The sequence below is a fragment of the Nocardia yamanashiensis NBRC 100130 genome (genome assembly GCF_001613325.1).
In the GTDB taxonomy this organism is placed as follows: Bacteria; Actinomycetota; Actinomycetes; order Mycobacteriales; family Mycobacteriaceae; genus Nocardia; species Nocardia yamanashiensis.
This window is the reverse complement of the sequence record NZ_BDCD01000011.1, coordinates 226,884-340,965: the sequence shown is the minus strand read 5'-3', so window position 1 is coordinate 340,965 and position 114,082 is coordinate 226,884. Positions and strand designations below refer to the sequence as shown.

105 protein-coding genes, 2 tRNA genes and 1 riboswitch (2 of these 108 only partly in view) are annotated in these 114,082 nt (G+C 67.8%); of the genes, 48 read left to right on the top strand and 59 right to left on the bottom strand.

Annotation, left to right across the window (positions count from 1 at the left end):
- Positions 1 to 517, bottom strand: partial view of a DivIVA domain-containing protein gene (locus NY1_RS12190; RefSeq protein WP_067711228.1) — the 5' portion only. It extends 230 nt beyond the left edge of the window; 517 of the gene's 747 nt are visible here — the first part of the coding sequence; its start codon is at positions 515 to 517; the stop codon falls past the left edge of the window.
- A 326-nt stretch (positions 518 to 843) separates the two neighbouring features.
- On the opposite strand from NY1_RS12190, the gene NY1_RS12185 reads away from it, so the two are divergent.
- The gene (locus NY1_RS12185) at positions 844 to 1,359 is read left to right on the top strand and encodes a GtrA family protein (RefSeq protein WP_084534880.1); all 516 of its coding nucleotides are present in this window, start codon (positions 844 to 846) and stop codon (positions 1,357 to 1,359) included.
- Between the two features lie 125 nt (positions 1,360 to 1,484).
- Positions 1,485 to 2,504, top strand: coding sequence for a type IV toxin-antitoxin system AbiEi family antitoxin (locus NY1_RS12180; protein ID WP_157762164.1), 1,020 nt, complete (start codon positions 1,485 to 1,487; stop codon positions 2,502 to 2,504).
- 52 nt (positions 2,505 to 2,556) lie between these two features.
- Here NY1_RS12180 and coaD read toward each other — a convergent pair whose 3' ends face one another.
- The 4 genes from coaD to NY1_RS12160 form a co-directional block, all read right to left on the bottom strand.
- Entirely contained in the window at positions 2,557 to 3,042 is a 486-nt protein-coding gene (gene coaD, locus NY1_RS12175; protein WP_067711224.1) for a pantetheine-phosphate adenylyltransferase, read from the bottom strand.
- 17 nt (positions 3,043 to 3,059) lie between these two features.
- Complete coding sequence (gene rsmD, locus NY1_RS12170) at positions 3,060 to 3,623, bottom strand: 16S rRNA (guanine(966)-N(2))-methyltransferase RsmD (protein WP_067711222.1); 564 nt, start codon at positions 3,621 to 3,623, stop codon at positions 3,060 to 3,062.
- Positions 3,624 to 3,687: 64 nt separating this feature from the next.
- Positions 3,688 to 7,092 carry a pyruvate carboxylase gene (locus NY1_RS12165; protein ID WP_067711221.1) on the bottom strand — a complete coding sequence of 1,135 codons (3,405 nt, stop codon included), beginning with the start codon at positions 7,090 to 7,092 and terminating at the stop codon, positions 3,688 to 3,690.
- A 215-nt stretch (positions 7,093 to 7,307) separates the two neighbouring features.
- Entirely contained in the window at positions 7,308 to 8,321 is a 1,014-nt protein-coding gene (locus NY1_RS12160; protein WP_233434298.1) for an AraC family transcriptional regulator, read from the bottom strand.
- Positions 8,322 to 8,355: 34 nt separating this feature from the next.
- On the opposite strand from NY1_RS12160, the gene NY1_RS12155 reads away from it, so the two are divergent.
- Positions 8,356 to 8,607, top strand: coding sequence for a nickel-binding protein (locus NY1_RS12155; protein WP_067711218.1), 252 nt, complete (start codon positions 8,356 to 8,358; stop codon positions 8,605 to 8,607).
- Positions 8,608 to 8,720: 113 nt separating this feature from the next.
- Positions 8,721 to 8,931, top strand: a riboswitch (cobalamin riboswitch).
- Between the two features lie 105 nt (positions 8,932 to 9,036).
- Positions 9,037 to 11,358: a 5-methyltetrahydropteroyltriglutamate--homocysteine S-methyltransferase gene (gene metE, locus NY1_RS12150; protein WP_067711216.1), complete on the top strand. Its 2,322-nt coding sequence runs from the start codon at positions 9,037 to 9,039 to the stop codon at positions 11,356 to 11,358.
- 43 nt (positions 11,359 to 11,401) lie between these two features.
- Here the strand turns inward: metE and NY1_RS12145 are convergent, their stop codons facing one another.
- Together NY1_RS12145 and prpB are read right to left on the bottom strand one after the other, a co-directional pair.
- A complete protein-coding gene (locus NY1_RS12145) occupies positions 11,402 to 12,538 on the bottom strand; it encodes a bifunctional 2-methylcitrate synthase/citrate synthase (RefSeq protein ID WP_067711557.1) in 1,137 nt (378 codons plus the stop codon).
- Positions 12,539 to 12,543: 5 nt separating this feature from the next.
- Positions 12,544 to 13,452 (bottom strand): methylisocitrate lyase, encoded by a 909-nt coding sequence (prpB, locus tag NY1_RS12140; RefSeq protein WP_067711214.1) that lies wholly within the window; start codon positions 13,450 to 13,452, stop codon positions 12,544 to 12,546.
- Positions 13,453 to 13,478: 26 nt separating this feature from the next.
- Here prpB and NY1_RS12135 point away from each other — a divergent pair, with 26 nt between their 5' ends.
- On the top strand, positions 13,479 to 13,679 hold the full coding sequence (locus tag NY1_RS12135; protein ID WP_067711212.1) for a DUF1737 domain-containing protein: 201 nt from the start codon (positions 13,479 to 13,481) through the stop codon (positions 13,677 to 13,679).
- A gap of 26 nt (positions 13,680 to 13,705) precedes the next feature.
- Here the strand turns inward: NY1_RS12135 and prpD are convergent, their stop codons facing one another.
- From prpD to NY1_RS12120, 3 genes are all read right to left on the bottom strand, one after another.
- On the bottom strand, positions 13,706 to 15,217 hold the full coding sequence (prpD, locus tag NY1_RS12130; protein ID WP_067711211.1) for a 2-methylcitrate dehydratase PrpD: 1,512 nt from the start codon (positions 15,215 to 15,217) through the stop codon (positions 13,706 to 13,708).
- 146 nt (positions 15,218 to 15,363) lie between these two features.
- The gene (locus NY1_RS12125; protein WP_067711209.1) at positions 15,364 to 15,735 is read right to left on the bottom strand and encodes an SgcJ/EcaC family oxidoreductase; all 372 of its coding nucleotides are present in this window, start codon (positions 15,733 to 15,735) and stop codon (positions 15,364 to 15,366) included.
- A complete protein-coding gene (locus NY1_RS12120; RefSeq protein ID WP_084534879.1) occupies positions 15,722 to 16,624 on the bottom strand; it encodes a helix-turn-helix domain-containing protein in 903 nt (300 codons plus the stop codon). Before NY1_RS12120 ends, NY1_RS12125 begins: the two co-directional genes overlap by 14 nt.
- A 110-nt stretch (positions 16,625 to 16,734) precedes the next feature.
- On the opposite strand from NY1_RS12120, the gene NY1_RS12115 reads away from it, so the two are divergent.
- Positions 16,735 to 17,958: a DUF445 domain-containing protein gene (locus tag NY1_RS12115; protein WP_067711207.1), complete on the top strand. Its 1,224-nt coding sequence runs from the start codon at positions 16,735 to 16,737 to the stop codon at positions 17,956 to 17,958.
- A 219-nt stretch (positions 17,959 to 18,177) separates the two neighbouring features.
- On the top strand, positions 18,178 to 19,599 hold the full coding sequence (locus NY1_RS12110) for a short-chain fatty acyl-CoA regulator family protein (protein ID WP_084534878.1): 1,422 nt from the start codon (positions 18,178 to 18,180) through the stop codon (positions 19,597 to 19,599).
- Between the two features lie 3 nt (positions 19,600 to 19,602).
- Here the strand turns inward: NY1_RS12110 and recG are convergent, their stop codons facing one another.
- Positions 19,603 to 21,867: an ATP-dependent DNA helicase RecG gene (gene recG / locus NY1_RS12105; protein WP_067711206.1), complete on the bottom strand. Its 2,265-nt coding sequence runs from the start codon at positions 21,865 to 21,867 to the stop codon at positions 19,603 to 19,605.
- Positions 21,868 to 21,869: 2 nt separating this feature from the next.
- The gene (locus tag NY1_RS12100; RefSeq protein WP_233434296.1) at positions 21,870 to 23,558 is read right to left on the bottom strand and encodes a DAK2 domain-containing protein; all 1,689 of its coding nucleotides are present in this window, start codon (positions 23,556 to 23,558) and stop codon (positions 21,870 to 21,872) included.
- Positions 23,559 to 23,916: 358 nt separating this feature from the next.
- Here NY1_RS12100 and rpmB point away from each other — a divergent pair, with 358 nt between their 5' ends.
- Together rpmB and NY1_RS12090 are read left to right on the top strand one after the other, a co-directional pair.
- Positions 23,917 to 24,108: a 50S ribosomal protein L28 gene (rpmB, locus tag NY1_RS12095; RefSeq protein WP_039799620.1), complete on the top strand. Its 192-nt coding sequence runs from the start codon at positions 23,917 to 23,919 to the stop codon at positions 24,106 to 24,108.
- 74 nt (positions 24,109 to 24,182) lie between these two features.
- The gene (locus tag NY1_RS12090) at positions 24,183 to 24,683 is read left to right on the top strand and encodes a GNAT family N-acetyltransferase (RefSeq protein ID WP_067711204.1); all 501 of its coding nucleotides are present in this window, start codon (positions 24,183 to 24,185) and stop codon (positions 24,681 to 24,683) included.
- Here NY1_RS12090 and NY1_RS12085 read toward each other — a convergent pair.
- Genes NY1_RS12085 through NY1_RS12075 form a run of 3 tightly spaced genes read right to left on the bottom strand, consistent with a single transcriptional unit; the run spans position 24,667 to position 26,652 of the window.
- On the bottom strand, positions 24,667 to 24,933 hold the full coding sequence (locus NY1_RS12085; protein WP_067711203.1) for a hypothetical protein: 267 nt from the start codon (positions 24,931 to 24,933) through the stop codon (positions 24,667 to 24,669). The two genes, NY1_RS12090 and NY1_RS12085, sit on opposite strands and share 17 nt — an antisense overlap.
- 34 nt (positions 24,934 to 24,967) lie before the next feature.
- On the bottom strand, positions 24,968 to 25,645 hold the full coding sequence (locus NY1_RS12080; protein WP_067711202.1) for a uracil-DNA glycosylase: 678 nt from the start codon (positions 25,643 to 25,645) through the stop codon (positions 24,968 to 24,970).
- 47 nt (positions 25,646 to 25,692) lie between these two features.
- Positions 25,693 to 26,652, bottom strand: coding sequence for a thiamine-phosphate kinase (locus NY1_RS12075; protein WP_067711201.1), 960 nt, complete (start codon positions 26,650 to 26,652; stop codon positions 25,693 to 25,695).
- Positions 26,653 to 26,948: 296 nt separating this feature from the next.
- Here NY1_RS12075 and NY1_RS12070 point away from each other — a divergent pair, with 296 nt between their 5' ends.
- Positions 26,949 to 27,689 carry a DUF3515 domain-containing protein gene (locus NY1_RS12070; RefSeq protein ID WP_067711199.1) on the top strand — a complete coding sequence of 247 codons (741 nt, stop codon included), beginning with the start codon at positions 26,949 to 26,951 and terminating at the stop codon, positions 27,687 to 27,689.
- 21 nt (positions 27,690 to 27,710) lie between these two features.
- On the opposite strand, the gene NY1_RS12065 is transcribed toward NY1_RS12070, so the two are convergent.
- From NY1_RS12065 to NY1_RS12055, 3 genes are all read right to left on the bottom strand, one after another.
- Complete coding sequence (locus NY1_RS12065) at positions 27,711 to 28,019, bottom strand: DUF6191 domain-containing protein (RefSeq protein WP_233434295.1); 309 nt, start codon at positions 28,017 to 28,019, stop codon at positions 27,711 to 27,713.
- 62 nt (positions 28,020 to 28,081) lie between these two features.
- On the bottom strand, positions 28,082 to 29,182 hold the full coding sequence (locus tag NY1_RS12060) for a D-alanine--D-alanine ligase family protein (RefSeq protein ID WP_067711197.1): 1,101 nt from the start codon (positions 29,180 to 29,182) through the stop codon (positions 28,082 to 28,084).
- 121 nt (positions 29,183 to 29,303) lie between these two features.
- Positions 29,304 to 30,299, bottom strand: coding sequence for an NAD(P)H-dependent glycerol-3-phosphate dehydrogenase (locus NY1_RS12055; protein WP_067711195.1), 996 nt, complete (start codon positions 30,297 to 30,299; stop codon positions 29,304 to 29,306).
- A 277-nt stretch (positions 30,300 to 30,576) separates the two neighbouring features.
- Between NY1_RS12055 and cofC the strand changes: the two genes are divergently transcribed.
- The 3 genes from cofC to NY1_RS12040 all read left to right on the top strand — a co-directional run bounded on the left by cofC (position 30,577) and on the right by NY1_RS12040 (position 34,519).
- The gene (gene cofC / locus NY1_RS12050) at positions 30,577 to 31,263 is read left to right on the top strand and encodes a 2-phospho-L-lactate guanylyltransferase (protein ID WP_067711193.1); all 687 of its coding nucleotides are present in this window, start codon (positions 30,577 to 30,579) and stop codon (positions 31,261 to 31,263) included.
- Between the two features lie 62 nt (positions 31,264 to 31,325).
- Positions 31,326 to 33,554 carry an RNA degradosome polyphosphate kinase gene (locus tag NY1_RS12045; RefSeq protein ID WP_067711191.1) on the top strand — a complete coding sequence of 743 codons (2,229 nt, stop codon included), beginning with the start codon at positions 31,326 to 31,328 and terminating at the stop codon, positions 33,552 to 33,554.
- A complete protein-coding gene (locus NY1_RS12040) occupies positions 33,551 to 34,519 on the top strand; it encodes an NUDIX hydrolase (RefSeq protein ID WP_233434294.1) in 969 nt (322 codons plus the stop codon). Before NY1_RS12045 ends, NY1_RS12040 begins: the two co-directional genes overlap by 4 nt.
- Positions 34,520 to 34,603: 84 nt before the next feature.
- Here the strand turns inward: NY1_RS12040 and NY1_RS12035 are convergent, their stop codons facing one another.
- The 3 genes from NY1_RS12035 to leuC form a co-directional block, all read right to left on the bottom strand.
- Positions 34,604 to 35,242: an HU family DNA-binding protein gene (locus NY1_RS12035; protein WP_067711189.1), complete on the bottom strand. Its 639-nt coding sequence runs from the start codon at positions 35,240 to 35,242 to the stop codon at positions 34,604 to 34,606.
- 157 nt (positions 35,243 to 35,399) lie between these two features.
- A complete protein-coding gene (gene leuD / locus NY1_RS12030) occupies positions 35,400 to 36,008 on the bottom strand; it encodes a 3-isopropylmalate dehydratase small subunit (RefSeq protein ID WP_067711187.1) in 609 nt (202 codons plus the stop codon).
- A 55-nt stretch (positions 36,009 to 36,063) separates the two neighbouring features.
- The gene (leuC, locus tag NY1_RS12025) at positions 36,064 to 37,488 is read right to left on the bottom strand and encodes a 3-isopropylmalate dehydratase large subunit (protein WP_067711185.1); all 1,425 of its coding nucleotides are present in this window, start codon (positions 37,486 to 37,488) and stop codon (positions 36,064 to 36,066) included.
- Between the two features lie 113 nt (positions 37,489 to 37,601).
- On the opposite strand from leuC, the gene NY1_RS12020 reads away from it, so the two are divergent.
- A complete protein-coding gene (locus NY1_RS12020) occupies positions 37,602 to 38,303 on the top strand; it encodes an IclR family transcriptional regulator (protein WP_067711183.1) in 702 nt (233 codons plus the stop codon).
- A 198-nt stretch (positions 38,304 to 38,501) separates the two neighbouring features.
- The gene (locus NY1_RS12015) at positions 38,502 to 39,002 is read left to right on the top strand and encodes a pyridoxamine 5'-phosphate oxidase family protein (protein WP_067711181.1); all 501 of its coding nucleotides are present in this window, start codon (positions 38,502 to 38,504) and stop codon (positions 39,000 to 39,002) included.
- A 55-nt stretch (positions 39,003 to 39,057) separates the two neighbouring features.
- On the opposite strand, the gene NY1_RS12010 is transcribed toward NY1_RS12015, so the two are convergent.
- The 4 genes from NY1_RS12010 to NY1_RS11995 form a co-directional block, all read right to left on the bottom strand.
- Positions 39,058 to 39,130 (bottom strand) — tRNA-Glu (locus NY1_RS12010).
- Between the two features lie 69 nt (positions 39,131 to 39,199).
- A tRNA-Gln gene (locus tag NY1_RS12005) sits at positions 39,200 to 39,271 on the bottom strand.
- Positions 39,272 to 39,391: 120 nt separating this feature from the next.
- A complete protein-coding gene (gene gltX / locus NY1_RS12000; protein ID WP_067711180.1) occupies positions 39,392 to 40,861 on the bottom strand; it encodes a glutamate--tRNA ligase in 1,470 nt (489 codons plus the stop codon).
- Positions 40,862 to 40,874: 13 nt separating this feature from the next.
- Positions 40,875 to 41,648 (bottom strand): fumarylacetoacetate hydrolase family protein, encoded by a 774-nt coding sequence (locus NY1_RS11995; protein ID WP_067711178.1) that lies wholly within the window; start codon positions 41,646 to 41,648, stop codon positions 40,875 to 40,877.
- A 344-nt stretch (positions 41,649 to 41,992) separates the two neighbouring features.
- On the opposite strand from NY1_RS11995, the gene NY1_RS11990 reads away from it, so the two are divergent.
- The gene (locus NY1_RS11990) at positions 41,993 to 43,153 is read left to right on the top strand and encodes an MFS transporter (RefSeq protein WP_439956007.1); all 1,161 of its coding nucleotides are present in this window, start codon (positions 41,993 to 41,995) and stop codon (positions 43,151 to 43,153) included.
- A 156-nt stretch (positions 43,154 to 43,309) separates the two neighbouring features.
- On the opposite strand, the gene NY1_RS11985 is transcribed toward NY1_RS11990, so the two are convergent.
- Together NY1_RS11985 and serA are read right to left on the bottom strand one after the other, a co-directional pair.
- The gene (locus tag NY1_RS11985) at positions 43,310 to 44,317 is read right to left on the bottom strand and encodes a 3-isopropylmalate dehydrogenase (protein ID WP_067711176.1); all 1,008 of its coding nucleotides are present in this window, start codon (positions 44,315 to 44,317) and stop codon (positions 43,310 to 43,312) included.
- 196 nt (positions 44,318 to 44,513) lie between these two features.
- The gene (gene serA / locus NY1_RS11980; protein WP_067711174.1) at positions 44,514 to 46,112 is read right to left on the bottom strand and encodes a phosphoglycerate dehydrogenase; all 1,599 of its coding nucleotides are present in this window, start codon (positions 46,110 to 46,112) and stop codon (positions 44,514 to 44,516) included.
- Positions 46,113 to 46,309: 197 nt separating this feature from the next.
- Between serA and NY1_RS11975 the strand changes: the two genes are divergently transcribed.
- On the top strand, positions 46,310 to 47,386 hold the full coding sequence (locus tag NY1_RS11975; protein WP_067711173.1) for an alkaline phosphatase family protein: 1,077 nt from the start codon (positions 46,310 to 46,312) through the stop codon (positions 47,384 to 47,386).
- A 101-nt stretch (positions 47,387 to 47,487) separates the two neighbouring features.
- Here the strand turns inward: NY1_RS11975 and NY1_RS11970 are convergent, their stop codons facing one another.
- From NY1_RS11970 to NY1_RS11960, 3 genes are read right to left on the bottom strand one after another with little or no spacing between them, the layout of a single operon-like run.
- Positions 47,488 to 47,892, bottom strand: coding sequence for a globin domain-containing protein (locus NY1_RS11970; protein WP_169815339.1), 405 nt, complete (start codon positions 47,890 to 47,892; stop codon positions 47,488 to 47,490).
- Positions 47,893 to 47,929: 37 nt separating this feature from the next.
- The gene (locus NY1_RS11965) at positions 47,930 to 48,670 is read right to left on the bottom strand and encodes a DivIVA domain-containing protein (RefSeq protein WP_067711169.1); all 741 of its coding nucleotides are present in this window, start codon (positions 48,668 to 48,670) and stop codon (positions 47,930 to 47,932) included.
- The gene (locus NY1_RS11960) at positions 48,661 to 49,824 is read right to left on the bottom strand and encodes an FAD-binding oxidoreductase (protein WP_067711168.1); all 1,164 of its coding nucleotides are present in this window, start codon (positions 49,822 to 49,824) and stop codon (positions 48,661 to 48,663) included. Before NY1_RS11960 ends, NY1_RS11965 begins: the two co-directional genes overlap by 10 nt.
- A 658-nt stretch (positions 49,825 to 50,482) precedes the next feature.
- Here NY1_RS11960 and NY1_RS11955 point away from each other — a divergent pair.
- Positions 50,483 to 51,283, top strand: a complete 801-nt coding sequence (locus NY1_RS11955; protein WP_067711166.1) for a nucleotidyltransferase domain-containing protein — start codon at positions 50,483 to 50,485, stop codon at positions 51,281 to 51,283.
- Here NY1_RS11955 and NY1_RS11950 read toward each other — a convergent pair.
- From NY1_RS11950 to NY1_RS11940, 3 genes are all read right to left on the bottom strand, one after another.
- A complete protein-coding gene (locus NY1_RS11950) occupies positions 51,264 to 51,482 on the bottom strand; it encodes a cold-shock protein (protein WP_067711165.1) in 219 nt (72 codons plus the stop codon). The genes NY1_RS11955 and NY1_RS11950 overlap by 20 nt on opposite strands.
- 79 nt (positions 51,483 to 51,561) lie before the next feature.
- Entirely contained in the window at positions 51,562 to 53,622 is a 2,061-nt protein-coding gene (locus tag NY1_RS11945) for an ATP-binding protein (protein WP_067711163.1), read from the bottom strand.
- A gap of 162 nt (positions 53,623 to 53,784) precedes the next feature.
- Positions 53,785 to 54,279: a winged helix-turn-helix transcriptional regulator gene (locus NY1_RS11940; RefSeq protein ID WP_067711162.1), complete on the bottom strand. Its 495-nt coding sequence runs from the start codon at positions 54,277 to 54,279 to the stop codon at positions 53,785 to 53,787.
- Positions 54,280 to 54,381: 102 nt separating this feature from the next.
- Between NY1_RS11940 and NY1_RS11935 the strand changes: the two genes are divergently transcribed.
- Entirely contained in the window at positions 54,382 to 55,035 is a 654-nt protein-coding gene (locus tag NY1_RS11935; protein ID WP_067711160.1) for a dihydrofolate reductase family protein, read from the top strand.
- Positions 55,036 to 55,118: 83 nt separating this feature from the next.
- Entirely contained in the window at positions 55,119 to 56,198 is a 1,080-nt protein-coding gene (locus tag NY1_RS11930) for an MBL fold metallo-hydrolase (protein ID WP_067711159.1), read from the top strand.
- 4 nt (positions 56,199 to 56,202) lie between these two features.
- Here NY1_RS11930 and NY1_RS11925 read toward each other — a convergent pair whose 3' ends face one another.
- Together NY1_RS11925 and NY1_RS11920 are read right to left on the bottom strand one after the other, a co-directional pair.
- Positions 56,203 to 56,709, bottom strand: a complete 507-nt coding sequence (locus NY1_RS11925) for a GNAT family N-acetyltransferase (protein WP_067711539.1) — start codon at positions 56,707 to 56,709, stop codon at positions 56,203 to 56,205.
- A gap of 40 nt (positions 56,710 to 56,749) precedes the next feature.
- On the bottom strand, positions 56,750 to 57,208 hold the full coding sequence (locus tag NY1_RS11920) for a winged helix-turn-helix transcriptional regulator (RefSeq protein ID WP_067711157.1): 459 nt from the start codon (positions 57,206 to 57,208) through the stop codon (positions 56,750 to 56,752).
- Positions 57,209 to 57,291: 83 nt separating this feature from the next.
- On the opposite strand from NY1_RS11920, the gene NY1_RS11915 reads away from it, so the two are divergent.
- The gene (locus NY1_RS11915; protein WP_067711156.1) at positions 57,292 to 57,966 is read left to right on the top strand and encodes a nitroreductase; all 675 of its coding nucleotides are present in this window, start codon (positions 57,292 to 57,294) and stop codon (positions 57,964 to 57,966) included.
- A 101-nt stretch (positions 57,967 to 58,067) separates the two neighbouring features.
- The gene (locus NY1_RS11910; protein WP_233434293.1) at positions 58,068 to 59,273 is read left to right on the top strand and encodes a lipase family protein; all 1,206 of its coding nucleotides are present in this window, start codon (positions 58,068 to 58,070) and stop codon (positions 59,271 to 59,273) included.
- Here NY1_RS11910 and NY1_RS11905 read toward each other — a convergent pair.
- Positions 59,270 to 59,923, bottom strand: a complete 654-nt coding sequence (locus NY1_RS11905) for a TetR/AcrR family transcriptional regulator (protein ID WP_067711153.1) — start codon at positions 59,921 to 59,923, stop codon at positions 59,270 to 59,272. The two genes, NY1_RS11910 and NY1_RS11905, sit on opposite strands and share 4 nt — an antisense overlap.
- A 22-nt stretch (positions 59,924 to 59,945) precedes the next feature.
- Here NY1_RS11905 and NY1_RS11900 point away from each other — a divergent pair, with 22 nt between their 5' ends.
- From NY1_RS11900 to NY1_RS11890, 3 genes are read left to right on the top strand one after another with little or no spacing between them, the layout of a single operon-like run.
- A complete protein-coding gene (locus NY1_RS11900) occupies positions 59,946 to 60,617 on the top strand; it encodes a class II aldolase/adducin family protein (protein WP_067711151.1) in 672 nt (223 codons plus the stop codon).
- Positions 60,614 to 61,570, top strand: coding sequence for a carbohydrate kinase family protein (locus tag NY1_RS11895; RefSeq protein ID WP_067711149.1), 957 nt, complete (start codon positions 60,614 to 60,616; stop codon positions 61,568 to 61,570). Before NY1_RS11900 ends, NY1_RS11895 begins: the two co-directional genes overlap by 4 nt.
- Positions 61,571 to 61,620: 50 nt before the next feature.
- Positions 61,621 to 62,454, top strand: a complete 834-nt coding sequence (locus tag NY1_RS11890; RefSeq protein WP_084534875.1) for a DUF559 domain-containing protein — start codon at positions 61,621 to 61,623, stop codon at positions 62,452 to 62,454.
- Between the two features lie 81 nt (positions 62,455 to 62,535).
- Here NY1_RS11890 and NY1_RS11885 read toward each other — a convergent pair whose 3' ends face one another.
- Positions 62,536 to 63,399, bottom strand: a complete 864-nt coding sequence (locus NY1_RS11885) for an alpha/beta fold hydrolase (protein ID WP_067711148.1) — start codon at positions 63,397 to 63,399, stop codon at positions 62,536 to 62,538.
- 159 nt (positions 63,400 to 63,558) lie between these two features.
- Here NY1_RS11885 and NY1_RS11880 point away from each other — a divergent pair, with 159 nt between their 5' ends.
- Positions 63,559 to 64,749, top strand: coding sequence for an McrB family protein (locus NY1_RS11880; protein ID WP_067711146.1), 1,191 nt, complete (start codon positions 63,559 to 63,561; stop codon positions 64,747 to 64,749).
- Positions 64,750 to 64,760: 11 nt separating this feature from the next.
- Complete coding sequence (locus tag NY1_RS11875; RefSeq protein WP_157762163.1) at positions 64,761 to 65,927, top strand: McrC family protein; 1,167 nt, start codon at positions 64,761 to 64,763, stop codon at positions 65,925 to 65,927.
- 27 nt (positions 65,928 to 65,954) lie between these two features.
- On the opposite strand, the gene NY1_RS11870 is transcribed toward NY1_RS11875, so the two are convergent.
- The 4 genes from NY1_RS11870 to NY1_RS11855 form a co-directional block, all read right to left on the bottom strand.
- On the bottom strand, positions 65,955 to 68,924 hold the full coding sequence (locus NY1_RS11870) for a Z1 domain-containing protein (protein ID WP_233434292.1): 2,970 nt from the start codon (positions 68,922 to 68,924) through the stop codon (positions 65,955 to 65,957).
- A complete protein-coding gene (locus NY1_RS11865) occupies positions 68,921 to 70,459 on the bottom strand; it encodes an ATP-binding protein (protein WP_067711142.1) in 1,539 nt (512 codons plus the stop codon). The genes NY1_RS11870 and NY1_RS11865 overlap by 4 nt, the downstream gene beginning before the upstream one ends.
- Before the next feature lie 120 nt (positions 70,460 to 70,579).
- A complete protein-coding gene (locus tag NY1_RS11860) occupies positions 70,580 to 71,524 on the bottom strand; it encodes a lipase family alpha/beta hydrolase (protein ID WP_169815338.1) in 945 nt (314 codons plus the stop codon).
- A 105-nt stretch (positions 71,525 to 71,629) separates the two neighbouring features.
- Positions 71,630 to 72,238: a TetR/AcrR family transcriptional regulator gene (locus NY1_RS11855; RefSeq protein ID WP_067711140.1), complete on the bottom strand. Its 609-nt coding sequence runs from the start codon at positions 72,236 to 72,238 to the stop codon at positions 71,630 to 71,632.
- Between the two features lie 124 nt (positions 72,239 to 72,362).
- Between NY1_RS11855 and NY1_RS11850 the strand changes: the two genes are divergently transcribed.
- A complete protein-coding gene (locus NY1_RS11850; protein ID WP_067711137.1) occupies positions 72,363 to 73,133 on the top strand; it encodes an SDR family NAD(P)-dependent oxidoreductase in 771 nt (256 codons plus the stop codon).
- Here the strand turns inward: NY1_RS11850 and NY1_RS11845 are convergent.
- On the bottom strand, positions 73,127 to 73,873 hold the full coding sequence (locus tag NY1_RS11845; protein WP_067711135.1) for a TetR/AcrR family transcriptional regulator: 747 nt from the start codon (positions 73,871 to 73,873) through the stop codon (positions 73,127 to 73,129). The genes NY1_RS11850 and NY1_RS11845 overlap by 7 nt on opposite strands.
- A gap of 81 nt (positions 73,874 to 73,954) precedes the next feature.
- Between NY1_RS11845 and NY1_RS11840 the strand changes: the two genes are divergently transcribed.
- Positions 73,955 to 74,602 (top strand): hypothetical protein, encoded by a 648-nt coding sequence (locus tag NY1_RS11840; protein ID WP_067711133.1) that lies wholly within the window; start codon positions 73,955 to 73,957, stop codon positions 74,600 to 74,602.
- A gap of 64 nt (positions 74,603 to 74,666) precedes the next feature.
- Positions 74,667 to 74,957, top strand: coding sequence for a hypothetical protein (locus NY1_RS11835; protein ID WP_067711132.1), 291 nt, complete (start codon positions 74,667 to 74,669; stop codon positions 74,955 to 74,957).
- A gap of 70 nt (positions 74,958 to 75,027) precedes the next feature.
- Here the strand turns inward: NY1_RS11835 and ilvC are convergent, their stop codons facing one another.
- The 3 genes from ilvC to NY1_RS11820 all read right to left on the bottom strand — a co-directional run bounded on the left by ilvC (position 75,028) and on the right by NY1_RS11820 (position 78,599).
- Positions 75,028 to 76,029, bottom strand: coding sequence for a ketol-acid reductoisomerase (gene ilvC, locus NY1_RS11830; protein WP_174567179.1), 1,002 nt, complete (start codon positions 76,027 to 76,029; stop codon positions 75,028 to 75,030).
- A 111-nt stretch (positions 76,030 to 76,140) separates the two neighbouring features.
- A complete protein-coding gene (gene ilvN / locus NY1_RS11825) occupies positions 76,141 to 76,644 on the bottom strand; it encodes an acetolactate synthase small subunit (protein WP_067711128.1) in 504 nt (167 codons plus the stop codon).
- Positions 76,641 to 78,599 (bottom strand): acetolactate synthase large subunit, encoded by a 1,959-nt coding sequence (locus NY1_RS11820; protein WP_067711127.1) that lies wholly within the window; start codon positions 78,597 to 78,599, stop codon positions 76,641 to 76,643. Before NY1_RS11820 ends, ilvN begins: the two co-directional genes overlap by 4 nt.
- 321 nt (positions 78,600 to 78,920) lie before the next feature.
- Here NY1_RS11820 and NY1_RS11815 point away from each other — a divergent pair, with 321 nt between their 5' ends.
- From NY1_RS11815 to NY1_RS11805, 3 genes are all read left to right on the top strand, one after another.
- Positions 78,921 to 79,400 (top strand): PH domain-containing protein, encoded by a 480-nt coding sequence (locus NY1_RS11815; protein ID WP_233434291.1) that lies wholly within the window; start codon positions 78,921 to 78,923, stop codon positions 79,398 to 79,400.
- A gap of 125 nt (positions 79,401 to 79,525) precedes the next feature.
- Positions 79,526 to 81,367: a dihydroxy-acid dehydratase gene (ilvD, locus tag NY1_RS11810; RefSeq protein WP_067711123.1), complete on the top strand. Its 1,842-nt coding sequence runs from the start codon at positions 79,526 to 79,528 to the stop codon at positions 81,365 to 81,367.
- Positions 81,368 to 81,382: 15 nt separating this feature from the next.
- Positions 81,383 to 81,682: a hypothetical protein gene (locus NY1_RS11805; RefSeq protein ID WP_067711121.1), complete on the top strand. Its 300-nt coding sequence runs from the start codon at positions 81,383 to 81,385 to the stop codon at positions 81,680 to 81,682.
- 121 nt (positions 81,683 to 81,803) lie between these two features.
- On the opposite strand, the gene NY1_RS11800 is transcribed toward NY1_RS11805, so the two are convergent.
- Positions 81,804 to 82,727 carry a DoxX family membrane protein gene (locus NY1_RS11800; RefSeq protein WP_067711119.1) on the bottom strand — a complete coding sequence of 308 codons (924 nt, stop codon included), beginning with the start codon at positions 82,725 to 82,727 and terminating at the stop codon, positions 81,804 to 81,806.
- 135 nt (positions 82,728 to 82,862) lie between these two features.
- Between NY1_RS11800 and NY1_RS11795 the strand changes: the two genes are divergently transcribed.
- The gene (locus tag NY1_RS11795; RefSeq protein WP_067711117.1) at positions 82,863 to 84,014 is read left to right on the top strand and encodes a PQQ-dependent sugar dehydrogenase; all 1,152 of its coding nucleotides are present in this window, start codon (positions 82,863 to 82,865) and stop codon (positions 84,012 to 84,014) included.
- Positions 84,015 to 84,326: 312 nt separating this feature from the next.
- Here NY1_RS11795 and gatB read toward each other — a convergent pair whose 3' ends face one another.
- The 4 genes from gatB to NY1_RS11775 are packed head-to-tail and all read right to left on the bottom strand — an operon-like array spanning position 84,327 to position 89,491.
- Positions 84,327 to 85,841 carry an Asp-tRNA(Asn)/Glu-tRNA(Gln) amidotransferase subunit GatB gene (gatB, locus tag NY1_RS11790; protein WP_067711115.1) on the bottom strand — a complete coding sequence of 505 codons (1,515 nt, stop codon included), beginning with the start codon at positions 85,839 to 85,841 and terminating at the stop codon, positions 84,327 to 84,329.
- 53 nt (positions 85,842 to 85,894) lie between these two features.
- Positions 85,895 to 88,390, bottom strand: a complete 2,496-nt coding sequence (locus tag NY1_RS11785; protein WP_067711108.1) for an ABC transporter permease — start codon at positions 88,388 to 88,390, stop codon at positions 85,895 to 85,897.
- A complete protein-coding gene (locus tag NY1_RS11780; RefSeq protein WP_084534872.1) occupies positions 88,387 to 89,136 on the bottom strand; it encodes an ABC transporter ATP-binding protein in 750 nt (249 codons plus the stop codon). The genes NY1_RS11785 and NY1_RS11780 overlap by 4 nt, the downstream gene beginning before the upstream one ends.
- Before the next feature lie 25 nt (positions 89,137 to 89,161).
- Positions 89,162 to 89,491 carry a hypothetical protein gene (locus tag NY1_RS11775; protein WP_067711106.1) on the bottom strand — a complete coding sequence of 110 codons (330 nt, stop codon included), beginning with the start codon at positions 89,489 to 89,491 and terminating at the stop codon, positions 89,162 to 89,164.
- Between the two features lie 181 nt (positions 89,492 to 89,672).
- On the opposite strand from NY1_RS11775, the gene NY1_RS11770 reads away from it, so the two are divergent.
- From NY1_RS11770 to NY1_RS11735, 8 genes are all read left to right on the top strand, one after another.
- Positions 89,673 to 91,034, top strand: coding sequence for a sensor histidine kinase (locus tag NY1_RS11770; protein ID WP_084534871.1), 1,362 nt, complete (start codon positions 89,673 to 89,675; stop codon positions 91,032 to 91,034).
- On the top strand, positions 91,031 to 91,717 hold the full coding sequence (locus tag NY1_RS11765; RefSeq protein WP_067711104.1) for a response regulator: 687 nt from the start codon (positions 91,031 to 91,033) through the stop codon (positions 91,715 to 91,717). Before NY1_RS11770 ends, NY1_RS11765 begins: the two co-directional genes overlap by 4 nt.
- A 56-nt stretch (positions 91,718 to 91,773) precedes the next feature.
- Entirely contained in the window at positions 91,774 to 93,525 is a 1,752-nt protein-coding gene (locus NY1_RS11760) for a serine/threonine-protein kinase (protein WP_067711102.1), read from the top strand.
- 43 nt (positions 93,526 to 93,568) lie between these two features.
- Positions 93,569 to 94,471, top strand: coding sequence for a serine hydrolase (locus NY1_RS11755; protein ID WP_233434290.1), 903 nt, complete (start codon positions 93,569 to 93,571; stop codon positions 94,469 to 94,471).
- Between the two features lie 233 nt (positions 94,472 to 94,704).
- A complete protein-coding gene (locus NY1_RS11750) occupies positions 94,705 to 95,598 on the top strand; it encodes a serine hydrolase (protein WP_233434289.1) in 894 nt (297 codons plus the stop codon).
- A 49-nt stretch (positions 95,599 to 95,647) separates the two neighbouring features.
- Positions 95,648 to 96,679: an ATP-dependent 6-phosphofructokinase gene (locus tag NY1_RS11745; protein WP_067711520.1), complete on the top strand. Its 1,032-nt coding sequence runs from the start codon at positions 95,648 to 95,650 to the stop codon at positions 96,677 to 96,679.
- Positions 96,680 to 96,801: 122 nt separating this feature from the next.
- A complete protein-coding gene (gene trxA, locus NY1_RS11740; RefSeq protein WP_067711517.1) occupies positions 96,802 to 97,164 on the top strand; it encodes a thioredoxin in 363 nt (120 codons plus the stop codon).
- Between the two features lie 128 nt (positions 97,165 to 97,292).
- Positions 97,293 to 99,269: a TerD family protein gene (locus tag NY1_RS11735; RefSeq protein ID WP_067711101.1), complete on the top strand. Its 1,977-nt coding sequence runs from the start codon at positions 97,293 to 97,295 to the stop codon at positions 99,267 to 99,269.
- Here the strand turns inward: NY1_RS11735 and NY1_RS11730 are convergent, their stop codons facing one another.
- Positions 99,270 to 99,470, bottom strand: coding sequence for a DUF397 domain-containing protein (locus tag NY1_RS11730; RefSeq protein ID WP_067711100.1), 201 nt, complete (start codon positions 99,468 to 99,470; stop codon positions 99,270 to 99,272).
- Complete coding sequence (locus NY1_RS11725) at positions 99,467 to 100,348, bottom strand: helix-turn-helix domain-containing protein (protein WP_067711098.1); 882 nt, start codon at positions 100,346 to 100,348, stop codon at positions 99,467 to 99,469. Before NY1_RS11725 ends, NY1_RS11730 begins: the two co-directional genes overlap by 4 nt.
- A gap of 434 nt (positions 100,349 to 100,782) precedes the next feature.
- Between NY1_RS11725 and NY1_RS42780 the strand changes: the two genes are divergently transcribed.
- Entirely contained in the window at positions 100,783 to 100,956 is a 174-nt protein-coding gene (locus NY1_RS42780; protein ID WP_157762162.1) for a hypothetical protein, read from the top strand.
- Positions 100,957 to 100,963: 7 nt separating this feature from the next.
- On the opposite strand, the gene NY1_RS44490 is transcribed toward NY1_RS42780, so the two are convergent.
- From NY1_RS44490 to NY1_RS11710, 3 genes are all read right to left on the bottom strand, one after another.
- Positions 100,964 to 103,345, bottom strand: a complete 2,382-nt coding sequence (locus NY1_RS44490) for a serine/threonine-protein kinase (protein ID WP_067711096.1) — start codon at positions 103,343 to 103,345, stop codon at positions 100,964 to 100,966.
- A gap of 67 nt (positions 103,346 to 103,412) precedes the next feature.
- Positions 103,413 to 104,072 carry a response regulator gene (locus tag NY1_RS11715; RefSeq protein WP_067711095.1) on the bottom strand — a complete coding sequence of 220 codons (660 nt, stop codon included), beginning with the start codon at positions 104,070 to 104,072 and terminating at the stop codon, positions 103,413 to 103,415.
- Between the two features lie 162 nt (positions 104,073 to 104,234).
- Entirely contained in the window at positions 104,235 to 105,428 is a 1,194-nt protein-coding gene (locus NY1_RS11710) for a sensor histidine kinase (RefSeq protein ID WP_157762161.1), read from the bottom strand.
- A 167-nt stretch (positions 105,429 to 105,595) separates the two neighbouring features.
- On the opposite strand from NY1_RS11710, the gene NY1_RS11705 reads away from it, so the two are divergent.
- Together NY1_RS11705 and NY1_RS11700 are read left to right on the top strand one after the other, a co-directional pair.
- Positions 105,596 to 106,375 (top strand): hypothetical protein, encoded by a 780-nt coding sequence (locus NY1_RS11705; RefSeq protein ID WP_067711093.1) that lies wholly within the window; start codon positions 105,596 to 105,598, stop codon positions 106,373 to 106,375.
- 146 nt (positions 106,376 to 106,521) lie between these two features.
- Positions 106,522 to 107,895: an alpha/beta-hydrolase family protein gene (locus NY1_RS11700; RefSeq protein WP_067711092.1), complete on the top strand. Its 1,374-nt coding sequence runs from the start codon at positions 106,522 to 106,524 to the stop codon at positions 107,893 to 107,895.
- 1 nt (position 107,896) lies between these two features.
- Here NY1_RS11700 and NY1_RS44165 read toward each other — a convergent pair whose 3' ends face one another.
- The 3 genes from NY1_RS44165 to gatC form a co-directional block, all read right to left on the bottom strand.
- Positions 107,897 to 109,927, bottom strand: coding sequence for an ADP-ribosylglycohydrolase family protein (locus tag NY1_RS44165; RefSeq protein WP_218028347.1), 2,031 nt, complete (start codon positions 109,925 to 109,927; stop codon positions 107,897 to 107,899).
- Positions 109,928 to 110,089: 162 nt separating this feature from the next.
- Complete coding sequence (gatA, locus tag NY1_RS11690; RefSeq protein ID WP_067711090.1) at positions 110,090 to 111,559, bottom strand: Asp-tRNA(Asn)/Glu-tRNA(Gln) amidotransferase subunit GatA; 1,470 nt, start codon at positions 111,557 to 111,559, stop codon at positions 110,090 to 110,092.
- Entirely contained in the window at positions 111,556 to 111,855 is a 300-nt protein-coding gene (gatC, locus tag NY1_RS11685) for an Asp-tRNA(Asn)/Glu-tRNA(Gln) amidotransferase subunit GatC (protein ID WP_067711088.1), read from the bottom strand. Before gatC ends, gatA begins: the two co-directional genes overlap by 4 nt.
- 244 nt (positions 111,856 to 112,099) lie before the next feature.
- Between gatC and NY1_RS11680 the strand changes: the two genes are divergently transcribed.
- The 3 genes from NY1_RS11680 (at position 112,100) to NY1_RS11670 (ending at position 113,865) form a co-directional block, all read left to right on the top strand.
- A complete protein-coding gene (locus NY1_RS11680) occupies positions 112,100 to 112,750 on the top strand; it encodes an ACT domain-containing protein (protein WP_067711087.1) in 651 nt (216 codons plus the stop codon).
- A gap of 192 nt (positions 112,751 to 112,942) precedes the next feature.
- Complete coding sequence (locus tag NY1_RS11675; protein ID WP_067711085.1) at positions 112,943 to 113,365, top strand: hypothetical protein; 423 nt, start codon at positions 112,943 to 112,945, stop codon at positions 113,363 to 113,365.
- Positions 113,359 to 113,865 carry a hypothetical protein gene (locus NY1_RS11670; protein WP_067711083.1) on the top strand — a complete coding sequence of 169 codons (507 nt, stop codon included), beginning with the start codon at positions 113,359 to 113,361 and terminating at the stop codon, positions 113,863 to 113,865. Before NY1_RS11675 ends, NY1_RS11670 begins: the two co-directional genes overlap by 7 nt.
- On the opposite strand, the gene NY1_RS11665 is transcribed toward NY1_RS11670, so the two are convergent.
- On the bottom strand, positions 113,858 to 114,082 hold the end of the coding sequence (locus NY1_RS11665; RefSeq protein ID WP_067711081.1) for a GNAT family N-acetyltransferase. Its footprint extends 273 nt past the window's final position; 225 of the gene's 498 nt are visible here — the last part of the coding sequence; the start codon falls outside the window, past its right edge; it ends in the stop codon at positions 113,858 to 113,860. The two genes, NY1_RS11670 and NY1_RS11665, sit on opposite strands and share 8 nt — an antisense overlap.

The following is a 114,082-nucleotide window of genomic DNA, read 5'->3' as shown; positions in this document are numbered from 1 at the left end:
CCAGGCGTTCCTGTTCCGCCTTACCGTCGGCGACCGACCGGTCGTAACTGGCCTGTCCGGAGGCGACCATGCGATCGGCCTCGATGCGGGCACGGCCGGTGACGTCCTCGTATTCCTTGTTGCCGTCGGCGACCACGCGTTCGGCCTCGGCCTCGGCCGAGCTGACCAGGTGTTCGGCGTGCGCGCGGGCCTCGGCGACCATGCGATCGGCGTGCGCCTTGGCGTCGGCCAGGATGCGGTCGGCCTCGTCGCGCGCGCCCGTCACGGTGTCGTGCGCCTGCGCATTGGCGCTGCCGATGGTCGAATCGGCGGCCGTGCGGGCGTCGGTGACGATCTTGTCGCGATGGTCGAGCACGTCCTGGGCGTCGTCCAGCTCGCCGGGTAGCGCCTCGCGGACGTCGTCGAGCAGTTCGAGCACCTCACCGCGCGGCACGATGCAATTACGGGTGGGCGGAATGCCCCGCGCCTCTTCGATGATGGCCACGAGTTCGTCGAGTGCTTCGAATACCCGGTACATGCTGCTTCCCCACTCTCCTGCCGGTACTACGACTCTTCCGCCAGTGCTGTGCGGCGAGCCGCTCGCCTTGGTGCCAGTCTGCCCCGCCGCGGCCGATGGGGCCCGGTCTTATCCGGCGTGTCGGAGAGCTGTTTCACAGACCACAAAAACAACTGGAGGAAACCCCTCCAGTTAGTGTTAAATTCTTATGAGCAAGAAAGTGCTGGACCGAGGCAGCGCAGCCTCCCGCGGTTGACAGTTCGATTTGTTCAGTCAATACTGAACAAACAGAAGGAAGTGGAACGCTCTGCCGGGCTACCGCCCGACGTGTTCGATGGGAAATGACGATGGCTGTCCTGGACATCCCGCAGCGGGCCGTAATGCCGGTCCCCACCCTGGCGCACACCTACGTGTACGGCATCGAGGCCGCCCGCACCGCCGGGTCGCGCTGGTCCGGACAGCTCGGCGCGTGGCTGCGCGGCGAGGCCGCGTTCGCTCAGCTCATTCGTTTCGCCCTGGTCGGCGGCCTGTCGAACATCGGCTACCTGCTGCTGTTCTTCGCTTTCTACGGCGGCGGGCCGCAGCTGGCCAACCTGGCCGGATCCATCGTCTCGACCGCGGTCGCCAACGAACTGCACCGGCGGCTCACCTTCCACGCGGCCGGGCGGGTGCGGTGGTTCACCGCGCAGCTCGAGGGCGGCGGGCTGGCGCTGGCCGGACTGGCCATCACCGCGGGGGCGCTGGCCGTGCTGGAGAGCACCGCGCCCGGACTGACCGATATGGCGCAGGCCGCGGCGGTGCTCGCGGTGACGGCGGCGGTCGGCACCCTGCGCTTCCTGACCCTGCGGCTGTGGGTCTTCTGATTCCTTCCTGATACACCCCCGGAACTCCTCTCCCGATTCATCGGAACCGTTCGCGGCAGCGCCGCGTCCAAGCACGTAACGGATCCGATCCAGGAGAGGAGTTTCCTTATGCTGCGAGGACGCGGATGCCTTGGGGGACGGCGGGATACGTCCGGCCCCAGACCACCACGCCCGGCCCGCGGGTGCGCGACGGCGGCCCGGACCGGCAGGCGGCCCGGCCGCCCGGACAAGGCGGCCGAATGACCGGTTGTTCGTCGAAGATCCTGGCCCGCAAGCTCACCGACGGCTGTCACACCCCCGCGGTGCACAGCCGGCGCGAGCACCATCGGCTGCTGATCGACGCGGTGCTACCCGAAATGCCGGGCCAGTCCATCGTCAGCCATCAATCGGCGGCCGTGGTCTACGGCACCGCCCTCTGGCGCACCCCGCTGGAGCGAGTCTGCCTGACCCGCAATCGCCGTGGCGGCGGCCGGGTGCGTCCCTTCACCAAAGTCCATGGCTCCCCGGTCGATTCGGCCGCCGAGGTGGACGGCCTGCTGGTCACCACCCCCGCCCGCACCGTCGTGGATCTGGCGCTGTCGCTGCCGTTCGAGGCGGCCGTGGTGGCCGGTGACGCCTTGGCGGGCATGTTCGGCCTGACCCCGGAATCCCTCGCCGAGGAGGTCGACCGCGCCCGCTGCCGGCACGGTATCGCCCAGGCCCGGCGGGTCACCGAACTGCTCGACGGTCGCAGCCAGAGCCTGGGGGAATCCCTGAGCCGCCTCATGATTCACCGTCTCGGCCTACCGGCCCCGCGCACCCAGGGCAATGTGCACACCCCCGACGGCCGTTTCGTGGCGCAGGTCGACTTCTACTACGAAAACGCCGGCGTGCTCTGCGAATTCGACGGCACCGCCAAGTACGGCCGGCTGCTGCGCCCCGGCATGGACCCCGCCGAACTCGCCCACCGCGAGCAGGTCCGCGAAACCTACCTGCGCGCACTCGGTTTCGACGTGGTCCGCTGGACCTGGAAGGACCTGCTCGCCAATACCGCCGGCGCCCGCCTGTCCGCCGCCCTGGCTCGCGGCCACCGCCGCCGCCCCGAGGGCCGCATCATCCCCGCCGCCGCGCCGCCACCCCGCCGAATCCCCGTCCGCCCCTTGTGAAAACGACGGTGGGCGCGCCCCTGCGGCACGCCCACCGTCATCTCACCTCATGTCATTTACGCCGTTCCGCGATCCGCTCCACCAGTCGCTTGTGCACGGCCGGCGGCAGCAGATCGGCGATATCCCCGCCGTACGCCGCCACCTCCTTCACCAGCGAACTCGACACGAACCCGAACAGCGGATTGGTGGCGATGAAGAACGTGTCCACCCCCGTCAGCTTCCGATTCATCTGCGCCATCTGCAGCTCGTACCCGAAGTCGGTAGCGTCCCGCAGCCCCTTCACGATCGCCGTGATCCCCTCCTGCTTGGCGAAGTCCACCAGCAACCCCCGCCAGGACTCCACCCGCACATTGGGAAGATGAGCCGTAACCTCCCGGATCATCTCCATCCGCTCGTCAATCGTGAACATCCCCTGCTTGTTCGGATTGACCACCACCGTCACCACAACCTCATCGAACTGCGCGGCCGCCCGCGCAATCACATCGAGATGTCCATTGGTCACCGGGTCGAACGACCCCGGGCACAGTGCTCCAGCCATGGCCGAACGCTACAACATCAGCCGGGCAGGTATTCGGCCAGATCGATGCGGGTCTCGCCGTAGTCGCGAGACTTCGCGGGGGTGAAGCCCGAGGGCCAGTCGATTGCCGGTGAGCGGGTGGAGCGTTCGACGATGACGAGGGTTTCGTCGTGCAGCCAGCCGTTGTCGGCGAGGGCTTGCAGGTCGGTGTGGACGGCCTCGACCTCCAGGGCGTACGGGGGGTCGGAGAAGACCAGGTCGTAGGGTTCGCCGGCCGGTTTGGCGGACAGCACGGAAGCGACGGGGCTCATGCGGAGTTCGGCGCCGGGGAGGGACAGGTCGGCGATGTTGCCTTTGATGACGGCGGCGGCCTTGCGGTCGGATTCGATCATCAGGGCGTGGGAGGCGCCGCGGGAGAGGGCTTCCAGGGCCAGGGCGCCGGAGCCGGCGTAGAGGTCGAGGACGCGGAGGTCGTCGAAGTCCATGCGGGCGTGGACGAGGCTGAAGAGGGCCTCGCGGACGCGGTCGGAGGTGGGGCGGGTGCCGGCGGGCGGGACGCGCAGGCGGCGGCCGCCCGCCGTGCCCGCGACGATGCGGGTCATCGGGTGACCGCCCGGGCGTGGCCCGGCTGCTGCCGGGCCACGCTGGGATGCCATGCGGTGCGGGTCATTCGGCGGCGGCCTCGGTGAGGCTGACCTCTACCAGCAGGTCGCCGCCTTCGACCTGCTGCACCTTGCCGATGGCGACGCGGCGCACGGTGCCGGCGCGGGGTGCGGTGATGGCGGCTTCCATCTTCATGGCCTCGATGGTGCCGATGGTGTCGCCCGCCGACACCGCATCGCCTTCGGCGACGGCGAGGGTGACCACGCCGGCGAAGGGGGCGGCGATATGACCGGCATTGGTCTTGTCGGCCTTCTCGGCGGCGGGGATCTCGCTGGCGATGGAGCGGTCGCGCACCGTGATCGGGCGCAACTGGCCGTTGAGAATGCACATCACCGTGCGCATACCGCGTTCGTCCGGTTCGGAGATGGCTTCCAGGCCGATGAGCAGCGTGACGCCCTTCTCCAGCTGGACGCGGTGCTCTTCGTCGTGGCGCAGGCCGTAGAAGAACTGGTTGGCGGACAGGCCGGTGGTGTCGCCGTACTTCTCGCGGTGAGCCAGGAATTCCGCGGTCGGGCCGGGGAAGAGCAGGCGGTTGAGGGTGGCGCGGCGCTCGGCCGAGCTGCCGCCCAGGCCCTTCTCGTCCTCGGCGGTGAGCTGGGTTTCCGGCTTGGCGGGACCGCGACCGGCGAGGGCGCGGCTGCGGAAGGGCTCGGGCCAGCCGCCGGCGGGGGTGCCGAGTTCGCCGCGCAGGAAACCGATCACCGAATCGGGGATGTCGTAGCGGCCGGGATCGGAGGCGAAGTCCTCGACGTCGACGCCGGTGCCGACCAGAGCCAGGGCCAGATCGCCGACGACCTTGGAGGACGGGGTGACCTTGACCAGGCGGCCCAGGAGCCGGTCCGCCGCAGCGTATTTCGACTCGACCTCTTCGAACTGATCGCCCAGTCCCAGCGCGATGGCCTGCTGGCGCAGGTTCGAGAGCTGACCGCCGGGGATCTCGTGGTGGTAGACGCGCCCGGTCGGGCCGGGCAGCCCGGATTCGAAGGGGCCGTAGACCTTTCGCAGCGCCTCCCAGTACGGCTCCAGATCGCACACGTTCTGCAGATTCAGTCCGGTGTCGTGCGGCGAATTGGCCGCCGCCGCAACGATTGCCGAGAGCGCGGGCTGAGAAGTGGTGCCCGCCATGGGCGCCGACGCGCCGTCCACCGCATCCGCACCGGCCTGCCAGGCGGCGAGGTAGGTGGCCAGCTGCCCGCCGGGAGTGTCGTGGGTGTGCACGTGCACCGGCAGCTCGAATTCGCTGCGCAGCGCCGTGACCAGCGTGTGCGCGGCGGGCGCGCGCAGCAGGCCCGCCATGTCCTTGATGCCGATGACGTGCGCCCCGGCCTCGACGATCTGCTCGGCCAGCTTGAGGTAGTAGTCGAGGGTGTAGAGGTTCTCGTTCGGGTTCGACAGATCGCCGGTGTAGCTCATGGCGACTTCCGCTACCGCCGTGCCGGTTTCGCGCACGGCGTCGATGGCGGGCCGCATCTGATCGACATTGTTCAGCGCGTCGAAGATCCGGAAGATGTCGATACCGGTCGCGGTGGCCTCGGAAACGAAAGCGCGCGTGACCTTTTCGGGATACGGCGTGTATCCGACGGTATTGCGCCCGCGCAGCAGCATCTGCAGGTTGATGTTCGGCACCGCTTCGCGCAGCGCGGCCAGCCGCTCCCACGGATCCTCGAACAGGAACCGCAGCGCCACGTCATAGGTTGCGCCGCCCCAGCATTCGATGGACAGCAGTTCCGGCGTCATCCGCGCCACATGCCCGGCCACGTCCAGCAGGCCGTTGGTGCGCACCCGGGTGGCGAGCAGTGACTGGTGCGCGTCGCGGAAGGTGGTGTCGGTGACGGCCACGCCCTTGCGATCGCGCAGCCAGCGCGCGAACCCTTCCGGGCCGAGCTCCAGCAGCGTCTGCCGCGATCCGGCCGGCGGCGGCTGGGTCATATCGAGCGCGGGCAGCTTGTCGTGCGGGTACACCTTGGTGGGCCGGGTGCCGTGCGGCTTGTTGACCGTCACGTCGGCCAGATACTGCAGGATCTTGGTGCCGCGGTCTGCGGAGCTCTTCAGCGTGAGCAGCTGCGGCCGCTCGTCGATGAACGAGGTGGTGACCCGCCCGGCCCGGAAGTCCGGATCGTCCAGCACCGCCAGCAGGAACGGAATATTGGTCGTCACGCCACGAATACGGAATTCGGCGACGGCCCGGCGGGCGCGCGCGATGGCGGTGGCGAAGTCGCGCCCGCGGCAGGTGAGCTTGACCAGCATGGAGTCGAAGTAGGCCCCGACCTCCGCGCCGACGTTCGCGCCGCCGTCCAGGCGCACGCCCGCGCCGCCGGGCGACCGGTAGCCGGTGATGCGGCCGGTGTCGGGCCGGAAACCGTTGGCCGGGTCCTCGGTGGTGATGCGGCACTGCAGCGCGGCGCCCCGGATGTGGATCGAATCCTGGCTCAGGCCCAGGTCCTCCAGGGTCTCCCCGCCCGCGATGCGCATCTGCGACTGCACCAGGTCCACATCGGTGATCTCCTCGGTCACCGTGTGCTCGACCTGGATGCGCGGATTCATCTCGATGAACACATGATTGCCGCGCTCGTCGAGCAGGAACTCCACGGTGCCCGCGCACGAGTACCCGATCTGCTTGGCGAAGGCCACCGCGTCGGCGCAGATGCGGTCGCGCAGTGCGGGATCCAGGTTCGGCGCGGGCGCGAGCTCGATCACCTTCTGGTGCCGCCGCTGCAGCGAGCAGTCGCGCTCGTACAGGTGGATGACATTGCCCTGCTGGTCGGCGAGGATCTGCACCTCGATGTGGCGGGGGTTGACCACCGCCTGCTCCAGGAACACGGTGGCGTCGCCGAACGCCGATTCGGCTTCGCGCGCCGCGGCTTCGATGGCCTCGCGCAGCTGCGCCCGGTCCGCGACCCGGCGCATACCGCGCCCGCCGCCGCCCGCGACGGCTTTCACGAAGACCGGGAACTCCATCTGCTCCGAGGCCGCCATCAGCTCGTCCACATTCGCGGACGGTTCGCTGGAGTTCAGCACCGGCAGTCCGGCGGCCTTGGCGGCGGCGATGGCGCGCGCCTTGTTACCGGTCAGCTCCAGCACCTGGGCGGACGGCCCGATGAAGGTGATGCCTTCGCGCGCACAGGCCGCGGCCAGGTCCGGGTTCTCGGAAAGAAAACCGTAACCGGGGTAGACGGCATCGGCGCCGGCCGACTTGGCCGCGTTGATGATCTCCTCGATGGACAGATACGCCCGGACGGGGTGCCCGGGCGTTCCGATCTGATATGCCTCGTCGGCCTTGAGCCGATGCACGGAGTTGCGATCCTCGTACGGGAAGACCGCCACCGTTCCGATGCCGAGTTCGTAGGCTGCACGAAATGCGCGAATGGCGATTTCACTGCGGTTGGCGACCAGGACTTTGGAGAACATTCGCCTAAGGTACCTGCCTCCGCATCTCGTTCGGGCATCGAAGTCCCGTTCGCAGCAATCTTCACAGTCACACCGGGGTAGTTTGCGAATTTGTGTTAATCACCCGGACACATGCCTGCCGGTGAGCACTGTGCTCGAGACGGCCGCGCATTCGCCACCCTGCTAAGCCGCCCGAGTCGGCGGTCCGGCCTGAAACAGCTGCGAGACCGCGGGATTCACGAGGCCCGGCGCGCATTCCGCCACGCCGAGGGTGACGTGCCGGTTTCACGTTTGAATGCCCGGCTGAACGCTTCTTCGGCGTCATAGCCCACCCGCCGCGCCACCGCGGCGACCGACAAGTCGGTATCTCCGAGTAGTTCGCCCGCCACCCGCATCCGCCATTCGGTGAGATACCGGATCGGCGGCCGCCCGAGCACCGTGCGAAATCGCAAGTCCAGCAGCGACCGCGAGACCGCCACCGCGTCCGCGAGCTCCGCCACCGTCCATTTCCGCTCCGGACACCGATGTAGCTGGCCGAGTGCCGGACCCAGGATCGGATCGTGCAACGCCGCGAACCAGCCGTGCGCGGGCAGCGGATGCGAGGTCAGATACAGCCGCAGCACCTCCACCAGCATCAGTTCTGGCAGTCGGCTCGCGGCCGCGCCGCCGTGCACCCCGGCCACCTGGTTCAGCGAGTATTCGATGCTGGCCCGCACCCATGCGGCCGCGGTCGCGTCCGGCCGCACCACGAAAACCGGTGGCAGCGCCCGCAATCCGGCGTCGAAGAGCGGATCGGCGCTGGAGAGGTACCCGCACACCACATCGGTGCGCGCCCCGTCGCGCCCGTGCCGCAGCACCGGCATGGTCTGCCAGGGCGGCGGAATCAGGAACACCGACAGCGGCACCACGTCCGCCTCGTCCGTCCCGCCCATGCGGTGCTGGTCCCCGTAGGGCAGCACGATCACGTCTCCCGCTCGCGCCCAGAGCTTCTCGCCGTCGCCGACCTGGATCCAGCACGCGCCGGTCGCCACCACGTGGAAGAGGATCACCCGGTCCGATCCGGCGCGCAGCGCCCGCGCGGTGCTGACGCAGTCCATCGATTCGTAGGCCCACGGCTCCCGGTACTCGGCCCGCAGGAAGATCGCCCCCGCCAGCCGCAGCCGCGCCAGCACCGCGTCCACCGAACCGTTCGTGGCGTCCCGGTCAACCATTGCGGTGCCCGGATCATGGCTCGAATCTGCGCTGCTCACAACACTGATGGTGGCACAAACGGAAAGGACCGCCATGCCCCTCTTCATGGATATTCACCACCTCCCCGAACCGGTCGATCCGGCCGCGGCGGCCGAGGCGCACGCCGCCGATCTGGCCGTGCAGGGCGCGCACGGGGTGGACTATCAGCGCTATTGGCTGGATCCGGCCGGTACCCGGATCTTCTGCCTGGTCGAGGCCCCCGACGCCGAGACGGCCGCCCTGGTGCATCGTGAATCGCACGGCCTGGTGGCCGATGAGATCCACGAGGTGATCGAAGGCAAGTGAGGCCCGCCGCGCCGCGCACGAGCCGGGTGCGTGGCGCAATCGGGTTGCGAATGGCCTTATGCTTATGAGCGCAGTCGGTTCGCCCGGCGCGGCCGCGGAAGCCTCCGCCCGGCGCGCTCGGCGTCGAAACCGGTTCCCCGCCAAGCGGTTCGGATCGGTTAGAGGGAATCCGGTGTGAATCCGGAACTGTCCCGCAGCGGTATGCAGGAACGACCGCCGTCATACGCACTGGGTGAGCCCACCTGGGAAGCGACGGCCAGTAGGTCGGCCCATCGGAGGCCGGTGCCCGCGAGTCCGAATACCTGCCGAATGTGCCGGATACGCCGTATCCGGCGGTCTCCGCCTCGTGGATTGGGTGGACGGACCGGTGGTGTTCCCTCGTGCCGGTGTACGCCGGTGTCTTCGGGGTACCCGGGTTCGTGCACGCCTATGGCGGTGGCCCGTGGTTTCGGAACACTGGAGACGACACCTGTGACCAACACTTCGCCTTTCACCGCGACGGTTCTCGGCCTGCCTCGCATCGGCCCGAACCGGGAGTTGAAGCGCGCGATCGAGTCCTATTGGGCGGGGCGGATCGGCGCGGAGGAGCTGCGTTCGATCGGCCGGACGCTGCGCACCGAGCAGCTGCTGGCGGCGACCGCGGCGGGACTGGATTCGGTGCCGGTGGGCACCTTCTCCCACTACGACCAGATGCTCGATACCGCCGTCATGTTCGGGGCGCTGCCGCCGCGCGTGGCCGGTATCGCCGATCCGCTGGACCGGTATTTCGCCGCCGCGCGCGGTACCGACACCGTCGAGCCCCTGGAGATGACCAAATGGTTCGACACCAACTACCACTACCTGGTGCCGGAGCTGGGTGCGCACACCGACTTCGCGCTGCACCCGGACAAGCTGCTGGACGAGCTGCGCGAGGCCATGGCGCTGGGCGTTCCCGCCCGGCCGGTGGTGATCGGCCCGCTGACCTTCCTGAAGCTGGCCAAGGACGCCGAGGGCGATCCGCTGGCCCGCATCGACGCCCTGCTGCCGCTGTATCGGGAGTTGTTGCGCCGCTTGGCCGATGCGGGCGCGCGCTGGGTGCAGATCGACGAACCGATCCTGGTCACCGATCTCACCCGCGATGAACTGGCCTTGGTCGAGCGGGTCTATCAGGACCTGTCCGCCACCGACGACCGGCCCGCCATCCTGGTCGCCACCTACTTCGGGCATTCCGGTGCGGCGCTGCCCGCGCTCGCCGCCACCGGAATCGAAGGCGTCGCACTGGATTTCACCTCCGGCACCACCCCGGACTCTGCGACCACGGTCGAGGATGTGGCGGCGGTTCCGGCGCTGACGGGCAAGCTCGTGGTGGCGGGCGTGGTCGACGGCCGCAATGTGTGGCGCACCGACCTCGATCGCGCCCTGACCACCCTCGGCACTCTGCTCGGCAGCACCGGCGCGCTGGTGGTCTCCACCTCCAGTTCCCTGCTGCACGTGCCGTATTCGCTGGATTCCGAACCCGCCGCCGATGCGGCCCTGCGCTCCTGGCTGGCCTTCGGCGCGGAGAAGGTGGTCGAGGTGCGCGTGCTCGCGACCGCCCTGCACGAGGGCCCCGACGCCGTGGCCACCGAACTGTCCGCCGCCCGGGACGCTCTCGCCGCCCGCGGCCGGGATCCCCGCCTGCGCAATGACACGGTCCGCGCCCGCCTGGCCACGCTCGGCCCGGAGGCCGCCCGCCGCACCGATGCCGCGGAACGCCGTGCCCTGCAACGCGATCGCCTCGATCTCCCGCTGCTGCCGACCACCACCATCGGTTCGTATCCGCAGACCCCGTCCATCCGCAAGGACCGCGCGGCCATGGCCAAGGGCGACATCACCCCCGACCAATACCGCGAGCGCATGCGCGCCGAAATCGCCGATGTCATCGCCTTGCAGGAGAAACTGGGCCTCGACGTCCTCGTGCACGGCGAACCCGAACGCAACGACATGGTGCAGTACTTCGCCGAACAACTCGACGGCTTCTTCGCCACCGCCAACGGCTGGGTGCAGTCCTACGGCACCCGCTGCGTCCGCCCGCCGATCCTGTACGGCGATGTGGCGCGGCCGAATCCGATGACGGTGGAATGGATCGCCTACGCGCAGTCGCTCACCGGCAAGCCGGTCAAGGGCATGCTCACCGGCCCCGTCACCATCCTGGCCTGGTCCTTCGTCCGCGACGATCAGCCGATCGCCGACACCGCCCGCCAGGTGGCCCTCGCCATCCGCGACGAAACCCTGGACCTGCAGGCGGCGGGCATCCGCATCGTGCAGGTGGACGAGCCCGCCCTGCGCGAGCTGCTGCCGCTGCGCTCCGAAGCCAAGGCCCGCTACCTGGATTGGGCCGTCGGCGCGTTCCGGCTGGCCACCGCCGGCGTCTCGGACGCCACCCAGATCCACACCCACCTGTGCTATTCGGAGTTCGGTGAGGTGATCGACGCCATCGCCGCCCTGGACGCGGACGTGACGTCGATCGAGGCGGCGCGCTCGCACATGGAGGTCCTGGACGACCTCAATGCGGCGGGCTTCGCCCTGGGCGTCGGTCCCGGCGTGTACGACATCCACTCGCCCCGGGTGCCGAGTACGGAGGAGATCACCTCTTCGCTCGCCGAGGCATTGAAAGCCGTTCCCGCCGAACGGCTCTGGGTGAATCCGGACTGCGGTCTGAAGACCCGCGGCCCGGCCGAGGTGGAAGCCGCGCTGCGCAATATGGTCGCCGCGGCGGTCGCGCTTCGCTGATGCCGAAAGGCCCGCGATCGCTGCGATCGCGGGCCTTTCCGGTTCACGCCACCGGGCGCAGCGGACGCGGCGGCGGGCCGGTGTATTCGGAGAGTGGGCGGATGAGGGCGTTGGATTGGGATTGCTCGATGATGTGGGCGGTCCAGCCGGTGATGCGGCTCATCACGAAAATCGGTGTGAACATGTCGATGTCGAAGCCCATGAGGTAGTAGGCGGGTCCGGCGGGGAAGTCCAAGTTCGGTTTGATGCCGGTGGCCTCGGCCATGGCGGTTTCGAGTTCGCCGTACATCTTCAGCCAGGCGCCGCCGCCGGTCAGGTCGGCGATGTCTTCCAGCGCCGCGCGCATGGTGGGTACGCGGGAGTCGCCGGCTCGGTAGACGCGATGGCCGAAGCCCATCACCTTCTGCTTGCGAGCAAGCTTGTCCCGCAACCACTCCCGCGCCCGCTCGGGTTCGCCGATCTCCAGCATCATGTGCATGACGGCCTCGTTGGCCCCGCCGTGCAGCGGTCCCTTGAGTGCGCCGATGGCCGCCGTCACCGCGCTGTACATATCGGATTCGGTGGAGGTGACGACGCGGGCGGCGAAGGTGGAGGCGTTGAAACTGTGCTCGGCGTAGAGGATCAGGGAGGTTTCGAAGGCCCGCACCAGGCGTTCGTCCAGGTGCCGGCTGCCGGGGGCGGGTGCACCGAAACACATGTAGAGGAAGTTCTCGGCGAACCCGCGCGTCGGATCGGGGGCGATGGGATCGAGCCCGCGGCGGCGGCGCATATCGGCCGCGATGACCGTCGGCAGCACCGCCGTCATGCGTAATGCCTTGTCCAGCAGTGCTTCCTGGCTACGCCCCTGATCCTCGAGCGGGTCCTCCGCGCCCAGGTAGCTGACCACGGTGCGGATCACGTCCATCGGATGGCAGGTTTCGGGCAGCCGGGCGATGAGGGCGAGCAGCGAGCGGTCCGCCCGGCGCAGGGCGCGTTCGCGCTGGCTGAGCTGCTGCAGCTGGGCGGCGTCGGGGAGTTCGCCGAACCACAGCAGATGGGCGACTTCCTCGAAGTGGCAGTGCCGGGCCAGATCCTGGACGGCGTAGCCACGATAGGTGAGGGTGCTGGTCTCGGACACCACCTTGGAGATGGCGGTGGTGTCGACCACCACCCCGGCGAGGCCCTTCTTGATCTCGGACATACGAATCACTCGCTCACGGTGAAATTGAAGATGTCGGAATCGAATTCGTTGTAGCGCTGATATTCGAGAAGCTCGTAGAGGCGGGCGCGGTGCTGCATGCGATCCAGCAGCGCGGATTGGGTTCCGGTGGCGGCGATCTCGCGCAGGCCCGCTTCGACGGCGAACATGGCCAGGCGCAGCGTGGTGACCGGGTAGATGACGGCGTTGTAACCGAGCCGCTCCAGCTCGGGAGCGGAGATCAGCTCGGATTTTCCGAACTCGGTCATGTTCGCCAGCAGCGGGACGTCCACGGCGGCACGGAATTTCGCGAACTCGCTCGCATCCGCGAGGGCCTCGGTGAAGACCAGGTCCGCCCCGGCGTCCACGTACGCCTGGGCGCGATCGATGGCGGCGTCCAGCCCTTCGGTGCCGCGAGCGTCCGTGCGGGCGCAGATGGTGAAGTTCGCGTCACGCCGGGCCGAGACCGCCGCCCGGATGCGCCGCACCATATCCGCCACCGGCACCACGGCTTTCCCGTCCAGATGCCCGCACCGCTTGGGATTCACCTGATCCTCGATATGGCAGCCGGCCAGTCCGGCGTCCTCGAGCATGGTGACCGTGCGGGCCGCGCTCATGGGTTCACCGAAACCGGTGTCGGCGTCGATCAGCACCGGCAGGTCGGTGACCCGGGCGATCTGCCGCCCGCGCTCCACCACCTCGGTGAGCGTGGTCAGCCCGATATCCGGCAGTGCCAGCTCCGCCGACACCACCGCCCCGGAGACGTACGCGCCTTCGAAGCCGAGTTCCTGAATCAGCTTGGCCACCAGCGGGTTGAACGCCCCGGGCAGCCGTTGGATCCGCCCGCTCGCCAGGCCCGCCCGGAAGGCCGCGCGCTTCTCCCCCGCCGTGGCGGTGGACACCATCAGCCCGGTCATGCCGCCCACCGTCCTACGCTGACGGCATGACCGCACCACGCCTGCGCTACCGACTGATCACCGGACCCGACGACGCCACCTTCTGCGAGCGCATCAGCGCCCTGCTCGACGAGGGCTATCAGCTGTACGGGTCGCCGTCGGTCACCTACAACGGCAGTTCGGTCGTCGCGGCCCAGGCCCTGGTGTGGGGCGGCGAGCTGCGTGACGGCGGCCCGCATCGTCCCTGACGGGGCGCCGGCGAGGTCGTCGCGGCTCATCGGAAGATCCCCTCACGAGTTTCCGGGGCGCGGCCGAGCACCTCGGGCGCGACGGTGAAGGTCAGCTGATCCAGTTCGCCCGCACCGAGTTCCGGGGTGCGCTGGGCGGCATCGAGGAACCGGTCCTGTTCGGCCGCGTCGAGGATGCCCTCGGCCAGGGTGCGGAACTTCTCGAGGTACTGCGCCCGCGCGAAAGGCCGTGCGCCCAGCGGATGCGCGTCGGCGACGGCCAGTTCGTCGACGATGGTCTCCCCGCTCGCGAGGGTGACCACGGCGCGGCAGCCGAACGCTTTCTCGGCGGGATCGGTGGAGTGGTAGCGCCGCGTCCATTCCGGATCCTCCACGGTGCTGATCCGCTGCCAGAGCGCGACGGTGTCCGGCCGTTGGGCGCGTTCGGGCGCGTAGGAGCGCTCGTGATGCCAGGTCCCGTCCTGCAGCGCGACCGCGAAGATATAGGGCACCGAGTGATCGAGGGTTTCGCGGCTGGCCCGCGGATCGTATTTCTGCGGATCACCCGAACCACTGCCGATCACCACGTGGGTGTGGTGGCTGGTGTGCAGCACGATGGTGGCGATCTGGCCCAGATCGCCGATGCGGGAACGCATCCGGCGCGCCAGGTCGATGGGAGCCTGGCTCTGGTACTCGGCCGAGTGCTCCTTGGTATAGCTGTCCAGGATCGCTCGCTTGGCCTCCCCCGGCCCGGGCAGCGGCACCTGGTATTCGGCGTCGAAACCGCCCAGCAGCCATGCGATCACCCCGTCCGCGCCCTCCCAGATCGGCGCGGGCGCGCCCTCGCCGCGCATGGCGCGATCCACGGCCTCGATCGCCATCTTCCCCGCGAAGGCGGGCGCATAGGCCTTCCAGCTGGAGATCTCGCCCTTGCGGGACTGCCGGGTCGCGGTCGTGGTGTGCAGCGCCTGCCCGACCGCCTGATAGACGGTGTCGGCGTCCAGCCCCAGCAGCGTGCCGATGCCCGCCGCCGCCGACGGCCCGAGATGCGCCACATGGTCGATCTTGTGCTCGTGCAGGCAGATTCCGCGCACCAGATCCATCTGGATCTCGTACCCGGTCGCCAGGCCCCGGATCAGTTCCGCGCCGGTGCGCCCGGCATGCTGCGCCACCGCCAGGATGGGCGGGATATTGTCGCCCGGATGCGAGTACTCGGCCGCCAGGAAGGTGTCGTGGAAGTCGAGTTCCCGCACCGCGACGCCATTGGCCCAGGCCGCCCATTCCGGTGAGAACCGTTGCGCGACGGGCAGACCGAAGACGGTCGCGCCGGGCGCGTACGGATGCGCCTGCGCCTGCCGCCGCGCCGAGGTCACAGGTCGGCGCAGTACCGAGGCCGCCGCGACGGCCGCATTGTCGATGATCCGGTTCACGATCATCTCGGTGACGTCCGCGGGCACTTCGACCGGATCCACGGCGACTTCCGCGATCCGCGTCGCCAGATGTTCCGAACGCGGGAACGCCTCCGCCGCGGTGCGGGCTCGAACGCTGTATGTCTTCATACTTCGCACGCTACGCAACCGAGGTCAGGGCGGAAAACAGCTCGCTACAGCGTATTTCGGCGAGCGAATACCATCCGATCAGCGAAGTCGGCGAACCCACACCGCCGCAGATAGGGCGGGTACCTGCCCGAACGGCGCGGTGGGAATCAGCCGCCGAACGCCCGGGTAATGGCCGCCAGGTCGAAATAGTCGCGCCATGCGGCGATCAGGCCGTCGCGAATCTCGAACGTGCCCATGACCGGCAGCGGGGTCTCCTTGCCGCCACCGCGCAAGGTGTCGGTGCGCTCGTTCATGACCAGATCGCCGGCCGTCACCTGGTGGTGAATGGCGAAGTCGATACCGTCGAGGGCCCCGGCGAAACCGGCGACGAAGTCGCGGATCGCTTGGCGGCCGACCACCGGTTCCATCGGAATATTGTGGTACACAGCGTCTTCCGTGAAGAAGGACGCGATGCGGTCGGGGTCCGGCTGCGCCCAGGCGGCGCACATTTCGCGGACCAGCGCATCAGGGTCGGACATGGTGATTCCTCTCTGTACCGTCGCCGATCCGGCGCGCGGCCTCGGCGACCTCCGCCAGATAGCGGCGGCGTTCGGCGCGCGTGACGTCCGCGCGCAGCGGGCCGATCTGCAATTCCATGACCGCGTGCCCGGCGGCGTCGAAGACCGGGGCGGTCAGATAGCTCACCGGCAGCGGCACATCCCGCTCCAGGGTCTCCCGGTCGTAGGCGCTGCCCACCACGGTCGCCAGCTGCGCCAGCACCCGGCCGCGCAATTCCTTGCTGGCGGGCAGTTCGGCCAGATGGCTGGCGACCTCGGACAGCACGCGGGCGGTGGGCAGGCTGTCGGGTTCCAGCCGCCAGAGGCAGAAACCGGTGGCGCGCAAGGTGTTCAGCACGGCCTGGAACTCCGCGCGGCGTTCGGGCCCGCGGGTGCCGAGCCAGTCCTGCTGCCGGCCGGGACCGGCGTGCGCGATGATCGCCGCGCCGGCGGGGGCCAGCAGCGGGATGCGCGCCCCGGCCTCGATCCCGGCGGTGTAGCGGTCCTCGGTGACCGCCACGAACTCGAAGAAGTCGCCGCTGATGGCGCTCAGCGCGACCCCGCAGTCGACCCGGTCCGCCAGCCGATCCAATTCGGCCGTGAAGAAACTGCGGTCCCCGGCGGCATCGGCGGCGTGTGCGCCGATGGCGGCCAGCGCGGGGCCGAGCCGGTAGCTCAGATCGGGCAGCCGCCGCACCCATTCCCGTTCGGTGAGCGCCGCCAGAATCGCGCCCGCGGTGGAGCGATTGAGGTCCAGCGCGTCGGCGATCTCGGCGGAGGTGAGCGTGGCGTGCTGGGCCGCGAGCAGTTCGACGATGGCCATCACGCGCTGGGTGGGCGGGGAGGTCTCCGTGGTCTTGCCACCGGGCACGCGGGTCTCCTCAGCCTGTGCGACGATACGAATAAGCAAATCGTTCCGTACAAATACTTGCACCAAGGAGTGGGCGTGGCAACCAGGGCAGACTCGGAGCCGATCGCGTCGTGATCGCCGATTTCACCGAGCACTGGCTGCTGTATCTCTCCATTCCGCTCATCGCCGCGCTCATCGGCTGGGTGACCAAGATCGTCGCGGTGCAGATGCTCATGCGCCCACTGGAATTCGTCGGGATTCCACCGTGGCTGGGCTGGCAGGGCGTGATCCCGCGCTCGGCGCCGCGCATGGCGACCATCGCGGTGGACCTGATGTTCGGCAAGCTCATCGATCCGCAGGACATCATCGCGCGCATCGATATCGCCGAATTGACCACGCGGCTGCGCGAACCCATGGACGCGGGCGTGGACCATATGGTGCGCGAGATGATGCTGCGGCATCAGCCGCGGCTGTGGGTGAACATGCCGGCGGCCGCCCAGCGCGCGCTGATCGAGCGGGTGCAGCGGGAGCTGCCGGGGCTGATCGAGGACATCGTGTTCGATCTGCGCACCAATCTCGATCAGGTGATGGATCTGCGCGGGATGGCCATCGACGCACTGGTGCAGGACAAATCGCTGCTGGTGACGATGGTGCACCGGGTCGGGCGCAACGAGCTGCGGTTCATCGTGCGGTCGGGGCTGATCTTCGGCACCGTGCTGGGCGTGGTGCAGATGTTCACCTGGGCGTTCACCCACAATCCTTTGCTCATGCCCGCTTTCGGTGGTTTCACCGGATTGGTGACGGACTGGCTGGCGCTGCAGATGATCTTCCGGCCGATCAAGCCGGTCGGGATCGGGCCGCTGCGCTGGCAGGGGTTGTTCCACAAGCGGCGCGAGCAGGTGTGCGCCGATTACGGGGATCTGATCGCCACCGAGATCCTCACGCCCGCACGGATTCTGGAAGCGGTGCTGAACGGTGAGCGAGCCGACCGGTTGGCTTCACTGCTCAGCCATCACGTCGGCGAATTCCTGAACACCCAGACCGGGCCGGCCAAGCCGCTGGTGCTGCTGGTGGCGGGCAGCGACAGCCTCACCACCCTCGAACGCGATGCCGTCACGCTGGTGCTGGACCATATTCGCGCCGCCGCATCGGGTTTGGACGGTTTCGACCGGCACGCCATCGAGGCCCTGGACGTGCGGTCGCTGGTGATCGAGAAGACCAAGCAGTTGACCGACGACGAGTACGAGGGCCTGTTGCGCCCCGCCTTCAAACAGGACGAATGGAAGCTGGTCGCCATCGGCGCGGTGCTCGGGTTCCTGGTCGGCGAACTTCAGGTTCATCTGCTGCTGGGCTGATCGACCGTGGTCCCGGCTAACTTCCGGACCGCGGTTTCGGCGCGTCACGCCCGGGGTATGAGTACGATGAGGACCCGCGCGGTAACCGCCCGAGGTACCGAATTCGCATGTTACGCAGCCGCACCGCCGACGCGAAAGCGCTCGCAGAATCACCGAAATAGCGGCGAGTTCAATCCATATTGCAATGTTTGCGAAGCCGAGTCGGTACCATCTCGCACTGTGCGCAAGATGTATGCGGGTGCCCGACTACGGCGGTTGCGCGAGGAACGGCGGATGACCCAGGCGGCCTTGGCCAAATCCCTGGACCTGTCACCCAGCTACCTCAACCAGCTGGAGCGGGACCAACGTCCGCTCACCATTCCCGTGCTGCTGAAACTGAACTCGACGTTCGACCTGGATGTGCAGTTCTTCGCGGCCGACTCCGATGCCCGGCTCGTCTCGGATCTGCACGAGATCCTGGTCGAGGCCGCCGGCGGTAATGCGGCGCCGGTCGCCGAGGTCGAGGACCTGGCCACCCGGATGCCGGAAGTCGCGAAAATCGTTGTGGCCATGCACCGCCGACTACGGGCCGCGACCGACCAGTTGGATCTCTTGTCCTCCAAGGTGGCCACCCCCACCGGTGCGCCCGGGGTGCCCATGCCCTACGAGGACGTGCGCGACTTCTTCTACGACCATCACAATCACATCGCCCAGCTCGACCTGGCCGCCGAGCGGCTGTTCGAGGACTGCGGCCTCACCATCGGCTCGCTGGACCGCCAGCTCGCGCGCGTCGCCGAGGAACGCGCCGGTGTCACCGTCCTGGTGCGCGGCGACGGCGCCGACCCGAATGTGCCCAAGCGCCATTACGAACCGGAGACCCGCACCCTCACCCTGGCCCGCCGCCTGCGTCCCGGCCAGCGCGCCTTCCAGATCGCCACCACGCTGGCCTTCCTGCTGCACGGCGGCCTGCTCGACGAGGTGCTCGACGAAACGCCCTCGCTCAGCGGCGAATCCCGCACCCTGGCCCGGATCGGCCTGGCCAACTACTTCGCGGGCGCGTTGATCCTCCCCTACAGCAAGTTCCTGCGCTCCGCCGAGGAACTCCGCTACGACATCGACCTGCTCGCACTGCGTTTCGAGGTCGGCTTCGAAACCGTCTGCCACCGGCTGTCCACCCTGCAACGCCAGGGCCAGCGCGGCGTCCCCTTCTTCCTGATCCGCACCGACCGCGCCGGCAATATCTCCAAACGCCAGTCCGCCACCGCCTTCCACTTCTCGCGCGTCGGCGGCAGCTGCCCCCTCTGGGTGGTCCACGAGGCCTTCGCCCACCCGGGCCGCATGCTCACCCAGATCGCGTCCATGCCCGACGGCCGCCGCTACCTCTGGATCGCCCGCACCACCACCCCGACCACCACCGGATTCGGCACGGCCGGAAAAGAATTCGCCATCGGCCTCGGCTGCGATATCGAATACGCCGACCGCCTCGTCTACTCCAAGGGCCTGCAACTCGACGACCCGGCCGCCGCCACCCCCATCGGCGCCGGCTGCAAGGTCTGCGAGCGCCCCAACTGCGCCCAGCGCGCCTTCCCGCAGATCGGCCGGCCCCTCGCCATCACCGAAACCACCAGCACCGACCTGCCGTACCCGCGCCTCCCGCGCTGACCGTCAGGACTTGGCCAGGTACTCCAGGCGTTCGCCGTCCACCGCGGCGTGCATCATGCGGGCCAGGCCCGGGTGCTGCTGCAGGCCGGGATCGGCGGCGACGACCTCGCGGGCCAATTGCTGTGCGGCGGTGATGACTTCGAGGTCGTCGAGGAGGGAGAGCAGGCGCAGGGAGCGGGCGGTGCCGGACTGGGCGGAGCCGAGGACATCGCCCTCGCGGCGCTGGCGCAGGTCCAGGACGGCGAGTTCGAAACCGTCGGTGGTGGCGGCCACGGCTTCCAGCCGGGACATGGCGGTGCCCACCGGGTTGGTTTCGGTGATGAGCAGGCAGAGGCCCGGGTGTTTGCCACGGCCGACGCGGCCGCGGAGCTGATGGAGCTGGCTGACGCCGAAACGGTCGGCGTCGACGATGGCCATGACGGTGGCGTTGGGGACGTCGACGCCGACCTCGACGACGGTGGTGCAGACCAGGACGTCGATGTCGGCGGCATTGAAAGCCTGCATGACGCGGTCTTTTTCGTCGGAGGGCAGGCGGCCGTGCAGGAGGCCCACGCGTAGGTCCTTCAGGGGGCCGGTGCTGAGCATCTCGAACATGTCGACGGCCGAGTGGGTGGTGGGGCCTTCCTTTTCCTCCTCGGCCTTCTTCTTGCCCTTCTTGCCGTTCTCCTCCTCGTCGCCGATGCGGGAGCAGACCACATAGGCCTGGCGGCCGGCTTGCACTTCCTCGTGGATGCGTTCCCAGGCGCGGTCCACCCAGGCCGGTTTCACCTTGGCGGGCACCACCTTCGAGGTGATGGGCGAGCGGCCGCGCGGGAGCTGGGTGAGGGTGGAGGTCTCCAGATCGCCGAGGGTGGTCATGGCGATGGTGCGCGGGATGGGGGTGGCGGTCATGACCAGCAGGTGCGGGCTGACGCCCTTTTTGGCCTTGGCGCGCAACGCATCCCGCTGTTCCACGCCGAAGCGGTGCTGTTCGTCGACCACGACCATGCCGAGGTCGAAGAATTCGACATTGTCCTGGATCAGGGCGTGGGTGCCGATGATGAGGCCCGCCTCGCCGGTGACGGCGTCGAGCAGGGCGGCCTTCTTCTGGCCGGCCGACATGGAGCCGGTCACCAGCACCACCTTGGTGGCATTGTCGGCCGCGCCCAGTTCGCCGGCATTGCCGAGATCGCCGAGCATGTTCTTCAGCGATCGATAGTGCTGGGCGGCAAGCACTTCGGTGGGGGCGAGCAGCGCGCACTGGCGGCCGTTGTCGACCACCTGCAGCATGGTGAGCAGCGAGACGATGGTCTTGCCGGAACCCACCTCGCCCTGCAACAGGCGGTGCATGGGGTGGTTGCGGGACAGATCGGCGGAGATCTCGTCGATGACGGCGCGCTGGCCCTCGGTCAGTTCGAAGGGCAGGCGCTTGTCGAAAGCCGCCGCGATACCGTCGGTCCGGGGCGGGGAAGGTTCGGCGCGGCGGCCCTCGGTCTGATGGCGGCGCTCGGCCAGCACCAGCTGCAAAGCCAGGGCCTCGTCGAAACGCAGGCGGCCCCTGGCCTCTTCGATATCGGACTTGCTGTCGGGCAGGTGAATGAGCCGCAGCGCGTCCGACACCGGGAGCAGGGCATGCTCGGTGCGCAGGCTCTCCGGCAGCGGATCGTCGATGGGGTCCAGCTGATCCAGCACCTGCCGCACACAGCGCAGCAGATCCCAGCTCTGCACCTTGGCGGTGGACGGATACACCGGGATGAACTCGCGCTCGAAGAACGAGACGTCCACGCCGCCCGCGCCTTTCGCGCTCTGCGCCAGCCCGCGCAGCGCGCCGCCGCCGCGCACGCTGGTCAGGCTCTCGACCGAGCCGTCCTCCTTGTCCGGGAGAATCAGATAGTCGGGGTGCGAGAGGTTCCAGCGGTCGGGCCGCCACCAGTGCACGGTGCCCGACATCATGGCGCGCACGCCTTCCTTCACCAGGTAGCGCACCTTGTCGCCATTGAAGAAGGTGATCTCCACCGGGCGCGGGCCGCCGGTGTCCAGGTTCACCTTCAGCAAGCTGCCCTTGCGGTTCTTCATGGGCCGCAACTCGGTCTTGGTGACCCGCCCCATCACCGTGATGTGCTGGCCCTCCTCCGGGGCCTCCTCGGTGAGCGGCTGCCCCTGGGTGGCGTAGCGCAGCGGATAGTGCCGCAGCAGATCCTCCACGGTCTGCATGTCGAAATGCTCCAGCAGCGGTTCGGCCGCCTTCACACCCAGCACATGGTCGAGCCGATCAGCCAGTGTCGCCATTGCTATTCCACCCCGATCTGCACCAGATCACCGGCCTGACCGCCGGGATACACGACCACTTCCACACCCGGGAAACCGGCGGCCACGTGCGCGCTCAGCTCCTCCGAAAGTCCTTCGGGCGCTTCCGCGCCCAGCAGCATGGTCACCAATTCCCCACCGAGCCCGAGCATCCGGTCCAGCAGGGTGCGACCGGCATTGCGCACATCGGCGTCGATGACCACCACGTCGTGCCCGACCAGGCCGAGCCCGTCACCCGCCGCGCAGGTGCCGACGATCGTCAGCGCCCGCTCCGGGGCGATCCGCAAAGCGCCCCACCGGGTTCCCGCCGCCGCCTCCGACATGGCGAAGGCATCGTCCACCGCGATCCGGCCCGCATCGTGCATGGACAGCGCCGCCAGCCCCTGCACCATGGACCCGCACGGGAGCATCAGCACCTCGCGCTGCCCATCGCGCGCCGCCACACTCACCGCCACCAGCTCATGCGCGGGCAGAGCGCCGTTCGGCAACACCAGCACCTCTCGATGCGGCAACCGCCGAATCCCTTCCAGCAGCGCCTCGGCCGTGACCTCGCCCTCCAGCACCTCGGCCCCGGCATCCTGAAACAGCCGCACCGCCCCCGCCCCGGACGCCACGGCCAGAATCCCGCGGGCTTGTGCGCCGCCTGGCGCGTGCGCCGACGCCGCCAGCGTCTCGATCCGGATCCCGCTCAACCGTCCCGCCGCCAGACCCGCCTCCACCGCGGCCCCGGCATCGGCGCAATGCACGTGTGCCGACCAGCTGCCCGCCCCGTCGCCGACCACGACGACCGAATCCCCGAGCTCGGCAAGCCGATCCCGCAGCCCGCCCACCCGGGACTCGTCGGATTCGGCCAGCACGTACATGACTTCGTACTGCACCGCGTCGGCCCCCGCCGCCGCCGTTTTCCCCTGTTCGAGAACCGAATCCACGCCCGCGAGCGGCAGACCGCCCGGCGACATCCGCGAATCCCCCGCGGTACCAACAGTATTCGCGGACACGGCGGGCAGCGACCCGGCATCGCGCACATACTCCGGCCGCCGCGTGGCCACGCCTCCGGAGACGGTGACCAATTCGTCCAGCAGCACCAGCAGTCCACGCGCGCCCGCATCGACGACGCCGGCGTCGCGCAGCACTCCCAATTGCTCGGGCGTCTCGCCCAATGCCTTCGCCGCCCCGTCCGCAGCGGCCACCGCCACGGCCGACAATGTCCGATCGGGGCAGCCGGCAGCACTCTCGGCGGCACGATCCAGCACGGTCAGCATGGTCCCCTCGACCGGAGAACTCAGCGCCTCACGCACCAACCGCGCCGCCCGCCGCAACGCCAGCCGCAGCGACGCCTCGGTCAGCGGACCGTCGCGCACCACATCGGCCACCCCGCGCAGTACCTGAGAAAGGATGATGCCGGAGTTCCCGCGCGCCCCGAGCGTGGCCGCCCGCGCCATCACACTCGTGGTCTCATGCGCCGACGGACCCACCGAAGTCTCGATCCCCGGTTCCTCGGCGACCGCCGCTTCCGCGCTGCGGACCGCGGCGCGCATGGTCGCCAGCAGGTTCGTGCCGGTGTCGGAGTCCGGGACCGGGAAGACGTTCAAGGCGTTGATCTCGTCACGATGGCGCTCGAGTCCGGCCAGGCTGAGCTGACCCCAGCGCAGCAGCGCAGTACCGTCGAGCACGTCCCCTTCCCCGGGCACCGTCACCGTCCTTCCGCCACACACCGCGCCGCCACCGGCCCGGCCACCAAGTTGTCCTCGGAAACCCCGGTCGCCAGCCTAGTCGGGCGGACCGACAGCGTGCGGTCAGGCGGCGGGCGCGGAGTGCGTTCCGCGCGCCGGACGGGGGGCGATTGGACACGCCCGGAAGGCGGCGGTTACTCTTGTCCGGTTGCCCGACGCAGGCACGATCCTGTACTCCCAGGAATCGGAAAGCGTTCGCCGGTGCTTCACCGGCAGGCACGTCCAAGACATCAAAGTTTCCGGACTCGCTGTTCTAGAGCGCAGCGGGTCTCTACATGACATGAAGGAGCTCGCGACTATGGCTGCCGTCTGCGACGTTTGCGCCAAGGGCCCCGGCTTCGGTAAGTCGGTTTCGCACTCGCACCGGCGCACCAACCGTCGCTGGAACCCGAACATCCAGACCGTGCGCGCGCAGGTTGCCCCCGGCAACACCCGCCGCATGAACGTGTGCACCTCCTGCCTGAAGGCCGGCAAGGTCGCCCGCGGTTAATTCGCTTTTCGGCAACAGCCCCGGCACCCGGATTGGGTGGTCCGGGGCTTTTGCTGTGTCCGAAGGGGGTCCGGATGTCCGAGTGGCAGGTGGTCGCGCCCGTCCACGAGCAGATGCGCGGCCTGGCGGAATGCCATATCGAATGCTGGCGTGAGGCGTACCGGGACCTGGTGCCCGCGCCGCTGCTGGCCGCCTTCGACCTGGAGCGGCGGACGGTCGCCTGGGAACGGCGGCGCTTGCAGAATCCGGATGGCCTGAAGGTCGCCGTCGCCGGCGACACGGTGATCGGCTTCGCGGTCAGCGGCCGCAGCCGGGACGAATCCCCCGTGGCGGAGTACGAACTCAACGCCATGTACGTGCGCGCGGCCTGGTACGGCACGGGCGTGGCGCACGATCTCATGCGCGCCGTACTGCCCGAGCACGCCGACGTCTCGCTCTGGGTCTTCGAGGAGAATCCGCGCGCCCGGGCCTTCTACACGAAATACGGCTTCGAACTCGACGGCGCCCGCCGAGTCGAAGCCTTCACTCCGGCAATCGAAGTGCGAATGGTGCGCCGCCTCAGCGGTCGCCGGTGAAGCAGTCCAGGTTCTGGCTGATCGTCATCGGCAGGCAGGCGATGCGCGAGGTCACGTTCGACGAGATCCCGGAGAAGCTGTTGGTGTCGAACAGGCTGGCCACCAGCGTGGCGTTCTCCGTCGTCGGGTTGGCGGCGGGAGCGGTGTACGGCTCCAGTTCGAGCGGCGCCGCGTTCGCGGCGGGGGCGGCGGCGAGGGCCGCGCCCGCGGCGAGAGCGACGAAAACACCACGGGCAGTCTTGTTCTGCATGCACAGGCTCCTGAATCGGTTCAACGGATTCGCGTTACGGCAGACGCCAGTCCACCGGCGCGGCCCCCAATGTACCCAGCAACTCGTTGGTTCGGGAGAAAGGCCGGGAACCGAAGAACCCGCGCGAGGCCGACAACGGTGAGGGATGCGCGGATTCGATGTACGGCGTGGAGCCGAGCATCGGCTTCAAAGTGGACGCGTCGCGGCCCCAGAGAATCGCGACGAGGGGCTGATCGCGGGCGACCAGCGCCCGAATCGCCTGCTCGGTCACCGCTTCCCAGCCCTTGCCGCGATGCGAGGCCGCCTGGCCGGGCGCGACGGTGAGGACTCGGTTCAGCATGAGCACGCCCTGATCGGACCACGGCGACAGATCGCCGTTGGACGGGGTGGGGAAGCCGAGGTCCTTGGTGTACTCGGAGAAGATATTGCTCAGGCTGCGCGGCACCGGCGAAACATCCGGTTCCACTGAGAAACTCAGGCCCATGGCGTGGCCCGGCGTCGGATACGGATCCTGACCGACGATCAGGACCCGGACCTTGTCGAAGGGGCGTTGGAAGGCCCGCAGCACGTTCTCACCCTTGGGGAGATAGCCACGGCCCTCGGCGTTTTCGGTTCGGAGGAATTCCCCCATTTGCGCAATGCGGTCGGCCACGGGTTCGAGGGCTTCGGCCCAGCCCGAATCGATGACTTCCGACAGTGGTTTGGCACCCATGTCGGGATAAACTATCGTCCCGATTTTCATGGCGGTAGCGGGGTCTCCTAAGCGAAGGATTCCCAACCGGTAGGTCCGATTCGGGGGGTTCCGTCGAGGGTCACGCCCGCGCCTTCGACCACCCGTCCGATGGGTACCCAACCCGCAGGCAGATCCGCATTCCCGGCGAAAGTCGCGGCGAAGGCGTGGTCCTCGCCGCCGGCCAGAATCCAGTCCAGGGGGTCCGCGCCGAGTGCGTCGGCAAGGGGACTCAACGCCGGATCGCGCAAGGCCGCCGCATCGAGATCGATGGCCACGCGCGAGGATTCGGCGATATGCCCGAGATCGGCCAGCAGCCCGTCGGAGACATCGGTGAGCGCCGTGATGGGCGCGTCCCCGGGCAGCTCCAGCACGGCGTCGTACGGCGGCTGCGGAACCCGATGCGTGGCAAGCGCTTCCGCGATCAGCCCGGCATCCACCCCGGCGAGCGCCGCGGCATCGAGCCCGGCCGACAGCACCGCGAAACCCGCCCCCGACCAGCCGAGCCGCCCGGCCACCGCGACCACGTCACCCGGCCGCGCGCCCGACCGCGGAATCGGCTCGCGATATGGATCCCCGAACGCCGTCACCGAAATCGTCACGACCGGACTGCGCACCATGTCCCCGCCCGCGATGGATCCCCCCGAGCGCCCGATCTCCGCCCACATCCCGTCCGCGAGCCCGGTCACGAACTCGGCCGACGTCTCCGAGGGACACCCCAGCCCCACCACGAACGCACTCGGCCGCGCGCCCATTGCGACGACATCGGCCGCGTTCTGCGCGATCGCCTTCCGCCCGATATCCACCGCGCTCGACCAATCGAGCCGGAAATGCCGATCCTGCACCAGCATGTCGGTCGTCACCACGAACCGCCCCGTAGGCGCGGCCACCACCGCCGCGTCATCGCCCGGACCGAGCAGCACTCCCGGCGACAGCGGACGCCCCGCATTGATCCGTGCGATGAGCGCGAACTCGCCGACGTCCGCCACAGTCCGCGTATCGCGCGCGCCGCCGCCCTGCTCATCCGCGGATGCCGCCGCCCGTTTCCCCGCACTCGGTCCGGCCGCGTCCGACTCGCCGACCTCGCGCGCGTGCGCATCGTCTGCCGCACGCCCACGTTCGGTCGAGTTGGCACGTGGCCTGCTGCTGGCGGTGATGACGATCTCCTTCGCGGTGAGCTGGTTCGGGCGCTGAACTCATCGACGGTACCCTCGAACCCGCAAACGACGACCACCAGCCGCGACGCGCTGCGCCCGGCACGGCACGATCGGGGACCGACGACCGGATGAGCAACGACACCCGCGGCAGCGAACCGGACTCCACCCAGCCCGACGCTCCGGTTTCTCCGGCCGCGTCGGACTCCACCGTCGGTCTCGAGAAGAAAGCCCCGGCCGACGCCGAGGCCGACGCCGCAGAGAAGACCGGCGTCGAACCGGAGGGCGCGACAGCCGCGGCGGGGAGCGCGACCACTACGGAGGCGGAGTACTCCCCCGGCCGATCCCCCGCGCTCATCGCGACGGCGATCGCCCTGCCGGTGGCGCTGGTGGTGGGTGTGCTCGTCATGGGTGTGCTGGCGAACCGGAATCCGGCGCGGGAACCGTTGGCGCTCGGGTCGATTCCCGCGCCCGCCGCGACCGGTCCGGCGTGTGGCGCGCTGTTGCCGGCGCTGCCGGAGCAGATCGGCGACTACACGCAGGCCGAATTGCGGGCTCCCGCGCCGGAGGGCACCAAGGCGTGGCAGCTGCCGGACGGCGGTGAGCCGATCGTGCTGCGGTGCGGGCTGGATCGGCCGCTGGAATTCAATCGGGCGTCGCCGTTGCAGGTGGTGAACGGCGTCAGCTGGTTCGAGATTCGCGATCAGACCACCGGCGTCACCTCCGGCACCTGGTGGGCGGTGGACCGGGGCACCTACCTGGCGCTGACCCAGCCGGACAATGCCGGACCGACCCCGTTGCAGGAAGTCTCGGACGCCATCAAGAAGGCGATGCCCGAGCAGCCCCTGGACCCGAACCCGCTGCCCAACTGACGAACCGCGCGCCCGGCTCCGTCAGTGCGACGGGCCTGGGTCGCGTAGCCTCAGTTTGCCGCCGTCGAGATCCAGATCGAAGTCGTCGCCGTCGCCCGGATTCTCGCGATGCATGAGCACCGAATGCCGCTGCTCGAACTCGTGCTGTTTGCCGGAACCGAACACCGCGTCCAGCCCTTCGAACCCGATGGCGGCGGCACTGCGCTCCCCTTCGAGGTGCCGCATCCACGGCAGCGCGGTGCGCCCGGTCAGCTTGCGGTACGCCACCTCGGCGAACGCCACCGCGATGATCAGCAGCGCCAGGCCGGGAATGGTCATGGCCAGAATCACGCCATCGAGGCTACGCCCGGCCCGGCGGATCGGGCATCACCCGATCGGGGGAGATCCGGCGGTCAGCGCAGTCCGGTGCCCCGCGCCAGCGCGGTGGAGATGAGCGTGTCCACCAGGGTCCGGTTGTCCACCCCGGCCGCTTCCCACATGCGCGGGTACAGCGAGATGGAGGTGAAGCCGGGCATGGTGTTGATCTCGTTGATAACCGGCCCGTCCGCCGTCACGAAGAAGTCGACCCGCGCCAGCCCCTGGCAGTCCAGCGCCCGGAACGCGCGCACCGCCATGTCGCGAACCTCTTGCGCCACATCGTCGTCCAGTTTGGCGGGCACGTCGAACTCGCACACGTCGTCGATGTACTTGGTGTCGAAGTCGTAGAACTCCGGCCCGTCGGCATCCTGCTCGGGCATCCGGATCTCCGCCACCACACTGGCTTCCACCCGGCCGTCCGGGAATTCCAGTACGCCGCACTCGACTTCGCGGCCCACGATCCCGGCTTCGATGATCACCTTCGGATCGTGCTCGCGCGCAAGCGAAATCGCCTTGTCGAGCGCGTCCCAGGCATCCACCTTGGTGATTCCGATGGAAGACCCACCGCGGGCGGGCTTCACGAACACCGGCAGGCCCAGGCGCTCCTTCTCGGCCTCGGACAGCGTGGCGGCGCCGGGGCGCAGCACCACCTGGAAGCCGATCGGAAGTCCTTCGGCCGCAAGCAGTTTCTTGGTGAATTCCTTGTCCATGCCCGCCGCGCTGGCGAGCACGCCCGGTCCCACATACGGGACGCCGGCCAGCTCCAGCATCCCCTGCAGGGTGCCGTCCTCGCCGAACGCGCCGTGCAACACCGGGAACACCACGTCCACGCTGCCGAGCGCGGCATCCGCGCCGTCGACCGGAACCAGATCGCCGGGGCGGGACGGATCGACCGACAGCGCCATGGTGGTGCCGGCCGTGCCGTCCACCGCGGGTAGCGAACGGCCCTGCGGCGCCAGCGTCTGCACGTCCCCGGTGCCGAGCACCCAGGTGCCGTCGCGGGTGATCCCGATCGGAACCGCTTCGTACCGTTCGGGATCGAGGGCGCTCAGCACCGTACGGGCCGAACGGCACGAGACTCCGTGCTCGTTGCTGCGCCCGCCGAACACCACCGCCACCTTGATCCTGTTGGTCATGCCCGGAACCGTACCCGGTCATATATGGCGGCAGTGTTACGTGGTCGGGCCCGTCATGTCCGGCGGGCCAGGCGCGGCCGCCCTTCCGAGCCGAGCGGTCGGTACGGCTACCGCCCCGCGCTCACTCCGACTTCAGCCGGCGACCGAGGAGCTGGCCCACGGCTTCGGCGGCGGACAGGCCGCCGTGGCAGACCTGGTGCACGGCATTGGTGAGCGGCATTTCCACCCCGTGTCGTTCGGCCAGCGCACGCACCGATGTGCAGGACTTCACACCCTCGGCGACCTGCCCATGAGTGGCCTCCTGCGCGGTCTCCATACTGCCGCCCGCGCCCAGCACATGCCCGAAGGAACGATTGCGCGACAGCGGCGAGGTGCAGGTGGCGACCAGATCCCCGACCCCGGCCAGGCCCGCGAAGGTGACCGGTTCCGCGCCCACCGCCACGCCCAGCCGGATGATCTCGGCCAGCCCGCGGGTGATGAGGCTGGCAATCGAGTTGTCGCCCAAGCCCATTCCCGAGGCGATGCCGCAGGCCAGCGCGATCACGTTCTTGCAGGCGCCGCCGATCTCGCAGCCGATCACATCGGAATTGGTGTACGGGCGGAAGTACCCGGTGGCGCTGGCCTGCTGCACCGCCTCCGCGCGCAGCGTGTCCGTGCACGCCACCACGGTGGCCGCGGGCTGACGCGCCGCGATCTCCTTGGCCAGGTTCGGTCCCGACAGCACCGCCACCCGGCTCGGATCCGCCCCGCTCACTTCTGAGATCACCTGGCTCATCCGCAGCAGCGTCCCGGTCTCGATGCCCTTGGCCAGGCTCAGCAGCGTGGCCTCGGCCGGAATGCTGTCCTTCCAGACGGCCAGATTCCCGCGCAGCGACTGCGACGGCACCGCCAGCACCACGATGTCGGCCCCGTCCAGCGCGATCCGGTGATCATCGGTGGCGGCGATCGGCGGCAGCGCGAAATCCGGCAGATACCACGGATTCCGATGCTCGGTGGCGAGCACCTTGGCCACCTCCGGCCGCCGAGCCCACATGGTGGTCTCGGTTCCCGCCTCCGCCAACACCTTCGCGAACGCGGTCCCCCAAGACCCCGCTCCCAGCACCGCTGCCCTAGCCATCCGCCCAATATATGCGGATTGCGAAAAGGCCGTGCCGAGCACCGCACAACGACTCGGCACCACCGGCCGTCCACCGCGTGCACGCCTGCCGCACACCCGCCAGGCCACGACGGCGGCAACCCGGATGGCATCCGCCACCACGCGCGTTGTCTCCCGGCATGCGCACCCACCTCGCCTCCCCGCGCGTCGCCGCGGCCCGCCCGGGACCCCGCGTGTCCCCGCCTCACGATTCGACTCCGCTCACACACGCGTCATCTTCGAGTGGGAGGATTCGGGCATGCGTCCGTCCGTGCACGCGGTGATCGCGGTGAAGACACTCGGGCTGGCGAAGAGCCGCCTCGCCGACCGGCTGGAACCGCCCGACCGGACGCGATTGGTGCTGGCCATGCTCGCCGATACGGTGACGGCGGCGCTCGAAACGCCCGGTGTGGCGTCGGTGACCGTGGTGACGCCCGATCCCGCCGTCAAGGATCTGGTGCAGCAGCTCGGGGGCCGGGTGCATCCGGAACCCGCGGCCCCCACGGGGCTGAACGGGGCGCTGGCGGCCGGGGCCGAGGCGATCCGGCTCGAACACGGCCCGGTCGATGTGCTTGCCCTGCAAGCGGATCTGCCCGCCTTGCGCCCGCACGAACTGGGTGAGGTGCTGGCAGCGTCCGGGCACCCGCGGGCGGTGGTGGCCGATCACGCGGGCAGCGGGACGGTGGCCCTGCTGGTGCGGGGCGGCGCGGCGCTGGCGCCGCTGTTCGGACCCGATTCGGCCCGCCGGCACATCGCGGCGGGCGCGGTGGAACTGCTCGGCGAGTGGCCGGGCTTGCGCCAGGATGTGGACACCGCGGCCGATCTGGATTGCGCGGCCGCGCTCGGGGTGGGTGAGGCGACCGGCGCGCTGTTGAGTGAAATCGGCGTGTCGCGGGCGTGTCTCCCAGCAAAACAAGTCCGGCGAACCGGCTCCCGGCGGTGTTGACCGGGCGTGATCTGCGCTGCAATGGGCGGTGTCAGTTCGGCACCCACAACACGACATAAGGAATGATCGTGAGAGTGAGCGATACGGAAACCGTCAAGCAATCGCCGCTACTACCCGCGGCGCCGCCCGCGGCAACCCCACCGCCCACTCCGACACCGCCGCTGCCGCAGGACCGGTATGTGAACCGGGAATTGAGCTGGCTCGATTTCAACGCCCGCGTGCTCGCCTTGGCCGAGGACCATTCCCAGCCGCTGCTGGAGCGCGCCAAGTTCCTCGCCATCTTCGCGTCCAATCTGGACGAGTTCTACATGGTGCGGGTGGCCGGGCTCAAGCGCCGCGCGGAAACCGGGCTGTCGGTGCGGTCCGCGGACGGGTTGTCCCCGACCGAACAACTGGAGATGATCGCCGCCCGCACCCAGGAGATCGCCGAGCGGCACGCGCGGGTGTTCCTGGACCAGGTGCTGCCCGCGCTGACCGCCGAGGGCATCGCCATCATCCGGTGGAACGAGCTCGACGACGCCGAAAAACAGCGCCTGTCCGGGTATTTCCAGGATCAGGTCTTCCCGGTGCTGACCCCGCTGGCGGTCGATCCGGCCCACCCGTTCCCGTACATCAGCGGCCTGAGTCTCAATCTCGCCGTGACGGTTAAGGATTCGGTGACCGGCGGCGAGCACTTCGCGCGAGTCAAGGTGCCCGACAATGTGGATCGCTTCGTGCGGGTGCGCCGCACCGTGGGCAGCCGCGAGACCGCCGTCGCCGCCACCGGCCGCGAACCCGTCGGCCGCGACTCCGCCGGCGGGCAGTCCTCCATGGCCGCCTTCCTGCCCATGGAAGAGCTGATCGCCGCCCACCTGGATCAGCTGTTCCCGGGAATGGAAGTGGTGGAACAGCATTCGTTCCGGATCACCCGCAATGCCGATCTCGAGGTCGAGGAGGATCGCGACGAGGACCTGCTGCAGGCCCTGGAACGCGAACTGGCCCGCCGACGCTTCGGATCCCCGGTGCGGCTGGAAGTCTCCGACGACATGACCGAGCACATGCTCGAACTGCTGCTGCGGGAACTCGATGTCGACCCGGCCGACGTGATCCAGGTGCCCGGCCTGCTCGACCTGTCCTGCCTGTGGCAGGTGTACGGCGTGGACCGGCCCAACCTCAAGGACGCCCCGTACGTGCCCGCCACGCCCCCGGCGTTCGGCGAACGGGAAACGCCCCGAAACGTTTTCGCGGCGCTGCGCGAGGGCGACGTGCTGGTGCACCACCCGTACGACTCCTTCTCCACCAGTGTGCAGCGCTTCATCGAACAGGCCGCGGCCGACCCGCAGGTGCTCGCCATCAAGCAGACCCTGTACCGCACCTCCGGTGACTCCCCCATCGTGAACGCGCTCATCGACGCCGCCGAGGCCGGTAAGCAGGTGGTGGCGCTGGTCGAGATCAAGGCCCGCTTCGACGAGCAGGCCAACATCAAATGGGCGCGCGCGCTGGAGCAGGCGGGCGTGCACGTGGTCTACGGCCTGGTCGGGCTCAAGACGCACTGCAAGACCTGCCTGGTGGTGCGCCGCGAAGGAGCCACCATCCGGCGCTACTGCCACATCGGCACCGGCAATTACAATCCGAAGACCGCGCGCCTGTACGAGGATGTCGGATTGCTCACGGCCGCACCGGAGATCGGCGCCGACCTCACCGACCTGTTCAACTCGCTGACCGGGTACTCGCGAAAAGCCAACTACCGCAACCTGCTGGTCGCTCCGACCGGGGTGCGAGCCGGGATCGTGGAGCGGATCGAGCGCGAGACCGAACTGGCGCGGCAGGGCGAATCGGCGCGAATCCGGCTGAAGGCCAATGCCATCGTGGACGAGCAGATCATCGACGCGCTCTACCGCGCCTCCCAGGCCGGCGTGCCGGTGGAGATCGTGGTGCGCGGCATCTGCGGGCTGCGACCGGGCGTTCCGGGCATGAGCGAGAACATCGAGGTGCGCTCGATTCTCGGCCGGTACCTGGAACATTCGCGGGTGCTGCACTTCCAGGCGCAGAACGAGTACTGGATCGGCAGCGCCGACATGATGCACCGCAATCTGGACCGGCGCGTGGAAGTGCTGGCGCAGGTGAAGGATCCGCGTCTGGCCGAGCAGCTCAACCAGATGTTCGATTCCGCGCTCGACCCCGCCACCCGCTGCTGGGTGCTGCAGGCCGACGGCAGCTGGGCCGCCCAGCCCGATCCCTCGGTGCCGGACGTGCAGGTGCGCGACCACCAGGAGTACCTGATGCGACTGCGCCGGCCGGATCGCCAGTGAGCAAGCACAAGTCCGACCCCGCCGCCGATTTGGTAGATCCCCGGGTGAACCCCAATATCCTGGCCGCGGGCGCCGTGCTGTGGCGTCCCACCGCGGACGGCAGCGTCGAGATCGCGCTGGTGCACCGGCTCAAATACGACGACTGGTCGCTGCCCAAGGGCAAATTGGATCCCGGCGAGACCGCCGTGGTGGCGGCCGTGCGTGAGGTGGCCGAGGAAACGGGCCTGAATTCGCGTCTGGGGCGTTATCTCGGCCATGTGACGTATCCGGTCACCGGGCACCGGAAACTCAAGCGGGTGGACTACTGGGCGGCCCGGGCGCTCGACGGCGGCTTCGAGTCCAATTCCGAAGTCGATGTGCTCCAGTGGCATCGCGTCGAGGGCATCATGGACGCGCTGTCCTACCCGATGGATCGCACCATCGTCCGCAATTTCCTTCGCCTACCGGCCGATACCTCCACCGTGCTGGTGGTCCGGCACGCCAAGGCCGGGCGCAAGGACCGCTTCACCGGGCCGGACGACGACGCCCGGCCGCTCGAAAAGGCCGGTCGCGCACAGGCTCGCGAGCTGGTGCCGAACCTGCTGCCGTTCGGGGCGGCCGAAATCCACTCGGCCCCACCGGCGCGCTGTGTCCAAACCGTTACCCCGCTGGCCGAGAAACTGGGCGTGACGGTGGAATTGGAGCCGCTGTTCAGTGAATCCGGTTACGCCACAGCGCCGGACGCGGCCCGCAAACGCGCCCGCGACCTGGCCGACCGCGACGTCGTGCCGGTGATCTGCAGTCAGGGCAAGGTGATTCCGGATCTGCTGCGGTGGTGGGCCGAGGAGGACGGAATCACGCTGCCACCGGCCCGCAATCGCAAGGGCAGCGTCTGGGCGCTGTCCTTCCACGGCGGCAAGCTGGTCGCGGCCGACCATCTCGACCGCATCCTGCACCCCACCGAGATCGACTCCCACGCGAAATAGGGAACGGCCGAATTCCGGCCTCCGACATGCGAAACGGCCCGGCGGATGCCGGGCCGTTTCACGTTGTCCTGCTAGCGGGAACCGTCAGCGACGGGCGGTGCGCTTGGCAGCGGTCTTCTTGGCCGGAGCCTTCTTGGCCGTCTTCTTGGCGGTGGCCTTCGAAGCGGTGGCCTTGGTGGCGGCGGCCTTCTTGGCCGGAGCCTTCTTGGCGGTGGCCTTGGCCGGGGTCTTCTTGGCGACCGTCTTCTTCGCGACCGTCTTCTTGGCGGTGGCCTTCTTGGCGGGCGCCTTCGAAGCGGCCTTCTTCGCCGTGGTCTTGGCCGGAGCCTTGGTGGCGGCCTTCTTGGCGGTGGTCTTCTTCGCCGCCTTCTTGGCCGTGGTCTTGCCGCCCGACACCGGGGCAGCCACACCGCGTTTCACGGCCGGGCCGCTCGAGGCGATCTTCTGCTTGCCGGCGATGATCGCCTTGAACTGAGCGCCCGGACGGAATGCCGGCACCGAAGTCGGCTTCACCTTGACGGTTTCACCGGTACGCGGGTTACGGGCCACTCGCGCAGCGCGCTTGCGCTGTTCGAAGACACCGAATCCGGTGATGGTGACGCTCTGACCTTTGTTCACAGCACGCACGATTGTGTCGACCATCTGCTCGACTGCTGCAGTAGCGGTGCGCCTGTCAGTACCCAACTTCTCGGTCAGAACATCGATCAGTTCCGCCTTGTTCATTGAATCCTCCGCAGACTATTTGGCCCGTCGTCGGACCGACTAGGTACCACGGTAAACCTTTCTGCGGCAAGAGTCTACGAGCGACGCGCGAAAAAGCGAGGCACGGCACATGTCCAGCAACCACGTTTGGGGGCGTTCAGCTAACGCCCCCCAATGATTACGTCTGCGAAATACGGGCCGGAATGGTTGCGGGTTTCCAAGTCGGCCTTGCGTTTTCGAACTGCGCGATCTCGTCGCTGTGCCGCAGGGTGAGACCGATGTCGTCCAGGCCTTCGAGCAGCCGCCAGCGCGTGTAGTCGTCAATATCAAACGGCAACACGACCGTTCCGGCGCTCACGGTTCGCGCCTCGAGGTCCGTCGTCAATTCCAAACCGGGCTGTTCCTCGAGCAACTTCCAGAGCAATTCCACATCGCTCTGCGCCATCTTGGCGGTCAGCAGACCGTCCTTGCCCGCGTTCCCGCGGAAGATGTCGGCGAAGCGGGAGGAGATCACGACCCGGAACCCGAAGTCCTTCAACGCCCAAACAGCGTGCTCACGTGAGGATCCGGTGCCGAAATCCGGACCGGCGACCAGCACACTACCCCGGTTGTAGGGCTCGGTGTTCAGAATGAAGTGCTCATCCTGGCGCCAACCGGCGAACAAGCCGTCCTCGAAACCCGTTCGGGTAACGCGCTTCAGATAGACCGCCGGGATGATCTGGTCGGTGTCGACATTGGATCGGCGCAGCGGAACACCGATCCCCTTGTGAACCTTGAAGGCTTCCATTGTGATTCTCCTGAGTCTGTTGGGGCCGAAGGTACTTGCCGAAAAGGACGCTGATTCAGTCCAGATCGGCCGGTGAGGACAGGGTTCCGCGCACCGCGGTGGCCGCCGCGACCAGCGGTGAGACCAGGTGCGTGCGGCCGCCCTTGCCCTGTCGCCCTTCGAAGTTCCGGTTCGAGGTCGAAGCACAGCGCTGACCGGGAGAAAGCTGATCGGGGTTCATTCCCAGGCACATCGAGCAGCCCGCCTGACGCCATTCCGCGCCCGCGGCGGTGAAAATCTCGCCCAGGCCCTCGTTTTCCGCCTGCAGCCGCACCCGCATGGAACCGGGGACGATCAGCATCCGCACCCCGGCGGCGACCTTGCGGTCCTTCAGAATCTCTGCGACGGCGCGCAAATCCTCGATCCGGCCATTGGTGCAGGAACCCACGAAAACGGTGTCCACGGTGACATCTCGCAGCGGGGTGCCCGGCTTCAGGTCCATGTACTGCAGCGCCTTCTCGGCGGCCGCGCGCTCGTTCTCGTCGAAGATCTGCTCCGGATCCGGCACCGAGTCGCCCAGCGGCGCACCCTGTCCCGGATTGGTCCCCCAGGTGACGAAGGGGGTCAGCGCCGAGGCGTCGATGTGCACCTCGGCGTCGAATTTCGCGCCCTCGTCGGTCTTCAGGGCGTCCCAGGCCGCCACCGCCGCATCCCAATCCGCGCCCTCGGGGGCGTGCGGGCGGCCCTTCAGGAACTCGTAGGTGACCTCGTCGGGGGCCACCATGCCGGCCCGGGCGCCCGCCTCGATCGACATGTTGCACATGGTCATCCGGGCTTCCATGGACATGGCCCGGACCGCCTCGCCGCGGTATTCCAGCACGTAGCCCTGCCCGCCGCCGGTGCCGATCTGCGCGATGACGGCCAGGATGACGTCCTTGGAGGTGACGCCCTCGGGCAGCTTGCCGTCGATATTGATGGCCATGGTCTTGAACGGCTTCAGCGACAAAGTCTGCGTTGCCAGAACATGTTCCACTTCCGAGGTGCCGATACCCATGGCGATGGCGCCGAACGCGCCGTGGGTGGAGGTGTGCGAATCACCGCACACCACCGTGGTTCCCGGCTGGGTCAGGCCCAGCTGCGGGCCGACCACGTGCACGATGCCCTGGTCCAGATCGCCCATGCGGTGCAGGCGCACGCCGAACTCTTCGCAGTTCTTGCGCAGCGTCTCGACCTGGGTCCGCGAGGTGGGATCCGCGATCGGCTTGTCGATGTCGATGGTCGGGACGTTGTGGTCCTCGGTGGCGATGGTGAGGTCCGGGCGGCGCACCGGGCGGCCGGCCTGGCGCAGGCCGTCGAACGCCTGCGGGCTGGTCACCTCGTGCACCAGATGCAGGTCGATGTAGATGAGGTCGGGCTGGCGGTGCTCGCCTTCGCCTTCGCCGCGAACGACGACGTGCTGATCCCAGACCTTCTCCGCCAGTGTGCGTGGCGCCACGGCCATGTCTCCATCACCTCTCGATAGACATATCCACGGCCGGGCTGTTGGCCGCGGGACTGCGTCCGCGTCGGGTCTCGGTTTGCAATTCCCAACATGCGAGACGCTAATATCGTTCTATGAGACAGCATAGCGGCATCGGGGTTCTGGACAAAGCCATGGCGGTACTGCACGCCGTCGCCGAGCAACCCTGCGGCTTGAACGAGCTGTGCGCCCGCACCGGACTGCCTCGCGCCACCGCGCATCGCCTGGCCGTGGGCCTGGAGACGCATCGCATGCTGGCCCGCGACAACCAAGGTCTGTGGCGGCCGGGCCCGGCGCTTTCGGAGCTGGCGACAACCGCCAGCGATCCCCTGCTCGACGCCGCCGCCACCATTCTTCCCAAACTGCGGGAGATCACCGGCGAGAGCGTCCAGCTCTACCGGCGCGACGGCAACGCGCGCGTGTGCGTGGCGGCCATGGAACCCGCCGCGGGCCTGCGCGACACCGTGCCGATCGGCGCCCGCATGCCTTTGACCGCCGGTTCCGCCGCCAAGGTCCTGCTGGCCTGGGCCGATCCGGAATTGCAGCGGACCGTGCTGCCGGAGGCCGTGTTCGGCGAGCGCGCGCTGGCCGAGGTGCGCCGGCGCGGCTGGGCGCAGAGCGCGGCCGAACGCGCCGCGGGGGTGGCCAGCGTGTCCGCACCGGTCCGCGATGCGAGCGGCGGGGTGATCGCAGCCGTCTCGGTCTCCGGGCCGATCGACCGCATGGGCCGCCGGCCGGGCGCGCGCTGGGCAGCCGACCTGGTCGCGGCGGCGGACGCCCTGCACAAACGAATCTGAGCGTCCCTGCGGCCCGCTGCGGGATTTTCCGGGCAATGGGGATACCTTGCCCACCCCCGGGATGATCACAGCCGTCACGGCAGCCTCAGCGACCTCCGGCGGCTCAGCGGCCCCGCCCAGCAGGGCGGGGCCGTTCTCGTTTTCCCACTCGAACAGGCACTGTGACCCGCGCCATACGCCGTAAATTACAGTCGGCCTATGGGAGTTAAACAACGCGCGCAGATCGTGATGTCCGAACAGGAGATCACCGAGTTCCTGGAGCGCAGCCGCATCGCCAACCTCGCCACCTTGAGCGCGACCGGCATGCCGCATCTGACCGCCATGTGGTTCGGCCTGATCGACGGTGAGATCTGGTTCGAGACCAAGGCAAAGTCGCAGAAGGCGGTGAATATTCGCCGCGATCCCCGGGTCACCGTGCTGCTCGAAGCCGGTGATACCTACGACCAGCTGCGCGGCGTCTCGATCGAGGGCCGGGCGGAAATCGTCGAGGACGCCGATGCCCTGTTCCAGGTGGGTATCAGCGTGTGGGAGCGGTATACCGGGCCTTACAGCGAAGAGATGAAGCCGTTCGTGGATCAGATGCTGAACAAGCGCATCGCGATTCGCATCATCCCGGAGCGGGTGCGCAGCTGGGACCACCGGAAACTCGGCTTGCCCGCCATGCCGCTGGGCGGCTCGACCATCGCGGCCCAGGACTAGTTCGACGGAAAAAGCGAAGGCCCCCAACCTGTTCAGGTTGGGGGCCTTCGCCTTGTAGTCCCGACGGGATTTGAACCCGCGCTACCGCCTTGAGAGGGCGGCGTCCTAGGCCGCTAGACGACGGGACCAGGACAGAGAAATACGGCGGCCGAAACCGCCGAAGCTTCTCCGAATTTCGAAAGCTTTCGCTCTCGGAGCTGGGGTACCAGGACTCGAACCTAGAATGGCTGAACCAGAATCAGCTGTGTTGCCAATTACACCATACCCCATTGACCTGGGCTTTCGGTCTGCCGCTCTGTGTGGCTTCCCGGTCGCTTCCGGCCGAGAAGAAGATTAGCAGGCCGAAGCCCAGATATACCAAATCGGCTGGTCAGAGCCGGTTTATGAGCCTACTGAACGATGCCGGCGGCGGCCGAACGCAGCCGTTGCAGGGTCAGTTCGCGGCCCAGCAGTTCCAGCGACTCGTAGAGCGGCGGGCTGATGTGCGAACCGGTGACGGCCACGCGCACCGGACCGAACGCCTTACGCGGCTTGAGCTCCAGCTCCTCGATGAGCGCCTTCTTGAGCGCCTCCTCGAGCGCGCCCGCGGTCCATTCCGAAACTCCGTCCAGCGCGGAAATGGAGGCGGCCAGTACCGGAGCGGCATCCGCGCCCAGATTCTTGGCCTTCGCGGACTCGTCGACGGCGAACTCCGAGGCGGGGGCGAAGAGGAACTTCAGCAGATCCCAGGCATCGCTCAGCACGACGATTCGCGTCTGCACCAGATCGGCCGCCGCTTCGAACACCTTCTCGTCGATCTCGGCGCCGATATGACCGTGCTGCGTGAGGTACTCACGCAGCCGGTGAGCAAAATCACCGGGGGTCAGCAACCGAATATGTTCGGCGTTCAGAGCGTCGGCCTTCTTCTGGTCGAAACGCGCCGGGTTCGAATTAACTTTCGATATATCGAACGCTTCGACCATCTCCGCCATGGAGAACAGATCATGATCATCCGCGATGCTCCAGCCGAGCAGCGCCAGATAATTCAGCAAACCCTCCGGAATGAACCCGCGATCGCGATGCAGGAAGAGATTCGACTCCGGATCGCGCTTGGACAGCTTCTTGTTGCCCTGACCCATCACGAACGGCAAGTGACCGAACTGCGGAGTGAAATCCGCGATACCGATCCGCTGCATTGCCTCGTAGAGCGCGATCTGCCGCGGCGTGGAGCTCAGCAAATCCTCGCCGCGCAAAACGTGGGTGATCTTCATGAGCGCGTCGTCGACCGGGTTCACCAGCGTATAGAGCGGATCGCCATTACCGCGGGTGAGCGCGAAGTCGGGCACCACGCCGGCCTTGAAGGTGGTCTCGCCGCGCACCAGGTCGACCCAGGTGAGGTCCTTGTCCGGCATGCGCAGGCGGATCACCGCGGGGCGGCCCTCGGCCTTGTAGGCGGCGATCTGCTCGGCGCTCAGGTCGCGGTCGTAGTTGTCGTAGCCGAGCTTGGGATCGCGGCCGGCGGCCTTGTGCCGGGCCTCGACTTCCTCAGGCGTGGAGAAGGATTCGTAGGCCTCCCCCGCCGCCAGGAGCTTGGCCACCACATCGAGATGAAGGTCACGCCGCTGCGACTGCCGGTACGGCGCATAGGGACCGCCCACCTCCGGCCCCTCGTCCCAGGTCAGGCCGAGCCAGCGCAGCGCGTCCAGGATCGCGGCGTAGGACTCCTCGGAATCGCGTGCGGCATCGGTGTCTTCGATGCGGAAGACGAAGGTGCCGCCGTGATGGCGCGCGAAGGCCCAGTTGAACAGCGCGGTGCGGACCAGCCCGACATGCGGTGTGCCGGTGGGCGACGGGCAGAATCGGACGCGGACGTCAGTCATGTCTCTCTCTCGATCAGCGTTTGGCGGCAACGGGATTGGTGAGGGTGCCGATGCCTTCGACGGTCACCGACACGGTCTGACCGGCCTGGACGGGACCCACACCCTCGGGGGTGCCGGTCAGGATGACATCGCCGGGGAGCAGCGTCATCACGGTGGTCACCCATTCGATGAGCTTCGGAATATCGTGCAGCAGAAGTGAAGTGCGGCTGCGCTGCTTCACCACGCCGTCGAGCTCGGTGACGATCTCCAGATCCGAAGGGTCCAGCGAGGTCTCGATCCACGGGCCCAGCGGGCAGAAGGTGTCGTAGCCCTTGGCGCGGGTCCACTGGCCGTCGTGGCGCTGCTGATCGCGCGCGGTGACATCGTTGGCGACGGTGTAACCGAGGATCACTTCATTGGCCCGAGCGGCCGGAATGTCCTTGCACGGCTGGCCGATCACGATCGCCAGCTCACCCTCGTAGTCGACCTGAGAAGAGCTGGGCGGCAACACGATTTCCCGGTTCGGGCCGATGATGGAGGTGTTCGGCTTCATGAAGATGACCGGGTCGGCGGGGGCCGGGCCGCCCATTTCCTCGGCGTGCGCCGCGTAGTTCTTGCCGATGCAGATCACCTTGCTGGCCAGGATGGGGGCGAGCAGGCGCACGTCGGCCAGCGGCCAGCGGCGACCGGTGAACGTCGGTGTACCGAACGGGTGTTCGGCGATTTCACGGGCGACGGCGTCCGAACCGTCACCTTCGATGCTGACGAAAGCGACTCCATCTGGGCTGGCAACTCGACCTAGGCGCATGCTTGGCATCCTATCGACCGGCCTCGACCTGCCCGAACGCGCCCGACCGCGGGGGTGGGACGCGGCGTCCGGACGGGCCCGGCGCACCGCCCGGCAACGCCGCGCCGGGTCCGGCGTACCCGCCCGCATCGCCCGGCGCAGGATGTGAAAAGCCCTTATACGCAAGGCAACTCGGTACCGCAAGACCATCGATCAAGATCGGCTATCGAGTGTGAGCAAATAGACAGCGTGCCCCGGAAACAGCTTTGCGCATCAGGTGTACCGTAAGGTGCGGGTTCCAAGAAGTAAGATCTTGGTTCCATATAGTGAGACACGAGGTGATGGCGATGGCTACCGTACTGGAAATGAGCTCGACCAAACGGTGGTCCATGCTGGCGCTCGGCGTCTTCGCGCAGACCGCCAGCGCGATCTTCGTCAATGGCACCCCCTTCCTGCTGCCCGCGTTGCTGAGCCGCGGCCTGCCGCTGCCCACCGCCGGTCTGCTGGTGGTGATGCCGCTGGTCGGCCTGTGCTGCACGCTGATCGCCTGGGGCTATGTGGTCGACCGCATCGGCGAGCACAAGGTGCTGGTGGCCGGTCCGGTGGTGATGCTGGTCGCGGGCGTCGCGGCGGCGAACGTGACCGGCTATGTGGCACTGGGCATTCTGCTGTTCATCGGCGGTATGGGCGCGGCCTCCACCAATGGCGCGACCGGCCGGGTCATCGTCGGCTGGTTCCCGCCGAATCAGCGCGGGCTGGCCATGGGCATCCGGCAGACCGCCCAGCCGCTGGGCGTCGGCATCGGCGCGCTGAGCATTCCCGCTGTGGCTGCGGCACACGGCTTCTCGGCCGCGGTGCTGGTGCCCGCGATCATGGCGGGCATTGCCGCGGTCGGCTGCCTGGTCGGCATCGTGGATCCGCCGCGTCCCGAATCCGGCAGCGCGACAGGCCGTCCCGGGAATCCGTATCGCGGCGATTCCACCCTGTGGCGCATTCACGCGGTCTCGGTGCTGCTGGTCATTCCGCAGGCCACCATCTGGACTTTCGCGCTGCTGTGGCTGCACACCGATATCGGCTGGTCGCTGGCGGCGGCCGGCGCCCTGGTGCTGGCGGCTCAGATCCTGGGCGCGGGCGGGCGGATCGGCGCGGGCGTGTGGTCGGACCGGGTCGGCAGCCGGCTGGGCCCGCTGCGCTCGGTGGCCGTCGCGGCGGTGGTCGCCATGGCCGGGCTGGCGGTGGCGTCCTGGCTGCACTGGTGGTGGCTGGCCGTTCCGGTCATGTTGGCCGCTTCGGTCATCACCGTCGCCGACAACGGTCTGGCCTTCACGGCCGTGGCCGAGATCGCCGGTCCGTACTGGTCCGGTCGCGGTCTGGGCATCCAGAACACCGGACAGAATCTGGCGGCGGCGGCCGTGGCCCCGGTCTTCGGCGCCCTGATCGACGCCTCCGGCTTCCCCCTGGTGTACGCCCTGACCGCCCTGATCGCCCTGGCAGCGGTGCCCCTGGTCCCCGCCGCGGCCCGCTGAGCAAACTTTCTCGCAATCAGGAATGACTGCGCCCGTTAAGTTTTCGCATCCGAATGCATGAATGCGATATTGCTCACGGCCCCATCATGTTTGGCAAAACAACGAACCCCTGGGCCCGAATTGCGTTCGGACCCAGGGGTTCTTGAGCGTGGCGAACTAGATCGCGGCGGCGATCCGGGTGCCGATCTCGACGGTGGAGGCGGCGCCGGTGCGGGAGGCCAGGTCCTTGGCGATGGCGGCCTCGATACGGGCGGCTTCCTCGGGCTTGCCGAGGTGGTTCAGCAGCAGCGCGACCGACAGGATGGCGGCGGTCGGGTCGGCCTTGGACTGGCCAGCGATATCGGGAGCCGAACCGTGCACCGGCTCGAACATCGACGGGTTGGTGCCCGAGGCGTCGATATTGCCCGACGCGGCCAGGCCGATACCGCCGGAGACGGCGGCGGCCAGGTCGGTGATGATGTCGCCGAACAGGTTGTCGGTCACGATCACGTCGAAGCGGCCCGGATCGGTCACCATGTGAATGGTGGCGGCATCGATGTGCTGGTAAGCGGTTTCGATGTCGGGGTATTCGGTGGCGACCTCGGCGACGGTGCGCGACCACAGCGAACCGGCGAAGGCGAGCACATTGTTCTTGTGCACCAGCGTCAGGTGCTTGCGACGCTTGCGCGCGGTCTCGAACGCGTAGCGCACCACACGCTCCACACCGAAGCGGGTGTTGGTGGAGACCTCGGTCGCGACCTCGTGCGGGGTGTTCACGCGGATCACGCCACCGGTACCGGTGTACGGACCCTCGGTGCCCTCACGCACGACGACGAAGTCGATGTCCGGGTTGGCGGCCAGCGGGCTGGAGACGCCCGGGTACAGCTTGGACGGCCGCAGGTTCACGTGATGATCGAGCTCGAACCGGGTGCGCAGCAACAGCCCCCGCTCCAGCACGCCCGACTGCACCGACGGATCACCGATCGCGCCCAGCAGGATCGCGTCGTGCTCCTTCAGTTCCGGAATCACGTTCTCCGGCAGGATCTCACCGGTCGCATGGAACCGCTTGGCCCCCAGGTCGTACTCGGTCTTCTCGACACCGGGCACCACCACGTCGAGCACCTTGAGGGCTTCGGCGATGACCTCGGGACCGATACCGTCGCCCGGGATGACAGCGAGTTTCATGAATCAATGCTCCATTCGGAATTAACGCCCGGCTGAACAAAGGCCACCCTAGCCGGTACCCCGATCACCCCTTTCACCAGGGCGAACAGTTCCCATCCACTGAGATATGGCGGATCTCTCGAGACAGCACCGCGCCCCTCCCGGGGTACGGAAGGGGCGCGGTGGCAGTCACTTACGGGCTCGCGCCCGGCGGTTCCTAGTCCAGGTTGACCTGGGCGACCTTCGCCGCGCCGACGGCTTCGGCGATCGCGGCCTGCACCTCGGCCGGGACCTCCTTGTTGACACGCAGGATGACGGTGGCGCCTTCGGCTTCCAGGTCCTGGGTCAGCTGGGCGGCGAGGATGTCGATGCCGGCGTCGCCGAGCTTGGTGGCCAGGCGGCCGAGCTGGCCCGGCTTGTCCTCGTAGTTGAGGACGGCCAGGTTCAGGCCCTCGGCGCGCATGTCGTAGTTGCGGCCGTTGATGTTGACGATCTTCTCGACCTGCGAGGGCTCGGTCAGGGTGCCGGCCACGTTCAGGGTGCGGCCGTCGCCGAACACGGCGCGCAGGTCGACCAGGCTGCGGTGCGAGGGGCTCTCGGTCACGGTGGTGACGGTGGCCTCCAGGCCGCGATCCTTGGCCAGCGACGGGGCGTTGACGAAGGTGACCGAGTCCTCGATGAGGGCGGAGAAGACGCCGCGCAGCGCCGAGAGCTCCAGCACCGCAACGTCTTCCGAGGACAGCTCGCCGCGCACCTGGACCTCGAGGGAGACCGGGAGCTCGCTGGCGAGCGCGCCCAGCAGCGCACCCTGCTTGCGGACGATGTCCAGCCACGGGGCGACGGTCTCGTTGACCGAACCACCGGTGACGTTCACCGCGCCGGGCACGAACTCACCGGCGAGGGCGAGCTGCACCGACTTGGCGACATCGGTGCCCGCGCGGTCCTGGGCCTCGGCGGTGGAAGCGCCGAGGTGCGGGGTGACGACGACCTGCGGCAGGTCGAAAAGCGGGCTGTCGGTGGACGGTTCGGTCTCGAACACGTCGATGCCGGCGCCGCGCACATGACCCGAGGTGATGGCGTCGGCGAGCGCCTGCTCGTCGATCAGCCCACCGCGGGCGGCGTTCACGATGATGACGCCCTTCTTGGTCTTGGCCAGGGTCTCCTTGTTCAGCATGCCCTTGGTCTCAGGAGTCTTGGGCAGGTGAATGGAGATGAAGTCGGCGCGCTCGAGCACCTCGTCCAGGGAGACCAGCTCGATGCCGAGCTGCGCGGCGCGGGCCGGGGAGGTGTAGGGGTCGTACGCGATGATCTTGGTCTCGAAGGCGGCGAGACGCTGCGCGAACAGCTGGCCGATGCGGCCCAGGCCGATGACGCCGACGGTCTTGCCGAAGATCTCGACACCGTTGAACTTGCTGCGCTGCCAGGTCTTCTCGCGCAGGGTGGCGTCGGCGGCCGGGATCTGGCGGGCGGCCGACAGCAGCAGGGTGACGGCGTGCTCGGCGGCGGTGTGGATATTGGAGGTCGGCGCATTGACGACCATGACGCCACGCTCGGTCGCGGCGGGCACGTCGACATTGTCGAGGCCGACGCCGGCGCGGGCGACGATCTTCAGGTTCTTTCCGGCTTCCAGGACCTCGGCGTCGACGGTGGTCGCGGAACGGACCAGCAGCGCGTCGGCCTCGGGCACGGCGGCCAGCAGCTCGGGGCGGTTGGGTCCATCGACCCAGCGCACCTCGACGCCGTCGCCGAGCGCGTCGACGGTCGACTGGGCGAGCTTGTCGGCGATCAGAACAACAGGACGGCCTGCTTGGCTCACTGTGGGGTACTCCTGAGGAAGAGATCCGGGATTTACGGGCGCAAGCTTAGTGGGCGTGAATTCCGCCTGGCTTACCGCCTGGTAGGCGGATGCCATCAATCCCGTGACGTGCGGGTTTTCCCGAACATCGGAACCACTTCTGGTCATTTGACCGATTGCCCTGCGAAAGTGACTCGATCATGGTTAAGTTCCCGCGCATGTCCCGGACTCACCGCATGGTCGCCGCCGCCGCGCTGGCCGCCCTCCCGCTGACCGCCGCCGCTCCCGCCCAGGCCGCGCCCACCGTGAACAAGGTCGTGGTGATCGGCATCGACGGCACGCTCTGGAGCGAGGTCGAGGCCGCCAACGCGCCGAACCTCGGCCTGCTGGCCGCCCAGGGCACCCTGGCCCGGACCTCCATCGCCGGGCACACCACCATGTCGTGCGTCTCCTGGGCCACCGCGCTGACCGGGGTGTGGGACACCAAGCACGGCATCCAGGACAACGACTCCACCTGCACCGCAGCGCCTTTCGCCACCTACCCGACGGTGTTCACCCAGCTGGAGCGCGCGCAGCCGAGCCTGTCCACCGCCTCGCTCGGCACCTGGGACAAGATCGGCATGATCGCCCGGACCGGAAATCCCAAGGCGGACAAGGTAACCGTCACCCAGATCGATCCCACCGGCGCGGGAGTCTGTGAGACCACGGCGGATTCGAATGCCGCGGGGCAGGTCGTCTCCGCGATCGGCGACGGCACCGATTTCACCTTCACGCATCTGGATCAGGTGGACATCACCGGTCACACCCTGCGCGGCATGTGGCCGCAGGCGTACCGGGACGCCATCAACCGGGTGGACGGCCTGGTCGGCAAGATCACCAAGGCGGTGGACGAACGCGCCGCCGCGCATTCGAACGAACGCTGGACGATCCTGGTCACCACCGATCACGGGCACAAGCCCGAAGGCGGCCACGGCGGCCAGAGCGCCTATGAGACAGCCAGCTTCGTGATCGCGCGCGGGGCGGATTTCGCGGCCGGCGCCAAGGACAACGCCTACACCCTCGCCGATATCACCCCGACCGTACTGGATCTGCTGGGCGCCCCGGCCGATCCGAACGCCGACGGCCGCTCGATGCGCCTGGGCGGTTCCGGCAATTCTTCCGCAACGCCGCCGAACACCCCCGCCATCGACTCGGGGATCACCGGTTCGACCTCCGGTTCCGCGCAAATGCTGATGGTGAACAACCCGCTCTGCCTGGTCGCCAGCGGCTCCGGCGGCGGTTCCTTCGGCAAGTAGCCGGTAGTAGCTCCCGCCTGCGAAAAGTGGTCTCCAACACAGCAAAGCCGGTCTCGGGCATAACCCGGGACCGGCTTTTCCGCGCGCGCTGAATTGCCCGATCAGGCGACCGGTTCCTTGGCGGCGATCATCAGATCGGCCACCGCGCCGTAGGCCGCGGCCCAGGTCTGCGCCAGTTCCTCAGTCCAAGCGTCCCCGTGGAAATGCTCCAGCGTGGCCAGCAGCGAAGCACCGGCAACCGGGTAGTGGTCGGCCACCACACCGAGCTGCGCGTGATGGCGGCCCAGCTGCTGCACGAACGACGGATCCTCGCCCAGGGTCTGCACATTGGTGAGAATCCGGCCCAGCCCGGCCAGGAACCGCGCCCGCTGCTCGGTCAGGTCCTCGGCGAACATGCCCCGGACCTCGGGGTGCGCCTCGAACAGGTGGTTGTAGAAGTACTCCACCGCTTCCGGCCCGACGGCTTCGACGTTCTGCCAACTGGCTTGCAACGCTTCGATATTCATGAGGCTGTCCCCCACTTCCGTTCCATGCATGGACGAATCAATTCGGTGACGGGTATCCGGACCCGTCGACCGTCAGCCCGGCGGGCCGGGCCGAATCACCGGGCAGCACACCGGCGGTGGCCGTGGTGCCCGGGAGCGGGAGCAGCGCCAGCTTGTCGACCTCGACCGCGAGGGTCTGGATCATCGCCTGCAATTGGCTGCGCAGCAGGTCGGAGTAGGCGCGCAGCTGCTCGTAGCGCTGGTCCTCGGTCTCCGGGTCGAGGTATCCGCCGAACCGGTTGGCCCCCGCGGATTCCCTTGCCTGCTGCAGCATTTCGCGCTGCTGCCCACGCGCGACCGCCATCAGGTCGCGGGCATGTTGTTCGGCTTGTTCGATAATGGCGTCGGCGGACAGCTGCGCGCGATTGAGCACCGCGACGGCGCGATCGCTGATCCCCAGCTCGTCCTTCTCCAATTCGCCTTGCAGCCGGGCGATCTCCCAGTGCGCGTTGGCCAGCTGCTGTTGCAGTTCGGCGACCTCACCGGCCGACGCCATGGTCTGCATCTGCAGCTGCAGGGCCTCGCTCTTGGCGGCCAGCTGCATGTTCTCCCGCTGCAACCGGGACAGCTCGGCGGAATTGCTGGTCAGCGTGAGCTGCCGGTTCTCCCGCGCGACCCGGGCCATGGCGGCGCTCACCTTGTCCAGGTAGAGCTCGACGTCCTCGGCGTCGTAACCGCGCCGGCCCAGTCGCGAGCCCTTGAACCGTGCGTTTCGGATGTCGTCGGGTGTCACGTCCATTGGTCAACCTTGTCGGCGGTGCGCGGTTCGGCGGCCGGGGCCTGGCCGAACGTCTCGAATCTGATGGCGTGCCTGGGCATTCCGGCCCCGGTCAGCGCGGAGACGGTGGCCGCGACCATGGCCGGGGAACCGCACACCAGCGCGGTGGTCCCGCTCAGTTCGCGACCGCGGGCGGCGACCGCGCCCACGGTGCCCTGCACGCCGTGGAAGCCCGGATCCTCGGAAACCACCGGGGTATAGGCGAACCAGGGGTTTTCGGTGAGCGCGGTCAGCGCCTCGTGGTCGTAGAGGTTCCAGGAGGTGCGCACCCCGTGCAGCAATTGCACGCGCGGCACCGCACCATGCCGGGATTCGCGTTCGATCCGGTCGACCAGCGCGCGCAAGGGCGCGAGCCCGGAGCCGCCGGCGATGAGCAGCAGGTTGTCGACCGCGTCGGACGGGATCACGAAAGCGGTGCCGACGGGCGCGCCCAGGCGAATCCGGTCCCCGGGCCGCACCTGACGGGCGAAGGTCGCGCTGACCTCGCCGCCGTCCACGACCTGGACGTGCAGGTCGAAGGTGCCGTCCGGGCGCGGTGCGTTGGCGGGCGAGTAGTACCGCCACAGTCGCGGCCGCTGCGGGATCTCGACCGCGAGCGATTGCCCGGCCTCGTAGCCGTAGGGCTGCACCGGCCGCACGGTGTGCACGGTGACGTCGATGCTGCGCTTCTCGGTGGCCACGATCTCGGCGTCCCACCAGGCCGGGGTGTCCGCGGCGGCCCGATCGGCGGCGGCGATCATGATGTCGGCGACCGCGAAGTACGCGTCGGTCCAGGTCTGGGCGAGTTCGTCGGTCCAGTGCCGGCCGAGGAAGTGCGCGAGGGTGGCCAGCAGCGAGCCGCCGGCGGCCGGGTAGTGCGCCTGCACCGCGCCGAAGCGCCGGTGGTCGCGGCCCAGCTGGGCGACGAATTCGCTGTCCTCGGCCAGGGTGTGCACATTGCTGACGATGCGGCCGAGCGCGGCGAAGAATTTGGCGCGCTGCCCGGTCATCCGGATCGGGAACATCTCCCGGACCTCGGGGTGGGCCAGGAACAGGTGCGCGTAGAAGTACTGGACGGCTTCGTCGCCGACGCGTTCGACCTGACGCCAGCTGGACTGCAATGCCTCGACGTTCATCCCACTCTCAACAACTCTCCACACTCCCCTCGGGCACGTCGCGGCTGCCTGAGCAGCAGCGCCGAATCCCTGGACGACCGTCCGAATAACGGTCAACATAGGGCATCTCGTGGACGCTGTCGAAACGAAAGTGCGCCAGCCACTTCCGGCTAATAATCAGCGAATCATGTACTCGCGAGGCGGATTTCGAGTCATGCCGAGCGCCTATCACGAGCCCATCACGGATAGCCGAAAGCCCGGCCTCGGAGCTGCGGAGCCCAAGGCCGGGCTTTCGAAGTCTAAATATTTAGACGGTCAGCAAGTTCACTTGCCGAAGGAGCCGGTCCACAGGGTGTCGACCAGGCCGTGCAGCGCGGCGGAACCGGTGTTGATGGTGCCGTTGAACGCAGCAGCAAGGGTGTCCAGGATAACGGGGATCATTTGATGCCTCTCATAAGAACCAATTGAACTCGATGACACCGAGCCTATCGGCGGCATTTCTCGGCCCGTTACCGGCATTAGCGCGTTGTGATGGGCGTCATACACTACTGGACATGTGACCGAGTCCATAGTTTCGCCAATAACCGGTCTATAACGGGCAAATCACGCCCCCAATTCCGGGGGCAGCGGGCCCTATTGACGTGGACCGGAGCCGGCTCCCGGGCTAGCCTCGAGCCCCATGACCCTGCGCTCGATTCCCCCCGAGATGGACCCCGCGGTGGTCGCCACGATCGACGGCGAACTGGACCGGATCGAGCGCGACGACCAGGTCTCCGTCCTGCTCGCCATCGAGAGCGGCAGCCGGGCGTGGGGGTTCCCGTCGCCCGATTCCGACTACGACTGCCGGTTCGTCTACCTGCGCCCGATCCAGGACTACGTGACGCCGTGGCCGGGCCGCGATGTCATCGAGACGCCGCTGATCGGTCTGCTGGATGTGAACGGCTGGGATCTGATGAAGGCGCTGCGGCTGCTCGTCAGCGGCAATGCGGTACTGATCGAATGGCTGATGTCTCCGATCGTCTATCGCGGTGACGCCGAATTCCGCACGGAACTGCGGGAACTCGCCGACACCGTGGCGGATCGCAATCGGGTGGCCCGGCACTATCTGCATCTGGGCCGGCGGCAATGGCAGCTGTTCGATTCGAATCGATCGCTGAAGAAGGTTTTCTACTCGCTGCGCCCGGCCATGGCATTGCGCTGGCTGCACGAGCACCCGGACAAATCCGTGGCGCCCATGCATTTGCCGACCCTGCTGGCGGAATGCGAACTTCCGGCCGAGCTGACCACGGCCGTCGCGGAATTGACCGAGCTGAAATCACGCACCCGCGAAATGGGCGCCGGCAGCGTTCCGGAACCCATCGCTAATTTCATCGGCGCCGAATTCGAACGAGCCGCAGACGAATTCACGAAGGATTCGCCGGAGCAGCGCGAGCGCGCCAAGGCGCTGGCGACGGCCTTCTTCAGAAGCCGCCTGCTGTGATGACGCGCACGCTCACGGCCTCGGGCCCCGGCTTGGTGCGGCGCACCTCGAATTCCACGCGCTGACCTTCCGCGAGGGACCGGAAGCCCTCGCCTTCGACGGCGGTGTACTCCACGAACACGTCGGGACCGCCGCCGTCGGGGCTCAGGAAACCGAAGCCCTTCTCGCTGTCGAACCACTTCACCGTGCCGTGAACCATTCACCGAACCTTTTCGAACGTCTGGACGACCCCCGCGGACCCCGGTCCATGGTGTCATGAGCGTGATCCGCGGTCGCGGTCACCCGGCCCGCGCATCACCGCGACGGTCTGCGTCGCTGTGAGATTCTTCGCCGGAACCGCGCATGGCGTAAACACGTTCGAGGAAATCGCGGTGTGCCCGCAGCGTGGCGTCGAGCAGTTCGCGCCAGGTGCGGCGGTCCACCCGCTGATCGCTGAAGAGCGAGGACAGCGAGGCCGGGCCGAGCCGGTCGATGTGATCGACGATGAAGGTGAGCCGCCGGCGCGGGAACTGCGCGCCGATGCGCGGGTTCTCGTCCAGGAAGCGATCCAGCTCGTAGAGGTAGTTGACGGCGCGGTTGTACTCGTTGTCGGTCAGGTGATAGTCCATGCGCTTGATCTCGACGATCCACAGTTCGCCGGAATCGTGCAGCAGCACGAAATCCGGTTCCCGCTTCTCGCTGCCGATGGCCGAAGTCCGCAGGGACACACCGAATTTCTGCGCGTACCAGCGTTCGAAGCTGGCGCGCACCCGTTTGAGCGATTCGTTCATGCCCAGCGGCGTCCACTCCGGGGCGAGCAGCCACGGCGCGCTCTCGATGAGTTCCTGGAAGGGGCGCTCCAGCGAGCGGCGGTCGTCGATGAGGGCGCGCAACCGATCCACCACGGCCACGCGCTCGCTGGCGATCTGGCCCAGGGAGTAGATCTCGGCGACCCGGGCGCGCTCGAAAAGCGCTACCACGACGTCCAATTCGGGATCGGCCTCGTCCTCGGCGATCTCCTTGAGCGTTTCCAGCAGGCTGCGCTGCGGGCCCAGCGAGAGCGCGAGGCGGAGCATGTTCTCGATGTGCGCGGGATCGTCGAGCGCGGCACGGTCCTTGTTGGCCACCAGGATTCGCGCGGCGTCCACCACGGAATCGCGGAACATCCGGTCCCCCGGCGCGATCGCCTCCAGGGTCGCGTGCAGCCGGGAGCGTTCCACGAACTCCTCCCAGACCCGGCGGCGAATGGATTTCTCCCCGAGCCGGCCGATCTCCTTGATCAGCGCCCGGCCCCACAGCGCCAGCGCCTCCCCGCGCGGCGACCCCCACATGATGTCCTGGCGGTCGGAGCGGACCAGGTCCTCCTCGTCGTCGAGCCAGTCCACGTGCACCGCGCCGACCAGGTAGGAGCGCAATTTGAACTCGCCGGTGAAGCCCGACCGGATGCCGAAGTCCCGGGTCTGCGCGACGATCTTGCCGCGGGCGTAGATCCGCACCCCGGCCATCGCCTCGTCGCGGTAGGGCTGTTTCGAGTAGGCGATCCAACCGCTCACCGGCAGAAACTGATTGCCCAGGCGCACCGGCACCCGGGAGACGTCGACTCGCGTCTCCTCCATCACGTCGATGGGCAGATCGCTGAGCGTGAACTCCTCGTCGCCGATGCTGTTGTGCACCTGCACCCGCCAGTCCGAGCGCTCGATGCCGAAGCGCGCCGCCAGCTGCCGGCTCAGCTCGGAACCGGAGTTGACCCGCTTGCGCGAGAAATTGCGCAGGATGACGGTGGTGCCGCGCTCGGGCGCGAAAGTGCCATCCAGCGCACCGGGTTTCGGGTAGTAGTCGCGTTCGGTGTCGGAGAGCATATCGTCGAGATCGAGCACCAGATGCGCGACCGGCCAGCCCGCCGGGGTGTGGTCGTCGTGGCGGCTGCCCGCCGAGATCACCTCGATGGTGCGGCAGATGCCGAAGGCGGCGAGTTTCCCGATTCCCTTGCGCCCCATCACCGGTCGCCGCCGTTCGCGGGACAGATCCGAGCCGGTGCGCACCCGCCGATCGGAGCCGACCATGAGGTAGTTCCGGTTCACCTCGTCGGCGGTCATGCCGTGGCCGTTGTCGGAAACCACTATCTCGTACGGCGGTTCGTCCGCGGCCCGCACATTGCCGGTGAGCGTGACGCCCCACGGCAGCGTCACGTCGACCTCGGTGGCGTCGGCATCGTAGGAATTCGCGATGAGTTCGGCGAGCACGGCCGAAACCCGGTCGTAGAGCCGGATACCCAGCTTGTCGATGGCGAGGCGGCTGATGCGCATCGTGTATCGATGGTCTTCGAACTCGTGCGCGGCCGCATGCACCTCTTTGTACATGGTGGGCCCCCAATTGCCCTCTCGGCAGCCTTCGTTCAGCTACCACTGAAATCGATGCAACGCTCTTGTTCTAACAAGGGGCTTAACGTTTGCCGACCACTTGATAACGGTGCAATCCCGTAATTCACCGCCGGATTGCCGTATGCAACCGCAAGGTCTCGGCTACCGGGCGCCTTTCGCGATCGCGGCCTGGTAGGCGGCGGCCAGGCGGGCGGTGGCGCGCGGGCGGCCGGTATCGGGAAGCGTTGTGCCCAAATGGGATTCGCGCAGCTCGTCCATGAAGTCGGACCAGAGCTCGGGGCCGCCCTGCTCCAGCAGTTCGGCGCGGACCCGTAAACGCTCGGTGGTGGGGCGATGACGGAGCCCCCACGAACCCAGCGCCGCCATCACCGGCACCAGCTGGATGGCGGGCTCGGTGAGGCGGTACTCGGCCTTCTGCCCCGGGCGCGCCTCGTCGCGGCTCAGCAGTCCGGCGGCGACGAGGCGCTTGAGGCGATCGGAGAGGATGTTGGAGGCGATGCCCTCCTCCGATCCGGCGAGGAGTTCGCGGAAGTGGCGGCGGTTGCCGAACATGACATCGCGCAGCACCAGCAGCGTCCACTTGTCGCCGATCACCTCGATGGTCGCGTTGATCGGGCATCCCGACCTGGGCTCCATCCGTGCCTCCCATACCAATTGCGCGCAACCGATTGCAAATCACAACCGCTTGCTCCTATCATAGCTACCGATTGCAAATCGCAACCAGTTAGGGAGCGCATCATGCCGAAACTTCGCGTACAGAACCTGTCGATCTCCCTGGACGGCTACGTCGCCGGGCCGGACCAGAGCCAGGACAATCCCCTCGGCGTCGGGGGTGAAGCGTTGCACCACTGGGTCTTCGCCACCGACCACGGGCGCGCCATGATGGGCGAGGAGAAGACCGGCGCGGGCGGGCTGGACAACGAGTACGCCACCCGGTTCGGGGTCGGCATCGGCGCGACCATCATGGGGCGCAATATGTTCGGGCCCGTTCGCGGCGAATGGCCGGACTACTCGTGGAACGGCTGGTGGGGGCCGAACCCGCCGTATCACAACGACACATTCGTGCTGACCCACTATCCGCGGCCGTCGGTGGAGATGGAGGGCGGCACCGTCTTCCACTTCGTGAACGACACTCCCGAAGCCGTGCTGAAGCGGGCTTTCGAGGCCGCCGACGGCAAGGACGTGGCGCTGGGCGGCGGCGCGTCGGTCATCCGGCAGTTCCTGCGCGCCGGGCTGGTGGATTCGCTGCATCTGGCGCAGGTGCCGATACTGCTGGGCGCGGGCGAGCGGATCTTCGAGGATCTCGGGACGCTGCCCGGGTACGAGTGCACCAAGCTGGAGAGCTCGGCGGCGGTCACCCACATCACCTTCGAGCGCATCGCCGGGGCCTGAGACGGACGGTGACAAGTAGGTCCCGCCCGGGGCAGAATGCGGAGCGCGGTCAGCCTCGGCCGCTGGCTGAGACAGGGGACGCGGTGGCGAGTATTTCCGGATTGCGCGGCATTGCCGACTTGGGTGGCCGGTTCGCCACGCCGCCGATCGCCGCGCCCACGCTCGCGGAGACCATCGCGGCACGGCGACGGTTCTTCGGTGACGCGGCGGTGGATCCGGAAACCGGTGCGGTACGGGCGGATCAGGTGCTGATGGCGTGGTTCGGGTGCGCGTCGTTCGCCATCGCCATGGACGGGGTGGTGTTTCTCTGCGATGCCTGGGTGCCGCGCGGGGTGACGTCCGGGTACGTGCCGACCACACCCGCCGAGGTGGCGGCGCTGCGGCCGGCGGCGATCTTCATCGGGCACGGGCATTTCGATCATGCGGCCGATGCCGGGCCGATCGCGCAGGCCACCGGGGCGGTGGTGCACGGGACCGCGGAGCATTGCGCCACGGTGCGCGGGCAGGTGCGCGGCACAGCCGAATTCGCCTGCAAGGAACTGGGTTCCGCCGATTCCACCCCGGGCGATCGCTACGATTTCGAGCTCGCGCCCGGTCTGTCGGTGACGGCGATCCGGCACATCCACTCCGCGCCCACGCCGCGTGCGACCGGACCGGACGCTTCCCCGCGCGTCATGCCGACGCCGTGCCTGTGCGATATCCGCACGCACCCACCGACTCTCGCCGACGCCGGTCATCTGGCGCGCAATATCTCCGCACCCGAGGGCGGGGTCCTGCTGTACCAATTCCGTACGGAGAGCTTCACTCTCACCTGGCACGACTCATCCGGGCCGCTGGTGGACAAGGCGCCGCAGGTGCTGGACGTACTGCGTTCCCTGCCGGGTTCGGATGTGCAGATCGGGGCCATTCAGGGGTTCAATCAGTTCCGCAACGGCCTCCGGGATCCGCGGACGTACATCGAGGCACTGCGACCGAAGGTGTTCGTGCCCAACCATCACGACAATTGGTTCCCGCTCTTCACCGCGCGCGGCGCGGCGCTGCGCACACCCTTGCACGACGAGCTGGCGCGCATCCCGGAAGCCGACCGTCCCGAGGTCCGAATGCTGCTGGACCCCAGTGACTATCTCGCGTCCGGGCGGCTCGCTTTCGGCATCGATGGCTGACCGGTCATCGGAAGCGCAGCACCATCGTGACGCTGGTGCCGCCCGCGGCATTGGTGATATCGCTGCCCGGCAGGTCCTCGAACCCCAGCCGCTGATACAACGCGCGGGCCGGATTATCCAGCCGCACACTTAAACTCAGCGCATCGTGCCGGGTTCGGGCCGCGTCGATCAGGCTGGTCAGCAGTGCGGTGCCCAACCCGGAGCCGCGCACGCCGGGCGCGACCGCGATGGCGAGTTCGGGTGTCCGTTCGTCCACGAATCCGTAGGCGGCATTGCCGGCGGTGTACAGGCGCGCCCACGCGGCGCCCCGCGCGCTGCCGTCCGCGCCACCGATCACACCGAAATCACCTGGCGCGCCCCAGTTCTCGACGTAGCGGGCCAGGGCCGGGATCTCACGCAGTTCGTCCGGGTCGGTGCGCCCCAGGTCGGCGGAGTGCGAGGCTTCGAACAGCATCGCCCACAGGAACTTCTCGTCGTCGGCAGCGGCGGGCCGGATAATCAGGTCGGACACCGGCCCGACTATACGAACGCGGGCCGGTTCGGTCACCTCGTTATCCGGTGGGGAGTTTCATCCCCGGCCCCGCTTCGGGCGTCACGTCCCGCGCGGTGATCTCCTGCTCGCAGGCATCGCACACGAGGTGCACGTGCGCCTCGCCGGTGCAATCGCGATGCCGGTAGTAGACGGGCGGCCCGTCCGGCGCCATGTGCGCATCGCCCCAGTCCCGGAACGCCATCAGGATCGGGTACACGTCATGGCCTTTGGCGGTCAGCCGGTACTCCTCGTGCGCACCGGTCTCCGGCCGCTGCTTCACCAGGATGCCGTGCTCGACCAGCCGATCGAGCCGATCCTGCAAGCGCCCCTTGGAAATTCCGAGATACGACTGGAACCCGTTGAACCTGCGCACCCCGGAGAAGGCCGCCTTGAGGATGAGCAGCGTCCAGCGGTCGCCGAATACCACCAGCGATCGCGTGATCGAACACGGCTCGTCGGCCAGCTCCTCATATCGCATCTTCCGATCCTACCCATCTGGTCCTAATATGAGACCGAATACAACCGGTCTCGAAATGAGACCAACCAAGGAGGGGCTTCACCATGTCCGATCGCTACACCGCGCTGCAATCCCTGCTCGACGAGCGCTACACCTGCCGGGCCTTCCGCCCCGACGCCGTCGACCGGGACACCATCGAATCGATTCTGCGGCTGGCGCAGCGCACCCCGTCCTGGTGCAACACCCAGCCGTGGCAGCTGGTCGTCACCGCGGATCCGGCCGCCACCGACCGCTTCCGCAAAGCGCTGCTCGACCACATCGAGGGCACCCCCGCGCAGACCGACATCCCCTTCCCCGCCGCCTACAACGGGGTGTACCGCGATCGCCGCCGGGAGTGCGGCGGCGCGCTGTACCAGGCGGTCGGCGTGCAGCGCGGCGACCACGCGGGCAGCCTGCGCCAAATGCTGCGCAACTTTGAGCTTTTCGACGCCCCGCACGTGGCCGTCCTGACCACCGAGGCCGACCTCGGGGCGTACGGCGCGGTCGATTGCGGGCTGTATCTGACCTCGTTCCTGCTGTGCGCGCAGAGCCTCGGGGTCGCGACCGCCCCGCAGGCCGCGCTGGCCACCTATTCGCCGTTCCTGCACGAGTACTTCGAGATTCCGGCGCAGCGCCAGGTGGTGGCGGGGATTTCGTTCGGCTACCCGGACGCCGGGCATGCCTCGAACAGCTTCCGCACCACGCGCGCGGAGCTCGATCAGGTGGTGACCTGGGCGTGAATATTCGCTTCGGCGCGTCGAAGCGCTGACGTTCCGAAGCGGGCGATCGCTGTGCGACGATCCGTGCCATCAGGACGAACGCCCGACGGGCCGTAGCCCGATTGTGCGCGTCGCTGGCGATCGCGGCCGCGGCGCTGTTCCCGGCGGGTCACGGCACCGCGGACCCGATCTCCGAGCTGATGGATCCGCCGCACGAACTGGCGGCGGTGCTGCCGACGCCTTTGGACGATCCGTTCTATGTGCCGCCCGGCGGCTGGCTGGAACGGCCGCTGGGCGCGGCGCTCTCGGTGCGCTCGGTCGCGAGCTGGTTCCTCACACCGGTGCGCGCGGTGGAGATGCTGGTGCGCTCCACCGATACGCACGGCCGGCCGACGCCGGTGAACGCGACCCTGTACGTGCCGCGCGACCCGTGGACCGGTGCGGGCACCCGGCCGCTGGTGTCGTACAACATCCCGACGTCGTCGCTCGGAAACACTTGTGCGCCTTCGTATCAGCTCAAGCGGGGCTTCCAAGGCGATATGGTGTCGATCCAGTTGCTGCTGTCCCGCGGCTACGCGGTGATCGTGCCCGACCATCAGGGCCCGCGGCAGGCGTACGCGGCCGGGCACATGGGCGGTCACGCGGTGCTCGACGCGGTCCGCGCCGCCCTGCATCTGCAATTGACCGATCTGAGCCCGCGCAGTCCCGTGGTGTTGAGCGGGTATTCCGGCGGCGGGATAGCCACCGGCTGGGCGGCTCAGCTCGCTCCCGCCTATGCCCCCGAGCTTCCGCTGGCCGGAGCCGTGATCGGTGGTCTCCCGGCCGATTACGACCTGCTACTGAAGACCATGGACGGCAATGCCGCGACCGGCGTCTTCCTGGCCGCCACGCTCGGTCTGGCCCGGGAGTATCCCGAACTGCTGTCCCTGCTCAACGACAACGGCTGGCGGATCGCGCACGCGCTGCGCGACGCCTGCGTGGTCTTACAGGCGGCGCTCGGGCTGGCCGCGCCGCTGCCGCTCGACCGATTCACCGACACCGATCCGCTCGAGACGCCGCTGGGCCGGAAAGTGGTGTCGGACAACCGTCTCGGCGTGCACACACCCCGCGCGCCGATATTCCTCTACCACGGGACGGGCGAAATCTGGATCCCGCTCACGGCCGTGGAAACGCTCTACGACGACTGGTGCCGCGGCGGCGCGTCGGTGCGGCTGCAGACCTTTCCCGGCGAGCATTTCACGGTCGGTGCGATGATGGTGCCGACGCTGAGCCGCTGGGTGGACGAAATCATCACCGGCACACTGGTTCCCGCCGGCTGCACTCGTTAATCGGTGCGCCGCTCCAGCTCCGCGAGATAACCGCGCAGCGCGGTCTTCAACTCCCGCAACATCTTCGTGTCACCGTTCGGGTCGATACGGAACGCCTCCTGCATGAGCGCATCGGCCATCAGATGCACCGCCAGGCACGCGCGCCCCACCCATTCGCGATCCGGAAGCATCTTCTGCGCCAGCACGATTCGCCGCAATCCATCGGCCATGCGCCGTTTGTGCTCCCGGTCCGCGACCCGGATCGCCTCCGACACGTGCCGCCCGAACCACAGCGCCCGGAACCCCGGCTCCCGCCGATACACCTCGGCGAACACCTCCACCAGCCCCTCCACCGGATCATCCCAATGCTGTTGCCCCGCAGCCGCTATCAAATCGTCCAGGGTTCCTTCGATCCGCCCCAGATACTCGTCGGCCAGCGCATCCAGCACCGCGTCTCGATCCGGCAGGTACTGGTACAGCGACCCCACCGACACGCCCGCGTCCTGCGCCAGCCGCACCATCCGCAAGGCCTCGACCCCCTCGACGGCCACGATCCGATCCGCGGCCGCCAGCACCCGCGCCACCCGCTCCTTGCTCCGAGCCTGCTGCGGCACCCTCCGCACCGTCGTCTCCACCGCACCCTCTTTTCCCAACCAGAATGCGAATCGCATTCACATTTCGTACATTAACCGCATGCCCACCCCAGCGCTCGCCGACCGCCAACGCGTAGCCGAGGCCTGCCACCGCCTCGCCGCTGCCGGTCTTCTCATCGGCATCGCCGGCAATGTCAGCCTGCGCCTGGGCGACCTCGTGGCCGTCACCGCCACCGGCGCCACCCTCGCCGACCTCACCCCCGCCCAGGTCACCCTCGTGGACCTCGACGGCGCCGCAATCTCCGGCGACTACGCCCCCACCTCCGAACTCCAACTCCACCTGGGCATCTATCGCACCCTTCCTACCGGCGCGATCGTCCACACACATGCCCCCAAATCCACCGCCATCGGGTGCGTGCTGCCCGAACTGCCCGTCCTGCACTACCAGCAGCTCGCCCTGGGCGGCGAGACCCCCGTGGTTCCCTTCCACCCCTTCGGCACCCCCGAACTGGCTGGGGCCGTATTGGATTCGCTGTCCACCGGGAAACAAGCCACCCTCCTCGCCAACCACGGCGCGGTAACCCTCGGCTCGACCTTGGACCAAGCCGTGGAAAACGCGCTCCTCCTCGAATGGGCCTGCGCCCTATACCTCGACGCCGCCGTGCTGGGGACGCCCCGCCCCCTGACTCCGTCCCAGCAACAAGCCGTCATCGAAATAGCCCTCCGCACCGGCTACGGCACCCCCAAACCGCTCACCAAGGACCACCAATGAACGTGATCACCATGGGCGTCCACGTCCTCGACATCCTCGTCCACCCCGTCTCCGAACTCCCCCGCGGCCAGGAAACCGCCCTGGTCGAAACCATCCGCATGTCCCCCGCCGGCACCGCCGCGGGCACCGCCGTCGTCCTGTCCAAACTCGGCGCCGCCGTCCGCACCGCCGGCGCCATCGGCACCGACCCCACCGGCGACCTGCTACTGAACCTCCTGCACCGCTACGGAATCGACACCTCCCTGGTGGTCCGCAAACCCGAAATCCCCACCTCCGCCACCGTCCTCCCCATCCACCCCAACGGCGACCGCCCCACCCTCCACCTACTCGGCGCCAACCCCTTCTACGCCCCCGCCGACATCGACTGGTCCGCCTTCACCACCGCCACCCACCTCCACCTCGGCGGCCCCGAGCTCCTCGGCGCCCCCAACGCGGCACGAATCCTCCAGCAAGCCAAAGCATCCGGCCTCACCACCTCCGCCGACCTCCTGGCCCCCGGCTCCCTCGGCTCCTTGGATGCCATCGCCCCCGCCCTCCCTCACCTCGACTACCTACTCCCCAACGAAGACCAAGCCCTGGGCTTCACCGGTGCCACCGATCTTGTAGCCGCCTGCCACATCCTCCACTCCGCCGGCGTCGGCGTCCTCGCCATCACCCGAGGCCCGCACGGCGCCCTCCTCTCCTCCCCCAACCACATCCGAGAATTCCCCGCCTACCCGACGAAGGTCGTAGACACCACCGGCTGCGGCGACGCCTTCTCCGCCGGCTTCCTCCGCGCCGTATCCCTGGGCCGCGACCTCCCCGCCGCCGTCCACCTCGGCCTCGCCACCGCTGCCTTCGTAGCCCAAGGCCTCGGCACCGACCACGGCGACTACACCCTCGCCACCATCGATGAATTCATTGCGACCCAATCGAATTCCACAACTGAAGACGTATCCACACCCCACCTGTAACCCCAGGTCGCTGAACTCACCTACCTGGCCGGCTCTGCCACCCTCGACATGTGATCCGCACCCGCGCCCAACTGCTGGCCGACGGCATCCCATCCAGCACCATCCACGCCCGCTGCCGCAGCGGCTATTACATCCAAATCCTCCCCGGCGTCTACAGCACCGGCACCCCATCCCTGCTCACCAAGACGCAAGCCGTAATCGCCTGGCTCCCAACCGCCATCATCTCCCACACCACCGCCGCCTGGCTCCAAGGCATGCTCCCCGAACCACCCCTGATCGACGCCACCGTCCCCAAGGAAACGCGCCGCGCCACCCCCGAATGGCTCCGCCTCCACCGCCGCACCTTGGACGCCGCCTGGATAACAGAATTCGACGACCTCCCCATCACCGCACCCCCGCTCACCCTCCTCGACTGCCTCAACTCCCTCCCCCACTCAGAAGCAAACGCCCTGATCGACCACCACATCGACCACACCACCGCCCACTCCCTCCTCACCCTCTCCACCTCCCACCTCCGCGGCTCCTCCACCCTCGCAAAGCAACTCCGAGCAGCCGCCACCCGCTTCGCCTCCGAACCGGAACGCCTCTTCGCCAGAGCTCTCCACGACCGCGGCCTCCACCTCCTCGCAAACCACCCCATCGGCAACTACTACGCCGACTTCGCAGACGAACGCTCCCGCACCATCATTGAGATAGACGGCCGCGAATTCCACAGCGCCCCCGCAGTGTTCCGCCAAGATCGCCGCCGCCAAAACCACTTACAACTCGCCGGCTGGCTCGTCCTCCGCTACGCAGCCGCCGACATCTTCCAATCCCTGAACACCTGCGCAGACGAAGCCGCCACAGTCATCCGCCGCAGAAGGCACAACCGCTGGAAGCCCTAACCTGGAGTTTTCCTCCACTTTCCCCCTCCCCCAATCGGTTTCCCGACAAAACCGCCGCCAAAGCGGAGCAAAACTCCAACCTCACCCCGCCGTCTCGCTCACCAACCCCACCAACGCCGCCCTCACCACCTCAGGCCGCTCATCCACAATGAAATGCCCACACCCCACAGTCTCCAGCCGATAGTCATCCGCCCGCGCCGTCTCCGCCGCCGCCAACGACACATGAATCGCCGCATCCTCCACCCCGAAGACCGCCCGAATCGGCACCACCGCACGCCCCGCCTCCGGACTCCGCACCGCCCGAGGCACCTCCCGCAACAAAAACGTCCGATACGTATCCGTAGCAGCCCGAGCCACCACCGGATCCCGAAACCGTTCCGAATAAACCCGCACCGTCTCGAGATCCACCTCCGACCCCCTCCCGAACAACCACTCCAAATACCGAGTCCGCCGCTGCAACGGCACCCCCACACTCGCCACCAACGGCTGATACAACAAGAACCGCCAAGCATGCCGAGCCATCGTCTTCGCCGGCACCCACGGATGCGCCATATTCAGCGCCAAGTACCCCCGAAACCGCTCCGGCTCCCGCAACACCATCCGATACCCGAGATACGCGCCCCAGTCATGCCCAACCAAAATCACCTCGTCCAACTCCAACGCATCCATCAGCGCCAGAACATCACTCGCGACATCCTCCTTCCCCCACCGATGCGGCGCAGCCCCCGACCACCCATACCCGGGCAGATCCGGCACGATGATCCGAAGGCCAACCGGTGGACTCGCGAGCAGATCGCGGTATGCGTAGTGATGCTGTGGCCATCCATGTAGCGCGAGAACTGGTGTTCCGCTTCCCGATTCAGTGACAAGGAATCGGACTCCGCGCGCCTCGACAACATGCCGTCGCACACCGTGGATGACCGGCGGTTCCAGTTGAGCAGCCATAGCTCACGCTAGCGAATCGCGTCGGAATCCCAAACCTGTCGGAGGCCGCGATTAGTCTGAAATCATGATCGAATCGGCCCGATCGGAGAATACCCACCGGCAGGCTGGTGCTTCACGGTCCAGTTCGACCGAGATTCATGGTTAGGGAGGGAGACCAGTATGGCCCGCATTCGCGAGATCGTTCCTAGCACCCAGAACGTGCGTGCACACAAGATGGAAGATGCGGTCACCTGTCAGTACAAGGTCATCGACGCCCCGGACGGCTCGACGTTGGTCCATCTGTCGACCTTCGGATCGGAGCAGCGACAGTCGGCTCCGAAGAGTAGCCAGTCGATGCAACTCGACCGCCAGAATGCCGCCGAGCTGATCGGGATCCTCAGCGAGGCATTCGGATTCGCGTGGCGTCCGCGGCATGCTTTGGCCCAAGCCGAGGAGCCGGCACCCACTCCGACCGCCGACGTCGCGCCGGAATTCATGCCGGCGACCGACGAGCTCGCGACAGAGTTGTACATGCCCAAGGCTTGGCTCCAAGAGTGCATCGATCTGCTTCGCGAACGCCCACAACTGATCTTCTACGGACCCCCGGGAACGGGAAAGACCTACCTGGCCAAAGCGCTCGCCAATCACCTATGCGGCAAAGAGCACGTCAAGATGGTGCAGTTCCACCCGACCTATTCCTACGAGGACTTCTTCGAGGGATTCAGGCCAGTCGAAACCGAGAACGGCCAGATCGCCTACGACATTCATCGCGGCCCGCTGCGCAGGATCGCCGACGACGCACGCAAGGACCCGGAAAACCTATACGCGTTGATCATCGACGAGGTGAACCGCGGAAACCTATCCAAGATCTTCGGCGAGCTCTACTACCTCCTGGAGTATCGCGACGAAAGCATCAATCTGCTCTATTCGGACAAGACCGAGATGTTCACGCTACCCAAGAACGTCTTGATAATCGGGACCATGAACCGGGCGGACCGCTCGGTGGCACTGGTAGACACGGCAATGCGGCGCCGTTTCAGGTTCGTGCATCTGCACCCGTCCAAGGAACCCACGAAGGGGATGCTTCGCGAGTGGCTCAAACGGAACAACGAGCCGCGTGTTGTCGCCGCGATCGTCGAGGAGCTGAACGAGCTCATCCTCGACGAGGACTTCAAGATCGGTCCGTCGTTCTTCATGCGCCCTTACGCCACGTCGCGAAAAGGTATGGACATCGTGTGGTCGACAGAGGTATTGCCGCTGCTCGAGGAGTACCACTTCGGAGACAGCGGGGTCGACGTGCAGGAGACGTACTCGTTGAGCAAGATTCGTGAGCGCGTGGGTGATCCGGTGACCGCCGATGGCGAGGAGTGAGGCGCGGTCTCGTGGAGCTGACAGAGCATGGCGATCCGCGACTGATTGCGCTCACAAATGACCAACTGAATGCGCTGCGCGCGTTGAAATGCGTCGAAATCACCGCGAGGCCGTCCGGCGACTACTCGGTCAAAGCGCTCCGCAAAGTCGGATCGATCAAGGTCGGCTCGTTGCAGCTCACTATTCGCCCCAAGATCACTGAGCTGCAGCGGATCCTGTTCTTCATCGGCTACTCCTCGAATCCGGCGATCTGGCGCGACGAGTTCGTCCGACTGGAGAAGTCGGATGGCCTGTACCCCGCTGTCGCCGAGTCATTCGTCCGGTTGGCGGACAAGGCGATCGAGCGGGGTGTCGGGCGGGGATACCGGGCCACAACCGATTCCATTCCGATGCTGCGCGGGCGAATCCGGTTCCGTGAGCAGCTGACTCGAAATTACGGGCTGCCGCTGCCGATCGCGGTCGAATACGACGACTACACGATGGACACGGTCGACAACCAACTTCTACTGTTGGCGACGCTGCGACTGCTCGCACTGCCTGACATCCGCCCCGAAGTCCGCAGGAGACTGTCGCGGATCAGAGTGACCTTGGATGACGTCACTCTTGTCTCGAAAAGCCATCCACATCCCAAGGTCACGCTCAGCCGGATCAACACGAGATACCACGATGCCTTGCGCTTGGCGCAGGTCATCCTCGACAACAGCTCCTTCGACCAAGGCGTCGGATCTCTCGCCGTATCCGGATTCCTGTTCGATATGTGGAAGGTATACGAGGACTTCGTCACCGGTGCCCTGAGCACGGCGATGCAACAATACGGCGGAAGCGCCCGGCTACAATCGGTTTTTCATCTGGATATCGAGAAATGCGTGAAACTCAAGCCGGATCTCGTCTGGATCGACGCGGGTGGCGAGCCAGTAGCAGTCGTCGACGCGAAGTACAAGTCTCAGAAGTCGAAGACGTTCCCCGAAGCAGACCTGTACCAGATGCTCGCGTACTGCTCTGCCCTCGGTCTCAAGGAAGGGCACTTGATTTATGCGAAAGGGCAGGAGCCGGAACGAACGCACACGATCGTGCGAGCGGATATCACCATTTATTGCCACGCGCTCGACCTAGGCCTGCCGCCGTCCGAGCTGCTGTCGGAAATCGACATGCTTGCCTCTCGGATTCTTCATAGATAGATGACAATCGATTCGCCTGGCGGCGCACTACCCCGCGTCGTCAACCTCGACAATCGCCTGATCCGAGGAGTCGATGGTGGTGAACCGGACGGTGCGGTCATCCAGGCCGCGAGCTGAGGCGGGTGCTACGAACCCGAATCCAACTACCAGTTTTCCGTAGTCCGTGCGGCCGTCGGAGGTCACATCAGCGGCGAATTTCGGTTCAAGGACCGGATAGAGCATCAGAACGCCCCGACGATCTCCGACCAGTGATTCAGTATTCGAGTCGCCAGAATGCGGGAGTGAACCGGATATCCGTAGCGCGATGGTGCGATGAGGTTGGGAGCTGATGGCGCCGAAGAGGGGGTCGCGGCTACGGATTCGTTCGAAACGAGTGAAAGCCCTCCCGCTGGGGCCGAGGACTATTGGCTTCGGAGCGCCTCGAACGGCTTGAGGAGCGAAGACCACCCAGTCGTCGACTTCCCTCTGACCAACGTGACTGATCGAGTTCAAATATTCGAGATGCGGGACGAATTGGCCCGGGGCGTGCCAGCGTAGGCGGGCGAGGATGTCGATCATTTCGTCGGCGGGGATCAGGCAGGTGTGGGCGTGGACTCGGTGGCGGCCGCCTACCTCGCCGAAGAGGTATTCGAAAGTTGTTGGGGTTTCCGATAGCTGGTCGAAGATCGGGGACCAGAGCTGGGTGTTGTAGCGGAGGTCGGACGCGGCCAGAGGATACGCGGAGGGTTCTTGCCAGCGGCCGGGTGAGCGGATTTCGACCAGCTTGGCGTTGTACATCTTGTTGGGGCTGGTCGGCTTCAACGTTGGGAGGTGCTGGGATACCAGTGGGGGGACCTGGGCGGGAGTAACCTGCGGGCGGCCGTCGACCATGACGGCGTATTGCTCGAGCTCGCTGCGGAAGGTTTCCTCGTCCATGCAGACAGCTTCGAATGCCTTGTAGAGGTCGATGCCATGGCGGCCGTGTTCTTCTTCGCGGCCGATGTAGAGCCGGACGAGGTCCTGGTAGCCCTTGCGGAACCCGAACCAGCGGCCCATTTGCATGAGGGCGGAGGCGTTGGCGGAGCGGCGGCGGAAATAGGAGACGGTCAGGCCTTCTACGGTGAATCCGCGGGAGAGCTTCTGGCCGCCGATGAGGATTTTCCAGATGGAGCGGCGGTCGAAGTCGGCGTCATCGTTGAGATCTTTGTCGCCGTTGATGACGAGGATGGGTTTCTGGTCGCCGCTGATGTTCTGGACGGCTACGCCTACCCAGCGTTGCAAAGCTTCGTAGGAAGGTGGGACGGAGAAGTCGGCGGCACGGGCGGTGGAGACCGGCGCTACGTCGGATTCGAAGAGGGTTCGGAGGCGTTCGTGGCCTCTGGCGCTGGAATAGCCTGCACGCCACCATAGTTCGTTGACCCTGCCGCTGAGTTCGCGGTGAACCTCGACCCAGTTGGATTCGTGGATGAGCATGGTGTGGTGGCGGAAGTAGTTGTCGCCCAGGCCGTCTACTTCTTGGCGGTACAGCTTGATGGCGCCGGCGAGGACGAACATGTCGATGGCGCGTTCGAGGGGTTCGGTGTCGTCTTCGTCTTCGACTATGACGTCGCGGACGTGAGCCAGTTCGTTGGAGTTGGCGAAAGTTCGTTCGCCGTCGAGGTCTTCGGTGTCGAGATCGTGGAAGTCGGCGGCGCCCATATAGCCCTCGGGGCGCGGGAGGGAGATGATGAAGTCCTTCGGGAAGATGTCGGCGGTATCACTGGGGTCGATGAAGACGTTCGCGTACGGGGTAGCGGTGTAACCGACGTATTGGGCACGGGGCAGCAGGGCCAGGAGTTCGGAGATCTTCTGGTTGATCGCCGTGCGCTCGGCATCCGGTTTGGGGCGGGAGGTGTTGACCGAGGCTTCGTCGGATTCGTCGTCGACGATCAGGACGGGAATCTCGTCGAGCGGCGTCGGGATCTTCTTGAGGTCTTTGACCAGCTTGGTGAGGACCGTCTTGTTCTTCTTGACCACCATCAGCCGCGCCGCCGACCGATGCAGATTGCGGGCGTCGTACAGCGGAAGGGCGGGTTCCTGCTTCTCGAATTCGAGGGCGACGATGCCCTGCAGGAGCGCTTTGTAGTCGTCGTAACGGGTGGTCAGGCGGACGATGTCGATGCCGCCGAGAGCCGAAGGCATGCTGCCGAATTCGACGAACTTGCGCTGGATCCATTCCGGGTCGTCGTAGTAGTCGGATTCGAATTCACTGGCACCGCGGAGGATGTTCTCGCGGCCGACCAGCTCCTTGTCCAGACGGCGCTGAGTTTGATCGCGGAGCAGATTCAGCGTGCCACCGAGCACGATGATCAGCCGGTAGCCGGCGTCGACGGCCTTGGCGATGACACCGGTGAAGTTCGCGGTCTTACCGGACTGGACGTAGCCGACGACCAAGCCCTTGGACTGGTAGGCGTCGGAGCGAGTCGGATCGGCGAGGCGTTCGACGACGCTCTCCGACGCGATGTCGAGGGCCGCCACCGCATCCTGTGGCCAGCCTTTGCTCGCCAGCAACTCGCTGTATCGCGGCCAGTACCAATCACGGCCCAGCCGGGAATCCGTTGTACGCCAGGGCTTGAACTCCTTGCTGATCACGACCGGTGCGGCAGCCAGCGACACCGGGCAGGCGGCATCGAGCAGTTTGGCGGTTTCGACCTCGATGGCCAAGGCCGCGTAGACGGCGACGCGGCGCTGTTCGGTCCGCGCATCCGTCGTGGTCCATGCGGGCGACTCCGCGAAATCCCACTGGGCCAGCTGCTTTCGCCACATCTCGAACAGCTGATCGCCGGGATCCGCGACGCGCAGGGCTTGCTGGAAATCGGCTTCAGAGGCGTACGGGTCCGCGCCATCGATATCGTCGGCTTGGTACTGCATGGCACGCACCAGGCGCTTGGGCTTGCTGCCCGCCATATCCGCTAGCACCGCGTGGTGCAGGGCCAGGCGGGGTGCGGCGTCCACGGAATGCAAGTGCTGCACGGTCATTCCTCATCCCGATCGCCGAGGCGATCCATCTCGGCGCGGGCGGCAGCCACCAGCACCGACTGCCACAGTTGCAGATTGTCGCGGTCGCGCGGGCCGAAGCGTTCGCGCTGGAAAAGTTCGTGGACGGTCAGGAAGAGCAGGGACTTGATCATCGGGGCGTCGTCGAGACGACCGCGGCGACCGCCCAGTACCGCGGCGCGGTACCGCTGATTGAGGAGAATGCGATGGCCTTCGCGATCCAATTCGAAGAAGGCGTCGTCTTCGAACGGCTGCCAGGCAATCGTGATCGGATCCTCACCCGGCAGCACCGGCAGTTCCTCCGCGATCACCTCGCGAACGCCCGGATCGAAGCCGTCCCCGGGCGCAATGACCGGTTTACGCTCCACCCCAGCGCGTTTGCGCGCCTCACGGTACGCCGCGTCCGCCTCTGACAGGAATTGCGGGAATGCGGTTCCGGTGTCGTCGGTCGCACGTTCGAGCGCCGATACGAACTCCGGCGATACCTCTACGCCGTCCTTCTTGACAGTCAGCCGGAAGACATCGCTGGCCACTGCGGGCAGTTCGACCGCGACACGCGCCAGGGACAGATACGCCTCGGGCTGCCGGAAGTTGTTCCAGCCGCCGGCCTGCACGAGACGGTCGTTGCGATACAGGTAGAAGCCCTGAGTTTCGGACAGCGCACCGATGCCGCGAAATTGCGCCAGCGAAGACTTCGGCGGCCAGATGTGGGCGTGCATCGGCACCGTGCCGACCGAGGGCAGTTCGACCTTGAAGGTGCGCGGATAGGTCGGGTTACCGGTTACCGGATAGGCGAACGGATCCACCGGCAGCACACCGAACTCCATCACCACCTGTCCGGTGCCGATGTCCTCCACCGCGATGGTGATGTTGAAATCACCGCGCGCCAGATACCGGTGCAGTTGCAACCCGAGATGCATACCGAGCTTGCTGATGGTGCGCGCCAAATAGCGTTCGGTCTGCTCGGGCCCGCCATTGCGCGGAAAATCCTTGACCTCGTCCCAGCGAATCACAGTGCCCTGCCACATGATCGGATTGCCGGCATAGCGGTCGATCAGCGACTGCGCGTACACGGGATCGACGATGTCGCACTCGAACCCGTTCTTGGCGTGCTCCATGTCCCAGCGACGCCCCGCGGGCCGGGTACCGCGGGTACGGCTCGTCACGGTCACCGCCCGCGCATGACTCAAAGACGCCGACTTGAGACCGGTGCCGAACATACCCAGCGCCCCGGGCCGATAGTCCCGCCGACCACCGACGGTCATCGCCACGTCGAGCTCTTCCTCGGTCATGCCCGCGCCATCGTCGATGATCAGCAAACTGACCAGCCGGTCCCCATCCCGGAGGAAATGGATGACAACGTCTTTCGCGCCCGCGTCGATGGAGTTGTCGACGAGGTCGGCGACGGCGGCTTCGAAGCCGTAGCCCTGACTGGTCAGGGCTTCCATGTAGCGCGGGTCCGGTGGAAGGTGTTTGCTCCCGACTGTCGGGACATCGAACTTCCACGCATCCGCCATGACCACCCCTGTGTACGAGAATCGGGTGAGAACTTTAGCGAATGATTCGCGGTGTGGAACGGCTTGTTACGCCGGTGACCGGATTGACCGATTCGGTGACCGATTCCCATGCTTTGGCGCTCAGATGTAGGGGGTCGGGCTAGGGGCGCAGGGGATCTCGGAGACGGAGCCGGGGGTGAAGGTGTTGAGCATCAGCGCGGCGACGGTGGGGTCTACCGAGACGCTGTTGTGGCCGGCGAAGTTCACGGGGCAGACGTCCTGGAGGACGATGTTGGTGGCGTTGGGGGCTTCGCGGAGGCCGCTGGTGTAGGGGACTACTTCGGTGTCGGCTCGGGTGGCGAGGTTGGTGTAGTGGACTTCGGGGGCGTAAACGCCTGCGGCTTGGAGGTTTTGGATGAAGGGGGAGATGGGGAGCATGTCTATGCAGCCCTGGCAGAGGGGGCGGAGGGCGGTGAAGACCGAATCCTGGACGCCCAGGCCGTAGGCGGCGTTGACTATGGGGTCGGCGGCGTGGGTGCCGGCCCAGATGGGGACGAGGTTGAAGGTTTGGTCTACGAGTTTGTTGCCGCCGTCGAAGAGGAGGTAGTGGGCGCCTACGAGGGTGCCTTCGGACCAGGTGAGGAGGTCTACTTTTTCGGCGCCGGTCGCGGCCAGGACTTTGTTGACGAAGTCTCGTAATTCGGTGCTGGACTGGGGGATCGGTTCGAGGCCGCCCATGCCGGCTATCGGACCGCCTTGGCCGGGGTAGATGCCGTAGGTGACGGAGAAGACGCAGTAGCCGTTGTTGTGCAGGAGGGGGGACATGGCGGGCCAGCCGGCGCCGTTGCCGGTGATGCCGTGGACCAGGACCACGGGGCGGGGGTGGGCTGCGGTGGGGGTGCAGGACCAGTCGTTGCCGCCGGGTGGGGTGTAGGGAGGTTTGGCGTTGTTGGTGTCGGAGAACCATTGCAGGACTGAGTAGTTGACGGGGAGTTGGGTTGGTTCCGCGGTGGCGGTCGCGCCGGTGAGGAGTAGGGCGGTGAGTGCTGCCAGGGGTGGGGCGAGGCGACTCCAGATACGGCGCAACACAACCTCCGGGTTCGGGTGCGAAACGGGGTAGCCGAGAAGTCGCCGGGCGACCGTTCGACACCTTAGCGCCGGGTAGGGCTCACGGGCGTGGCAAAACGCCGATCAGATTCCGGCGGCGAGGGCGCGGAGGCAGCGGGAGACGAGGGCGGCGGGAAGATCGGCGGGAGGATCGGTGGCGGCCCACTGCTCCAGGGCGATTCGGATGGAGCCGGCGGCTGCGGCAGCGAGCAGGCGCACGCGGATGGGGTCGGCGTCGGGGCCGGCCAAATCGGCTAGGACAGTGCGCAATTCGCGCTCGCCATTCATGTTGATGCGATGCCAGACGTCACGCAGGGCCGGATCGCCGTCCATGGCGCGGAGCAGGCCGCGGGTGATTTCGAGGTCGTCGTCGGCACCGTCGGTGGTCATGGAGGCGACGGCGGCGGATTCCAGTTCGGCGGGGGTGGGGAGACGGCGGGGGCCCGATGCGATCGCGGACAGCCAGCGTTGGGCGCCGGCGGCGAGCATCGGTTCGACGGCGTCTTCCTTGGTGCGGGCGTAGCGGTAGAAGGTGCGCAGGCCGATGCCGGATTCGGCGGCTATCTGTTCGGCGGTGACGGCCGAGGTGCCGTGTTCGGCGAAGAGGCGGGCGGCGGTGCGGGCGATGTCCAGGCGGGTTTCGGCTTTGCGCCGCTCGGCCAGCGTGAGGCGCGGGGTGTGGGTTGCGGGCACTTCGCCTCCTGTGAGCTGCGGTTTCGAAGACGATCCTAGTCGATGGGATGCCACTATGGCACGTTGTGCCATGTAGGCGTAGCGTGTCAGGTAGAGGCTGAAGAACCAGTTAGGAGAGGTCGCAATGGAGCGTTTCACCGATCGCCGGGTACTCATCACCGGTGCGGGTTCGGGAATCGGGCGGGCCACCGTGCATCGCATTCTCAGCGAGGGCGGGCAGGTCGTCGCGGCGGATATCAACGAGGCGGGGCTGGCCGAGACCGCCAAGCAGGCCGCCGAGCAGGGCAATGGCGATCGGCTGAGCACCGTGGCGGTGAACATCGGCGATGAGGAATCGGTGAAAGCCGGTGTGGCGCAGGCGGTTCAGACCCTCGGCGGGCTGGATGCGCTGATCAACGCGGCGGGCATCCTGCGCTCGGCGCACACCCACGAGATGCCCCTGGAAGACTTCAACCGGATCATCACGGTGAACCTGACCGGCACCTTCCTGATGATCCGCGAGGCGCTGCCTGCGCTGCTGGCCTCCGACAAGGGCGTGATCGTCAACTTCACTTCCACCTCGGCGTTCTTCGCGCACCCGTACATGTCGGCGTACGCGGCGTCCAAGGGCGGCATCATGTCCATGACCCATGCGCTGGCGGCCGAGTACTCCAAGCAGGGGCTGCGCGTGGTCGCGGTCGCGCCGGGGTCCATCTCCAGCGATATGACCGACGGCCGCGGCCCGGGTCTGCCCGCCGACGCCGATCTGTCGCTGTTCATGAAGCTCGCGCCCGGCATCGGGCAGGGCTTCGCCTCCCCCGACACCGTGGCAGGTGTGGTCGCCATGCTCGCCTCCGATGACGGCGCGTTCATCACCGGCACCGAGATCCGCATCGACGGCGGCACCCACTACTGAGTGCGTTCCACCTCGGCCGCGACGCCGTCGAGGACCAGGTTCAGGCCGAAGGTGAAATCGCCTTCGGCCGAATCTGGTTGGGGTGGAACAGCATCGAACACATTCGAGGCCAATAGCGCTGCGACGTCGGGGAATCGAGCCGGATCGACCAGGCCGGTCAGGTCGGCGGTGTAGTCGCGCAGCGCCTGGGTTTCGGTGACGGCGGCGGCGTTCCAGCTCTCGGTCAGCTGCCGATGCATGACGTACGCCTGGCGGACATAGCCGCCGACGACGGTGATGACGCCGATCTTGGCGGGCCAGTCCAGCTCCGTCGCGCGCAGGGTGCGCAGGCCCGCGTCCATCCAGGCGATGGCATGGGGACCGCGGGGCGGGCCACTGACCGGCAGCTGAGCCAGCCACGGGTGCCGGTCGAAGACCTCGCGCTGCGCCAGCGCCCAGCCGGTCAGGGCCGGACGCCACGGGCCGGCCGCGAGTTCGGGCGCGGGGCCGAACGCGGCATCGGCCATCAGACCCACCAGCTCATCCTTCGAGCCGATGTGCCGGTAGAGCGACATCGGCGTAACACTCAGCGCCGCAGCAATTTTGGGCAGCGTCGCACCCGAAAGCCCCGCACCGTCGGCCAATTCGACCGCCGTGGCGACCACCAGATCGACGTCCAGTTCCGCGCGGCGGCCCAGCCCCGAGCCGGTCTGCACCCGCCACAGCCGCGCCAGGTCGTCGGGCCGCTTCCGGTCCGCCACAAACCACCTCCGATCAGCGGGAATACCTGACCGGAAACTTTAACATACCCCTTATAGTATAAGTCTTATACTATTGCCGCCATGGACACGCCAACGCTTCGCCGGGTGACCGGAACAGCCGCCGTCATCGGCGCCGCCTGCACCTTCGTCGTACTCCCCCTGTACTTCGTCTACGACGGCCCGCCGCCCGACTGGAACATCCTGACCCGCACGCTGTTCGCACTGATCGGCATGACGATGACGGTCGTCTTCATCACCGGGTTCGGGTACTTGGTGAAACGAGCCGACCCCGAGCTCGACTTCATCGGCGCACTGGTCGCGACCGCCGGAACACTCTGGATGGCAATGGCTTTCGTGGGCGTCGGACTGGAAACCGGGGCCGCCATCCAGTCGGACGTGGACATCGATCCGACCATCGCCGTCAGCGGCACCTACATCTTGTACGGCAGCATCTCCCGGATACTGGAGGCGCTCTTCTGGACCTGCATCGGATTCGCCGTGCTCCGGACCCGGCTGCTCCCCGCCTGGACGGCCCGGATGACCTACGCCCTCGCGGTGATCAACCTGCTGTTCGTGCCGTCGCTGTTCTTCGGGAACACCCCCGCGAACTTCTACGCCGCCAATGGCTGGGGCACCACCGCCACCGTCGGCGGGCTCGCGTATCTGGCCCTGCTGGCCATCGGGATCACCCTGGTGCGCACCTCATCCCGGAGGACTACCGCACCCTGATCTTTCACCGTATTCGTGGCAGCACCATGGTCTTTCACGCCGAGGATCGGGCAGAGTCGCCGGTATGAAAGCTGCGAAATCGACTCCTCGAAAGCTCTTCGTCAAGGCGGCCGCCGCGGGCCTGCTGGTCGCGATTCCGCTTGCGGCGGTGAGCGTTCCGGCAACGGCAGAGGTGCCGCTGACCGAACCGGGCGCCGCCGACATCGCCCGGCCGGGGCATCACGGCGTATGGGACGACGACTACTCGTACGACCGCTGGAACCGCTGGGACAATCGGCGGCACAACAATGATCGCGATCGAGACCGCGACGGGTGGCGGAACGCGGTGCCCCGGGGCGCATTCGGCAGCTCGTGAAACCCACCGGCCCCCGGCACGTGAAAAGGCCCGGCATCCAAAGGATGCCGGGCCTTTTCGCATCAAAACCTTAGGCGGTTTCGGTGATCGGGCGATCGACCCAGCTCATCAGGCCGCGCAGCTTGGCGCCGGTGACCTCGATGGGGTGCTCGGCGTTGGCCTTGCGCAGACCCTCGAGCTCCTTGTTGCCGCCCTCGACGTTGGCGACGAGGCGCTTGACGAAGGTGCCGTCCTGGATGTCCTTCAGGATGTCCTTCATGCGCTCCTTGGTGCCGGCGTCGATGACGCGCGGGCCCGACAGGTAGCCACCGAACTCGGCGGTGTCGGAGACCGAGTAGTTCATGCGGGCGATGCCGCCCTCGTACATCAGGTCGACGATCAGCTTGAGCTCGTGCAGCACCTCGAAGTAGGCCATCTCGGGGGCGTAGCCGGCCTCGACCATGACCTCGAAACCGGTCTTGACCAGTTCCTCGGTGCCGCCGCAGAGCACGGCCTGCTCACCGAAGAGGTCGGTCTCGGTCTCTTCCTTGAAGGTCGTCTTGATGACGCCGGCGCGGGTGCCGCCGATGCCCTTGGCGTAGGACAGCGCGAGGGCCTGGCCGTTGCCGGTCGGGTCCTGGTCCACGGCGATCAGGGCCGGAACGCCCTTGCCGTCGACGAACTGACGACGCACCAGGTGGCCGGGGCCCTTCGGGGCGACCATGGCGACGGTGACGTTGGCCGGAGCCTTGATCAGACCGAAGTGGATGTTGAGGCCGTGGCCGAAGAACAGCGCGTCGCCGTCCTTCAGGTTGGGCTCGATGTCGTTGGTGAAGATCGACGCCTGCGCGGTGTCGGGCGCCAGCACCATGATCACGTCGGCCCAGGCGGCGACCTCGGCGGGGGTGCCGACGGTCAGACCGGCCTCTTCGGCCTTCGGGCGGGACTTCGAACCCTCGGCGAGACCGACACGAACGTCGACGCCGGAGTCGCGCAGGCTCAGCGAGTGGGCGTGGCCCTGGCTGCCGTAGCCGATGACCGCGACCTTCTTGCCCTGGATGATCGACAGGTCAGCGTCGTCGTCGTAGAACATCTCGACTGCCACTTTGGGTTCTCCTTCTGGATTCTGTGTTTAAAGCTTCGGTGGATCCCGGCCAAAAGCATGCCGGGATGACGGGGCCGGGGCCGCCGCGGCGGCCTGTTACTAGCGAGTTGCGGTGATCGACTTCGGTCCACGACCGACGGCGACCACACCGGACTGCACGATCTCACGGATGCCGTAGGGCTCCATCATGCGCAGCAGGGCGTCGAGCTTGGAGCGGGTACCGGTGGCCTCGATGGTCAGCGCATCGGGCGACACGTCGATCACCTTGGCGCGGAACAGGTTCACGGCCTCGATGACCTGGGTGCGGACGCTGGCGTCGGCGCGCACCTTCACCAGGATCAGCTCGCGGGCGACCGAGGATTCGGTGTCCTGCTCGACGATCTTGATGACGTTCACCAGCTTGTTGAGCTGCTTGGTGACCTGCTCGAGCGGCAGATCCTCCACCGTGACCACGATGGTCATGCGCGAGATCTCGGGGATCTCGGTGCCGCCGACGGCCAGGGACTCGATATTGAACCCGCGGCGCGAGAACAGCGATGCCACGCGCGCCAGCACGCCCGGCTTGTCCTCCACCAGCACGGAGAGGGTGTGGGTGGTGCTCATGCCTCGGTCCCCTTCTGGGCGGCGCGCTCGTGGGCGGTCACACTGGCCTGCTCGTGCGACATGGCCTCGTGGATGATGGCCGGCTCGGCGATCGACTCGTCGTCGTCGAACAGCGGGCGGATGCCGCGGGCGGCCATGATCTCGTCGTTGGAGGTGCCGGCGGCGACCATCGGCCACACCTGCGCGTCCTTGCCGACGATGAAGTCGATCACCACGGGACGATCGTTGATGGCCTGCGCCTCGCGGATCGCGGCCTCCACGTCCTCTTCCTTCTCCACGCGAATGCCGTGGCAGCCCAGGGCTTCCGCGAGCTTCACGAAGTCGGGGATGCGCAGGGTGTGGGTGCCCAGGTCGGTGTTGGAGTAGCGCTGCTCGTAGAACAGCGTCTGCCACTGCCGGACCATGCCCAGGTTGCCGTTGTTGATCAGCGCGACCTTGATCGGCACGCCCTCGACGGCACAGGTGGCCAGTTCCTGATTGGTCATCTGGAAGCAGCCGTCACCGTCGATGGCCCAGACCTCGCGGTCCGGCATGCCCATCTTGGCGCCCATGGCGGCCGGCACCGAGTAGCCCATGGTGCCCAGGCCACCGGAGTTCAGCCAGGTGCGCGGCTTCTCGTACTTGATGAACTGCGCGGCCCACATCTGGTGCTGGCCGACGCCGGCGCAGTAGATGGCATCCGGACCGGCCAGCTCGCCCAGCTTCTCGATCACGAATTCCGGCGACAGCGAACCGTCGGACGGGGTCTTCCAGCCCAGCGGGTACTGATCGCGCACGCCCGAGAGGTAGCCCCACCATTCGGTGAGCTCCAGCAGCGGCTGCTTGCCCTGCGCGGCCGGGTCGGCCTTCAGGGTCTCGATCAGCTCGGTGATGACCTCGCGGCAGTCGCCCACGATCGGCACGTCCGCGTGGCGGTTCTTGCCGATCTCGGCCGGGTCGATATCGGCGTGGATGACCTTGGCATTGGGCGCGAAGGAGTCCAGCTGACCGGTGACGCGGTCGTCGAAACGCGCGCCGAGGGTGATCAGCAGGTCCGACTTCTGCAGCGCCGCAACAGCTCCCACGGTGCCGTGCATACCCGGCATACCCATGTTCAGGGTGTGCGTGTCGGGGAACGCGCCGCGCGCCATCAGGGTGGTGACCACCGGGATGCCGGTCAGTTCGGCCAGCTCCAGCAGTTCGGCCGAGGCATCGGCCTTGATGACGCCGCCGCCGACGTAGAGCACGGGCGCCTTGGCGTCCATGATCATGCGGGCGGCCTCGCGCACCTGCTTGCCGTGCGGCTTGGTGACCGGACGGTAGCCGGGCAGCTTCATCTCCGGCGGCCAGGAGAAGGTGGTCTGCGCCTGCAGCACGTCCTTCGGGATGTCGACCAGGACCGCGCCCGGGCGACCGGTGGAGGCCAGGTGGAAGGCCTCGGCGATCATGCGCGGGATGTCGATCGGGTCGGTCACCAGGAAGTTGTGCTTGGTGCACGCCATGGTGATGCCCGAGATATCGGCTTCCTGGAAGGCGTCGGTGCCGATCAGCGAACGGCCGACCTGACCGGTGATGGCCACCAGCGGCACCGAGTCCATCTGGGCGTCGGCGATCGGGGTCACCAGGTTGGTCGCGCCCGGACCGGAGGTGGCCATGCAGACGCCGACCTTGCCGGTTGCCTGGGCGTAGCCGGTCGCGGCGTGACCCGCGCCCTGCTCGTGCCGCACGAGCACGTGGCGGACCTTGACCGAGTCGAAAAGCGGGTCGTAGACCGGAAGAATCGCACCGCCCGGAATACCGAATACCGTGTCGACGCCGAGCTCCTCGAGCGAACGGACGACCGATTGCGCGCCGGTTACCCGCTCGGGCGGGACCTGGCGACGATTCGGGGTCGCGGCCGGAGCCGCGGTCGGCTGAGTAGCCGAAGGCGCGGGCCTGCGGGCCGAGGGCCCGGGCCGGGCGGTAGGTGCGCTCACCGTCTTGGTTCCTTACTGCTTGTCGTTCCAGTCCATGAGACTTGCCTGAACACAAAAAAGCCCCCGACAGCGCAAGGCTGTTCGAGGGTGGCGCGTCGCAGCTGCGAGCTGACGTAATAGACCTACAGTCGTCGGCTCTAGCGCTGGACGCGCCGGCCGATTACGAGCAACTCGAATCGATTCACGCGCTCGACGGTATGTGCGCGTGGGTCGTTCAGTCAAACTTCTGACCAATTGGGTCCCATTATGTGAGACAGTGCGGTTGTTCGGGTCCGTTCACCATGATGCGAGGATATGGGTGTGTCCTCACAGCATCAGTCCGTGCCACCTGCTCGATCGTCCCATACCGCCGCGCCGGAATCGGACGCGGGTCGCGTGATCCGCCTCCCCCGGCTGGCGCACCTGGGGGTGTTTCTGCTGCTCTTCTCGGTGGCCTTCCCGTTCTTCGGGGCCCCGAAGGTGCTGTGGATCCTGTTCGCGATCCCGATCGCCGCGGCGATCTGGGTCGAGCGGGTGCGGACCACCGTGTCCGCGAAGGGCATCGATGTGCGCTCGATGTTCTCCACGCGCCACCTCGATTGGGACCAGGTGCGGGGGCTGCGCATCCCGAAGCGCGGGTTCCTCCAGCTGCACCTGAGCGATGACACGAATGTGACTTTGCCCGCTGTCGGCTACGACCGGCTCGCGGATCTGGTCGCAGCATCCGGCGGGCGAATCCCGGATCCGTTCGCTGAGCCGGAGGACGCGGACGACGAGGACGAAGCGGCCGCGGAGACCAAGCCCGAGGGCGACACACCGTAGTTCGGGGTGCGCGAGGTTGCTACCGGCGGTAATTGCGGGGTGAGCACGGGAGTAACGTGGACTGGCCGCCGAATCACATCGGCGCAGTCGCCAGACAGCCCCCCTGCGACGAAACCCGAGGAATCATGCCACCGCTTCGCTCACGCACCACCACCGCCGGACGCAATGCCGCGGGCGCTCGCGCGCTCTGGCGCGCGACCGGCCTCACCGACTCCGACTTCGGTAAGCCGATTGTCGCCATCGCGAACTCCTACACCCAGTTCGTACCGGGCCACGTGCACCTGAAGGACGTCGGCGAGATCGTGGCCGAGGCGGTTCGCGCCGCCGGTGGCGTGCCGCGCGAGTTCCACACCATCGCCGTGGACGACGGCATCGCCATGGGTCACGGCGGCATGCTGTACTCGCTGCCCTCGCGCGAGATCATCGCCGACTCGGTGGAGTACATGGCGAACGCGCACACCGCCGACGCGCTGGTGTGTATCTCCAACTGCGACAAGATCACTCCCGGCATGCTCAATGCCGCGATGCGCCTGAACATCCCCGCCGTGTTCGTCTCCGGCGGTCCCATGGAAGCCGGTAAGGCCGTGGTGGTCGGCGGCGTGGCGCAGGCTCCGACCGACCTCATCACCGCCATCTCGGCGAGCGCCTCGCCGAACGTGTCCGACGACGGGCTCAGCGAGGTCGAGCGGTCCGCCTGCCCGACCTGCGGTTCCTGCTCGGGCATGTTCACCGCCAACTCGATGAACTGCCTCACCGAGGCGCTCGGGCTGTCGCTGCCGGGCAACGGCTCCACCCTGGCCACCCATGCCGCGCGCCGGGCGCTGTTCGAGAAGGCCGGCCGGGTCATCGTCGATATCGCGAACCGCTGGTACCGCGACGACGACGCCTCGGTGCTGCCGCGGAACGTGGCCAACGTCAAGGCTTTCCACAACGCCATGGCCCTCGATGTGGCGATGGGCGGTTCCACCAATACCGTGCTGCACACCCTGGCCGCCGCGCAGGAGGGCGAGATCGAGTTCGATCTGCAGTCCATCGACGAGATCTCCCGTCGCGTGCCCTGCCTGTCCAAGGTGTCGCCGAACTCCGACTACCACATGGAGGACGTGCACCGGGCCGGCGGCATTCCGGCCATCCTCGGTGAGCTGCGCCGCGCCGGGCTGCTCGAAACCGATGTGACCACCGTGCACACCAAGTCCTTCGACGAATGGCTCGACACCTGGGACATCCGCTCCGGCAAGGCTTCCGAGGAAGCCGTCGAGCTGTTCCACGCCGCGCCCGGCGGGGTGCGCACCACCGTGCCTTTCTCCACCGAGAACCGCTGGTCCTCCCTCGATACCGACCAGGCCGGTGGCTGCATTCGCGATATCGAGCACGCGTACACCGTCGAAGGCGGGCTGTGCGTGCTGCGCGGCAATATCGCCCCGGACGGCGCCATCCTCAAGACCGCGGGCATCGACGAGGACCTGTTCACCTTCGAGGGCCCGGCCGTGGTGGTCGAATCCCAGGAGGAAGCGGTCTCGCTCATCCTCGGCAAGAAGATCCAGCCGGGCGATGTGGTGGTGGTCCGCTACGAGGGTCCCTCCGGTGGCCCGGGCATGCAGGAAATGCTGCACCCCACCGCATTCCTGAAGGGCGCGGGGCTCGGCAAGGTTTGCGCGCTGATCACCGACGGCCGCTTCTCCGGCGGCACGTCGGGCCTGTCCATCGGGCATATCTCGCCCGAGGCGGCCAGCGGCGGCGCCATCGGCCTGATCGAGAACGGCGACCGTATCCGCATCGACGTGCACACCCGCGCGCTCGAATTGCTGGTCCCCGATGCGGTTCTCGCGGAGCGACGCAGCAAAATGGAAGCGTCCGAGCGGCCTTGGCAGCCCGCGCACCGCGAACGGCCCGTTACCACGGCGCTGCGCGCGTACGCCGCGCTGGCGACGTCGGCCGACAAGGGTGCAGTGCGGCGCGTGCCGTAGACAGAGAGCAGGGGAATGACAATCGAATACGTCGGCAAGACGGACACCATGCTTGCCGAATACACCGCCATGCTGGAACGCGGCGATGCCCGCAATGCGCAGGCGAAGGTGCTGCTGGCCGAAGCCGAGGAACTGGCCGCGCAGAGCCGGGAGCTGGATTCCGCCGAAATCATGGCGGAGCCGGGCGAATTGGCGCAGATCGCCTCGCATCGCGCGCTGCTGAACCAGCAGATCGACATGAAATCGAGCGAAGTGATGCGGTTGCATCAGGAGACGTTCGACGAGTGGCAGCGGTTCAACTCCACCGAATGGTGAGAAACGGGTCGCGGGGGTGAACCCCCGCTGACCCCCTTACCGGAGCGTCCGGTACACAGACGAAGCGGCCGGGATGATCATCGGATCATCCCGGCCGCTTGGTATTTCGGGGGGCAGTTCGTCAGTCGAAGGGACCGATGCCCGTCAGCGGGTTGCCGCCGTGCAGATAGATATAGGTGAGGATGGCGGCCGCGACGGCGGCGACCAGCGCTGCCAGCGATCCCAGGAACGGCCGGGTCGCCCAGCCGCGATTGCGATCGAAGGACAGCCGGCCGGGACCGGTCAGGATCAGCACCGTGGCGATGCCCGCCAGAATCGATTCCAGCTCGGTCGAATTCGCCTTGGCCGAATACTGGAACCCGGGCACCATGCCCTGCTTCCACATCCAGGCGTCGAGGATGACCGCCAGCACCGCGCCCGCCGCGAGCGGGGTGGCCAGGCCGAGCACCACCAGGATGCCGCCGCCGAGCTCGCCCGCGATGAGCAGCGGCGCGGAGATGTCGACGTGCTTCCAGCCGCCGTTCTCCATCGCGGTCTTGATGCCGTCCAGGCCCGGCCCATGGAACCAGCCGGTCGCCTTCTGCAGGCCGTGGTAGATGAAGGTGCCGCCGATGACCAAGCGCAGCAACAGGAGTCCGAGATCCAGGGTGCCGCGCCGGTCGTCGCCGCGCCGGAAGCGCGAGGACCCGTCGGCGGGGACCGCGGGCGCGGGCGGGATGCTGGCGAAGGCATAGGTCGGGGCCGCCGGATCGGGCGTGCTGGCCTTGGTGTCGGCCTGGCGCGGGATCGAGTTCTTCAGCTCCGAGTACAGCGGCACCTCGGGATCCAGGCCCAGTTCCTCGTCGGTGCGCGGCACGTCCGCGGACGCCGGGGCCGGCGTGTCCTTGGTCAGGTCGGGGGTGGTGACCTCCTCCTTGACGGAGGACGTGGCGAACACTTCGGTCGGCGAGTCGAAGGGACTGCGGACCGGTTCACCCACCGGCTTGGGCGCGGGCGTGTCGGCGCCCCCCGCACCTGCGGACGGCTCGTTCGGCTTCTCAGTCACGCGGGTCAGAGTATGCGCCCGGAGCGTTATCCACACGACAGTCGGCGGGCGTGTCCATGTCGCGTTTGCGGCTTGTCGGAGGATGGCCGACCCCCGTTCGAGCGGAGGCGGCGGGTTTTCCGTAACGTCTCAACCATGAGTTTGGTTGCCGCGGGCCGGATCGGGGTGGGCGCACGCAGGGTCGTGCTGGGTGTGACGCTCGGCGCGGTACTGCTGTCCGGCTGCGGACGTTTCGACGATCGCGCGTCGAGCCCGTTCACCACCGAGCCGAGCTGGCAGGACGCGGAACCGGAGACCAAGGATTCCAAGGCCCCGCCGACCTCCGCCAAACGCCCGGATCTGCCGTGCGTGGATCCGGATACGGCCGTGGTGATCTCGTGCCTGGACACCACCGGCGGGGTGGTGGTGCTGCCGGACGGCGTCCACGGACTGGTGGCGGAGCGGCTGACCGGTCGCATTCTGAAGGTGGAGGCCACCGACGAAGGGGCGCCGCCGGATCCGATCGAGATCGCCCGGCTGGACGTGGACGGCAGCGGGGACGGCGGGCTGACCGCGCTGGCCTTGTCCCCCAGCTACCCCGAGGACGGGCTGATCTACGCCTACATCACCACCGGCAGCGACAACCGGGTGGTGCGGCTGTCCACCGAGAACGGCGGCGCGCCGAAGCCGGTGCTCACCGGGATTCCGAAGGGCGCCACCGGTAATCGCGGGTCCCTCGACTTCCACACCGGGAGCAAGATGCTGGTGCTCACCGGTGATGCCGGCAATCCGGGAGCGGCCGCCGACAACGGCTCGCTCGCGGGCAAGCTGCTCGGCCTGGACACCGCCCCGGGCGCCGCCCCCGAGGTGATGGCCAGCGGTATCGGCGTCGCGGGCGGGGTGTGCTCGGACCACGTGGACAGCATCTGGGTCACCGACCGCACCGCCACCGAGGATCGATTGCAGCGCATCGCCCCCGACGGGTCGATCACCAAAGCCTGGACCTGGCAGGACCATCCGGGCGTGGCGGGGTGCGCGGCGGCGACCGACGGCGTGGCCATCGCATTGACGAATCAGAAAGCCCTGGCACTGGCCTTGGCGGACAAGAACACCCACGCGGTGACGGCGGCCCCGTCGCTGCTGGCGCAGGACAAGTACGGGCGGCTGGACGGCGCGTCCCCGGCGGGCAACGGCATCGTCTGGGTGTCCACGGTGAACAAGACCGACGGGCAGCCCAATCAGTACGACGATCGCGTGGTGCGGATTTCGGTCAACCCGCAGGGCGGCCAGGGCAACGGGCCGGACTAGCAGCGGCTTTCGGCAAACCCCGGGCGGTGCGCGCCGGACACCCACCGGTACCAACACCGAACAGGGTTAAATGCCCATGTTTACGATCCCTCCGCGCTGTGCCACGGTAGAGCGGCAAACAGTTAGCAACTTGGAGGAAACATGGGCAGCGTCGACTTGGGCTCGGCCGCTTTGAATTTCGCCGACGTGATCACCTCGATCACCGCGAATATCACCTACCTGCTGCAGTCCTGGGGCAGCGCGTAACCGGCACGCTCGGAAAACGCCTGTGGCGCACGGCAACCGCCGTGCGCCACAGTGCTGTTTCGGCCCTTATTCGCTGACGCCGCAGGCGGCCAGCACCAGTTCCCGCACGCGGGCGGCGTCGGCCTGGCCACGGGTGGCCTTCATGACGTCACCGACCACCTTGCCGGCGGCCTGGACCTTGCCGGAGCGGATCTTGTCGGCGATATCCGGGTTGGCGGCCAGGGCCTTCTCGACCTCGGCCTGCAGCGCGGAATCGTCGCTGACCATGCCGAGCCCCTTGGCCTCGACGATCTGTGCCGGTTCGCCCTCGCCCGCCAGCACGAAGTCGACGACCTGCTTGGCCACCTTGTTGTTGATGGTCTTGGCCTCGACCAGCCCCGCCACCTCGGCGACCTGCTTCGGCGTGATGGGCAGGTCCTCGAGCGAGACCTCGCGCTCCTTGGCCTTCTCGGTCAGGTAGGCGACCCACCAGGACCGCGCCGCGTCCACCGAGGCACCGGCGTCGACGGTCGCGATGATCAGGTCCAGCGCGCCCGCGTTCACCAGGTCGCGGAACACCTCGTCGGACAGGCCCCAGTCGGACTGGATGCGGGCCCGGCGCAGCCACGGGTACTCCGGAATGGTGCCGCGCAGTTCCTCCACCCACGCCGCGTCGGGCGCGATGGGCTCGAGGTCCGGCTCCGGGAAGTAGCGGTAGTCCTCGGCGGTCTCCTTGATCCGGCCGGAGGAGGTGGAGCCGTCGGCCTCGTGGAAGTGCCGGGTCTCCTGGATGATCTCGCCGCCCGCGGCCAGCACCGCGCCCTGCCGGCGCATCTCGAAGCGCACCGCGACCTCGACGCTCTTGAGCGAGTTCACGTTCTTGGTCTCGGTGCGGGTGCCGAACACCTTGGCGCCCTTGGGCATCAGCGAGACGTTGGCGTCGCAGCGCAGCGAGCCCTGCTCCATCTTCACGTCGGAGACGTCGAGGGACTTGAGCACCTCGCGCAGCGCGGTCACGTAGGCGCGCGCCACCTCCGGCGCCCGCTCCCCCGCACCCGTGATGGGCTTGGTGACGATCTCGATCAGCGGCACGCCCGCGCGGTTGTAGTCCAGCAGCGAATGCGAGGCGCCGTGGATTCGGCCGGTCGCGCCGCCGACGTGCAGCGACTTACCGGTGTCCTCCTCCATGTGCGCCCGCTCGATATCCACCCGGAAGACCGATCCGTCGTCGAGCACCACGTCCAGGTAACCGTCGGTCGCGATGGGCTCGTCGTACTGGCTGATCTGGTAGTTCTTGGGCTGGTCCGGGTAGAAGTAGTTCTTGCGCGCGAACCGCCCCCACGGGGTGATGGAGCAGTTCAGCGCGAGCCCGATCCGGATGGCCGATTCCACGGCCTTCTCGTTCACCACCGGCAGCGAGCCCGGCAGGCCCAGGCATACCGGGCACACCTGGGTGTTGGGCTCCGCGCCGAACTCGGTCGGGCAGCCGCAGAACATCTTGGTCGCGGTACCCAGCTCGACGTGGACCTCCATACCCAGCACCGGCTCGTACCTGTCGATGACGTCGGAGTAATCCATCAAGTCGGCGGTAGCTGCGCTCATGCGGACCAGTCTAGGTAAACGGGTCCGCATGTCCGAACGCGGTCGGTCCCAGCTCAATCTGCGGCGATGGCCTCCACGATGGGCAGGCGGGCGGCGCGCACCGCGGGCGGGATGGAACCGAGCAAGGCCAGCAGGGTCGCGACGATCGCGTAGACCAGCAGCAGCGGGCTGGGGTGGTAGACGACGTCGATGGAGGTGGCATGGCCGAGGGCGATAGTGGCCAGGTAGTGGACCGCCGAGCCGACGGCCAATCCCAGTGCGGCGCCCATCAATCCGATGCCGGCGGCTTCGGTGAGCACCGAGCGCAGCAGGAACCGGCGGCTGGTGCCGATGGCGCGCAGGACGCCCAGTTCCCGGCGGCGTTCCAGTACCGAGAGCATGAGGGTGTTGAGGAGCGCGACGGTCGCCACCAGCACCACGATCCAGAGGATGGCGGCGCTGATGGAGGTGCCCTGGCGGACGCTGCTGGAGATGGCGTCCACCGCCGCCCGGCCGGTGTCGACGTGGATTCCGGCGGGCACCACGGCGCGGATGGCGGACATCACTTCCTCGTGGTTCGCGCCCGGGGCGAAATCGATGCCGATGATGGTTTCGCCCGCGCGCTGATACCACTGCTGCATGATGCCCAGGTCCATGACCACGATGCCGGCGATGGCCGAGAAGTAGGGCACCACCCGCAAGATGGTGACCCGGTGCGTGCCGGTCGGCGTCGGCAGGTCGATGGCCGAACCGGCTTCGACGTCCAGTGACCGCGCCACATCGCGGGAGATGACCACGCCCTCACCGCGCGCCATGCGCTCCCGGTCGGAGTCGCTGGTGCCCTCCAGGGCCGAGCTGCGGGCGATATTGCCTTCGTAGGCCTGGAGCATGACGCGGCCGCGGCCCAGGGTGGCGAAAGCCATTTGGGCGGAACCGGTCGCGGAGACGCCGGGGATGGCCTGGAGTTTGGCCTTCAGGTCGGCGGGGAGCAGCGGCCCGGTGGGGAACTGTTCCATGGCGGTGGGGCTGACGAAAACGTCTGTCGAGGCGAGGGATTCGAAGGTGTCGGCGGCCGAGCTGACCAGGTTGCGGCTGGAATTGCCCATGGCCACCACGGCGGCGACGCCGATCATGACGGTCATGGCGGTCGCCCAGACCCGCCGGGGCGCGCGTTCGGCGGAGGTGGCGCCGAGCGCGCCGGGTGCGCCGAACCGCCCGGAGACGGCGGCGATGCCGCGCACGATGGGTCCGGTGGCGGCGAAGCAGAGCACCACGCCGCCGCCGATGGACAGCGAGATCGAGCCCAGCGAGACCAGGCCCAGGTCGGAGTAGGCGAGCACGATCGCGAGGGCGACCATCCCCACGCCCACGACCACCGCGACCCAGCGCCACACCGGCGGCACGGTATCGGCCGCGGAGCCGCCGACCGGGGCCAGCGCCTCGATCGGCGCGACCTTGTAGACCTGCCGGGCGGCCAGCGCCGACGCGGCGACCGAGGCCAGCACGCAGGCGGCCACCGCCACCGGGATTGCATAGCCGGGCACCATGTATTCGGTGCGCGCCTCCACCGACTGCACCATGGCGGCGGGCAGGCGGGTGATGGCGGTGCGGCCCATGAACATTCCGATGACCGCGCCGATGAGGCCGCCGATCAGGCCCAGCAGCGCCGCCTCGGCGATCAGGTCGCGCACCATCGGCCCGCGTTTGCCGCCGATGGCGCGCAGCAGCGACAGCGTCGTACGGCGTTGCGCCACCGCCATACTCATGGCGTTGTAGATCAGGAACGCGGAGACGATGAGCGCCGCCGCGGAGGACGCCAGCGTCGAATACCGCACCAGCTGCACCGCGCCGCCCGCCTGCGCCGCCCGCAGATCCGGGTCGGCGACCACGGCGCGGCCCGAAACCACCTTGGTCAGTTCGGATCTCAGCTGACCGACGTCGGCGCCAGGCGCGGCGATGATCTGCACCGAGTCCAGCCGCCCGGCCCGTTCGGTGATCTTCTGCGCCACCGGCAGCAGCGCCATCACGATGTGCCCGCCATTGAGATCACGGGCGGCGGCCGCGTCCAGCACCCCGGCCACGGTGGCGTTCACCGCGCCGATCTGGAACTTCTCACCTTCGGTGCGCCCCATGGCGGAGCCGACCAGCACCCCGTTGGGAACGGTGAGCAGTTTGGCCGCCTGATCGCGCAACGGCCCGTCCAGGTCGGTGCCGAGCTCGGTCATGGTCTGATCCGCGCCGACCAGCAGCGCCCGCTCGTCGTCCGCGCCGATGGACTGGCGCAGCATCGGCACCGCCACCCGCACGCCCGTGACGGACCGGATCTCTTGCAGCAGAGCCTGATCGAACCCGGCGTCGGTGACGCCGGTGATCTCCAGCGCGGCCTTGCCGCCGAGTGAACGGGTGAGCTTGTCGACCGATCCGGTGATGGAGCCGGAGATGCTGAACACCGAAACCAGCAGTCCCGCCGAGACTCCCATCACCATCATGGACATGGCGGTGCGCCCGCGATGCGCGAGCAGGTCACCGATATTGAACAGCCGTAGCCGATCCCATGCCGCGCGGATCATGCGCGCACCGCCCCGTCGCGCTCGGCGACCTCGGCGTCGGTCACGGTATGCGCGGAGCCGTCCGCCTCGTGCACCACCCGCTCGTTGGATCCGATCCGCCCGTCGCGCAGCGTGATCACCCGGTGGCAGTAGCTCACCGCACCCATGTCGTGGGTCACCATGACCACCGAGTTGCCGGCCGCGGTGATCTCGCGCAGCAGTTCGAGAATCGAGGCCCCGGTCTTGGAGTCCAGGTTGCCGGTGGGCTCGTCGGCGAGGATCAGCGGCGGATCCATGATGAGCGCCCGCGCCACCGCGACGCGCTGCATCTGCCCGCCGGACAGTTCGGCCGGCCGGTGCTCGGCCCGGTCGGACAGGCCGACCAGGTCGAGCAGTTCCAGCGCGCGCGGCTTGGCCTTGCGCAATCCGCTGCCGTCCAGCAGCTTCGGAATGGCGACGTTCTCCCAGGCCGAGAGCGTGGGCAGCAGATTGAAGAACTGGAAGACGAAACCCACCTGGTGCCGCCGGAATTCGGACTGCTGGTCGTCGTTCAGGCCGCCGATCTCCTTGTCCCGGAAGCGAATCGACCCGGAGTCCGGGGAATCCAGCGCACCCAGCAGGTGCAGCATCGTGCTCTTGCCGGAACCCGAGGGCCCGATGATGGCGGTGAACTCGCCCGGCTCGATGCGCAGGCTGATCGAGTCCAGGGCGCGCACGGTCTGCTCCCCCACCCGGTATTCCTTGGTGACGTCGGTCAATTCCAGCATGGGCCTCTCCCCTTGTGATGTTGTGTCAGCTGGCCAGTGCGCGCGGGCGCGGCCGCCGGTACAGCTCGTCGGTACCGTACCGGTCCAGCACCGCGCGCAGCGCGGGCTGTTCGGCGGCCAGTTCGAGCCGCACCTGGTCCACCGACTTCCCCTGCGCCAGTGCGTGATCCAGTTTCACGGTCAGATGGTTCTCCCAGCGATGCCGCAGCGCGAGCAGCAGTCCGTCGACCCCGCCGAAGAGCCGGTCCAGCTCGGGCAGGTCGTGGAAGAGGTTGGGATCGGCGGGATTTCGCGCCGCCCGATCCAGTACGGTGTGCACGAGTTCGGTGCGAGCGTGCAGGTCTGCCCAGGTCATGGCCCCCTACCTTTCGTCGCGCATCCGATTTCGGTGCCGGATGCCGTTGCCCTGAACGCTACGGACGCCCGTGAGCCGTGTCGTCGTGCCGCGGACGCGACTCGAGCTCCTACCCCGGTAGGAGACCGCCCCCTGCCCGCGCACGATGTACGCCGTCATATCCGGCCACTAGCCTGACAGGATGGACGTGACAGACGCCACCCCGCAACCGGTAGGGCGCGCGTTGCGGAGATTGCACGAATGGGCGCTGGCCAGCGGCGCGCGCATCCAGCGGTTCGCGCGGCATCCGGTCGCGGAGTTCCGCACCAATGTGGAGCACTTCGGCTATCCGGTCCCGGTGGTGGCGGTATTCGACGTGGTGCTGCTGGTGATCGCGACGGTCGCGGTGGTGCAGCGCTACGACAGCGGCTATTGGCCGAGCCTGCTGCCGATCCTGGCCATGACGCTCACCTACATCACCGGGCCGCTGTACGCCTTCTTCGGGGTGTTGCCCAAACCGCTGATCATCGCGGTGCTGAACATGTCCGCGGCGGCGGTCTTCCTCTCGCAGCCGGTGCCCTCGGATTCCGCGCCGTTCGTGCTGATCATCGCGGTCGGCGAGGTCGCGGCGCTGACCACGCCGCTGGCCAGCATCCCGGTGGCGCTGGTGATGATCGCGGAGCTGGCGTTCTTCGAATCCATCGGGCATGTCGAGGAGGGCCTGCCGGTCTACGCCATCGCGGTCCTGTGCGGGTGGATGACCGGCCAGTTCATGAACTTCCAGCGCCGCTACCTGTATCAGGAGCGCGAGAACCAAGAGGTGCGGACCGCGGCGGCGGCCGACGAGGAACGCCGCCGGATCGCGCGCGAGGTGCACGACGTGATCGCGCATTCGCTGAGCATCACGCTGCTGCACGTGACCGCCGCCCGGCACGCCCTGCAGACCGACCGGGACGTGGACGAGGCGGTGGACGCGCTCACCGATGCCGAACGGCTGGGGCGGCAGGCCATGGCCGATATCCGGCGCACGGTCGGCCTGCTCGACCAGCGGCCCACGCTGCACAAACCCGAACCCGGACTGGACGATATCGCCGAACTGGTGGCCGATTTCGTGCGCGCGGGCATGGAGGTCGACTACCGGATGAGCGGCGACAGCTCGGCGGTGTCGGCGGGCATGGGCCTGGCGCTGTACCGGATCTGCCAGGAATCCCTCGCCAATATCGCCAAGCACGCCCCGGGCGCGTCGGCGCGGCTGCGAATCGCGCTGTGCGCCAAGGACATCACCGTCGAGATCGGCAATACGCTGCCGGCCGGCGCGGCGGTGCGCCCGGGCCGCGGCATGGGCATCGACGGCATGCGCCAGCGCACCGCCCTGCTCGGCGGCGATCTGCAGGCCGGGCCGGCCGACGACGGCTGGCGGGTGTACGCCCGCATCCCGATGCCCGGGCAGCTGTCCTGTATCGCCACCCAGGCCGAGGATTCGCTGCGCACCATGCTGCACAACATGACCCGTAAGACCCAGACCGACCCGGCCGGACCGGGCCAGCCGCAGGAGAGCATGTGACCGAGCGCCCCGACGAGGAACTCGTCGACGTACTGGTGGTCGACGATCAGGAACTGGTCCGGGGCGGATTGCGCCGAATCCTGCGCCGCCGTGACGGTTTCGTGGTGAGCGAATGCGCGGACGGGGACGAGGTGCCGGCCGCGCTCGCCGCGCACCGGCCGGACGTGGTGCTGATGGATCTGCGCATGAAACGCATCGGCGGGATCGAGGCGACGCGCACGCTGCGGGCCTTCCCGGACGCGCCGCCGGTGCTGGTGCTCACCACTTTCGATGACGACCAGCTGCTTTCGGGGGCACTGCGGGCGGGGGCGGCGGGCTTCATTCTCAAGGACTCCCCCGCCGAGGATCTGATCCGCGCCGTGCGCACGGTCGCGGGCGGCGGGTCCTGGCTCGATCCGTCGGTCACCCCGCGCGTGCTCACCGCATACCGGTCGGTACCGGCGCCCGCGGCGCCCAGCAAGTCCCGCCTATCGGAACTGACCGTGCGCGAACTCGAAGTGCTCGAACTCATCGGCCGGGGACGCGTGAATTCCGAGATCGCGCGCAGTCTGGGCATCTCCGAAGTAACGGTCAAGAGCCATGTGGGACATATCTTCGGAAAGCTCGGGTTACGGGACCGGGCCGCGGCGATCGTCTTTGCGTTTGACCACGGCGTGGTCGCACCCGGAGAATCCAGTCCATAGGGGCGGGCCGCGGACACCTTCGTCGCGACCCGACCGAGAGTTGGAGGTTTGACGGGGTGGATGCACCGCCATCGCGGGCCGGCGGCAGTTTCGGGCCGTACGAGCTGCGCTCGCTGCTGGGCAGGGGCGGCATGGGGGAGGTCTACGAGGCCTACGACACGGTCAAGGACCGGGTGGTAGCGCTCAAACTGCTGCCGTCGGATCTCGCGAAAGACCCCTCCTACCAGGAACGTTTCCGTCGCGAATCGCAGGCCGCGGCGCGCCTGGCCGAACCGCACATCATCCCGATCCACGACTGGGGCGAGATCGACGGTGTGCTCTACATCGATATGCGGCTGGTGCGCGGACAGGATCTGCGCTCGCTGCTGGACTATCAGGGGCCGATGTCGCCGCTGCGCGCGGTCGCGATCGTGGAGCAGATCGCGGCGGCGCTGGACGCCGCGCACTACTCCGGGCTGGTGCACCGGGATGTGAAACCCGCCAATATTCTTGTCACTGATGCGGATTTCGCATATCTGGCCGATTTCGGCATCGCGCGGGCCGAAGGGGACACCACCCTCACCATGACCGGGACCGCGGTCGGGTCCTACGCCTATATGGCGCCCGAGCGGTTCGACGCGGGGCCGGTGACCGGGCGGGCGGACATCTACTCGCTGGGGTGCGTGCTGCACGAATGCCTCACGGGGACCAAGCCGTTCCCGGCGGACAATATGAGCGTGCTGATCCGGGCGCATCTTTCGGATCCGCCACCACGGCCCAGTACCCAATTGCCTGGAATACCGACCGCTCTGGATTCAGTGGTGGCGCGGGCGCTCGCCAAGGATCCGAACACGCGCTTCCTGACCGCCGGGGAATTCGCCCGCGCGGCGCGGATGGCCTTGGCCGGCACCGCGGTTCCCGCCCCGCCCACCGAGATCCTGCCGCAGGGGCGCACGCTGCCGCCGACCGGATCGGGTTTCGCGCCCGTCGGCGGACCGGGCACGCCGAACGCGCCCGTGCAGAACTCGGATCCCACCGTGCGGCAACCCAATACCGGGACTTTCCGGGCGTACGTCACCGGCAGCTTCCCCGCCGCCGAAGCCGACGAACACCCCGCCACCTCCGACCTGCCGGTCATCGTGCCCGCGGATCCGACCGTGGTGCGGGTCAGTGATTTCCACTACACGCCGCTGCCCGCCGACGCGCAGCCGCAGCAGCCGGTCTGGGGCCATCAGCAGCGGGAATTCCCGTACGCGCCCGCGCCCGACCCGTCGCTGTACCCGACCTCGGAGCATCCGCGCGTCGATCCCGCCCCGCCGCGCTCGGCCTACCGGCCGCGCAAGTCGGCGGCGGTGCCCATCTCGATCGGCGTGCTGACCATCGCGGCGGCCGCCATCGCGGGTGCGATCGGCTGGCAAGTCCTCGACGGCTCCCGCAACGAACCATCGAATAATGCGGCTGATGCGACTGCGACACAACAGAATCCAGGCACGGTGAACATGCCGTCCCAGACCAAGGGCGGGACCACGACCACGTCCCCGGCGGCCACCACGGTGCAGCTGCCGGTGGGCGCTTCGCCGTGCTCGCCCGTTTATCCCTCGACCAACGGCTTCACCACCTCCGCGACCGGATCCACGGTCACCAGTTGTCCTTTCGCGGAGGAGGTGCGCCGGGCCTATGCCGCCGCAACTGGGAGCCAGGGCGGATCGGCAAGTAATGTGGTCGCGGTCAGCCCGGTTACCGGCCGGGCGTACACGATGAACTGCACGGCCGCCGGGAAATTGGTCACGTGCATCGGTGGCGAGAACGCGGTGGTGTATGTCTACTGATCCTAATGCGGCCTGTCGCAAGGCCATTGCTCGATGTTTTGCCGTGGCGACGCTGTTCGCGGTGACGGCGTGCAGCGTGCAGGTGAAGACCTCCTCGGGCGCACCGGCGGCCGAACCGGTGCCCGTGGTGCCGGTGTTAGCGGCGGATTCGCCCACCGGCCTGTCCATGATCGCGCCCGAACTGCCCGACCTGTTCGGTTTGCCGAAATCCATTGGCTTCACGGCGGATTTCTCGGAGTTGCAGTCCGGGCTGGACGGTCGGATCGGAATGGCGATCATGCCGGTCGGCGGCGGCGAGGTGACGCTGCTGGGCAATTGGAGCAGCGGCATCGCCTGGTCCACCATCAAGGTGCCGCTGGCGCTGGCGGCGCTGCGCCACGATCCGGACGGTATGCGGTCCATCGCCGAGGCGGCCATCACCTATTCGGACAATGATGCGGCGCAGGAGCTCTGGAACTCGCTCGGCACCGGCACCCAGGCCGCCGAGGCCGTGGAATCGGTGCTGCGCGAGGCCGGGGACGCCACCACCGATGTGGCCGCGCGCCACACCCGGCTCGCCGCACTGGATTCCGATGATCTGCTGGCCTTCGGCGCGACCGAGTGGTCGCTCACCGATCAGGTGAAGTTCGCGGCCAATCTGCCCTGCCTGCCGCGCGCCAATTCGGTCATCTCGCTGATGAGCGAGATCACGCCGAGCCAGAGCTGGGGCCTGGGCAAGCTGATCGGCGCGGAATTCAAGGGCGGCTGGGGACCCGACGACTACACCGGCAAGTACACGGTGCGTCAGTTCGGGCTGGTGCCCACGCTGGCCGGGCCGATCGCGGTGGCCATGGCGGCGGAACCGGAATCCGGCAGCTTCGACGACGCGACCGACATGATGGACAAGATGGCCGTACTGCTCGGCGATCACCTGTCCGACCTACGCAGCGGGCACTGCGGTCACTGACCGCGGGCCCGGCGGTCACCGTAGGGGCGGTGGCCATTAACAAGATCGGCGTGCGCGTCCATGAAATACCGGGACGCACACGCCGACTCGGGGGGACGGCCGTCAAAAGCGGCATTACGCACCGCGTTTGACCCGGTCGCCGCAACCCAGAACAATCCCTTGCGATTGACGGGTTTAGGTGTGTCCGCTAGGAACAGGGACTTACCGGTATCCGGGAAAATGGAGGTGACGGGGTGGACGGAGCGTTTGCGCACACCACGCGGCGATTATGGACGCGCCTGGTCGCGGGCGGTGCGGCGGCACTGCTGACGGGTGTGCTGACCGGCTGCGCCAGCAAGCCGGTACTGGTGCCGGAAACCACCTCGGTGGCGGGGACGAGCGGCGCCGCCGCACCGCTGGTCGCGGCCGTGCCCGGCAGTCTGGCCTGGGACTTCCTCAATGATCTGAAGCCGACGCTGAGCGGCAAGGTGGGACTGGCGCTGATGCCGGTCGGCGGGGATCGCGTAGTCGCCCTGGGCGATTGGACCACGGGGCCGGCCTGGTCGACCATGAAGGTACCGCTCACGCTGGCGGCGCTGCGCGCCAACTCCGGATATACCGGGGCGGCGGCCAATGCCATCACCTATTCGGACAATACGGCCGCGGATACGCTGTGGCAGTCGCTCGGCGGCGCGGATACCGCGGCCCAGACGGTGCAGGCGGTATTGCGCGAGGGCGGGGACGCCACCACCAAGGTGCCGTCGGTGCGCATCCGGTCGGATTACTCGGCGTTCGGGCAGGCCGACTGGTCGCTGTCGGATCAGCTGAAATTCGCGTCCCGGCTGCCCTGCCTGCCCGAATCGGACGCGGTCACCTCGCTGATGGGGAAGATCAGCTCCGGGCAGCGCTGGGGATTGGGCAATCTGGACAATGCGGAATTCAAGGGCGGGTGGGGGCCCGATACCTCCGGAAGTTACCTGGTCCGGCAATTCGGGCTCATTCCGGTGGAAGGCGGCGAATTGGCCATCGCCGTTGCCGCGCAGCCCAATTCCGGGTCCTTCGACGACGGCACCGCCATGCTCACCAAGGTGGCCGCGCTGATCAACGGGCATCTGGAGGAACTGCGCGGCGGCCACTGCGCCCACTAGCTCCGGGGGCGCGGCCCGCGAACGCGCGGGTTCGGGCATGATGGGGGCCATGCGCATCGGAGTCTTGACCGGAGGCGGAGACTGCCCAGGGCTGAACGCGGTGATTCGGGCCGTCGTTCGGACCGCGAACGGGCGCTGGGGGGATGCGATCGTCGGGTTCCAGGACGGGTGGCGCGGGCTACTCGAGGATCGCAAGATCCAGATCCTGAACAACGACCGCACCGACCGCCTGCTCACCAAGGGCGGGACCATTCTCGGCACCGCGCGCACCAATCCCGACGTGCTGCGCGCCGGGCTGCCCCGGATCAAGCAGACCCTCGACGACAACGGCATCGACGCGCTCATCCCGATCGGCGGCGAAGGCACCCTGACCGCGGCGTCCTGGCTGGCCGACGAGGGCGTGCCGGTGGTGGGCGTGCCCAAGACCATCGACAACGACATCGACTGCACCGACACCACCTTCGGCCACGACACCGCGGTCGCCATCGCCACCGAGGCCATCGACCGGCTGCACACCACGGCGGAATCCCATCAGCGCGTCATGCTGGTGGAGGTCATGGGCCGGCACGCGGGCTGGATCGCCATCAATTCCGGTATCGCCTCCGGCGCCCACCTCACCCTGGTCCCCGAGGTCCCGTTCGATGTGGACGAGGTCTGCGCCATGGTGAAACGCCGCTTCCAGCGCGGAGATTCGCACTTCATCTGTGTCGTCGCCGAAGGCGCCCACCCCGACCCCGCCTCCATGACCCTGCGCGACGGCGGCATCGACGAATTCGGCCACGTCCGCTTCACGGGCGTCGCCCAGCAGCTGGCTCCCGAGATCGAACGCCGTATCGGCAAGGAGGTCCGCGTGACGGTGCTCGGCCACGTGCAGCGCGGCGGAACGCCGACCCCCTACGACCGCGTGCTCGCCACCCGCTTCGGCGTCCACGCCGCCGAGGCCGTTCACGCCGGCAACTTCGGCCAAATGGTCGCGCTGCACGGCAACGACGTTGCGCTGGTCCCCCTCTCCGAGGCCACCAAGCAACTGAAACTGGTCCCCGCCGACCGCTACCGCGAGGCGGCGGCCTTCTTCGGCTGAGCGTGGCTGGCCCACAAGACAATTACGACAAATCGGCCCCCGCATCGAATGCGGGGGCCGATTCTCGTTCCCCTCGATTCACCCTTGCCTTGTCCCCGAGGACAATGTTTACCGTCGATCACATGCACACCGAGCACGCCACCCGCCCCGCCGAAATCACCCCGGTCACCGACGAATCCTTCACCCGCGAAGTCCTCGCCCACCCCGGCCCCGTCCTCGTCGACTTCTGGGCCACCTGGTGCCCGCCGTGCCGGATGATCGCCCCGGTGCTCGCCGCCCTCGCGCAGGAGCACGCGGACTGCCTGACCATCCGGAAACTCGATGTCGATCAGAACCCGCTCACCGCGAGCAAATACCGGATCCTGTCGATGCCGACCCTCATCGTCTTCCAGCACGGGGAGCCCATCCGCACCCTTGTCGGCGCCCGCCCCAAAACCAGACTGCTGAGCGAACTCCAGGACATTTTGTGCCATAAAAATTCCTGAGCCCGCAAACCAAAGGCACTGCATCGTAGTGTGATTCGACATCACCGGGGGTGCCGAACAGCGCGGGGGAACAGTCCGTACCCGTATTTGCCGGTGCATGTGATCGGCCGATACGGAAGGGTGCGAACGTGAATTCTCCGATGCTGTCCAAAGGGCAGAACATTCCATTGCCGGACGATGTGGTCCGCATCGACGTGGTGGTGGGATGGACCGAATCGGAGATCGAGGTCGACGCATCGGCGTTATTGCTGGGCGCCGATCGAAAAGTGCGGTCCGACAACGACCTGGTCTTCTACAACCAGCCGGAATCGGCGGACGGCTCGGTACGGATTCTGGGCACCAGCGTGATCGAGGAAGGCGCGCAGACCCGGATCTCGATCGACCTGTCGGCGGTGCCGGCGGATGTGCACACCATCGCGCTGGTGGGGAGTCTGAGCGCCGGGAGCTTCGGGGATCTGGGCAAGATCGCGTTCCGGGTGGTGGACGGCGCCGGGCAGTCGCTGGCCGAATACCTGACCGCCGATGCCACCAGTGAATCGGCCTTCCATTTCGGCGACGTCTACCGCCGCGGCGAGGAATGGAAGGTGCGCGCGGTCGGGCAGGGCTGGGACACCGGATTGGCCGGCCTGGCCAAGGATTTCGGCGTGTCCATCGACGACGACACGGCGGCGGCGAGCCCGGAGATCGTCGCGCCGGTGGAGCCCGCGCCGCAGGGCCAGGCCGCACCGGTCGCGCCCGCGCCGCGCACGCGTGGCGTCCGGACCACCAAGAAGGTGGTCAAGAAGGCCAAGCCGATCGAGTTCAAGTTCGCCGAGCACGACGGCTGGCAGACCGCGCGGCTGTTCTCGGTCATCGGGGTCGGCGCCGGCGAGGAGCAGGAGCGGCGGGCCACCTCGGCGCTGATCGCCACCATGCAGGCGGTCAAACCGTTCGCCCGCGCCCTGTGCGCTCGAATGGGCGCTCCGGCGGGGGCTTTCGAGGGCTACGTCGAAGTCCAATACGAGCGCGGCGATTCCAAGGTCATTCCCGACGGCGTGCTGAAGGTGGTGCGAGGCAGCCGGACCTGGACCGGGCTGTTGGAGGTCAAGACCGGGAACGGCAAGCTCCGCAAGGACCAGCTGGAGAACTACCTCGACGTGGCCCGGCGGAAGAAGTACGACGTGGTGGTCAGCCTGTCGAACGATATTCCGGCCGGGCCCGGGGAACTGCCGGTGGAGGTCGACCGGCGCAAACTCACCAAAGTCGCACTGCGGCATCTGTCCTGGGCGGAGGTCGCGCACGAAGCCCGGATGCTGCTCTCGCACGGCGGCATCGAGGACGATCTGCAAGCCTGGGTCTTGAGCGAGTTCCTGCGCTACCTCGACCATCCCAGATCGGGCGCCACCGAATTCGCCGATATGGGCCGGCACTGGGTCGCGGTGCGGGACGCGGTCACCGCGGGCACGCTGCGCGCCGGGGATCAGAAGGCCCTGGCGGTGGCCGATACCTGGATCTCGCTGGCCCGGCATCTCGCGTTGCGGGTGACGGCCGAGCTCGGGGTGACCGTCAATCATGTGCTGCCGCGCAAGTTCCGCAGCGATCCCGCCGCCCGCAATGCCGCCGTCGCCGAACGGCTGGCCGCGGACGGCAGTTTCGAGGCGGTGCTGCGGATTCCCGATACGGCGGGTGATCTGACCGTGGTCGCGGACGTGCGCACCAATACGATCCGCTGCCGCACCACCCTGGACGCGCCGAACGAAGGCACCTCCGCGCGCCGATTGTCCTGGCTGCTCAAGCAACTGGAACAGGCGCCCGGCGAGGTACGGGTGGAAGTGGTGTTCTCCGAACGCGGCAACGAGGCCTGCGAGCATCTGTCCGTGGCGCGCACCGACCCCAAGCTGCTGACCGCCGGGCGGGCCGGCGAAATCGTGTCTTTCGCGCTGGAACAGTCTTTTCCGATGGCCAAGGGCCGATCCGGCACCGCGGCCGGTTTCGTCGCGAGCGTGAAAACCGCGACCGACGCCTTCTACGGCGCGGTGGTGCAACCGCTGCGCGGCTGGGTGCCCGCCGCACCCAAACAGCCCGAAGGAGTTCCGGCCGAACCCGTACTCGCCGCCGATTCCTGATTACCGGTCGAAAGCGCCCGCTGCTACGGCGGTGGTGAAGCGATCCCATTCGGCGGGGGCGAAGTGCAGGCACGGGCCGGTGGGGTTTTTACTGTCGCGGATGCCTACACCGGTGGTGAGGAATGCTATTTCGACGCATTCCTTGGCGCCGGTGCTGTGGGCGCTTTTGAACCACCGGGCGCCGGCGGGGTCGACGTTCACGTCGCGTACTCCTTCGCTGCCTTTCGTAGGAGGTCTCTGCTGGCGGACTCGTCCAGGGCGCTGCGCTGGAGAGCCCGGTATGCCTCGAGATAGCGGTCCACCGACGCCTGCTTTTCCAGATACAGGTCGCCCAGGAAGTTCTCCAGGTACACCACGGTCGGTTCGACCGGTTTGCCGACGGTGTCCCGGCCGAAATCCAGAATCACGAAGGGTCCGACCGTATGTCCGGTCGGGACGCCCGCGGAGAAGGGTAGTACACGAACAGCGATCGTCGGCAGGGTCGACAGGTCCGCCACGCGGCGGAGTTGCGCGGACATGATGCGCGGACTGCCGACCAGCCTGCGAAGAGCGGTTTCGTGCACCACCAGGTCGAAGGTGGCGGGAGTGCGTTTGCGGGTCAAGAGGGATTGGCGGCGCAGCTTGAGCTGGACCCGGCGGTCCAGGGCGTCGGGTTCGGCATCCGGCCAGTAATCGCCGATCAGGACGCGGGCGTAGTCGGCGGTCTGCAGCAGGCCGGGGATCAGATCGGGCTGGTAGGTGATCAGCGCGCGGGCCGAAGCCTCCAGGCCGACATAGACATTGAAGCCGTCGGGCACCAGATCCTCGTATTCGTGCCACCAGGACTTGACGCTCGCCTGTTGCGCGAGGCCCGCCAGAGCGGTGGTGAACTCGTCGTCGAAGTCGTAGATACGGCACAGTTCCCGGATATCGAGCACCCGGATCTTCTCCGAATTACCGGTTTCCAGGCGCTGGAGTTTCGATTCACTCCATTCCATCAAGCCGGCCGCTTCGGCGATCGTCATATTGCATTGCATTCGGCCCTCGCGCAGATATCGCCCCAGTTGGCGGCGCGGCAGGGTGGAACCATGGTCGGACATCGAACTCTCCCCCACGAAGGCGGTTTTCGGTCGCTGTGAACGATGCTCCCATGCAATATGAATGCTGACCTGGAGGTTTCGGAAAGTTTTTACGGCGTGCGGGTTTCGGCCGCCGGTGCGCCGGCGCGGTGCTGGACTGGAGTCGCGCCCGGTGAGAGCCGGAGCCCCGATACCTCTGGACCCACTCGTCCCCGAGCCGGGCGCACCCACTCCGCGTATTCGCGCAATAATTCCGGCATTGCGGGCCGACCGGTCGGTGAATAATTTGGCTATTCACACGCGAATATCCAGGCGAGCCAACCCATACCGCCGTGCGCGCACACAAACCTCGATACGCTTTCTCACAGGCCCGGTGTTACGCCCGCCGCCCGCCGACAGCCAGCGCCGGACCGCGAATTTGCCTCCCCCCCTGCGCTGATCCGGCGGACACCATGATGTATCTGTTCGATTGCACCGTAGAACCCGGCGACCTGACCCTGTCGCAAGCTCACGAAGCCATGCAGATCCATAGATGCTGCACCGTCGACAACTGCCGAATCCGCCGCCGCGCCCGGCAGATCCTGGTCGAGCAAGGGCTGATGGTGCTCGACCACCGCGCGAGCCCGTGACCGCCGGCTACCCGCCCACCACCAGCACCACCACCGCCAGCAGCACTACCAGCACCACCAACGCCACACCCAGCACCACCAGCGCCGCCACCTGAGACCGCTCCAATCGCTCCGGCCGCTGCGGCGGCGGCATCGAAATCGGCGGGAATTGCCCGGTATTCGGCCCGAACACATTCGGCGGCAACTGCTCCGGGTACCGCGGGAACCCCGCTTCCGCCGGCAACGGCACCCGCTGCGAAACCGTCAACCCCTCCGAACCCTGCGTCAGGCCGGCATCCACCGCACCGGGATCGGCAGCCGGTCCGGCGCTTGCCGGAAGCTCTTCGCCCACACCGGAATCCGCTCCGCCGGGCGGGGCCGGAGCCGAGGGTTCGGTGGGATCGGCGCCCTCGCCGTCGACCGGTTCCTGCGGAACGGCCGCCGACTCCGGCCCGCTCGCCGCCGTATCCGGGGAAGCCTCCTCCGCCGCAGCGATATCGGCTCGCCCCGGAGCCGTCGAATCGGCGCCGTCGTTCGACCCCGGGTTCCCATCGCCACCGCCGTCGTCTTCGGCGGGTGCGGCGTCGGCGGGCGCCTCGACGGTCCGGGCCTCCGGCAAAGTCGTTGCGGCCGGGTCGTTCCGGGCCGGCCGCAGCGGCGGCACCGCGGCCGCCCCGCCTGTGGATCGGCCGCCCGCGTCATGCTTGGCACGCTCCCGCTCGGGAATGAACGCACCGGATTCCGGATGGCGCACCATTTCCGATACTCGATCCCCGACGAACGCCTCCGCACTCGAAGCTCGATGCCGGCCCGGCTCAGCCGCGACCCGAGCCGCCGCCTCGAACGCCGAGCCGCTCGAGTCAGACGCCGCACCGAGATCCGAGCCCTTCGACCCCGCCGCCGATTCCTCGGACGACGCCGCGGCTTCCGGGCGGGACTCCGGCTGGGAACGTGAACCGTCCGCGCGGACCGGTACCGCGACGGTGTGGGTCATGGTGGTGCGCTCGGACTGAGCCTGAGCGGTCACCGGCATCTCGGTGGCGTCCACCGGCTCGGCCATCGCGACCTGCTGAGCGGCGGGTGCCACCGGTTGCGGCAGCAAGTCGGTGCGCTGCCGGGACAACTCGTCGGACATCGATTCCGTCGCCTCCGGTCGTGGCAGCGAGCCCGGCTGAGCCGGCGCGGCCGGATACGCCTGCGGCGAAGGCGAATACACGGGGGGTGGATACGCGGCGGGCGCACCGGCGCCCGGGTAACCCAGCGGCTCCCCAGAACTCGGCTGACCCGGCGGCGCAACCTGCGGGCCGGCTCCCGGAGGTCCTTGGGGCGGCACCTGTCCGGGCACCGGATGACCCTGTGCCGGTGGCGCACTCGGCGCGGCAGGGTATCCCTGGGGCGCGGGCGGTGCCGGGTAGTTCGGCGGGGGCGCGGCCGGCGGGCCCTGATAGCCCGGAAGTGGAGCCGGGTAGGCCGGAGCCTGGGGCACGTAGCCGGGCGGGGCCGGCTGGGCGGCGTTCTGGGGGTAGGGGCGATGGATCGGACCGGATTGCACCGGCGGCGTGGGGATTTGACGGAGCGGGGCGGTCAAGGCGCGGCGGGCGGCCTTGGCGAAATCGGTGCAGGAGGGGAAGCGGTCGATGGGGCGTTTGGCCATGGCTTTGGTGATGACGGCGTCCATGGCGGGTGACAGTCCGGGGCGGCGGAGGCTGACGGGCGGCGGCAGGAGTTGCAGGTGGCCGCGGATCAGTTCGGCGGGGTGGGGGGAGTCGAAGGGGCCGATGCCGATCAGCAGCCAGTAGAGCGCACAGCCCAGGGAGTACTGGTCGGTGGTGTGGTCGAGGTGCTGGCCCGTCATCTGTTCGGGCGAGGCGTACGCCAGCGTGGCGGTGAACATACCGGCCTGAGTGAGGTGGGTGGAATCCTCGCGCAGGCGGGCGATGCCGAAGTCGGTGAGGAAGACGCGTTCACCGTGCCCGGCCACCGCGCGCGCCAGAATGATGTTGGCGGGCTTGACATCCCGGTGCAGCACGCCGCGGCTGTGCGCGTAATCGAGTGCGGAGGCGACGCCTTCGATGATCTGCACGGCGCGTTCCGGCGGCAACTGGGTGACATCCACGCCGGCGGCGTCGACGCCGTCCACGTACTGCATGGAGATCCACAGCTGCGCGTCCTCGGTCCCGCGGTCGTACACCTCGACGATATTCGGATGATCGAGCTGCGCGACCATCTCGGCTTCGCGTTCGAAGCGCGTGCGGATCTCCCTGTCCGCGTACAATTCCCGGTTCAGCAGCTTGAGCGCGGTGAGCTTGCCCAACCGGGGATGCCGGGCGAGATACACCGATCCCATTCCGCCCTGTCCGAGCAGCCGTTCGATGCGGAAACCGGCGAACACGTCCCCGCTGTTCAGCACTTCGACGACCCCCTTCCGGTGACGTACAAGTCCGTGAGCCTACTCGTTTTCACACTGGTCAGCCGGGTCAGCCCGGCGTCACCAGACCTGATTCGTAGGCGAGCACCACGGCTTGCGCCCGGTCCCGCAAATTCAGCTTCGCGAACACTTTGGAGACATGCGTTTTCACCGTCTGTTCTGCCACGAAAAGACTTTCGGCGATTTCCGCGTTCGACATGCCGCGTGCCACCAATTCCAGCACTTCACGCTCGCGTGGCGTGAGCACCGACAGCGCGGGAGCGGGATTCCGGCGCGTCCGGCGACGCGTCACGTCTTCGATGAGCCGCCGCGTCACGGTAGGCGCCAGCAAGGCGTCTCCGGCCGCGACCACTCGCACGGCGCGCACCAACTCCTCCGCCGGCGCGTCTTTGAGCAGGAACCCGCTCGCGCCGATCGTCAACGCCTCGTACACGTAGTCGTCGATATCGAAGGTCGTCAACATGAGCACTCGTACCGGCGGATCCATACCGGCGCCGAGAATGGCGCGCGCCGCGTCCAATCCGTTCATCTCCGGCATGCGCACATCCATGAGCACCACATCCGGCCGCAGTCGCTTCGCTTCCGCCACAGCGATTTTGCCGTCCGGAGCGTCACCGACGACGCTGATATCGGGTTGCGCGCCCAGCAGCGCCCCGAAGCCCGCTCGCACCATCGCCTGGTCGTCGGCGATCAACACCGTTATCGCCACAGTCCCACCTCACGCACGCCACCGAGTTTGCCACGCCGGAGGGTGGATACGGGTGGGCGGAGCAACTTCGCGCACGGGGAGGGTTGGAGTTTTGCTCCACTTCGGGGGCGTTCCGGTCGGGAAACCGACGAGGAGGGCCGGAAAGTGGAGCAAAACTCCAGGTTATGGGGCCGAAACCGGTGCGGCGACCAACAGTGGCAGTTCAGCTCGCACGTCGAAGCCACCATCCGGGCGGGCGCCCGCGTACAAGGTGCCACCGACCGCCTCCGCCCGGGAACGCATACCGGCGATGCCGCTGCCGGGGGTCGCGGACGGGTCCGCCACCGTGAGCGGTCGGTCGTTGGCGACCGTCAAGATGAGGGCGGCGGCTTGGGCGATGTGCACGCGCACCGGCGCGCCGGCAGCGTGGCGAGAAGCGTTCGCCAGCGACTCTTGGACGATGCGGTACGCCGCCAATCCGGTCGTCTCCGGCACTTCCGCCAGATTTCCGTCGATCTTCCACGTGATGGGAACGCCTGCTCGCAACGCGCCTTCGAGCAGCCCTTGTATGTCGGCGGCCCTCGGTTGCGGGGCGTGTTCTGGGAGTTGCCCGTCGCTGCGCAGTACGCCCAGCAAGCCGCGGATCTCGTTCAATGCCGCCCGCGCCCCGGTGCCGATCGATTCGAATTCGGCTTGTGCTTCCGGGGACAGCCCGGTGATCCGGTACGGGGCGGTTTGCGCCTGCACCACCACCATCGACATGTGATGGGCTACGACGTCGTGCAGGTCGCGGGCGATGCGAGCTTTCTCCTCGAGGATGGCTCGGCGGGCGCGCTCCAGCTCGGTTTCTTCCGCGGACTTCATCAGGGCTTGCCGTTGCACCACGACCCAGCGGATGAGCAGGCCGAAGATCACCAGCCCGGTGATGGCGATGGGCCAGCCGAAGCCGGCGTCGGCGAAGCTGTCGCCACTGTTCGCCATGGTGGTGGCGAACAGCAGTGACGTGGCGATCCACACCACGCCGACGATCCGGATCGGCGACCGCACCGCGACCGCGAACACCAGCGCGAACAACGACAGGATGTGCACCACTTGGAAGGGGATGGAGTTGCCCGGTTGATGCGGCACCGCCACCGAGATCAGCAGCGCCGACCCGGCCGATACCGCCCACCCCAGCGCCGGATTGACGCGCACCAGCAGGATCGGGAACGCCGCGAACCCGGCGATGAACGGCATGGCGGCGGCCGGCACCTTGTGCGTCACCTGCAGGGTGGGCCATGCCACCGCGATGAACACCAATGCCACGAACACCGTGACGGCGTCGAACCACATCCGACCTGATTTCGGACGTACTCGCCCGACCGCATCACCGACCATGCCATCGACGGTAGAGAACCGGGGCCGGTGCCACGTCATACCCCCGGGCGATCTCCCACCCCATACCGGAGTATCAGTCCGGTCCGCCTCTCCCCCGTTCCGGCCAGACGGGAACGGTTCGCGGGCGTGAGGCCCAGGTCGGCGGCCGATTCCTAGCGTTCTGAGCCATGAGAGCGTTCCCGTCCAGCCAGGCCCGCACGCCCCACGATCCTTCCATTACGGCAGCCGCCGACGATTCCGCGGCGCCCGGCTCCACCGGCCGTCGCGCCGGGCTGCTGGCCGGAGCCGCACTGCTGGTCGCGTCGGTCGCGGTGGTGTTCGCACCGGCCGCGAGCGCCGCGTCGGCCACACCGGCGCTGCCGGAGAGTCTCGGAGCGCGCCTGGCCGTGGAATCGACGGTGGGACAACAGGATCCGGCGCTCATTCCCGCCGACTTCGCCATCTCCGCCGGATACCGCCCCGTGCTGTCGGACGGCATTCTGGTCAACCCGAACGGTGACTGCTCGTCGCCGGTCCCGCTGCCCGCCGAGTTCGATCTGGCGTGCAAGGCGCACGACCTCGGGTACGACCTGCTCCGTTACGCGGGCGATCACGGTCAACCGCTGGGGCCGTGGGCGCGTCAGAGTCTCGATGCCGCATTGGAACAGCGCATGCACGCCGCGTGTGCGGCCCGCACCGAGACGCTGGCTCGCACGCAGTGCCAGGTGATGGCCAGTATCGCCACCGCGGCCGTGGATCTGAATTCGATCCGGCAGGACTACGGGGTGCCGGTGCACGAGACGCTGCTCGCCGCCGGACCCGACTCCCCTTCCCCGCTCGTGCGCATTCTCCAGGTGAGTGGCATCGCCTTCCTGCTCGCCGGAATCACTTCGGCCATCACGGTTTTCACCCGCCGGATGCGTGCGCGCCGCAATGCACGGCGTAGCTCGCCGGAGGTGCGGCGGTGACCGTCCGGCTGACATCTTCCATCGCAGCAGAGGAGTTGCACATGCCACCGCTGAACGCGGATACCGCCATGCTCGACCGGGCGCCGGAAGGGGCGGCGGGCGAAATATCCATGCGCCGTGTGGATTCCGGCCGAAAGCAAGCTGGAATGCCGGGGGGTGCCGGTCGTGGGAGGCAGGTCGGACGGTCGGTCGCCGCGCGGGTGCCTCGGGTGGGGACGACGGCGGCTGTCACGGCCGGGGTGGTTGCCTCGCTCGCGCCCGGTCTCTTGCCTCGGACGCCGATGGCGCAGGCCATTGTTACCGCATTGCTGGTGGTTCTATCGCTGGCGGGAGCCGGGGGCGTGCGGGTTGTGTTGCGGCGGTTCCGGGGTCGGCGGGAAACGTCGCCGGGATTGCGATTGACGGCGGGCGGAGCAGGGGTGGCCGCGATCGGGGTGGCGATGGCGTATGCGGAGTACTGGCAGAACCGGTTGCGGGAGGTGATGGGGGTCGGCGCTATCGGGCTCGGATACTGGGCGCGATGGGCGTTGACCACGGCGCTGATCGTGGGGGTCGTCGTCGGAATCTGGTTCGGGCTGCGCTGGGCCGTAAGAGGTTTGGGCCGACTACGGAGTGCCTTGATCGGGTTGGTGACATTGCTCGGGGTGCAGTTCGCCGGGGTGCCGATGGTGGTGGAATGGCGGCAGGCGGCTTATGCGGCGGCCGATTCGTTCGTGGATCCCGCTGTGGTGCAGCCTGTTTCGGCGACCAGGTCGGGGAGTCCCGGGTCGGCGGCGAGCTGGGCCGAGCTGGGAGCGCAGGGACGGCGGTTCGTCGCCGGAGGTTCGGGGGCCGGGGTGCGGGTGTATGTGGGATTGCATTCGGCGCGGGATCTACCGGCGCGGGTCGAGTTGGCGGTCCGGGAATTGGAGCGGGCTGGCGGATTCGAGCGGGGGAATCTGGTGCTGATGGTGCCCACCGGTTCCGGCTGGATCGATTCGGATGCGGCGAAGGGCATGGAGGAGAGGTTCGGCGGCGATGTGGCGCTGGCCGGATTGCAGTATTCGGCCGCGCCGAGCTGGGTGACGTTCATGTTCGGGCGGAATGCGGCGACCGAGTCGGCGCGGGCCCTGTTCGAGGCGGTGGAGCAACGGATTTCGACGCTGCCGCGGCGGCCGAAGTTGTACGTGTACGGGCAGAGCCTGGGCGCGGTCGGCGGGAATGCGATCTTCGGCGACGCTGCCGAGCAGGAGCGTCGGACGTGCTCGGTGCTGTGGGCGGGGCCGCCGGCGAACGCGGTGCATCGTTCGGGGGCAGCGGTTCTCGCGAATGCGTCCGATCCGGTGGTGCATTGGTCGCCGTCACTGCTGTGGCGGGCACCGGATCTCAGCGGTACCCGCCCGGATGCGCCGGTACCGCAATGGCTTCCGGTGGTGAGCTTCGTGCAGACCACCGCGGACCTGCTCGGCGCACTGGACGCCCCCGCCGGGCACGGTCACCGCTACGGGACCGATCAGGGCACCGCCCTGCCCGATTGCTGACTTACCCGGGATAGCGTGCGTACCACTCGTCGGAGGGTTCCCCGTAGGCATTGCTCGGCGGGTTCGGCCCGAATTCGGTGCAGAAGTCGGTGGCGAGGCGGTCGATGATCGGCGCGGCGTCCAGGCGGGCATGCCATTCGGCGGGAATGGCTTGCACGCCGAGCCGCGCGCCCAGCAGATTGCCGCAGATGGCTCCCGTGGAATCGCTGTCCCCGGAGTGATTGACGGCCAGCAGTACTCCGTTGCGGAAGATCTGTTCCGGTGTGCCGCCGATGGTTTCGGCACACAGCGCCGCGCAGACCGCGATGGCCAGCGCGTCCGGGCCGATCACCCCGAAGCCCAGCGGATCGAGGATCTCGGGCTCGGGCATGACTCCACCCGCGCCCGCGGCCGCGTCGGCGAGCCGGATGGCGGTCGCCAGCGCCTCGGACGTCTCCTGATGATCGCGATGCCGCGCGAGTTCACTGGCCGCATGGTTGAGCGAGGTGCGCAGATCCAGTCCGCGCGACAGGCCGAAAACAGTGGCGGCCAGAGTGCCCGCGGGCAGCCATCCGCTCGGGTTGCCGTGCGTCAGAGCCGCTGCGTCACAGGCTGATTCGAACGCCGACGGCAGCGAATGCAGGAATCCGATAGGCGCCGCCCGCACCACCCCCGCGCAGCCCTTGGAATCGTTGATGGGCCGATCCCGCGTCCCCAGCGGCGATCCCGGCTGCCGGCGCTCGGCGGCCCGCTGCATGGCGGTGGTGGTGGCGTGCGTCGGCCCCCGGTAGCTCATCAATTCGGGGTATCCGCTCAACCCGCTGCGCAGCGCGAACGGCTGTTCCGGCAGCGAAACCCCTTGTCCCTGCAGCCAAACGAGCAGGTTCTCCTGGATCATGGCGACCGTCGCCCCGCCGATGCCGCGCGCCCGCGCCCGCACCGAACTGCGAATCAGCGCCTCCATGGTGAACAGGGCCAGCTGCGTCTCGTCGGTGATCTTGCCTTTGTAGGTGTCCCCACTCCCGGTCATCCCCCGGGATCCATAGCGCTGCAAGATATTCGGCAGCAGCATCATCTCCACCGGCGCGCCCAGCGCATCGCCGACGGCTCCGCCGAGCATGCACCCGTGCACGATCTCGCGCTGCGAGCGCGCGGACCCGTTGCTCGACTCGGGCGGCGGTTCGCGCCGGGTCACCACGGTCGGCCCGGCGGGCGGGTTCACCGCATCCCAGGCGGCCTCCGCGAATTCGGTGCAGCTGGTGAACCTTTCCCGCGGATCCTTCGCCAACGCCCGCGCCAGTACCCGGTCCAGTTCGGGCGGCAGATCGTGCCGGAAGGAGACGACGGTCGGCGGCGTGCCCTGGATATGGCCCAGCAGCACGGTCGCGATGCTGGGAGCATCGTAGGGCCCGCGCCCGGTCAGCAAGCGGAACAGCGTGCACGCCAGCGAGTATTGATCCGAGCGCGCGTCGAGAGGGTCGGCCGACAGCTGTTCCGGCGAGGCGTAGGCGAGGGTGGCGTTGAGGGTTCCGGTGCGGGTCAGATGCGCGGTGTCGTCCAGCACCCGGGCGATGCCGAAGTCGCTCAATAACACCCGTTCACTGAACCCGGTCGCGGTGCCCGCGGAATGCGACAGCAGGATATTGGCGGGCTTCACGTCCCGGTGCAGCACGCCTTTGCCGTGCGCGTAATCCAGCGCCGCCGCGGTCTGGATGATGATCTCCACCGCACGCTCCGGACTCAGCGCCCGCCAATCCAGCGTGGCGCCGTCCTCACCGTCCACGTACTGCATGGCGATCCACAGCTGATCGCCCTCCGCGCCCCGGTCGTACACCGTGATGATGTTCGGATGGTCCAGCCGCGCCACCACATCGGCCTCACGTTCGAATCGAACGCGGGTGTCGTTGTCCCCGAACATCTCCGGGTGCAGCAGCTTCAACGCCGTCATCCGGGGCAGGCGCGGATGCCGCGCGGCGTACACCGAACCCATACCGCCGCGCCCGACTTCGCGTTCGATCCGGTATCCGGCGAACAGCTCACCGCGACGCAACATCCCCGATCCCCTCCGACACTCCGAACCAGTGCAGCCTACCGGGCGCGTCCCGCGCCTCGCAGCGATTGTCAGGCCGCCAAAACCTATGGCATCCAGGTCCGAACGCGAAACGGCTCCCGCCCATACCTGGGCGGGAGCCGAATTCCGTTCGCGTACTGCCGATCAGGCGATCGCGCCGCGCGCCGCCTCGTAGGCCGCGCCGACCCGGTACAGCCGGTCGTCGGCCAGCGCCGGGGCCATGATCTGCAGACCCACCGGCAGCCCGTCGTCGGCGGACAGCCCGGACGGCACCGACATGGCGCAGTGCCCGGCCAGGTTGGTGGGCAGGGTGCACAGGTCGGACAGGTACATGGCCAGCGGATCGTCGACCTTCTCGCCCAGCTTCCACGGCGTGAACGGGCTGGTCGGCGAGATCAGCACGTCGACGCTCTCGTACGCCCGGTCGAAGTCGCGCGCGATGAGCGTGCGCACCTTGAGCGCCTGACCGTAGTAGGCGTCGTAGTAACCGGCGGACAGCGCGTAGGTGCCGATCATGATGCGGCGCTTGACCTCCGGCCCGAACCCGGCCTCACGGCTGAGCGACATGACCTGATCGGCCGAATGGGTGCCGTCGTCGCCGACCCGCAGCCCGTAGCGCATGGCATCGAAGCGCGCCAGGTTGGACGACACCTCCGACGGCATGACCAGGTAGTACGCGGACAGCGCGTGCACGAAGTTGGGGCAGGACACCTCGACGATCTCCGCGCCCAACTGCTTGAGCTGATCCACGGCGGCATCGAAGGAGGCGAGCACGCCCGGCTGGTAGGAGTCGGAGTGCAGCTCCTTCACCACGCCGATCTTCACGCCGGACAGATCACCGTTCGCGCCTTCGCGGGCCGCGGCCACGACCGGGGCGACCGGCACGTTGCGGGAGGTGGAATCGCGCGGGTCGTATCCGGCGATCACCTCGTGCAGCAGCGCGGTGTCGAGAACCGTTCGGCCGCAAGGCCCGCCCTGATCCAGCGAGGACGCGCAGGCGACCAGACCGAACCGGGACACGGTGCCGTAGGTGGGCTTGGTGCCGACCGTCGCGGTGACGGCGGCGGGCTGGCGGATGGAGCCACCGGTATCGGTGCCGATCGCCAGCGGCGCCTGGTAGGAGGCCAGCGCGGCGGCGGAACCGCCACCCGATCCACCCGGGATGCGGTCCTTGTCCCACGGGTTGCGGGTCGGCCCGTACGCCGAGTTCTCGGTGGAGGACCCCATGGCGAACTCGTCCATATTGGTCTTGCCGAGAATCGGGATGCCGGCCTCGCGCAGCTTGGTGGTCAGCGTCGCGTCGTACGGCGACACCCAGCCCTCGAGGATCTTCGACCCGCAGGTGGTCGGCATATCCGTGGTGGTGAAAACGTCCTTGAGCGCCAAGGGAACACCGGCCAGCGGCGAGGCCACCGTGCCCGCGGCGATCGCGCGGTCCACCTCGGCGGCGGCCACCAGGGCCTGTTCGCCGGCGACGTGCAGGAAGGCGTTGATCTCCCCGTCGACCTCGGCGATGCGCTGGATGTGCGCCTCGGTCACCTCGACCGAGGACACCTCGCGCGCATGGATCTTGCCCGCCAGCTCGGCCGCGGACAGCTGTGTCAGGTCGCTCATTCGCCCTCTCCCAGAATCTGCGGAACCTGGAACCGCTGCTCGTCGACGGCGGGCGCCATGGCGAGCGCTTGCTCCGGCGTCAGGCAGGGCTGTTCCTCGTCCGGGCGCGTCACATTGGTCGCCGGATTCGGGGACGCGGTGGCGGGGACGTCTTCGGCGGCGACCTCGGAGATCTGCGCGACGTGGGTCAGGATGGAGTCCAGCTGACCGGCGTACAGATCGAGTTCGTCATCGGTGAGGGCGAGCCGGGACAACCGGGCGAGGTGTGCGACCTCGTCCCTGGAGATGGCGGGCACCGCGAGACCCCTTTCGACATGGTGAGAGCTTGGTGATTCGACCTGTCACAGCCTAGCGACCTTGCCCGCGCGGCCCGCGACAGGTGTCGGCAGAGCTGGCAGTATCGATAGGGCAACCCACGAGTAAGTGGTGCGCATCACAGGAAACGGTTCGATTCGATAACCGGGTCGCGAGGGTGTAAATATTGCGTACCTCGGGTACCCGTCCGAAAGTTTCGGTCGCACAGGAAAGAAAGGAAGGCACGTGTCATACCTGCTTCGCGTGCAACTTCCGGATCGTCCAGGCAGTCTCGGTTCCCTTGCGCTCGCACTGGGTTCCGTCGGCGCGGACATCCTCTCGCTGGATGTCGTCGAGCGCGGTGACGGCTTCGCGATCGACGACATCGTGGTGGAGGTGCCGACGGGCGCGCTGCCCGACACCCTGATCACCGCCGCCGAATCACTGCACGACGTGCAGGTGGATTCGCTGCGGCCCTACTCGGGGATCCTCGACACGCACCGCGAGCTCGAGCTCATCGATCAGGTCGCCAATGCGCGCGACGATCGGTTGCAGGTGCTGGTCGACGGTGCGCCGCGGGTGCTGCGGGTGGGCTGGTCGACCATCATCGATATGGGCCCGCAGGGCGCGTACCGGGTGGTGGGTTCGCAGAGCGCGCCGTCCACCCAGGCCGGGTCCGCGCCGTGGATGCCCCTCGAGAAGCCGGCCGTGCTGGACGGCGAGAGCGAATGGGTGCCGCAATTGTGGCGCGATATGGATACCAAGCTGGCCGCGGCACCGCTCGGCAACACCGGCAAGGTGCTGCTGCTGGGCCGCCCCGGCGGGCCCGACTTCCGGCCGTCCGAGGTGGCGCGGCTGGGTTACCTGGCAGGGATCGTGGCCACGGTTCTCGGCTAAGTTTTTCTGCTTTCCTTCGGGCCGGTGCGATGCGTTCGCACCGGCCCGAATTGTTGTGCCTTCCGCCACTTTTCGGGCTGTGACCGGGGCTTGGCCGGAATCACAGGCTGTTCTCAGCGTTGCCCATCTACTATCGAGCTCAGTAGATAAATACTATTGAGCTACGTAGATGGACGGAGGGCAACGACGCCCATGCAACGGATACCCACCACCCTCGCAACCCTCGCGCTGGCGGCTGTCGCCGGCGTGATCACCGCCGGAACCGCGGCGGCGGAATCGCTTTCGGGCGGCAGCCTCACCGGCGGCCGCGGCGGCAGTTCGCTCGGCAACGGCAATCTCGGAAGCGGCAATGCGGCGAACAACTTCGGCCCCCGGCCCTACAACGGCGACACCACCGGCGCTCACCACACCGATCCGCAAGGCTTCCACCACTTCGACTCGAATCCCGCACTGCGGAACGAGCATCTGGCCAACCGGCGCGAAAGCCAGCGCACCCCGCAACCCGAAGCGAGCCGCTCCATGGGCAATGACGGCTCCCGCAGCACCTGGACCGCGGTACCGAACGAAGACGGCACCGGCTGGGCCGTCTGCAAGCCGCAGGCCGTCTCGTGCTGACCCGCCGCGCCGTCACCCCGCTGGCCGTCGCCGCCCTCGCCGCCGTCGGCGTACCGCTGGGCGCGGGCACCGCCGAAGCCGAGGAGCGCAGGACTCGCCCCGCCATCGGATGCCTGTGGGCGGGAACGACATACGCGCCCGGCCAGACCGTCGTCGCGGGCGGCGCCGAATTCCGTTGCGGCGAACGCGACGGCGCCCCGTACTGGTTCAGCGGCCAGCGCACCGACCGCGCGAACACCGTCCCCAACCCCGGCGCCGCCGCCAACCCCACCGGCCGATTCAGCGCCGGCGCAAGACAACCCGGCACCAGCTACACCGACTACTGCGTCGGCAGCCAGCTCGTCCCCGGCACCGACGACATCTATCAGGTGCAGCGCCTGCCCGAAGGCCTGCTGCTCTGGAAACCGGTCGCCCCCGCCACCGAATGGGCCTTCGCCGGCGACCGCCCCGCACCCACCTGGCGCACCCAGAGCCTCTGCATCGACGGCGTCCTCACCTGAGGTCGAGCCGCATCACCGTCAACGGCAGCCCCGCCATGGTGAACCAATCCCGTTCCGGCACATGGACGAAGCCCAGCCGATCGTAGATCCGCCGGGCATCGGCCATGGTCGGCATGGTGGTCAGCACGACACCGTCGAACCCCTCCGCGCGCCCGGTCTCGACCACCCTCCGCACCAGCGCCGTCCCGACCCCCAATCCCCGCGCCTGCTTGGCGAC

Bases quoted from the DNA above. Each gene is read 5' to 3' on its own strand.
- NY1_RS12185 (WP_084534880.1), top strand. From the start codon at position 844: ATGGCTGTCCTGGACATCCCGCAGCGGGCCGTAATGCCGGTCCCCACC.
- NY1_RS12180 (WP_157762164.1), top strand. From the start codon at position 1,485: ATGCCTTGGGGGACGGCGGGATACGTCCGGCCCCAGACCACCACGCCC.
- coaD (WP_067711224.1), bottom strand. From the start codon at position 3,042: ATGGCTGGAGCACTGTGCCCGGGGTCGTTCGACCCGGTGACCAATGGA.
- rsmD (WP_067711222.1), bottom strand. From the start codon at position 3,623: ATGACCCGCATCGTCGCGGGCACGGCGGGCGGCCGCCGCCTGCGCGTC.
- NY1_RS12165 (WP_067711221.1), bottom strand. From the start codon at position 7,092: ATGTTCTCCAAAGTCCTGGTCGCCAACCGCAGTGAAATCGCCATTCGC.
- NY1_RS12155 (WP_067711218.1), top strand. From the start codon at position 8,356: ATGCCCCTCTTCATGGATATTCACCACCTCCCCGAACCGGTCGATCCG.
- metE (WP_067711216.1), top strand. From the start codon at position 9,037: ATGGCGGTGGCCCGTGGTTTCGGAACACTGGAGACGACACCTGTGACC.
- NY1_RS12145 (WP_067711557.1), bottom strand. From the start codon at position 12,538: ATGTCCGAGATCAAGAAGGGCCTCGCCGGGGTGGTGGTCGACACCACC.
- prpB (WP_067711214.1), bottom strand. From the start codon at position 13,452: ATGACCGGGCTGATGGTGTCCACCGCCACGGCGGGGGAGAAGCGCGCG.
- NY1_RS12135 (WP_067711212.1), top strand. From the start codon at position 13,479: ATGACCGCACCACGCCTGCGCTACCGACTGATCACCGGACCCGACGAC.
- prpD (WP_067711211.1), bottom strand. From the start codon at position 15,217: ATGAAGACATACAGCGTTCGAGCCCGCACCGCGGCGGAGGCGTTCCCG.
- NY1_RS12125 (WP_067711209.1), bottom strand. From the start codon at position 15,735: ATGTCCGACCCTGATGCGCTGGTCCGCGAAATGTGCGCCGCCTGGGCG.
- recG (WP_067711206.1), bottom strand. From the start codon at position 21,867: ATGGCGACACTGGCTGATCGGCTCGACCATGTGCTGGGTGTGAAGGCG.
- rpmB (WP_039799620.1), top strand. From the start codon at position 23,917: ATGGCTGCCGTCTGCGACGTTTGCGCCAAGGGCCCCGGCTTCGGTAAG.
- NY1_RS12090 (WP_067711204.1), top strand. From the start codon at position 24,183: ATGTCCGAGTGGCAGGTGGTCGCGCCCGTCCACGAGCAGATGCGCGGC.
- NY1_RS12085 (WP_067711203.1), bottom strand. From the start codon at position 24,933: ATGCAGAACAAGACTGCCCGTGGTGTTTTCGTCGCTCTCGCCGCGGGC.
- NY1_RS12080 (WP_067711202.1), bottom strand. From the start codon at position 25,645: ATGGGTGCCAAACCACTGTCGGAAGTCATCGATTCGGGCTGGGCCGAA.
- NY1_RS12070 (WP_067711199.1), top strand. From the start codon at position 26,949: ATGAGCAACGACACCCGCGGCAGCGAACCGGACTCCACCCAGCCCGAC.
- NY1_RS12060 (WP_067711197.1), bottom strand. From the start codon at position 29,182: ATGACCAACAGGATCAAGGTGGCGGTGGTGTTCGGCGGGCGCAGCAAC.
- NY1_RS12055 (WP_067711195.1), bottom strand. From the start codon at position 30,299: ATGGCTAGGGCAGCGGTGCTGGGAGCGGGGTCTTGGGGGACCGCGTTC.
- cofC (WP_067711193.1), top strand. From the start codon at position 30,577: ATGCGTCCGTCCGTGCACGCGGTGATCGCGGTGAAGACACTCGGGCTG.
- NY1_RS12045 (WP_067711191.1), top strand. From the start codon at position 31,326: ATGATCGTGAGAGTGAGCGATACGGAAACCGTCAAGCAATCGCCGCTA.
- NY1_RS12035 (WP_067711189.1), bottom strand. From the start codon at position 35,242: ATGAACAAGGCGGAACTGATCGATGTTCTGACCGAGAAGTTGGGTACT.
- leuD (WP_067711187.1), bottom strand. From the start codon at position 36,008: ATGGAAGCCTTCAAGGTTCACAAGGGGATCGGTGTTCCGCTGCGCCGA.
- leuC (WP_067711185.1), bottom strand. From the start codon at position 37,488: ATGGCCGTGGCGCCACGCACACTGGCGGAGAAGGTCTGGGATCAGCAC.
- NY1_RS12020 (WP_067711183.1), top strand. From the start codon at position 37,602: ATGAGACAGCATAGCGGCATCGGGGTTCTGGACAAAGCCATGGCGGTA.
- NY1_RS12015 (WP_067711181.1), top strand. From the start codon at position 38,502: ATGGGAGTTAAACAACGCGCGCAGATCGTGATGTCCGAACAGGAGATC.
- gltX (WP_067711180.1), bottom strand. From the start codon at position 40,861: ATGACTGACGTCCGCGTCCGATTCTGCCCGTCGCCCACCGGCACACCG.
- NY1_RS11995 (WP_067711178.1), bottom strand. From the start codon at position 41,648: ATGCGCCTAGGTCGAGTTGCCAGCCCAGATGGAGTCGCTTTCGTCAGC.
- NY1_RS11990 (WP_439956007.1), top strand. From the start codon at position 41,993: ATGAGCTCGACCAAACGGTGGTCCATGCTGGCGCTCGGCGTCTTCGCG.
- NY1_RS11985 (WP_067711176.1), bottom strand. From the start codon at position 44,317: ATGAAACTCGCTGTCATCCCGGGCGACGGTATCGGTCCCGAGGTCATC.
- NY1_RS11975 (WP_067711173.1), top strand. From the start codon at position 46,310: ATGTCCCGGACTCACCGCATGGTCGCCGCCGCCGCGCTGGCCGCCCTC.
- NY1_RS11970 (WP_169815339.1), bottom strand. From the start codon at position 47,892: ATGAATATCGAAGCGTTGCAAGCCAGTTGGCAGAACGTCGAAGCCGTC.
- NY1_RS11965 (WP_067711169.1), bottom strand. From the start codon at position 48,670: ATGGACGTGACACCCGACGACATCCGAAACGCACGGTTCAAGGGCTCG.
- NY1_RS11960 (WP_067711168.1), bottom strand. From the start codon at position 49,824: ATGAACGTCGAGGCATTGCAGTCCAGCTGGCGTCAGGTCGAACGCGTC.
- NY1_RS11955 (WP_067711166.1), top strand. From the start codon at position 50,483: ATGACCCTGCGCTCGATTCCCCCCGAGATGGACCCCGCGGTGGTCGCC.
- NY1_RS11950 (WP_067711165.1), bottom strand. From the start codon at position 51,482: ATGGTTCACGGCACGGTGAAGTGGTTCGACAGCGAGAAGGGCTTCGGT.
- NY1_RS11945 (WP_067711163.1), bottom strand. From the start codon at position 53,622: ATGTACAAAGAGGTGCATGCGGCCGCGCACGAGTTCGAAGACCATCGA.
- NY1_RS11940 (WP_067711162.1), bottom strand. From the start codon at position 54,279: ATGGAGCCCAGGTCGGGATGCCCGATCAACGCGACCATCGAGGTGATC.
- NY1_RS11935 (WP_067711160.1), top strand. From the start codon at position 54,382: ATGCCGAAACTTCGCGTACAGAACCTGTCGATCTCCCTGGACGGCTAC.
- NY1_RS11920 (WP_067711157.1), bottom strand. From the start codon at position 57,208: ATGCGATATGAGGAGCTGGCCGACGAGCCGTGTTCGATCACGCGATCG.
- NY1_RS11915 (WP_067711156.1), top strand. From the start codon at position 57,292: ATGTCCGATCGCTACACCGCGCTGCAATCCCTGCTCGACGAGCGCTAC.
- NY1_RS11905 (WP_067711153.1), bottom strand. From the start codon at position 59,923: ATGCGATTCGCATTCTGGTTGGGAAAAGAGGGTGCGGTGGAGACGACG.
- NY1_RS11900 (WP_067711151.1), top strand. From the start codon at position 59,946: ATGCCCACCCCAGCGCTCGCCGACCGCCAACGCGTAGCCGAGGCCTGC.
- NY1_RS11895 (WP_067711149.1), top strand. From the start codon at position 60,614: ATGAACGTGATCACCATGGGCGTCCACGTCCTCGACATCCTCGTCCAC.
- NY1_RS11885 (WP_067711148.1), bottom strand. From the start codon at position 63,399: ATGGCTGCTCAACTGGAACCGCCGGTCATCCACGGTGTGCGACGGCAT.
- NY1_RS11880 (WP_067711146.1), top strand. From the start codon at position 63,559: ATGGCCCGCATTCGCGAGATCGTTCCTAGCACCCAGAACGTGCGTGCA.
- NY1_RS11870 (WP_233434292.1), bottom strand. From the start codon at position 68,924: ATGACCGTGCAGCACTTGCATTCCGTGGACGCCGCACCCCGCCTGGCC.
- NY1_RS11865 (WP_067711142.1), bottom strand. From the start codon at position 70,459: ATGGCGGATGCGTGGAAGTTCGATGTCCCGACAGTCGGGAGCAAACAC.
- NY1_RS11850 (WP_067711137.1), top strand. From the start codon at position 72,363: ATGGAGCGTTTCACCGATCGCCGGGTACTCATCACCGGTGCGGGTTCG.
- NY1_RS11840 (WP_067711133.1), top strand. From the start codon at position 73,955: ATGGACACGCCAACGCTTCGCCGGGTGACCGGAACAGCCGCCGTCATC.
- NY1_RS11835 (WP_067711132.1), top strand. From the start codon at position 74,667: ATGAAAGCTGCGAAATCGACTCCTCGAAAGCTCTTCGTCAAGGCGGCC.
- ilvC (WP_174567179.1), bottom strand. From the start codon at position 76,029: ATGTTCTACGACGACGACGCTGACCTGTCGATCATCCAGGGCAAGAAG.
- ilvN (WP_067711128.1), bottom strand. From the start codon at position 76,644: ATGAGCACCACCCACACCCTCTCCGTGCTGGTGGAGGACAAGCCGGGC.
- ilvD (WP_067711123.1), top strand. From the start codon at position 79,526: ATGCCACCGCTTCGCTCACGCACCACCACCGCCGGACGCAATGCCGCG.
- NY1_RS11805 (WP_067711121.1), top strand. From the start codon at position 81,383: ATGACAATCGAATACGTCGGCAAGACGGACACCATGCTTGCCGAATAC.
- NY1_RS11795 (WP_067711117.1), top strand. From the start codon at position 82,863: ATGAGTTTGGTTGCCGCGGGCCGGATCGGGGTGGGCGCACGCAGGGTC.
- gatB (WP_067711115.1), bottom strand. From the start codon at position 85,841: ATGAGCGCAGCTACCGCCGACTTGATGGATTACTCCGACGTCATCGAC.
- NY1_RS11785 (WP_067711108.1), bottom strand. From the start codon at position 88,390: ATGATCCGCGCGGCATGGGATCGGCTACGGCTGTTCAATATCGGTGAC.
- NY1_RS11780 (WP_084534872.1), bottom strand. From the start codon at position 89,136: ATGCTGGAATTGACCGACGTCACCAAGGAATACCGGGTGGGGGAGCAG.
- NY1_RS11775 (WP_067711106.1), bottom strand. From the start codon at position 89,491: ATGACCTGGGCAGACCTGCACGCTCGCACCGAACTCGTGCACACCGTA.
- NY1_RS11770 (WP_084534871.1), top strand. From the start codon at position 89,673: ATGGACGTGACAGACGCCACCCCGCAACCGGTAGGGCGCGCGTTGCGG.
- NY1_RS11745 (WP_067711520.1), top strand. From the start codon at position 95,648: ATGCGCATCGGAGTCTTGACCGGAGGCGGAGACTGCCCAGGGCTGAAC.
- trxA (WP_067711517.1), top strand. From the start codon at position 96,802: ATGCACACCGAGCACGCCACCCGCCCCGCCGAAATCACCCCGGTCACC.
- NY1_RS11725 (WP_067711098.1), bottom strand. From the start codon at position 100,348: ATGTCCGACCATGGTTCCACCCTGCCGCGCCGCCAACTGGGGCGATAT.
- NY1_RS42780 (WP_157762162.1), top strand. From the start codon at position 100,783: ATGTATCTGTTCGATTGCACCGTAGAACCCGGCGACCTGACCCTGTCG.
- NY1_RS11710 (WP_157762161.1), bottom strand. From the start codon at position 105,428: ATGGTCGGTGATGCGGTCGGGCGAGTACGTCCGAAATCAGGTCGGATG.
- NY1_RS11705 (WP_067711093.1), top strand. From the start codon at position 105,596: ATGAGAGCGTTCCCGTCCAGCCAGGCCCGCACGCCCCACGATCCTTCC.
- NY1_RS11700 (WP_067711092.1), top strand. From the start codon at position 106,522: ATGCCGGGGGGTGCCGGTCGTGGGAGGCAGGTCGGACGGTCGGTCGCC.
- NY1_RS44165 (WP_218028347.1), bottom strand. From the start codon at position 109,927: ATGTTGCGTCGCGGTGAGCTGTTCGCCGGATACCGGATCGAACGCGAA.
- gatA (WP_067711090.1), bottom strand. From the start codon at position 111,559: ATGAGCGACCTGACACAGCTGTCCGCGGCCGAGCTGGCGGGCAAGATC.
- NY1_RS11675 (WP_067711085.1), top strand. From the start codon at position 112,943: ATGCAACGGATACCCACCACCCTCGCAACCCTCGCGCTGGCGGCTGTC.